General features: G+C 41.1%; 87 protein-coding genes and 2 pseudogenes (2 of these 89 cut by a window edge). 17 read left to right on the top strand and 72 right to left on the bottom strand.

Annotated features, from left to right (window positions below; all coding sequences use genetic code 11):
• The 6 genes and pseudogenes from rpsJ to IEY67_RS21705 form a co-directional block, all read right to left on the bottom strand.
• Nucleotides 1–43, bottom strand: partial view of a 30S ribosomal protein S10 gene (gene rpsJ / locus IEY67_RS21730; protein WP_005634728.1) — the 5' portion only. It extends 263 nt beyond the left edge of the window; 43 of the gene's 306 nt are visible here — the first part of the coding sequence; the start codon lies at nt 41–43; its stop codon lies beyond the left edge, outside the window.
• A 21-nt stretch (nt 44–64) separates the two neighbouring features.
• The gene (gene fusA, locus IEY67_RS21725) at nt 65–2,188 is read right to left on the bottom strand and encodes an elongation factor G (protein WP_183672369.1); all 2,124 of its coding nucleotides are present in this window, start codon (nt 2,186–2,188) and stop codon (nt 65–67) included.
• A gap of 20 nt (nt 2,189–2,208) precedes the next feature.
• Nucleotides 2,209–2,685: a 30S ribosomal protein S7 gene (rpsG, locus tag IEY67_RS21720; protein WP_028730651.1), complete on the bottom strand. Its 477-nt coding sequence runs from the start codon at nt 2,683–2,685 to the stop codon at nt 2,209–2,211.
• Between the two features lie 153 nt (nt 2,686–2,838).
• Nucleotides 2,839–3,214, bottom strand: a pseudogene (gene rpsL / locus IEY67_RS21715) (30S ribosomal protein S12).
• 458 nt (nt 3,215–3,672) lie between these two features.
• The gene (locus IEY67_RS21710) at nt 3,673–8,355 is read right to left on the bottom strand and encodes a DUF6383 domain-containing protein (protein ID WP_183672368.1); all 4,683 of its coding nucleotides are present in this window, start codon (nt 8,353–8,355) and stop codon (nt 3,673–3,675) included.
• A 561-nt stretch (nt 8,356–8,916) separates the two neighbouring features.
• Nucleotides 8,917–10,197, bottom strand: a complete 1,281-nt coding sequence (locus IEY67_RS21705) for a VapE domain-containing protein (protein ID WP_183672367.1) — start codon at nt 10,195–10,197, stop codon at nt 8,917–8,919.
• 301 nt (nt 10,198–10,498) lie between these two features.
• Here IEY67_RS21705 and IEY67_RS21700 point away from each other — a divergent pair, with 301 nt between their 5' ends.
• Nucleotides 10,499–11,110 (top strand): HU family DNA-binding protein, encoded by a 612-nt coding sequence (locus IEY67_RS21700; RefSeq protein ID WP_183672366.1) that lies wholly within the window; start codon nt 10,499–10,501, stop codon nt 11,108–11,110.
• An 86-nt stretch (nt 11,111–11,196) separates the two neighbouring features.
• On the opposite strand, the gene IEY67_RS21695 is transcribed toward IEY67_RS21700, so the two are convergent.
• The 16 genes from IEY67_RS21695 to tig form a co-directional block, all read right to left on the bottom strand.
• Complete coding sequence (locus IEY67_RS21695) at nt 11,197–13,302, bottom strand: hypothetical protein (RefSeq protein ID WP_183672365.1); 2,106 nt, start codon at nt 13,300–13,302, stop codon at nt 11,197–11,199.
• 17 nt (nt 13,303–13,319) lie between these two features.
• Complete coding sequence (locus IEY67_RS21690) at nt 13,320–14,942, bottom strand: RagB/SusD family nutrient uptake outer membrane protein (protein ID WP_183672364.1); 1,623 nt, start codon at nt 14,940–14,942, stop codon at nt 13,320–13,322.
• Between the two features lie 12 nt (nt 14,943–14,954).
• Nucleotides 14,955–18,233 (bottom strand): SusC/RagA family TonB-linked outer membrane protein, encoded by a 3,279-nt coding sequence (locus tag IEY67_RS21685; protein ID WP_183672363.1) that lies wholly within the window; start codon nt 18,231–18,233, stop codon nt 14,955–14,957.
• 184 nt (nt 18,234–18,417) lie between these two features.
• The gene (locus IEY67_RS21680) at nt 18,418–19,425 is read right to left on the bottom strand and encodes a FecR family protein (RefSeq protein ID WP_183672362.1); all 1,008 of its coding nucleotides are present in this window, start codon (nt 19,423–19,425) and stop codon (nt 18,418–18,420) included.
• A gap of 82 nt (nt 19,426–19,507) precedes the next feature.
• Nucleotides 19,508–20,044, bottom strand: coding sequence for an RNA polymerase sigma-70 factor (locus IEY67_RS21675; RefSeq protein ID WP_183672361.1), 537 nt, complete (start codon nt 20,042–20,044; stop codon nt 19,508–19,510).
• A gap of 41 nt (nt 20,045–20,085) precedes the next feature.
• Nucleotides 20,086–21,993 carry a DNA mismatch repair endonuclease MutL gene (gene mutL, locus IEY67_RS21670; protein ID WP_183672360.1) on the bottom strand — a complete coding sequence of 636 codons (1,908 nt, stop codon included), beginning with the start codon at nt 21,991–21,993 and terminating at the stop codon, nt 20,086–20,088.
• Entirely contained in the window at nt 21,990–22,295 is a 306-nt protein-coding gene (locus tag IEY67_RS21665; RefSeq protein WP_183672359.1) for a hypothetical protein, read from the bottom strand. Before IEY67_RS21665 ends, mutL begins: the two co-directional genes overlap by 4 nt.
• A 25-nt stretch (nt 22,296–22,320) precedes the next feature.
• Nucleotides 22,321–24,066 (bottom strand): OstA-like protein, encoded by a 1,746-nt coding sequence (locus tag IEY67_RS21660; protein WP_183672358.1) that lies wholly within the window; start codon nt 24,064–24,066, stop codon nt 22,321–22,323.
• Nucleotides 24,063–25,433, bottom strand: a complete 1,371-nt coding sequence (locus IEY67_RS21655) for a peptidylprolyl isomerase (protein ID WP_183672357.1) — start codon at nt 25,431–25,433, stop codon at nt 24,063–24,065. Before IEY67_RS21655 ends, IEY67_RS21660 begins: the two co-directional genes overlap by 4 nt.
• A gap of 21 nt (nt 25,434–25,454) precedes the next feature.
• On the bottom strand, nt 25,455–26,309 hold the full coding sequence (locus tag IEY67_RS21650; RefSeq protein ID WP_122354275.1) for a peptidyl-prolyl cis-trans isomerase: 855 nt from the start codon (nt 26,307–26,309) through the stop codon (nt 25,455–25,457).
• A 13-nt stretch (nt 26,310–26,322) separates the two neighbouring features.
• On the bottom strand, nt 26,323–27,912 hold the full coding sequence (locus IEY67_RS21645; protein WP_183672356.1) for a peptidylprolyl isomerase: 1,590 nt from the start codon (nt 27,910–27,912) through the stop codon (nt 26,323–26,325).
• 109 nt (nt 27,913–28,021) lie between these two features.
• Complete coding sequence (gene guaB, locus IEY67_RS21640) at nt 28,022–29,497, bottom strand: IMP dehydrogenase (protein WP_122354273.1); 1,476 nt, start codon at nt 29,495–29,497, stop codon at nt 28,022–28,024.
• 158 nt (nt 29,498–29,655) lie between these two features.
• The gene (recQ, locus tag IEY67_RS21635; protein WP_122354272.1) at nt 29,656–31,839 is read right to left on the bottom strand and encodes a DNA helicase RecQ; all 2,184 of its coding nucleotides are present in this window, start codon (nt 31,837–31,839) and stop codon (nt 29,656–29,658) included.
• A 28-nt stretch (nt 31,840–31,867) separates the two neighbouring features.
• Nucleotides 31,868–33,097, bottom strand: coding sequence for an ATP-dependent Clp protease ATP-binding subunit ClpX (clpX, locus tag IEY67_RS21630; RefSeq protein WP_122354271.1), 1,230 nt, complete (start codon nt 33,095–33,097; stop codon nt 31,868–31,870).
• Between the two features lie 67 nt (nt 33,098–33,164).
• Entirely contained in the window at nt 33,165–33,833 is a 669-nt protein-coding gene (gene clpP / locus IEY67_RS21625) for an ATP-dependent Clp endopeptidase proteolytic subunit ClpP (protein WP_122354270.1), read from the bottom strand.
• 190 nt (nt 33,834–34,023) lie between these two features.
• Entirely contained in the window at nt 34,024–35,376 is a 1,353-nt protein-coding gene (tig, locus tag IEY67_RS21620) for a trigger factor (RefSeq protein ID WP_122354269.1), read from the bottom strand.
• 324 nt (nt 35,377–35,700) lie between these two features.
• Between tig and rbp the strand changes: the two genes are divergently transcribed.
• Both rbp and IEY67_RS21610 read left to right on the top strand, forming a co-directional pair.
• Complete coding sequence (gene rbp / locus IEY67_RS21615; RefSeq protein WP_122354268.1) at nt 35,701–35,946, top strand: RNA-binding regulator; 246 nt, start codon at nt 35,701–35,703, stop codon at nt 35,944–35,946.
• 81 nt (nt 35,947–36,027) lie between these two features.
• A complete protein-coding gene (locus tag IEY67_RS21610) occupies nt 36,028–36,942 on the top strand; it encodes a CPBP family intramembrane glutamic endopeptidase (protein WP_183672355.1) in 915 nt (304 codons plus the stop codon).
• Between the two features lie 4 nt (nt 36,943–36,946).
• Here IEY67_RS21610 and lptB read toward each other — a convergent pair whose 3' ends face one another.
• The 34 genes and pseudogenes from lptB to IEY67_RS21445 form a co-directional block, all read right to left on the bottom strand.
• Complete coding sequence (lptB, locus tag IEY67_RS21605) at nt 36,947–37,699, bottom strand: LPS export ABC transporter ATP-binding protein (protein WP_122354266.1); 753 nt, start codon at nt 37,697–37,699, stop codon at nt 36,947–36,949.
• A 66-nt stretch (nt 37,700–37,765) separates the two neighbouring features.
• Nucleotides 37,766–38,887 carry a DUF4934 domain-containing protein gene (locus IEY67_RS21600; protein WP_183672354.1) on the bottom strand — a complete coding sequence of 374 codons (1,122 nt, stop codon included), beginning with the start codon at nt 38,885–38,887 and terminating at the stop codon, nt 37,766–37,768.
• 19 nt (nt 38,888–38,906) lie between these two features.
• Complete coding sequence (locus tag IEY67_RS21595) at nt 38,907–40,436, bottom strand: leucine-rich repeat domain-containing protein (protein ID WP_183672353.1); 1,530 nt, start codon at nt 40,434–40,436, stop codon at nt 38,907–38,909.
• A 10-nt stretch (nt 40,437–40,446) separates the two neighbouring features.
• A complete protein-coding gene (locus IEY67_RS21590; protein ID WP_183672352.1) occupies nt 40,447–41,364 on the bottom strand; it encodes an endonuclease/exonuclease/phosphatase family protein in 918 nt (305 codons plus the stop codon).
• A 68-nt stretch (nt 41,365–41,432) separates the two neighbouring features.
• Nucleotides 41,433–41,867 (bottom strand): hypothetical protein, encoded by a 435-nt coding sequence (locus IEY67_RS21585; RefSeq protein WP_183672351.1) that lies wholly within the window; start codon nt 41,865–41,867, stop codon nt 41,433–41,435.
• Entirely contained in the window at nt 41,864–42,343 is a 480-nt protein-coding gene (locus IEY67_RS21580; protein WP_183672350.1) for a D-Ala-D-Ala carboxypeptidase family metallohydrolase, read from the bottom strand. The genes IEY67_RS21585 and IEY67_RS21580 overlap by 4 nt, the downstream gene beginning before the upstream one ends.
• On the bottom strand, nt 42,333–42,539 hold the full coding sequence (locus tag IEY67_RS21575; RefSeq protein ID WP_122354259.1) for a hypothetical protein: 207 nt from the start codon (nt 42,537–42,539) through the stop codon (nt 42,333–42,335). The genes IEY67_RS21580 and IEY67_RS21575 overlap by 11 nt, the downstream gene beginning before the upstream one ends.
• An 11-nt stretch (nt 42,540–42,550) precedes the next feature.
• Nucleotides 42,551–42,994: an HU family DNA-binding protein gene (locus IEY67_RS21570; protein ID WP_122354258.1), complete on the bottom strand. Its 444-nt coding sequence runs from the start codon at nt 42,992–42,994 to the stop codon at nt 42,551–42,553.
• Nucleotides 42,995–43,226: 232 nt separating this feature from the next.
• The gene (locus IEY67_RS21565; protein WP_229801165.1) at nt 43,227–43,685 is read right to left on the bottom strand and encodes a hypothetical protein; all 459 of its coding nucleotides are present in this window, start codon (nt 43,683–43,685) and stop codon (nt 43,227–43,229) included.
• Between the two features lie 77 nt (nt 43,686–43,762).
• A complete protein-coding gene (locus IEY67_RS21560) occupies nt 43,763–44,707 on the bottom strand; it encodes an efflux RND transporter periplasmic adaptor subunit (protein ID WP_122354256.1) in 945 nt (314 codons plus the stop codon).
• 37 nt (nt 44,708–44,744) lie between these two features.
• Entirely contained in the window at nt 44,745–46,940 is a 2,196-nt protein-coding gene (locus tag IEY67_RS21555) for a peptidase domain-containing ABC transporter (protein WP_183672349.1), read from the bottom strand.
• Nucleotides 46,941–46,980: 40 nt separating this feature from the next.
• The gene (locus IEY67_RS21550; RefSeq protein WP_183672348.1) at nt 46,981–48,372 is read right to left on the bottom strand and encodes a galactosyltransferase-related protein; all 1,392 of its coding nucleotides are present in this window, start codon (nt 48,370–48,372) and stop codon (nt 46,981–46,983) included.
• A 14-nt stretch (nt 48,373–48,386) separates the two neighbouring features.
• The gene (locus IEY67_RS21545) at nt 48,387–49,820 is read right to left on the bottom strand and encodes a glycoside 3-dehydrogenase (protein WP_183672347.1); all 1,434 of its coding nucleotides are present in this window, start codon (nt 49,818–49,820) and stop codon (nt 48,387–48,389) included.
• 12 nt (nt 49,821–49,832) lie between these two features.
• Nucleotides 49,833–51,152: a ThuA domain-containing protein gene (locus IEY67_RS21540; RefSeq protein ID WP_229801164.1), complete on the bottom strand. Its 1,320-nt coding sequence runs from the start codon at nt 51,150–51,152 to the stop codon at nt 49,833–49,835.
• 12 nt (nt 51,153–51,164) lie between these two features.
• Nucleotides 51,165–52,448, bottom strand: a complete 1,284-nt coding sequence (locus IEY67_RS25255; RefSeq protein ID WP_229801168.1) for a UDP-N-acetylmuramoyl-tripeptide--D-alanyl-D-alanine ligase — start codon at nt 52,446–52,448, stop codon at nt 51,165–51,167.
• Nucleotides 52,449–52,886: 438 nt separating this feature from the next.
• Nucleotides 52,887–53,183: pseudogene (locus IEY67_RS25350) on the bottom strand (glycosyltransferase family 32 protein); the annotation flags it as partial.
• On the bottom strand, nt 53,180–54,403 hold the full coding sequence (locus IEY67_RS21530) for a TIGR04157 family glycosyltransferase (protein ID WP_183672345.1): 1,224 nt from the start codon (nt 54,401–54,403) through the stop codon (nt 53,180–53,182). The pseudogene IEY67_RS25350 and the gene IEY67_RS21530, both read right to left, overlap by 4 nt.
• A 12-nt stretch (nt 54,404–54,415) precedes the next feature.
• Nucleotides 54,416–55,270 carry a glycoside hydrolase family protein gene (locus tag IEY67_RS21525; RefSeq protein WP_183672344.1) on the bottom strand — a complete coding sequence of 285 codons (855 nt, stop codon included), beginning with the start codon at nt 55,268–55,270 and terminating at the stop codon, nt 54,416–54,418.
• A gap of 3 nt (nt 55,271–55,273) precedes the next feature.
• Nucleotides 55,274–56,446, bottom strand: coding sequence for a DUF4934 domain-containing protein (locus tag IEY67_RS21520; RefSeq protein ID WP_183672343.1), 1,173 nt, complete (start codon nt 56,444–56,446; stop codon nt 55,274–55,276).
• 1 nt (nt 56,447) lies between these two features.
• Nucleotides 56,448–57,620, bottom strand: a complete 1,173-nt coding sequence (locus tag IEY67_RS21515; protein WP_122375411.1) for a DUF4934 domain-containing protein — start codon at nt 57,618–57,620, stop codon at nt 56,448–56,450.
• A 12-nt stretch (nt 57,621–57,632) separates the two neighbouring features.
• Nucleotides 57,633–58,793, bottom strand: coding sequence for a TIGR04150 pseudo-rSAM protein (locus IEY67_RS21510; RefSeq protein ID WP_183672342.1), 1,161 nt, complete (start codon nt 58,791–58,793; stop codon nt 57,633–57,635).
• The gene (locus IEY67_RS21505; RefSeq protein WP_122375413.1) at nt 58,790–60,232 is read right to left on the bottom strand and encodes a radical SAM peptide maturase; all 1,443 of its coding nucleotides are present in this window, start codon (nt 60,230–60,232) and stop codon (nt 58,790–58,792) included. Before IEY67_RS21505 ends, IEY67_RS21510 begins: the two co-directional genes overlap by 4 nt.
• A 114-nt stretch (nt 60,233–60,346) precedes the next feature.
• A complete protein-coding gene (locus IEY67_RS21500; RefSeq protein ID WP_221267838.1) occupies nt 60,347–60,514 on the bottom strand; it encodes a TIGR04149 family rSAM-modified RiPP in 168 nt (55 codons plus the stop codon).
• 123 nt (nt 60,515–60,637) lie between these two features.
• Complete coding sequence (locus IEY67_RS25470) at nt 60,638–60,814, bottom strand: TIGR04149 family rSAM-modified RiPP (RefSeq protein ID WP_122375414.1); 177 nt, start codon at nt 60,812–60,814, stop codon at nt 60,638–60,640.
• 157 nt (nt 60,815–60,971) lie between these two features.
• Nucleotides 60,972–61,709, bottom strand: coding sequence for a helix-turn-helix transcriptional regulator (locus IEY67_RS21490; protein WP_122375415.1), 738 nt, complete (start codon nt 61,707–61,709; stop codon nt 60,972–60,974).
• Nucleotides 61,710–61,715: 6 nt separating this feature from the next.
• The gene (locus tag IEY67_RS21485) at nt 61,716–62,957 is read right to left on the bottom strand and encodes a TIGR04157 family glycosyltransferase (RefSeq protein ID WP_183672341.1); all 1,242 of its coding nucleotides are present in this window, start codon (nt 62,955–62,957) and stop codon (nt 61,716–61,718) included.
• Nucleotides 62,954–63,571: a lanthionine synthetase LanC family protein gene (locus tag IEY67_RS21480; RefSeq protein ID WP_122375417.1), complete on the bottom strand. Its 618-nt coding sequence runs from the start codon at nt 63,569–63,571 to the stop codon at nt 62,954–62,956. The genes IEY67_RS21485 and IEY67_RS21480 overlap by 4 nt, the downstream gene beginning before the upstream one ends.
• A 28-nt stretch (nt 63,572–63,599) precedes the next feature.
• Nucleotides 63,600–66,299 (bottom strand): glycosyltransferase, encoded by a 2,700-nt coding sequence (locus IEY67_RS21475; RefSeq protein ID WP_229801163.1) that lies wholly within the window; start codon nt 66,297–66,299, stop codon nt 63,600–63,602.
• A gap of 21 nt (nt 66,300–66,320) precedes the next feature.
• Entirely contained in the window at nt 66,321–67,889 is a 1,569-nt protein-coding gene (locus tag IEY67_RS21470; protein ID WP_183672340.1) for an alpha-1,2-fucosyltransferase, read from the bottom strand.
• 87 nt (nt 67,890–67,976) lie between these two features.
• Nucleotides 67,977–68,333: a DUF3244 domain-containing protein gene (locus IEY67_RS21465; RefSeq protein ID WP_183672339.1), complete on the bottom strand. Its 357-nt coding sequence runs from the start codon at nt 68,331–68,333 to the stop codon at nt 67,977–67,979.
• Nucleotides 68,334–68,453: 120 nt separating this feature from the next.
• Nucleotides 68,454–70,172, bottom strand: a complete 1,719-nt coding sequence (locus IEY67_RS21460; protein WP_183672338.1) for a tetratricopeptide repeat protein — start codon at nt 70,170–70,172, stop codon at nt 68,454–68,456.
• 229 nt (nt 70,173–70,401) lie between these two features.
• Nucleotides 70,402–71,100, bottom strand: a complete 699-nt coding sequence (locus tag IEY67_RS21455) for a glycosyltransferase family 32 protein (protein ID WP_183672337.1) — start codon at nt 71,098–71,100, stop codon at nt 70,402–70,404.
• Nucleotides 71,101–71,111: 11 nt separating this feature from the next.
• Nucleotides 71,112–72,272, bottom strand: coding sequence for a DUF4934 domain-containing protein (locus IEY67_RS21450; RefSeq protein WP_229801167.1), 1,161 nt, complete (start codon nt 72,270–72,272; stop codon nt 71,112–71,114).
• A gap of 73 nt (nt 72,273–72,345) precedes the next feature.
• Complete coding sequence (locus IEY67_RS21445; protein WP_122375423.1) at nt 72,346–73,215, bottom strand: glycosyltransferase family 2 protein; 870 nt, start codon at nt 73,213–73,215, stop codon at nt 72,346–72,348.
• Nucleotides 73,216–73,513: 298 nt separating this feature from the next.
• Between IEY67_RS21445 and IEY67_RS21440 the strand changes: the two genes are divergently transcribed.
• The 14 genes from IEY67_RS21440 (at nt 73,514) to IEY67_RS21375 (ending at nt 93,281) form a co-directional block, all read left to right on the top strand.
• Entirely contained in the window at nt 73,514–74,107 is a 594-nt protein-coding gene (locus tag IEY67_RS21440; protein ID WP_183672335.1) for an HU family DNA-binding protein, read from the top strand.
• A 265-nt stretch (nt 74,108–74,372) separates the two neighbouring features.
• On the top strand, nt 74,373–75,683 hold the full coding sequence (locus tag IEY67_RS21435; RefSeq protein WP_183672334.1) for an ATP-binding protein: 1,311 nt from the start codon (nt 74,373–74,375) through the stop codon (nt 75,681–75,683).
• A 42-nt stretch (nt 75,684–75,725) separates the two neighbouring features.
• On the top strand, nt 75,726–77,795 hold the full coding sequence (locus IEY67_RS21430) for a cation:proton antiporter (RefSeq protein ID WP_183672333.1): 2,070 nt from the start codon (nt 75,726–75,728) through the stop codon (nt 77,793–77,795).
• Nucleotides 77,796–78,438: 643 nt separating this feature from the next.
• Nucleotides 78,439–81,615: a SusC/RagA family TonB-linked outer membrane protein gene (locus tag IEY67_RS21425; RefSeq protein WP_229801162.1), complete on the top strand. Its 3,177-nt coding sequence runs from the start codon at nt 78,439–78,441 to the stop codon at nt 81,613–81,615.
• Between the two features lie 10 nt (nt 81,616–81,625).
• Complete coding sequence (locus tag IEY67_RS21420; protein ID WP_183672332.1) at nt 81,626–83,413, top strand: RagB/SusD family nutrient uptake outer membrane protein; 1,788 nt, start codon at nt 81,626–81,628, stop codon at nt 83,411–83,413.
• A gap of 18 nt (nt 83,414–83,431) precedes the next feature.
• Nucleotides 83,432–84,118, top strand: a complete 687-nt coding sequence (locus tag IEY67_RS21415) for a DUF3823 domain-containing protein (protein WP_122354235.1) — start codon at nt 83,432–83,434, stop codon at nt 84,116–84,118.
• Nucleotides 84,119–84,190: 72 nt separating this feature from the next.
• Entirely contained in the window at nt 84,191–86,134 is a 1,944-nt protein-coding gene (locus tag IEY67_RS21410) for a tetratricopeptide repeat protein (protein ID WP_183672331.1), read from the top strand.
• Nucleotides 86,135–86,148: 14 nt separating this feature from the next.
• Nucleotides 86,149–87,966, top strand: coding sequence for a carbamoyltransferase family protein (locus tag IEY67_RS21405; RefSeq protein ID WP_183672330.1), 1,818 nt, complete (start codon nt 86,149–86,151; stop codon nt 87,964–87,966).
• 1 nt (nt 87,967) lies between these two features.
• Entirely contained in the window at nt 87,968–88,117 is a 150-nt protein-coding gene (locus IEY67_RS21400; RefSeq protein WP_183672329.1) for a DUF5989 family protein, read from the top strand.
• Between the two features lie 11 nt (nt 88,118–88,128).
• A complete protein-coding gene (locus IEY67_RS21395; protein WP_122354232.1) occupies nt 88,129–88,359 on the top strand; it encodes a hypothetical protein in 231 nt (76 codons plus the stop codon).
• Between the two features lie 14 nt (nt 88,360–88,373).
• Nucleotides 88,374–90,107 (top strand): DUF6057 family protein, encoded by a 1,734-nt coding sequence (locus tag IEY67_RS21390; protein WP_183672328.1) that lies wholly within the window; start codon nt 88,374–88,376, stop codon nt 90,105–90,107.
• A gap of 10 nt (nt 90,108–90,117) precedes the next feature.
• Nucleotides 90,118–91,650: a TolB family protein gene (locus tag IEY67_RS21385; protein WP_122354230.1), complete on the top strand. Its 1,533-nt coding sequence runs from the start codon at nt 90,118–90,120 to the stop codon at nt 91,648–91,650.
• 110 nt (nt 91,651–91,760) lie between these two features.
• Nucleotides 91,761–92,507, top strand: coding sequence for an MlaE family ABC transporter permease (locus IEY67_RS21380; RefSeq protein WP_122354290.1), 747 nt, complete (start codon nt 91,761–91,763; stop codon nt 92,505–92,507).
• A gap of 3 nt (nt 92,508–92,510) precedes the next feature.
• The gene (locus tag IEY67_RS21375) at nt 92,511–93,281 is read left to right on the top strand and encodes an ABC transporter ATP-binding protein (RefSeq protein WP_122354229.1); all 771 of its coding nucleotides are present in this window, start codon (nt 92,511–92,513) and stop codon (nt 93,279–93,281) included.
• Between the two features lie 105 nt (nt 93,282–93,386).
• Here the strand turns inward: IEY67_RS21375 and IEY67_RS21370 are convergent, their stop codons facing one another.
• The 16 genes from IEY67_RS21370 to IEY67_RS21295 all read right to left on the bottom strand — a co-directional run.
• The gene (locus tag IEY67_RS21370; protein ID WP_183672327.1) at nt 93,387–95,327 is read right to left on the bottom strand and encodes a RagB/SusD family nutrient uptake outer membrane protein; all 1,941 of its coding nucleotides are present in this window, start codon (nt 95,325–95,327) and stop codon (nt 93,387–93,389) included.
• An 18-nt stretch (nt 95,328–95,345) separates the two neighbouring features.
• Nucleotides 95,346–98,735: a TonB-dependent receptor gene (locus tag IEY67_RS21365; RefSeq protein WP_183672326.1), complete on the bottom strand. Its 3,390-nt coding sequence runs from the start codon at nt 98,733–98,735 to the stop codon at nt 95,346–95,348.
• A 145-nt stretch (nt 98,736–98,880) separates the two neighbouring features.
• A complete protein-coding gene (locus tag IEY67_RS21360; protein WP_183672325.1) occupies nt 98,881–100,023 on the bottom strand; it encodes a FecR family protein in 1,143 nt (380 codons plus the stop codon).
• Nucleotides 100,024–100,226: 203 nt separating this feature from the next.
• Entirely contained in the window at nt 100,227–101,444 is a 1,218-nt protein-coding gene (locus IEY67_RS21355) for a DUF4934 domain-containing protein (protein ID WP_183672324.1), read from the bottom strand.
• Nucleotides 101,445–101,528: 84 nt separating this feature from the next.
• Entirely contained in the window at nt 101,529–102,065 is a 537-nt protein-coding gene (locus tag IEY67_RS21350) for an RNA polymerase sigma factor (RefSeq protein ID WP_183672323.1), read from the bottom strand.
• A 107-nt stretch (nt 102,066–102,172) separates the two neighbouring features.
• On the bottom strand, nt 102,173–103,459 hold the full coding sequence (gene metK / locus IEY67_RS21345; protein WP_122354224.1) for a methionine adenosyltransferase: 1,287 nt from the start codon (nt 103,457–103,459) through the stop codon (nt 102,173–102,175).
• 248 nt (nt 103,460–103,707) lie between these two features.
• Complete coding sequence (locus IEY67_RS21340; RefSeq protein ID WP_122354223.1) at nt 103,708–103,896, bottom strand: hypothetical protein; 189 nt, start codon at nt 103,894–103,896, stop codon at nt 103,708–103,710.
• Nucleotides 103,897–103,936: 40 nt separating this feature from the next.
• The gene (folK, locus tag IEY67_RS21335; protein WP_183672322.1) at nt 103,937–104,404 is read right to left on the bottom strand and encodes a 2-amino-4-hydroxy-6-hydroxymethyldihydropteridine diphosphokinase; all 468 of its coding nucleotides are present in this window, start codon (nt 104,402–104,404) and stop codon (nt 103,937–103,939) included.
• An 11-nt stretch (nt 104,405–104,415) separates the two neighbouring features.
• Complete coding sequence (gene queA / locus IEY67_RS21330; RefSeq protein ID WP_122354221.1) at nt 104,416–105,465, bottom strand: tRNA preQ1(34) S-adenosylmethionine ribosyltransferase-isomerase QueA; 1,050 nt, start codon at nt 105,463–105,465, stop codon at nt 104,416–104,418.
• 32 nt (nt 105,466–105,497) lie between these two features.
• Entirely contained in the window at nt 105,498–106,229 is a 732-nt protein-coding gene (gene truB / locus IEY67_RS21325; RefSeq protein ID WP_183672321.1) for a tRNA pseudouridine(55) synthase TruB, read from the bottom strand.
• Between the two features lie 6 nt (nt 106,230–106,235).
• A complete protein-coding gene (locus tag IEY67_RS21320; protein WP_183672320.1) occupies nt 106,236–107,036 on the bottom strand; it encodes an undecaprenyl-diphosphate phosphatase in 801 nt (266 codons plus the stop codon).
• Nucleotides 107,033–107,275 carry a DUF3098 domain-containing protein gene (locus IEY67_RS21315; protein ID WP_122354218.1) on the bottom strand — a complete coding sequence of 81 codons (243 nt, stop codon included), beginning with the start codon at nt 107,273–107,275 and terminating at the stop codon, nt 107,033–107,035. The genes IEY67_RS21320 and IEY67_RS21315 overlap by 4 nt, the downstream gene beginning before the upstream one ends.
• A 12-nt stretch (nt 107,276–107,287) precedes the next feature.
• Nucleotides 107,288–108,166, bottom strand: coding sequence for a cell division protein FtsX (locus IEY67_RS21310; protein WP_122354217.1), 879 nt, complete (start codon nt 108,164–108,166; stop codon nt 107,288–107,290).
• Nucleotides 108,167–108,521: 355 nt separating this feature from the next.
• Nucleotides 108,522–110,036 carry a RagB/SusD family nutrient uptake outer membrane protein gene (locus IEY67_RS21305; protein WP_183672319.1) on the bottom strand — a complete coding sequence of 505 codons (1,515 nt, stop codon included), beginning with the start codon at nt 110,034–110,036 and terminating at the stop codon, nt 108,522–108,524.
• Between the two features lie 23 nt (nt 110,037–110,059).
• A complete protein-coding gene (locus tag IEY67_RS21300) occupies nt 110,060–113,017 on the bottom strand; it encodes a SusC/RagA family TonB-linked outer membrane protein (protein WP_183672318.1) in 2,958 nt (985 codons plus the stop codon).
• 651 nt (nt 113,018–113,668) lie between these two features.
• Nucleotides 113,669–115,343, bottom strand: partial view of an alpha-N-acetylglucosaminidase gene (locus IEY67_RS21295; RefSeq protein ID WP_183672317.1) — the 3' portion only. The gene runs 587 nt beyond the window's last position; only the last 1,675 of its 2,262 coding nucleotides appear in the window; the start codon falls outside the window, past its right edge; it ends in the stop codon at nt 113,669–113,671.

Raw genomic sequence — 115,343 nt, 5'->3', positions numbered from 1 at the left:
AATAATCGTAAGACTTTAATTTAATTCTGATCTTTTGGCTCATATTGTTATATATGTTTCTAAATTATTTGATCAAATCAGCACGACCCTGTACTTCTGTCAGTACCTGCTTAGCAATAGAAGAGGATACCTGAGCATAGTGAGAGAACTGCATTGAAGATGTTGCACGACCTGAAGTGATAGTACGAAGAGCTGTTACATAACCGAATGTTTCAGCCAGAGGTACTTTAGCTTTCACTACACGTGCACCGGTACGGCTTGTTTCCATACCTTCTACCTGGCCGCGACGTTTGTTCAAGTCACCGATAACATCACCCATACTTTCTTCCGGAGTAACAACTTCCATCTGCATGATCGGTTCCATCAAAGCAGGACCTGCTTTTTCAGAAGCACTCTTGAATGCCTGGATACCTGCGATCTCGAAAGACAACTGGTCAGAGTCAACCGGGTGGAATGAACCATCGATCAAAGTCACTTTCAGTTTATCCAACGGATAACCGGCAAGGATACCGTTCTTCATAGCTTTTTCAAAACCTTTCTGTACTGACGGGATAAATTCCTTAGGAATGTTACCACCTTTTACTTCGTCGATGAACTGCAGAGTTCCTTCGAAGCTTTCGTCAGCCGGCTCAACGCGAACGATGATATCAGCAAATTTACCACGACCACCAGACTGTTTCTTATAAACTTCACGAAGTTCAACAGATTTAGTGATAGCTTCTTTGTAAGTAACCTGAGGTTTACCCTGATTACATTCAACCTTAAATTCGCGGCGCAGACGGTCAACGATAATATCCAGGTGAAGCTCACCCATACCGCTAATAACAGTCTGACCTGTATCTTCGTTAGTCTGTACACGGAATGTCGGGTCTTCTTCAGCCAATTTAGCCAATCCCATACCCAGTTTATCCATGTCTTTCTGAGTCTTAGGCTCTACAGCGATACCGATAACCGGATCCGGGAAGTCCATAGATTCCAGTGTGATCGGATGATTTTCGTCACACAGCGTATCACCTGTACGAATATCTTTGAAACCAACACCTGCACCAATATCACCACAACCGATCATTTCCATCGGGTTCTGTTTGTTTGAGTGCATCTGGAACAAACGAGAGATACGTTCTTTTTTACCAGAGCGGGTATTCAATACATAAGAACCGGCATTGATAGCACCTGCATATACACGGAAGAAGCACAGACGACCTACATACGGGTCTGTTGCGATCTTAAATGCCAAAGCTGTCATCGGTTCTTCGAACAACGGCTTGCGGATAATCACTTTTTCAGGATCACTAGGATCTGTACCTTCGATAGCAGGAGTATCTTCCGGAGACGGCAGATATGCACAAACTGCATCCAACAGAGTCTGAACACCCTTATTCTTGAAAGAAGAACCACAAGTCATCGGATTGATCTGCATAGCCAATGTTCCTTTGCGGATCGCTACATTGATTTCTTCTTCAGTTATAGTAGAAGGATCATCAAAATATTTTTCCATCAAAGCGTCATCGCATTCTGCCAGAGCCTCCAACATCTTATCACGCCATTCTTCAGCTTCAGCTTGCAGATCAGCAGGGATTTCTTCTACGCTATATTCAGCACCCATTGATTCGTCATGCCAGAAAATAGCTTTCATTTTAACCAAGTCTACTACACCTTTGAAAGTTTCTTCAGCACCGATAGGAATCTGGATAGGACATGGACGAGCGCCCAGTACATCCTTCATCTGACGGATCACTTCGTAGTAGTTCGCACCTGAACGGTCCATTTTGTTCACGTAACCGATACGAGGTACATTATATTTATCAGCCTGACGCCATACGGTTTCAGACTGGGGTTCAACACCACCCACTGCACAAAAAGTAGCAACAGCACCGTCCAGTACACGAAGAGAACGTTCAACCTCTACTGTAAAGTCAACGTGTCCCGGAGTATCGATCAGATTGATCTTATACTTGTTACCCAAGTAATTCCAGAATGTAGTTGTAGCAGCGGAAGTAATTGTAATACCACGTTCCTGCTCCTGAGCCATCCAGTCCATGGTAGCAGTACCATCATGTGTTTCACCGATCTTATGCGTCAAACCTGTGTAGAAAAGAATACGCTCAGAAGTCGTAGTCTTACCTGCATCGATGTGCGCCATGATACCGATGTTTCTTGTAAACGTTAATTGTTTATCGTTTGCCATTGTATATCCTTTATGCTAAATTAAAATCTGAAGTGAGCGAATGCACGGTTAGCTTCAGCCATACGATGCATATCTTCTTTTCTTTTGAATGCGCCACCCTGGTTGTTGAAAGCATCTACAATCTCTGCAGACAGCTTGTCAGACATCGTCTTACCACCTCTCTTACGTGAGAAGATAATAAGGTTCTTCATAGAAATTGATTCTTTACGATCGGGGCGAATTTCAGTAGGTACCTGGAAAGTAGCACCACCTACACGGCGTGACTTCACTTCGACTTGAGGAGTAATATTGTCGAGTGCAGCTTTCCAAATTTCGAGAGCAGACTTTTCTTCGTTAGGCAATTTAGCCTTAACGTTTTCCAGAGCGGAATAGAAAATTTCGAAGGCAGTATTTTTCTTGCCATCATACATTAAATGGTTAACGAATCTCGTAACCTTTACATCACCGAAAACAGGATCCGGGAGGATCTGTCTTTTCTTTGGTTTTGCTTTTCTCATTTTGTTTCAAAAATTTCGTTTTTGTCTTTGGTTGCCTTTTTAATTTTGTCTTCAACGGTTCCGCTGAACCATTTACTCAACCTTATAGCCTATCCAAATAACTCAAACCAGCTTTAATACTTAATTTAAATTCTCAGTTTGAAAGGGTGATTTTTACTTCTTTCCTTTTGCTGGAGCAGCACCTGCTTTAGGACGTTTTGCACCGTATTTAGAACGACGCTGAGTACGACCGTTAACGCCAGCTGTATCCAAGGTACCACGTACAATGTGATAACGTACACCAGGAAGGTCCTTTACACGACCACCACGTACTAATACGATTTCCCGGAATGTAAGAGTTTACTTCTTTACCATTTGTCAAACGAACTCTCGCTACTTTACGCATTGCAGAGTTAGGCTTTTTCGGTGTTGTAGTGTAAACACGTACACAAACGCCACGTCTCTGAGGACAAGCATCCAATGCAGGTGATTTACCTTTTACCACCAAAGTTTCCCTTCCTTTTCTAACTAATTGCTGAATTGTAGGCATTTCTTTTTCTTTTTAAACTTTGAATGTGTTATAATTATATTTATCTCTTTTTTCTATTTCAGGCTGCAAAGATACGCATTATTTCCGTATAACCAACGAGTTACGGGTGTTTTTCTACATAACTTGCGCTAAAAACGGTGCAAAGTTACATAATAGTTCCCGTTTGTTTCTGTTATAGAACAGGTGAATTCAAACTATTTATTATTATTTAACAACAAAGCCCCGCTGGCTTAAAACCAACGGGGTTTGTCTTGTGTCTGCCTTCTCTCTTCACAAAGATACTAACAGAAGAACTTTATTTTATTACTTTAGTATTAAAACTGCTTATTCACCCATCACGGAATACTTAGCCGGGATTATATGCAAAGCGCAACAGTCCCTACTGCACAGTTTATTTTTGATTATAAATATCTTTTAGTTAAAGGGCAGGAATCCTACCCTTTAATTTTCTATTATTCTTATTTTACAATTGCTTTAACAGCTGGTTCACCTTCAACAGCTACAACTACAACACCCTTCGGAGCATTAAATTCAACTTCGTTAGAAGAAATAACTGTTTTAACAACTGATTTTCCTAATACATCATAAACTGAGACAGACTTACCTGCTGCATTACGGACAATAACCTTTCCGTTATCACCAACTACAGATATAGCAGTTACACTGGAATTGATATCTTCGTTTGCAGTCGGAATATCAAATGTAATATCTGCAATAACATTACCGCCATTCAGTTTAGAATCGCTGGTAGCAATAACACCTTTCGTCGGAATTACACGACTTACACAATCCATACCTGTTGTCAATGCCGGAATTACCCAAACATCATAAGTGATATTATTATGAAGTCCTTTAATCAAGGTACCATCATAAAGACCAGACATACTTGATTTAGCAACGTCCCATGAAGCAACAAATGCTGTTGCATGTTTAGATGTTTCATTATAAGCTACAGTTTCAGCAAATCCGATCTGTCCTGATTCAAGTCCCATATTCCAGATATTAACGTTAGTCCACTGTGCCTGATCATATTTTTCTGCTCTGTAAGGATCTGTCTTTTCTGTCACTTCCTGACCAGCAGCAATCAGATCATCACGTCTACCCATATGAGTGGACGGAGTAGAGAACTGGAATACATCCATTGTGATATTACCTTGTTTCAAAGTAACAGTATACAATGTATTAGACTTAAAGTCATAATTAAACCATTCTGCAATTGCTCCATAAGGTTCAACTATATCATATTGTGAAACAATTGGTCTGGTTTCAATCACTTTACCAGATTCTTCCAAAACCAAATAATAGTTAGGAGAAGAGATATCGAATATATCTTTATTCAATTTACTAGCCGTACCATTGAACAATTCAACAGCCAACGTTCCATTATGAGCATACACTTCTGAAATAAAAATAGAAGAAGACTTCTTATTATATTTAACAAGTCCCACTACAACTTCATGTTCAACCTCACCTTGTTTAAATCCGGGCTTCCATGTCAGATTAGCACGATCACCCTGAATATCACCTGGCTTGAATGCGTTCAATTCCGGACCAACCAACACGGTTTTGAATGAAACATTGATTGTACTGTCTACAGAGCAAAGTACCGGAACGTTTACAGTCAGCGATGTCAATGTATCACAAGGAGCGGTAGCGGACGGTTTAGCCTTGATCGTAACAGGAATAGTTACATCACCACCAAGAACTGTCATCAAATCTTTGATACGATATTTAGCATCTTTTACAGGATAAATATCCTGATTACTATTTGTGAAGAAGATAGTCGAACTATTTGTTTCATCTACCGGCCAAACAAGATCTTCAAACGGAAGTTCACGACCTACAATATTAATTGTTTTTTCTGCAGTTGTACCAAAAACAATCTCACCCATTTGCATTGGTTTTTTAGCTGTATTGATAACTGCACCATTCTCATCCGTAAAGAACAGAACCGGCTTCTTAGCATCACCATGGATAACAGAGAACAAAGAATCTGCCTGATAAGTATAGCCTGCATCGTAGAACAAACCAGATTCGAATTTTTTGACTTTTTCTACGTCATCACCTAAATTTCCAGTATAGTTTTCACTAACTTTAATATTTTTACCCATTACATCACGTGTATTGAACAACGTATCCTTAACAAGGTAAATCAAATCGCCCATACCATAGAATTTAGTATCCTTATGAGCACTACGTTTTCCAATACCGAATTTCAGATCTTCGTAAATGAACTTTCTCAGCACATTAGCTTTGTGTCTGGGTTCGTAAATCAACGTATCGAGGGCTTTATCATTGGCTGACGGAGCAAACTTAACATTGATTTTAGCATAAATTTCACCATATTCGTTAGGAACGATCGTCATCAGATGATTCTTTTTATCTACACTGAAAGTACCATAAGCTTCAGAAGCTTCATCCTGTGTATAAACAAATGAGGTATTCTGATTAGATAATGTAGAAACCTTTACTGTATCGATCACGTTAATACCAGCGATCACAAATGATGCGCTATCACCGCTGATGCAAGTATTGATATAAGAAGTACCGAAATCGTTCGGGAACTGTTCGCCATAAACCTCATCACTACCCGGTCCATCTTCCCATTTCTGGAATTTATACCAATCCTTATAGTTCTGAGCATAAATATTCGTAACAACGCCACGATCGGTCAGACCTTTTACCGGCAAAACATTATGACCTTTTGCGTCAGCTGTTATCACTTTAAAGATTTGAGTTTCGCCACCATTATAGTCAGCACCTGCCCATTCTTCTGTATCAGCAACATACTTCATATTGATTTCGAGACCTTTTTCTTTAACAGCTTTAACCATAGCCACATTGTTCAGGTCAATTTCAAAATATAAAGTATCGGTATAAGCACCGCCACGGAAGTTTTCATTGGCTGCAATCTTGGCACCGGTAACAGGGTTCTTAAAGTAAGCGACATCAATACCATAAGAATCGGAAGCCTTATAACGGAAATCATTAGAGGCTGCATTGTCTTCCTGATCGATAGCAAACTTCACGATTGCTTTATTATCAACTGTCGGAATCAGTTCACTAGCATGAATGAAAATAGTATCTACACGAGAAGTACGTGCACTTTCCGGAGCATTCGCTTCAAACGGTGCATAGAAATAACGTTCGTAATGACCCTTTAAATCACCTTCATTCAATACTTTACCATCAGGTAACTGCATAGCTTCAGCAACCGAACCGTTAGATCCGTAAGTAAACCATACATATTGGTTGTTGCCTGTCACATTCAGATCATTCGGATAGATAGCACCCAAATTCTTTTTAACATCCTTATCAACCAAATCTTTACCGGTGTAATCGTTTGCATCAATGTTGCCTTCGAATTTCAACGCTCTATTCAAGCCAAACACTTCCTGGAAATCAATGGATTGTTCCAAGTCTGTTGAGACGTTTCCTCTTTCGTATTTAACAGCAAGCGTAATTGTCTTATACTTTTCAGTATTCAAATTTCCGGAATTAGTCAAGAATGTTTCGTCAAACTGGTCATTTTTTACAAAATCATTTGCGTCAGACTTTCCATCCTTATTTATATCGATCAATTTACCATCCTTATCATAAGCATAAAAGCCAACAGCTTCACATTTTGGCTGTAACGGTTTTCCGCTGTTATTTGTCAGATTAGCGATCCAATCTACATCATTAGTAAATTTAGGTAAGTTCTTCACTTCCAAACCTGCTTCTTTTGTCTGATCATATTCATCAAATGCCATTGTCGAAGGCTTGATGATAAACGAAGGAACAGATGTACCATCCAACTGAGCTTCAGCTAAAGATGCATCACGAGCCACAATTTCAGCATTGATATATTTAGAAGCATCAAAATCTTTCACTTGCTTCGGAGCAAATTTGATATCGAATGCAGCTGTGATATACTTCTTATTACCATCCTTTCCGTCATACGTTTTATCCAGTGTGAACAAACCGTCAGATTTACCACCAGCAGTCAGCTTACTATTGTCTATTTTAATCCAGTAAGTAGTTACGCCATCTTTTGTTTCAGAAGTTAAAAGATGCCCTGCAGGCAACTTAGTTTCATCCAAGGTAAACGGATAAGCTATCGACAACTTATAAACAGATAATAAATCCAATTCTAAGTTATCAGTAGTAAGGTCTATATTTTCAGCTGGGTTAAAATACTCAATACGAGTATACAATTTATCAGAAACTTCATAACCGGCACCGGCATTAAGTTCTTCTGCAAAAACAGCCGGAGTCACATACTCTTCAATTTTACCTGTTGTAGAGAACAATACTTCAGGACGCTGATAAGTAAAATTCAAACCTTTAACAACTGTTACAGGTTCATTTTTATCCTGTGCTTCATTATTATCAGCTTCCGATGCTTTTTCATTAGTAATTTGGAATACGATCACTTTATTAGCCAAACTGTTTTTACCACCATTTGCATTTTCATTCAAACGGATGGTATATTTAGATCCGGCCAAAATACCAGCATTGTTTGCAGTATATTCTATAGAAGATGTTGCATCAAGCTGCTGTCCAGATGCTGTTACAGCCGCAATATTCAGATCTGCAGCATCACCTGCCCCATTCAAAGCATAAGACTTTGCCGTAATTTTCCATTTAATATTACGGTTGGGAGTCTTACCTTCTTTAACTTTAGCAGCATAAATATCAAATTCAATGCTTGTCGGGTTAGATAATCCTTGTGTGTTAAGAGTCAGAAATACTTCACCATTATTCTGCATACCCGGGATAATACCCAAACCTCCGTCAAAAGAACCGTAAACAGGTGTGATTTTTTCCCATCCTGCTGCTCCTTCTTCCAATTTCGTACCTGCAACAACATTCGCTTCTGCAACACCATTCTTACTATCCGTATCAAAAGCGACAGAAATACCAGGAACAAGACTGTTCAAAGTATTGCTAAATTGATAACGCGCATCTCCAGCGGTTTTAACGTTATCCTTATTCAAAATAAAACCTGGAACTTTTCCCTTAACGGCAAAATCAGCCTCTTTAGGCCATGCAAAATCAGCCTGAGTCTTATCATACCATTTAGGAAGATCTTGTGCATTTACCGAGAACGCAGTTCCCAGCAAAAGACATCCTACAAGCGTAGAAAACTTTTTGTTCATAATTCTAAATTTAATATTAATACTAATGTTCGTAATGTTCTGTATTCTGTCGGACGCTCAAATGTTAATGACTAGATTAAACGTCCCTTTTTTCTCGTCATTTTTTAGAGTCCATTTTGACTTCGTAATAAAAAACCGCTTTTTTGTACTAGGATTGTTATCTAACTGATAAGAAAGAATATAGGAAAGATAATTTTTACTCAAAAAGGATTGTAGATTTGAAAGGAATGATTACTTTTGTTGACGAGAAAAAAGGGACGTTTAATTCAGTCATCACTTTTCATCATTTTTTCTGCACTTATATTCTGGATATCAGATTATTACTTTCGCATTTTTTTAAATCCCCCCAAATGTTAAATTGAAGTATAGATATAGATTAATGTACGTGTACATATATAATAACACAATCCACCTTTCAGGTTTCAGCCAACTTATCACACTGATTGTCAGCTCGTAAAACTGAAAGATGGATTAATACCGTTTTGCTCTCCGTCAAAGAGCATTTCCTCTCTTTTTGAGGAGAAATGTTAATTTATCTTTTTTCACCCCCAAAAACGCCTTTTACCCCTGTGCTACCACCAGATACAAATTACCGTTTTCAGTATGTTTCCGTTCAATTCCCAGGGAAGAAAGAAGCTTTCCGAAATTACCTGCCGATACTGAACGCATCGCTGCCGGATTGTGCTTTTTCAATCGCAGGAAAATCTCCGCGGCAGATAACATCAACGCCTTCTCGCCATATCCGGCAGGACGGAAACAAGATTTGAACACCTCCTCTTCCACCGGATGCTTATAAAACGCCTCATTGGCCGTCATGATCTCCGCCTCCTCTTCGGAAGTGAACCAATAGCGTTCACCTGCTGCCAACTCTGCTTTCAGTTGCGCATAAAGTTGGCGATAATCAATGGCAGAACAATCAATTTTATGTTCTATCTCCACACAAAGGAAACGCCGGCTACCGGTTGGGTCGGTCAGTAGCTCTTTCTGGTTGGATGTAGCAATAAAAGAAGCGACGCGAGGCAAGGAACGGTAACTTTTCTGATGTGCCTTACGAATACACGGATCGACCACCTGCATCAGATTCTTCAACAAAGCCATCTTACGGGAAGTGAATTTATCGAACTCATCCATATTGATCAAACCGAACTCAGTCAGTTTACGTTCGGCTGCAGATTGAGCCGTCAAATCGAAACAATCCGTATAATATCGTTTCAACTCACCGGGCAATAATAATTTACAAAAAGTAGACTTTTGCCGACCTTGCACGCGGCTGACCAACACCGGCGAAACGCTGTTCGAATGCAAGCGGTCTGTTCCCAGCCATTGTGCCGCTATCCCCAGCAACCAACGGCGAAACCCTCTCACCCACAACCCGTCCGATGAGACCCGGCGTGCCAAAGGTATGACCCGGTCTGTCCCGTCCCATTCCGGCAATTCTTCCATAAACAAACGGAACGGATGATATTCAGAAATACTATCCGATAACACATAGCGCGACACATCCCTGTCCCAGCAATCGATTCCGTTTTTTCGCGCTTCGATACAGAAACTGTTTAATTCGCGCTGTCCAACAGGGTGGAAACCAACCGAAGGAACGTTCCGCTTCCTGTATTCCGTCTCTTCCGTCAGCATGTTGAAACGAAAATCATACTGTTCTTCCAAAAACTGCTCCATACAGACCATCATGCCGGTCCCTTTTTGCATAGAACCGTCTTTCTTAAGGGGTGTAGTAAGCTGCTTTGAAGATATTTTCTCCGACACAGTTTCCGCCACATCATTTTTCCCGGCAAGCATCCGTCCAATGAACAGACGATACCATTTTTCAATCATTTTTTTCAGCATATACATATAGATTAATTTAGTTGTTTTCCACGAATATACTACCGTATATCAAGGTTTTACAAATTTACAGGCAACTATTTTCTTACAATCTCATCTACCGGAAAAGTCGGTAACAAGTATTGCAGAAGTCATATAGAACTGTTACTTTTGTAAGGAAACAGTAAGCGTTCGACAATTGTAGGACGAAAGTTTTACAGTTATCGAATAATCGATCTACAATTGTGAAAAGATCGCTTTATAATTGTCAAACGATAAATAAGTAAGCATTCAGACAGGAATTATTCATTAATACAGTAAGAATATGTCAGCAGAATACGACTTCTACAAAAATCCCATACCGAAAGGAAGCAATCGAAAACCGCGCTTGCACGCCCGTATCGTGCCGAGAGGCACAGTCGACTCAGATATGCTTGCAGAAGAAATACACGATGCCAGCAGCCTGACCACCGGTGATGTGGAAGCAACAATAACCATGCTAAGTAAAATGATTATTCGTAACCTGAAAGAAGGGAACAGGATACATATCAAGGGACTGGGGTATCTTGAAATGACTCTGCAATGTCCTGCGATAAAAGATCCAAAGGAGATACGCGCCGAATCCATCCAGTTCAAGTCGGTGGCGTTTCGTCCGGAAATAGGGTTGAAAAAAGAATTGAGCACCACCCGGTTCGTCAGGGCGGTCTATAAAAAGCATTCGAAGAACCGCTCGGCAGCAGAGATAGACGAATTATTGACCCGCTATTACTCTACTCACGAATCGATCGCCCGTCAGGAATTCCAGCAACTCTGCGGATTCACAAAAGGGACAGCCAATCGCCGCCTGGCCGAATTGGTAAAAGAGGGGAAATTGAAGAAAGAAGGGCTACACAAATTCCCGGTTTATGCTCCGGTACCGGGAAATTACAGAAAATAAGGCAAATCAGCCACCCTTCAGCCAAACCGTTTGTTTTACAAGGCTGAAAGGTGGCTGAAACCTGAAAGGACAAACTCCGTATCTACTTACAGTGATTTATTAAAGCCTTCATATTTTACAGTCCACGAACCATCCTGAGGAAAACCCGGTGCCTTCATAGCCGGGCAACCATCCCATCCGCCTGCCATCATAGCGATAGCCGTGAGCAATCCACCGTTTCCGGGGAAATAAGGGAAAGGTGCCCTGCCTCCTCCGACAAGACCATGTTCGTCAAAATCGAAAGCCGGGTAATTCAGCAGGTAATCAATCGCTTTATCCGGATGAGATAAACGAGCCGCACACATGGCGAGCATCGGGAAATCCCATCCCCACGTATCATGCAATTTCCAGGTATTATGAACCTTGGATAATGTCTTGTCCATGACCGGTATATCGACTCCGTCTCCCGGCAGCATGCCATAGGTTCCGATCAATGCCGGATGCTCAAAAGAATATTTGGTCCACATATCCTGAATACCTTCATGGGTCACATATACACCGTCTTCAACCGGCAGCGGAGATAGTTTTTCTTCGACCCGCTTCCAGTTTTCCTCTACCGGAAGTGAAAGACGTTTACGCCATTCGTTAGCTACCCGTAAACCGAATTTCCAATAACTCAGTTCAAAGGCCGGATTCATCGTTTCTTCAGGCTTTGTATTTTCAGAAACGATAAATACAGGAGGACCTAAGACATACTGATCCCGATCTTTCACATAGAAAGCATAATCGGCCATAAAATCAGCCGTACCGAAAATAACCTGTTTCCATTTCTCCAGGGTCTCCCGGGTAGGATGCAATCTATAATCCAACTCTGCAAAATAAATCGGATGGGGTTGTTGCCAGATCAGTGTCGCATGGATCAGGTTAGGCCATTCACGATCGAAATCTGCCGTACATTTCGGCCAACGGGCACCCTGGTAACCCTGTCTTTTAGCCCTCTCTACAGAAGTCGGCAAATAATCACGGTAAACGGAAAGCGATTTATCCAGCAAGTCCCAACGGTTCCATAACGCATAATGGACCCCATGCCACCAAATCATTTCAAAATGGAAACGACCGTACCAACCGTTATTGACCAGTCCGCTTTCCTGAGGAGGAAGCGAACCTGCCTCATTTATCTTCATTACGAACTGGGACAATACGATCCTTCTCTCCAATTCTTTCCAGCGGGGATCTTTACTGGCGGACAGGTCGATTGCCGCTCCCGACTCCCAGAAAGATTTCCAACCTGCAGTACTTTCTCCGAATATCCGGTCGGCCGCCGGTGCTCCTTTTTCCTCTTCACGGGAATAAAGACAGGAAAAGTCCAGACGGTCGGTATTTTCGGGACAAAGTTCAAAATGATGGGGAGTATCCCCGGCTGTCTGTTGCAGGCGGGCCGGAGATGTCCATCTCAGTGTAGTATAATAATGTGTGTCGTCGATCTGCCTGGCAATCAGTACACGGTCCTTCGCTTGTTCTTTAAGAACGGTCTGATGCCTCTCCGCTTGGTCGTTGGTTCCCAAATAGTCCTGAAACTCGGATTTTACGGGATACGGAAATTCGAGGAATACGATCAATTGCCCTTTACGGATCAGAGGACTTTCCACAGAAACACCTACCGCATCCGATGTCGGATGACAAGCTGTTTTGACTGAAACGGGAATGCCATCCAACTTAAACTGACTGTGAATAATGCCTGTCCACAAGTCCACCTCCTGGCGGGTATCCGACAGATCGGCTTCGGTCACCACTGTTCCATCCGGCTTTGTCAGTTTCAACCCGATACGTCCGAGGTTAAAACGGTGCGGATTTCCTGCCAGCCACGCCGAAAGTTCCGGTTGTTCGGGATTTGGAAGTTCATAAGGGACATCCCTTCCATGCGTATCCATCGTAAGTCTTTTAAAATCCTCCACCTTACACCCCTCCGGCAAAGGGAAACTATGCCAACTCCACTGCGACATCGTATTGAAAGGAACGAAAGTCTGTAACCCGGTAATATCCACAGAAAAGGCAAACTCTCCGTTACCTACCTGAGCCGGACTCCGGGGATCGGTCTTCGTTGTCACGATACGATGCCTGTCAACAACAGCCTTGCGGTCGATCTTCACCTGACCGCTTATGCCTGCACTTGCAAACAAAACACAAATAAGAACACTAATCAGTTTTTTCATTGAGAATTAATTTATTATTAATAACCTGGATTTTGCACCAGCGAACCTTCGCTCTTATCTATCTCCGTACGGGGAATAGGTACCAGCTTATGCTGTTCCAGGAACGACCGCTTCAATAATAATGAAATTTCATACGTTTTGGAGCCATCTTCCTTCTTTTGAATATTCATCGCCAGCAGATCCCTGTTCTCTGTCTTATCGGCAATTCCCCATCTTCTTACATCAAAAAAGCGATGTCCTTCAAATGCCAGCTCTACACGGCGTTCGTTCCGGATCTTATCCCGAAGCTTTTCGCCTGAAACAGTAACAGGCGGCATATTCACACTCTGGCGGCCACGCACTTTATTGACATATTCACGAGCCTGCTCTTCATTCCCCAGCTCATACATAATCTCTGCGTAATTCAAGTAAAATTCAGCCAATCGGAAGAATATCCAAGGATTTTCAGGCTTTACGGACGACCCTGCAGGTGGAATAGATTCGACCATGAACTTTTTGAAAGCATAAGCCGTCTTCGAGGCATTCCATGAACCAATACTGCTCTCCGGCGAATCGAGTCCTCCATGCCAGGTTTCCGTTTCCCGTCCGGCCCACATAGAACCATCATGCAGGATCGAAGCATCCAGACGCGGATCACGTCCGGCATACGGATTCGACTCATCATAGCCTGAAGCCGGATTTATCTTCAACGGCAACTCCTCATTCAGATAGGGTAATTCACCATTCGTCATCTCATACGCATTCACCAGATTCTGCGTCGGATTCTCTCCGGTAAAACCATTAGAACCATTACGACCGTTCCACAACATAAAGTCTGTAGAATTAGCCTGTGTAAAATAACGCGCAAAGATTATTTCATCATTGTCTTCCAGGAAGACAGACTGATAATCATTACCCAAACTATATCCGGCATCCAAAACGGCCTTCGTCGCTTCTGCCGCTGCTTCCCATTTTTCTTTTGAATGGGAAGGATTATTCTGCTCGCTGGCCGCATATAATAAAACTCTCGCTTTTAAAGCTTTACAAGCATCACCTGTAGCACGTCCCAATGTCTCGCCACTCGATTTTGCAGGTAATAAAGAGATCGCTTCATCCAACTCCTTCGTGATAAAATCCACACAATCGCCATAAGAATCGCGTGTCACCTTATAATCCTGATTCAACTCGAACAAGCTTGTGATCAAAGGAACGTCGCCATAACGCCAAATCAGATTCGCATAGATCCAGGCACGGATAAACTTCATCTCCCCTTTCATTCTGTGCTTTAAATCCGTTTCAACCGGAGCATCATCAATCCGGTCGAAAAAAACATTGATCGAACGAATATTACTATATGCATTACTCCAGTAATTGACCTTTACGGAAACACCTGTCACATTATCAGAGGTCATTTCTCCTTTCTGGACAACCCACATATTTCCCCAGTTATGGATACAATATGTTTCGTCACTCGCATCACTCAGCATATCCTGTCCGAACTCATGGTAAATAGAATTATAAGAAGCATTCACATAAAGTTCTATCAATGCACTGTCTTCCCAGACATCGGCATCCGAAACTTTATCCAAAGGTTTCATATCCAAAACATCACAGGAATTGAAAGCTAATACAGCCGCTAATATATAGATTATTTTTTTCATATCAAATAGTATTTAGAATGTTACATTTATACCGAAGTTATATGTCCGTTGTTGTGGATAATACCAGAAGTCAGTCGTTTCCGGATCGAATCCTAATTCTTTCATATGATCGTAAATGATAAAGAGGTTATTCGCACTGAAAGAAACCCGCAGATTCTTCACCCATAACTTCTCACAAACAGAAGCAGGCAGCGTATAACCGAACTCCAGGTTTTTCAAACGGAGGAAACCGGCGTTCAACAGCCACTGGGTCGAAGCTTCCGTATTATTATTCCACATGCTCGAACTTCCACGCGGCATAGAAGCCTTGGGATTTTCAGGTGTCCATCTATCATTGGCACGCCATTCCATAAAGTTACCCAGTGAATAACTCATTACCGGGAAATAACTTCCGAAATATTGTTTTGCGTTTTCCTGTCCCTGGAACAGCAATGAGAGGTCAAAGCCTTTATATTCGAAATTCGCATTAAAGGAATAGACAATTTCGGGAGTACTTGTCTGGTCCACACGGATACGGTCTCTCGAGTCGATCTGTCCATCCTTGTTGACATCTTCATAGATGATATCCCCCGGTTGTGCATTCAATAAATGAGGCAACGACTCGATCTGTTCTGCCGATTCAAAAATACCAATTGCATGATAGTATAGTTCAGAGCCTATCGGTCGACCGGTTGCATACTGGTAAGGTTCTGCAGCCGGTTGCTCATCACTGAAAATAACCTTGTTACGGGCAAAGGAAATATTTGCCGACAGTCGGTATTTCAGCGGATTTGCATAGTTTTCATGAGAAACGATCATTTCAAATCCTTTATTATCTACAATACCTATATTCTCATCCGGCAACTTCAACCCTGTATAATCCGGGATAATAGCCGAACGTTTTGTCAGGATATTGGAACGTCTGGTTTTAAAATAATCAAACTCAATCCCCAGTAACCCATTCCATAAGCGGGAGTCAAAACCGATATTGGTCGTCTTGGCTACTTCCCAGGTGATATTAGGATTTGGAACACCGTTTTGAACCAGTCCGGTTACATCGTTCTTTCCTATTACATAATTACTACCATAACTATAAGTTGTCAGATACTGATAAGCTCCCACCTGGTCGTTACCCATTTTTCCGTAAGAACCGCGTATCTTCAGGTTATCCAGAAAAAGCAAATTCTTCATAAACGGTTCTTCCGAGATTCTCCACCCTAAAGAAAAGCCGGGGAAGAAGCCAAACCGTTTATTCTCCGGAAAATTAGGAGAACCATCCCGACGGAAAGTAAACTGTCCTAGATATTTCCCTGCATAATCATAAGATAAACGTCCGAAGATATTCTGCCGCGCCGTCTGTGACGAGCTACCATCATTGCTTTGCTTATTTTTATCACTGCTACCGGCAAAAATTTCCGGTATCGAGGTTGAAACATAATCACCTCTGTAAGCCTGAAGATAGTTTCCTTTCGTTTCACTCTGCTCATAACCAATCATGGCACCGACATGATGAGCGCCAAAGGTCTGGTCGTAATTAACCTTTGCCGTCATATACAGATTAGTCGGGTTTTCATATTTCTCCGACAAATTAGCTTTATCGCTTCCCATACCAGAACGTCCTTTATACAATTCACCTGTATTTTCATCCTTATAATAAACATAATCAGGGGTCTGGAAGTCTTTGGTAAAAACATAGCCGGCATCGTAACTAGCACTACCATCCAGCCACAGACCTTTCACCCAGGGGATATCCAGCTTGAAGGAAACCGTACTCTGAAGGGCTGTAGTTTTTATATCTCGTGTTCCGCCGGCATCGCTGACCATATTCAGGATATTTTCACTCCCACGGTTAGGCATCAACTTATCGGTTCCGGGCCAATAAGGTTGCCAGCTGGGCAGATATAAAAAGATATGGCTATAGGTTTCATTCGTCGAGAAAAACGGATAATGATTGTCATCCACTTTTCCTGCCAGATTCATCCCTATCTGAAGGTATTTTGTTACCTGCACATCGATATTGGAACGCAGATTGTATAATCTGACATCCGTTGTTCCATTCTTATAATGTCCGCTTTGGTGAGACTCACCCAGCGACAAATAATATTTCAAACGTTCGTTACCTCCCGATACCGATAAGTTCACCCGATGCTGCGGCGTCAACTTCTTGGTAATAAAACCATACCAATCCGTATTCGGGTAATTCGGATCCGAACCGTTCCTGTATTTCTCCAATTCATCCGCAGTGTATCTCGGAGCACGTCCTTCGCCTTCTTCTATTTCATTATATACTTTAGCATAAGTATAGGAGTCGGCCATTTTAGGGGTACGTGTGGATTCCGAAAATCCTTGATTGTAAGAAAAATTGACAGAAGGCTTCATGGTGTTTCCGCGTTTGGTTGTTACCAATAAAACACCATTGGCTGCTCTTGCACCATAAATCGCTGCCGAAGCATCTTTCAACACAGATATATTTTCAATATCATTCGGATTGATCTCACCCAGACCTCCGCGTTCCACACCATCGATCAGGACCAGAGGAGAGGAATCTCCCGTCGTACTTTTACCACGGATGAAAATGGACGGATCGTCCCGCCCCGGTTCTCCCGAACGGTTATTGATAATAACACCGGGCAAACGTCCTATCAGAGAGTTAGCGACATTGATCGACGGACTCTTCATTACTTCGTCTCCTTTCAATGAAACAACCGACCCGGTAACAGATATCTTTTTCTGTGTACCATATCCTATAACGACAATTTCATCTATCTGTTTTGAATCTTCATCTAATTGAACAGCCATAGGTTGTCGGTTATTGGCAGATATTTCTTTCGGGTTATAGCCGATATAGGTTACCTGCAAAACGGCATCAGCAGCAACCGATAATTCAAAATATCCGTTCATATCCGTAACTGTGCCATTGGTCGTTCCCTTTTCTACGACATTCGCTCCAATAATACCTTCCCCGCTGTCGTCTTTGACATATCCACTCACTTTCTTTTGAGTCTGTTCCGTTGCTTTCTTCAAAATCAGATGATTTCCTGATACTTCAAAAGATATTTTAAGCGGAGGCAGCACTTTATCTAAAACCGATTTGAGAGTTTCATTAGTGGAAGTCACAGAGACAGGCAAATCCGAATTGATCTCATTATAAAAGACAAATGTATAATCTGTTTGTTTCTCTACAGAAGAGACCAGTTCTTTTAAGGTACTATTCTTTAGTGACAAGGTCACTTTCACGGATTGGGCAAATCCTACATTGGTAAAAATTATTGATAACAACGTAATTATTAACGTTTTTCTTATCTTAAACATCTTCTTAAAATTTAAGGTTATAATAAAAATCGTATCTTTGCCCTTGAATATAAGCTCCCTATTCTATTCATTACGACGAATAGAATCTTCGAACAAGAGTTATATTGAAGGTCGCAGGCATTATGAATGACGGTTCATAATGCCTCTTCTTTACTATACCAACAGGCAAGTAAAGGGGCATCTGCTATTTATATCTTATAGTCACCTCCTCTCCGTTTATTTTATAGTCTATAGGAGTTATCTGATCAATCAGTTTCAACATCTCAGTCAATGACTCCGTTTTCAGAGTAAACCAATAAGAATAAGACGAATTTTCATTCTCCAACCTGATCTTTACCCCATACCAACGTTCAATTTTCCTAAAGACGTCATAAAGGGAATCTCCTTTAAACTGCAATTTATTCAACATCCAGATATTATAAGTCTCTGCATCGAAAGCAGAGACATTCCAGCTGATATCCGATTTAGCAATCTGAACTTTCTGCCCCGGGACCAACCTGGTCAGCAAGTCATGCTCCCGTGTAGTTTCCACAGAGACACTTCCCTTATCCAAGGCCACTGAAATAAAGGGATCGGCAGGATAATCAGTCACAGAAAAACATGTGCCGTGCACCAGGACATTGACTGTACCGGTATTCACTATAAATTCATTCTTCTCATCATGCACGACATCAAAGTAAGCTTCGCCCTCCAGTTTTACCAATCGCCGGTTTTTAGAAAAGTCTGCCGGATAAGTCAATTTGGAATCGGAATTCATCCATACCTGTGTCCCGTCAGGCAGTATCAGCTGGGATTTTTGTCCGGAAGGGACGATAAATACCGCTTCTGCAGTCAGATCATTTCCATTCGTACGATAAAAGGCGGAAAGCCAGACAGAGAAGGAAAGTCCAACCAATAAAGCGATAGAAGCCGCAACAGCAACAGCTTTATATAGTTTCTTCCTGGTATATAAAATTGTCTTTACCGGTTCATTGATCCGGGATAATATGTTACCCCACATCTTCTCACTGTCAGGCACTACAAACCTGGAAAAATCAGCATGTGCTATTTCCCACTCATGCTGATATTCCCGATACAATCTTTCATTTTCCGGTGATTGGGCGCGCCATACTCTCACTTCCTCCGATTCCTCCTCAGAAGCCTGGTTTACGAAGTATTTCGCCAATAGTGTATGAGGTATTTTCTGATCCATTTTTTATGTTTCTATATAATAGACACATCCCACCAAAGAATACCCTTAAAGCAAAATAATATTTTTTCTGATTTCCTGAAAATTACAACAAAGTGAGCAGGAACATGAAGATATCTCCTCCTTCTTTATAATGTGACAACATCCTCTCCCTTATTTTTTTTAACGCGATACCCATCTGGGCTTCAACGGTTTTTACTGAAATATCTTTCTCTTTCGCAATCTCTTTATAAGTTTTTTTCTCATCGCGGCTCATCAGGAAGATCTCCCGGCATTTAGGGGGTAAAGTCTCGATCGTATCCTGTAATAATAAAAAAAATTCTGCCCGGTCGATACAATCCTGCGCCTGCCTTTCTTCCAGTTCCATTTTAGCCCATCGCTCCAATACGATCGTTCGTGTATGTTCATTTCGCAAGTAGTTCAACATTCTGTTCCGGGCACTGCTATACAGATAGGTTTTGAGATAAGTAATATTCAAATTGGCGGACTCTTTCCAAAGATATACAAAAACATCCTGTACGACTTCCTCAATAGCTTGCTCATCGTGAGTATAGTAATTGAGAAAATAGCACAGTTTTTCATGGTACAATTTATATATACTATGGAACTCCTGTTCACTCATCCCCTTAAATATTAGACGAGCAAATATACTATATTATTTAGTTATCTGAACCGTTTCTCCAATTCTTCGTCGGTCAGCAGGGAAATGATCGTCTTTCCATCCGGTGTCAGATTGGAGTCAGGACAGGAGAATAAGGTAGCGATCAGATGATCCATTTCATCTGCCGACAAGCTTTTACCCGGACGTATGGCGGCTGCTTTAGCCAGAGACAATGCGATTGATTCGCAAATCTCTTCATGCACCTCACAACCGGTCTCGATCGCCCGGTTCACAATATCCTTTATCAGCACCACCTGATCCACATTTTCCAATCCGGACGGCAATCCGTTGACTGCATAGCTGTTGTTTCCCAGGTTTGACAATTCAAAACCGATAAAACGCATATCCTCCAGCAAAGCGGGTAATACGGCTGCTTCAGCTGCTGTAAATTCGATTATTTCCGGGAAAAGGACTTGCTGAGATGCCCCCTTCTGCTGCCGCATATTATTCAGATACTGGTCGAACAAAATACGGACATGTGCCCGGTACTGATCGATCAAGGCCAATCCAGACTTTAACGAAGTAATGATGTAACGGCCTTTGTACTGGTAACAAGGAGTAATCGTGTCGGCAAACAAGGCCTCGCCACCTGAAGACGGCTGAACCGGTTCCGGCATAGCATTTGCCTCTGTATCGATCACCTCTCCCATCATCTCCAGATCTTTACGCACGGCATCCCGATCACTCTCAAAACCCTGGTAGAGTTGGGACCAGTCGAACTCCGACTTCCGGGAAGACGAAGAGGACGAAGCCGATGACGATGAAGGAGAATAAGAAGACGGAGTAGCCGTCGACTTGAACGGATTATATCCCGAATCGAGCTGCACGGTAGGAGCTTTAAAGCTATCAGCCTCCTTGATAGGATTATAGACAGGAATATCTATCGCATCTTCCACGTCAAAATCAATGGTAGGAATAGCACTCGATTTGGCAAGTGCCTCACGGGTGGCCGCCATCAGGATCTGCCAGATAGGCTGCTCATTTTCAAATTTAATCTCGGTTTTGGTCGGATGGATATTTACATCGATCGTAGAAGGATCAAGCGTAAAATAGATAAAATAGTTGGGTTGTTCGCCGGGAGGGATCAACTGTTCATAAGCCTGCATAACAGCCTTATGGAAATAGGGATGCTTCATGAAGCGACCGTTCACGAAAAAGTATTGCAACGCCCCCCGTTTCTTAGCAGAATCGGGACGGCCTACGAAACCGGAAATAGTAACCAGCGAGCTTTGTGCATCCACAGAAAGCAATTTCTGGTTCAGGTTTTTGCCATATACATTGATGATACGCTGGCGCAGACCTGACTCCGGCAAATTAAATATTTCCGTATCATTATGGTTCAGTACCAAACCGACCTGCGGATTGACCAGCGCGATCCGTTCGAATTCGTTGATAATATTGCGAAACTCCGTCTCATTCGATTTCAGGAATTTACGGCGGGCTGGTACATTAAAAAATAGATTCTTGATCGAAAAAATACTACCCTCGGTACAGGCATCCGGCTCTATATCCTCCAGGGTAGATCCGGCGATAGATAGTTTCGTGCCCAGTTCAGTTCCTTTCAGACGTGTACGCAGTTCCACATGGGCTACCGCAGCAATAGAAGCCAATGCTTCTCCGCGAAATCCCATGGTATGAAGAGAAAAGAGGTCTTCGGCCGAAGATATCTTGGAAGTCGCATGCCGTTCGAACGCCATACGGGCATCCGTTTCGGACATACCTTTCCCGTCATCGACCACCTGGATCAATGTACGGCCGGCATCTTTTATGTTCACCTGGATATGACCGGCACCTGCGTCGATCGCATTCTCAACCAGCTCCTTTACGACGGAAGCAGGACGCTGAATAACTTCACCGGCCGCTATCTGGTTGGCTATACTATCGGGGAGTAAATGAATTATATCGCTCATGACCAAAATAAAAACCAAAGTAATGCCCCGAGGATAGCAATGGCTAAGACCAGTTTAGCACTCTTATATTTACGGCTTCGTGCATCGTCGCCTCTGTCAAGGCTTTTTTTCAGATGGGAAGTACCTTCAACGAAAGTACCTTTAATCTGCGGCTTATAATCTTCCAGCGGTTCCTCCATTCCCATCTCGCGCTTAATTTTACGCATGCGTTCCTCCATCGCCTCTTTATGGGGATCCCAATAGATCGGCTTATGATTGAACTGCCGGGGCTTACGTGTATTATAAAATGAGAAAAGTGCCATGACTTAATAAATTTAATAATTAATGCTATTGCTCATGTTTAAACTTATTGCTTCGAACCGGGGCGTCTTCAACCTTCTTTCTCATCACCTGATAAATATCATCTTTGTTTTTCGGACGCAGGTAATCAAACCAATAAAAATCCTTCAGCGTTTTCTGTTCCGGCTTTAAGTCGGGTATCGGGGTAAGACTTCCCTGCGGACTGGGCCATATCTTCAACCGCTCAAGCGCATTCTCTTTCACCCAGATTGTCAGGAATCCGCTCTTGGTCTCATTCAAACCGATCATCGCCCCATTATCCAGCGGGTAGAAGATAGATTCCGCATTCCCTTCGACATCGATCTGCCGGACAGCCTGACCTTCAAAATAAGCTTTCAGGTCATTTCCTTTCAATTGATTATAATAAGACGAATCGAGATGCTGCACCGCAAACGCATACTGGATCACATGTGCATAATCGATCGTACTGTCATTCATATAAATAACGATCGTATCGCCGGATATCTGATATTGCTCATTCCATAGAATCGGATCCTTATACATATATAATATAGAATCACGCGAATTAAATTGCATGGAATCACAAACACCTTGCATATCGGTACGATAAAAACGTACACCATAAAAAGCTTTTATCTCACGGGCGGTCGAATCGATCGTCGTCATCTCGAGTGTATCGGCATGCAGATACAATGTATCTCCCTGTGAATACTCCAGGAAACGTGCACTGTCGGTAGCAAAAGCATACTCCGTCCGTTCATTATAAAAACCGTACTGGCCCTCCAGCGTCACTTTCTGGGCTGTATCACGCAGACACATATTCCCGAATGCCTCACCAAAACCGGCATCCTTATCATACGAAATAGAATCACCGATCAGGACCCTGTTACCCGAATAGACTTCAGACTGGTCCAACAACAAAGCGGTATTCGTCTCCGTATTATACCATCCACGGGAAGAGTGGATCGTTCCGCTGTCGGAAACAATAATGGAAGGTCCCAATATAGTTGCGATCTTCGACTCCGTATCGTAATGAAGCGTATCCGAATAAAGCGTGAAATTCGGATTTTCCAGACGTACGCTATCATTAAAAATAGCCAGCTTCGTTCCCGGAGAATATTGTCCGTAGAAAGAAGACAACTGATTCAGGGAGTCAACGATCAGACCTCCGTCGAAATAATAACCGATATCAGGAATACGTTCATAGTTCAAGCTATCGGTAAAAAGCGTCACCTGCCCGTTCTCCATACGAACATTTTCCCGCAGATAAGCGATCTGCGTATTCCCGTCATAAAACAGGTAATTTCCATACACGAACAAGGTATCCCCCTGCTCCATCCGCACATTGCTGAAAGCTTCCAACGAGTTGGTCGTCTCAAAAAAGTAAGCACTGTCGCAATACATGTATGAACTGTCATGCCGGAAAACGACATCTCCCCGCAAAAACTGGGCATCCGCCTTGACTTCCTTATCAAAAGACAAGGTGTTGGCATGGATCAGATACACCAATGTTTTTTGAGGTGTAACCGTATCGGCGGTAAGTGTCTCTCCCTGACGGGAGATAGTATCCTGTTTCATTACAGGCTGTATCTTTTTCTGCGGTTCAACAGTCGCGGTATCCACCTTAACGGGGATCGTATCCTGTTTAACGACCTTAGCTTTAGCAGATACCGAATCCTGCCTGACGGGAATAGAATCCTGCGTTTGTGCAAATACACAAACCGTCAGCAGACAGAATAGTCCTGTAAGAAAAAACTTGTTTACAATTTTCATTCTTTCACCCAACCCGGATACTTGAAATCGCAATTACGCCATCCTTCGGCAATACGTACATAGGTTGACTTTTGCTTTTTCTTGATCCACTCGTCCAATAATTCTTCTCTTTTCCGTTGTTCCACCAAATTCTTCATTGCCTGGAAGTCATCAGAAAGATTTGCCTTATGTTGTTCTGTACGGGATTTCAGTTTCACGATAGCAACCACTTCCTTTTGTTTGTCGGTAATCATGGTAAATGGCTTGGAGATGTCACCCACCTGCATATCATATACAATCTTACCTACTTCCTGGGGAAGTTCCTGCATTTCAAACTTCGGAGTACCGTAATTATTTCCTTCATGGTTCTGATTAACCATCAATCCCTTGTTGTTACGGGTGTCTTTATCATAGGAAACGAATGTAGCGGCTTCCTCGAACGAGAATTTGTCGGCTTTCAGATCCGTATACAGGGAATCCATACGCACTGTGGCCTCTGTCAGTTCCTTTTCAGATACTTTCGGCCTTAACAGAATATGGCGGCAATTGATACGGTTACCACGTTTTTCGATCAACTGGATGATATGGTATCCATATTCAGTCTGAACGACTTGCGACACACGTTTCGGGTCAGACAGGTTGAATGCCACATTTGCAAACTCGGGCACCAGGTCTGTCTTACTCATAAATCCCATTTCACCACCACGGGGTGCAGAAGCAGGGTCTTCCGAATATAAACGGGCCAATGTGGAAAATTCCATCTTACCGCTATTGATCTGTTCAGTAAAATCGCGCAGACGGGCCTTGATGGCATCAGTTACGTCAAACGGAATCTTCGGTTCAAACGTAATGATCTGCACTTCCACCGTTGTCGGGATAGTCGGAAGGCTGTCTTTCGCCAACTGGTTATAGAACTTACGGATCTCGGAAGGAGTCAGTTTGATCTCACCGATCAGGTTACGCTGCATTTCCGATACGATCTGCTGTTCGCGGAACTGTTCCTTTTGCTCGTCTCTGATCTGCGAAACCTTCTTTCCGTAATATTCCTCTAGCTTTTCCCTCGATCCGATCTGGTTGATCGCCCAGTTTATCCACTGGTCGGCCTGTTGTATCACCTGGCTTTCACTGGCCTCGATACTATCGATCTTCGCCTGGTTCAGGTACAATTTCTGTATTGCCATCTGCTCAGGAATCGCACAATAGGGATCGCCATCCAGACGCTGTCCTTCGTTCTGCATAAACAAACGTCTCGCTTCTACGTCCGAACGTAAAATAGCATCATCTCCTACCACCCACACTATCTCATCAATCACATTATCCTTATCCTGTGCCATTGCCACACAAGATAAGCAGGCAAGAAAGAATACAGTTAAAATCTTTTTCATCATATTACCTTTATAAGTTACAAATTACGGTTCCGTATAAAACTTTACATCACCTCCTCTGATTCCATCTTTATATAACTCTTCTTCAAACGTCTTCAAAAAATCCACTTTCCGCTGATTGATCAGCATCTCTGTGATCTGCGAACTTGCATAATCATACGGAGCCACACTCCCTTCCGAAAGATACTCCTTGATATTCAGCAGATAGCAATAACTACTATCGGCCACTTCCACGAACTTGTTCGCCTTCAGATAAGCATTCGGATTGGATACATGAACGGGGATATTATCCATCACCTCGTCAAAATCCACCCATTTGTCGTAAAAGTAGTCATAAATAGCGGCATTCTGCACACTATACTTCTCAATTTTTTCCAAAGAAGCCTCAGAAGTCGATTTGTACCACCCCTTTACATCCGATAAACCGGGAGCATCCACCGGTATTTTCAGGAAAAGTCCTTTGATCAGGGCTTTGTCGAGTGTAAACTTTTTCTGATTCTCTTCATAATAGTTCAGCTTATCGCTTTCGCGGATATCAGCCGACAACTTTTCTTTGATCAGGCGCTCCTGATACCGGTAACGGACCAGCGAATGGCGGTATTCTTCTACCAGCTTGTCGACCTCTTCCTTTTCGTTTCCCAGGTTCCGCTGGGCAACTTCGTAAACCAGTGCATCCTTGACCCACTTTTTTACAAAGCTTTCGGCTAACAACAAACTATCCGCAGAGGACGCCCCCCGCGGAATCAGACTAACCACTTCCGAACGTTTCAACGTCCGGTCCTTCACTCTTACCAGCACATCCGCATCATCGGTAGGCTGGGTCCGTTTACAAGAACACAGCAAAGATACGAATGCTATAAAAATGAAGCAATACTTCATAACCTTCTCTTTCTTATTTCTTTAGTTTTTTCAACAATTTCCAATTAATCGTAACAGGATATTCCTTGTTCAACTCCTTCAACCAGGCTTTTTCCAACTCAGGTTGCTCGGCGGCAGGTTTACTCCAGACTTGCCGGTTACTGATATTGAACAACAGGATGCCATCACGATATTCCTGCATGAGATGTGTAAATTCAGGATGCTTCGTGATAAGATTTTTGCGTTCTGACGTAGTTACAATATCGCGTACGAACAAATCGAATACCTCCTGCATAAAATCACCGGCATACGTTTTTGTCGAGAACGGACAACGCTGGATATAATAGGCAAATTCGCTCTGCGGAAAATCCGTATCCACCAGATGGATCAGCGTCTTATTCATATCCTTAGCCTTTTCATAGAATTCCTTATCGGTCGGAAAATGATCATTGCACAAAGCAACCAGTTCGTCATAAGCTTCCGGATAGAATACATACCCGTATTCTTTTTTCATCCGTTCGTCGAACGCCTTATAATATTCAAAATTACGTTCTCCCTGTGCCATCAGACGTGACCAGGATTTTTTCTTTTCTTCAAAAGAGGGTATTCCGCTTTTGCCGATCAGTTTGATGATATGATAGCCGAAACGTGTTTTAACAGGTTTAGACAACTCGCCCGGAGTATTCAGAGCAAAGGCGGCTTTCTCAAACGGTTCGACCATCTCTCCGACACCGAACCAGGGTAATTCTCCCCCCTTCCGTGCAGAAGCACCATCCGAAGAATTTTCCTCTGCCAGCTCCCCGAAATCAGCACCATTCTGTACTTTCTGATAAACCTCTTCAGCCAGAGCAAGCGTTTCGCTATCGCTACGGGTGACAGAGTCTTTCTGGAACGGGATCAGAATATGGGCAACGTGGCGCATTCCGGGATTGGGTTTGCGGCTATGTAATTTGATGATATGAAATCCCAAAGTAGTACGAACGGGCATGGATAACTCACCCGGCTTCATAGCGTATGCCTGATTTTCAAATGCTTTTATCGTCTGCATAGGCAACAGGCAACGCGCATACTCGTACCCGGTCTGCTTTGTTGAGTCCAGCTTGGTTAGTTCCTGACCGACAGCGGCTATATCTTCTCCGTTTTTTATACGTTCATAAGCCTTCATCGCTCTCTCGTAGACGGCAACCGTATCTTTCGAAACCGTTTTCTCGGGCAGACGAAAGAGAATATGGCTTAATTCCAGCACCTCTCCCAGGCGATCGTATTCTGCACGGACAGCAGCATCTTCCCCTTCCTTATCCGATAAGTAACTCGATGTCAACTGAGCGCGGTATCCTTCCAGCTCGTCGGTAAACTCTTTCGTTTTGTCGAGGCCTTCTGCTTCTGCAGCTGCCACTTTCAATTTGAAGTTCTTATATAACTCCACATAATTTTCCAACGATTTACGATCAGATAAATTAACTTCACCATTCTTCCGCGCCATAAAAACAAATTCGTCCAAGAGAACCTGTTTTCCTGCCACAGTCATTACTACAGAGTCTGCCTTATTAGCGGCTTCTCCGGTTAAACAAGCGAATAATAAAGATAATACAAGTAACTTTTTCATCAAAAATCCGTTTATCATACTACGTACACATTACAAAAATAACACTAATCTAACGGATAGCATCCCCAAAAAGTATGCTACCCTATTAAATTAGTGTTTTTTATATAACGGCATTTATGCGCATTTATTATTCACCACGGCTATAATTAGGCGCTTCCTGCGTAATTGCTACGTCATGCGGATGGCTTTCCTGTACACCGGCATTGGTGATACGGGTAAACTTGGCCTGATGCAGTGCTTCAATATTATGAGCTCCGCAATATCCCATCCCGGCACGTAAACCACCGACCATCTGGTAGATAACCTCGAACAAAGAACCTTTATAAGGCACACGGGCTGCAATACCTTCCGGAACCAGCTTCTTCACATCATCTTCCACATCCTGGAAATAACGGTCTTTCGATCCTTTCTGCATAGCTTCCAGCGATCCCATACCGCGGTATGATTTGAATTTACGTCCGTTGAATATGATTGTCTCACCCGGCGATTCTTCCACTCCGGCCAACAACGATCCCATCATAACGGATGATCCGCCGGCAGCGATCGCCTTCACGATATCACCCGAATAACGAAGTCCGCCATCAGCAATCAAAGGAATACCTGTCCCTTTCAACGCTTTCGCCACATCATAGATAGCCGATAACTGCGGTACGCCGACTCCAGCGATAACACGGGTCGTACAGATAGAACCCGGTCCGATACCCACTTTAACGGCGTCAGCACCGGCATCCGCCAGGTATCTTGCAGCATCTCCTGTCGCGATATTACCTACCACGCAATCAATACCCGGGTATTGGGCTTTGATCTGTTTCAGTACATCGACCACTCCTTTCGAATGTCCGTGCGCCGTATCGATTACCAGGGCATCTGCACCGGCTTCAACCAAAGCGGCAACACGTTCAAAAGTATTGAACGTCACACCGACTCCGGCTGCGACACGCAAACGTCCTTTAGTATCTTTACAGGCAGACGGTTTATCTTTTGCTTTTGTAATATCTTTATAAGTGACCAGGCCGATCAGTTTATTATGACTGTCTACCACCGGCAACTTTTCGATCTTGTGCTCCTGAAGTATCTGGGCAGCAGCCTCCAGATCCGTCGACTGGTCTGTTACCACCAGGTTTTCCTTCGTCATCACCTCATCGATCGAACGGTTCATGTCTCTTTCAAAACGAAGGTCACGGTTGGTCACGATACCTACCAGGTAACCGCCTTCATCCACAACAGGTATGCCACCGATCTTATATTCCGCCATCATGGCCAACGCATCGGCCACACGTTTTCCTTTCGTGATCGTTACGGGATCATAAATCATCCCGTTCTCCGCACGTTTAACGCTTTGAACCTGCTTTGCCTGTTCAGCGATCGTCATGTTCTTGTGAATTACACCGATACCACCTTCACGGGCAATAGCAATAGCCATTTTTGCCTCGGTAACCGTATCCATGGCTGCCGATACCATCGGGATATTCAATGTAATGTTTCGTGAAAACTTTGTCGTGAGGTCGACATTTCGGGGAAGAACTTCTGAGTAAGCAGGGATCAACAATACATCATCGAATGTTAATCCGTCCATAACTAACCTGTCTGCAATAAATGACATAAAACGTATGCTTTAAAAATTATTGCGCGCAAATATACGATTTTTCCGGGAACTATGCAACGATTAAAAAAATCCTTTCGAAAGAAAATTAAAAAGGCCCCTTCCCTTTTGTTTGCGGGAAGGAACCTTTTTAATTCCGATCGGAAATGATCCGTGTATTAATTGGCCATCTCGGAAAGGAACTTAATGCGTACCAGACGAATTTCTTCTTCCGTATAATCGCCGCCTAATTCTTCGATCGCATCTTCCAGGTCATCCGTTTCGGAATCCTTGAAATATTCATAGATATCTTCTATGTGATCTTCATCCATCACATCATTTACAAAGTAATCGATATTGATACGTGTTCCCGAATAAACGATCGCTTCGATCTCATCCAGCAATTCGTTAAATTCAAGGCCATTCGTCAATGCGATCTCATCCAGGGCAACCTTCCGGTCGATCCGTTGGATAATGGAAACTTTCAGCTTCGACTTATTGGCTACAGTACGGACACGCAAATCTTCCGGACGTTCGATCTCATTTTCTTCGACATGCTTCTTGATCAGTGTTATGAATTCCTGTCCGTAGCGTTTTGCCTTACCGGCACCAACACCGGGGATATTCTGCAACTCATCCAAAGTGACCGGATAAGTCGTTGCCATCGCTTCCAATGACGGATCCTGGAAAATCACAAAAGGAGGAACTTCCAACCGTTTGGATAATTTCTTACGCAAATCCTTCATCATAGAATAAAGGACTGGGTCTACGGCACAGGTAGCCCCCCCGCGTACAGGAACTTCTGATTCTTCTTCCTCTTCAAACTCGTTATCCTTCGTTATTTTGAAAGATACCGGTTTCTTCATGAAGTCTTTTCCCTTCGGCGATATTTTCAGCAAACCATAATTCTCGATATCTTTTGTCAGATAACCGGCGATCAGTGCCTGACGGATCACCGCATTCCAGGTCTTGTCGTCTTCGTCCGTTCCGGAACCGAAGATTTCCATTTCATTGTGTTTGTAAGATTGAATTTCGGAGGTCTCATTCCCGACCAACATACTGACAATATAGTCTGCCTTAAATTTTTCTTTTAAAGTACTTATCACTTCAAGTACCGCACTCAATAACTCTTTCGCTTCCACTTGCTTTTTGGGGTTCAAACAATTATCACAATTTCCACAATTATCTTCCAGGTATTCTTCACCAAAATAATGCAACAGGACTTTACGACGGCATACGGATGTTTCAGCATAGGCGGCTGTTTCAAGCAACAGCTGCTTGCCGATCTCCTGTTCCGCTACAGGTTTACCCTGCATAAACTTCTCCAGCTTCTGTAAATCCTTATAAGCATAAAAGGCGATACACTGCCCTTCGCCGCCATCACGGCCGGCACGGCCTGTTTCCTGGTAATAACCTTCGAGACTCTTCGGTATATCGTAATGAATGACATAACGCACGTCAGGCTTATCGATCCCCATACCGAATGCGATAGTAGCCACAATAACGTCTGCTTTTTCCAACAGGAACGCATCCTGATTGGCCGACCGTTGTTGCGAATCCATTCCGGCATGATAAGCAAGCGCTTTGATCCCGTTTGCCTTCAGAATATCGGCAAACTCCTCTACCTTCTTGCGGCTCAGACAATAAACAATACCCGATTTACCTTCGTTGGCTTTAATATATTTAATGATCTCGCGGTCTATATTTTCATCCTTCGGACGAACTTCGTAATATAAATTAGAACGGTTAAAGGAGGATTTGAAAACTGAAGCATCTATCATACCCAGGTTTTTCTGGATATCATGTTGTACCTTCGGAGTCGCGGTAGCAGTCAGCGCAATCAACGGACGTTTTCCTATCTCATTGATGATCGGACGTATCCGCCGGTATTCCGGGCGGAAATCATGCCCCCATTCAGAGATACAATGGGCCTCATCCACTGCGTAAAATGAGATTTTCACATTGCGCAGGAATTCGACATTTTCTTCCTTTGTCAGTGATTCGGGAGCAACATAAAGCAGCTTCGTTCGGCCAGCCATAATATCTTCCTTCACCTGGTCGATCGCCGACTTATTCAGTGATGAATTAATAAAATGGGCCACTCCGTCTTCTTCGCTGAAATTACGCATGGCATCCACCTGATTCTTCATCAGAGCGATCAGGGGGGAAATTACGATCGCCGTACCTTCCATCATAATAGAAGGCAACTGGTAACAGAGAGACTTACCTCCACCGGTGGGCATCAACACAAAGGTATCATTCCCGGCCAGCACATTTTCAATGATTGCTTTCTGATTTCCTTTAAAGGTATCAAAACCAAAATGAGTCTTTAAATGCTCAGTTATACTATCCTTCTTCGCCATACTTATTATATTTTACAAACCGCAGGCATTACGCTATCTGCAAACGGTTTACATCTGATTTTTCAAACTTCTCCTTCGCATACTCCAAAGTAACATGGAGTTTCTTTTTCTTTTCAGACGGCATGCTGAACATAGCATCCATCATGATGGCCTCGACTATCGAACGAAGGCCACGGGCTCCCAGCTTAAATTCCAGAGCTTTGTCTACAATATATTCGTAAACGTCTTCATCAAACGACAGTTTAATGGAATCCATCTCGAACAGCTTGACATACTGCTTGATGATCGAATTCTTCGGCTCTGTAAGAATGCTGCGTAGCGTGCTCCGGTCAAGCGGGTTCAAATAAGTCAGAATAGGCAGACGACCGATAATCTCCGGGATCAACCCGAACGATTTCAGGTCTGTCGGCGTAATATATTTCAGGAAGTTGTTCCTGTCTACCTGGGCAGTTTCCTTGCTGGCAGAATATCCTACGACACGGGTGTTCAGACGCTGGGCAATTTTCTTCTCGATACCGTCGAACGCTCCGCCACAGACAAACAGGATATTTTTCGTATCTACCGCAATCATTTTCTGTTCAGGATGTTTTCTTCCGCCCTGGGGAGGTACGTTTACGATCGAACCTTCCAACAGTTTCAATAATCCCTGCTGTACACCTTCTCCGCTTACATCACGGGTTATAGACGGATTATCACTTTTACGCGCGATCTTATCTATCTCATCAATAAATACAATCCCCCGCTGTGCAGCATCCACGTCATAATCGGCAGCCTGCAACAGGCGAGTCAGAATACTTTCAATATCTTCTCCCACATAACCGGCTTCGGTCAGCACCGTCGCATCCACAATGGCAAACGGCACATGCAGCAATTTTGCGATCGTACGCGCCAGCAAGGTTTTTCCCGTACCAGTTGCGCCAACCATAATAATATTAGACTTCTCGATCTCCACATCATCCGAAGTGACTTTCTGAAGCAACCTCTTATAATGGTTATATACAGAAACAGAAAGATAACGCTTGGCGTCATCCTGTCCTATCACATATTGGTCCAGAAAGTTTTTTATATCCTCCGGCTTCGGCAGTTCCGCCTGGTCAAGCCCTAAAGAGCTTTTCCTGGCAGGCTGTTGTTCTTTTACAATTTCATACGCTTGCTGTGCACACTCGTCACAGATAGCACCGGATATCCCATTTATCAGCATGTTAACGTCCCGGCTGCTCCTTCCACAAAACGTACAAACGTCGCCTGTTTTGGCCATAGATTTTTTTGTTTATTAAATTGTCAAAAAAGACAAGGCACAAAAAAGGGCCTTGTCTCTATGTTTGTTATTTATTATTACGAACCAGGATCTCATCAACCATACCGTAAGCTTTCGCTTCTTCGGCAGTCATCCAATAGTCGCGATCGCTATCGCGTTCCACTTCTTCATAAGGTTTTCCTGAGTGAGTTGAGATAATAGTGTACAGTTCTTTCTTAACCTTCAGGATCTCACGAGCTGTGATCTCGATATCCGAAGCCTGTCCTTGTACACCGCCCAGAGGTTGGTGGATCATCACGCGTGAATGAGGCAATGCCATACGTTTACCTTTCGTTCCGGCTACCAGCAATACGGCTGCAAAAGAAGCAGCCATACCTGTACAGATAGTAGAAACATCACAACCGATAAACTGCATAGTATCATAAATACCATAACCGGCATATACGGAACCACCGGGAGAGTTAATATAAATGGATATATCCTTACCGGGGTCGCTTGAATCCAGATATAGTAATTGTGCCTGAATCACATTGGCCGAATAATCGTCGACCTGCGTTCCCAGGAAGATAATACGGTCCATCATCAAGCGGGAAAACACGTCCATCTGCGCAACATTCAGCTGACGTTCTTCAATAATCGTCGGAGAAATATAACTGCTGGTGATATTCATATAACTATCCAGCGCATTACTGTTCATCCTCAAATGTTTTGTTGCATACTTTCTAAAATCGTCCATAGTCTACTGTTTATTGTATAACCGAAAGTCATAAAAAAAGGGATTTCCCTCTGACTTATCGGAATAACAAAGTTATAAATAAATTTCTGAAAGAAACAACTTATTTGCTATCCGCTAAGATATTTTTTAGAGAGAAACCCCTTTTTCTTACTGAAACCATAATAAATACTATAGTTTCCGAAGAATAATATTATTCAAAGAGTTTGTTGAACTCTTCTGCTGAAACTTCTTTTACATCCAGTTCGACCTGTTCTTTCAACCAGGCAGCCAGTTTTTCTTCTACTGCACGGTCGATAATGTTCTGCAAAGTCTGCTTGTTCTTCAGCATGTCTTTTGCATAGTTAGCCAATACCTCTTCAGGAACAGAAAGCATACCGTACTGTGCAAACTGAGCTTTAGCCACACGTTTTGCAAAGCTTTCGATATCTGCATCTTCAACCTTCAGGTTATTGCCCTTCACCAGATTTTCCTTGATCAGCTGATATTTCAGGTCTTCGATGATCTGAGGATATTCTTCGTCCAGTTTTTCCGGTGTATTCTTTTCGTTTGCAGCCAGCAACCAACGTTTCAGCAATCCGTCAGCAAACTGCAGTTCACCGGCTTTCTGTACCAATATTTCGCGTGCATCCAGCAGGAATTTGAAGTCGCTCTGAGGAACAAACTGTTCTGCCAATGCTTCTTTGATCTTGTTCTTGAATTCTTCTTCGCTGGTAACAACACCTTCGCCGAATACTTTGTCGAACAACTCCTGGTTCAGTTCCGCTTTTTTGTGACGTGTAATTTCACTGATCTCGAAACTGAAGTCACCAGTGATACCGGCTACAGCTTCTTTATCGACTTTCAGGAAAGAAGCGATCTCAGCTTCAGCTCCTTCATAAGCCTTGTTCGGGTTGAAAACGATCACAGAGTTAGTCTTCGCACCGATAAATTTCGCTTTTTCAGCCTCATCCTTCATATAAGAAGGCATCAGTACTGCATCTTCGACAACGATACCGCCTTCTTTCGGAGATCCGTTTTCGAGTTCGGCAACAGTACCCTTTACCATGTCTTTTTCCTCAACTTCTTCAACCTGGTCGTAAGCGCCGAAGTTAGCAGTATAAGCATCTACCTGCTGGTTCATCATCTCTTCATCGATGGCAACCTGATAGTAAGGAAGCTTATCGTTCTTGCTCAGTTCGATTTTGATCTCCGGAGCCAAAGCTACGTCAAAACAAAATTCGAAATCTTCCTGCGTATCGAAATTAATAGGCTGTTGTTCTGTTTCGTTAGGCATCGGTTCGCCTAAAATGTTCAATTTGTTATCGCGGATATAATTGAATAGATTTTCAGAAACCAACTTGTTAACTTCTTCAGCCAGCACGTGCTTTCCATACATTTTTTTTACCATACCCATCGGTACCATTCCTTTACGGAAACCCGGTACATTTGCTTTCTGACGGAAGTTGCGCAGGCTCTTTTCAACCTGTTCAGCATAGTCAGCCTTCACTATTTCTAATTTCACAATACCGCTAACGGCATCAATGTTCTTAAGCGAAACGTTCATTCTGAATGATTTATTTAATTAATAGTCGTATCGAATTTTAGGCTGCAAAATTAGAGTTATTCTTTTAATCTCGCAAATTGTTTACTTAATTTGTTCTAAGTAAGCCCAATTTAGACACATATTATTTTTTTCAACCCAAAATCTTGTTTATCTAAAATAAATGTATTCCTTTGTAATGTGAAAGGGGAATTACCTTGAACGTAAATAACATTGTTTTTATTTCTTCATTTACTTGTTACTTGTCGATTTATCTATCATTGTTACGAAATTCCGGTTTACTACTTTCATCAGTAACAATTTTATTTTTTAATTATTTCTATTTTTATGAACATTTACATTGGTAACCTGAACTATCGTGTTCGGGAAGAAGATCTGAAACAAGTAATGGAAGAATACGGAGTGGTAGATTCTGTAAAGATCATCATAGACCGTGAAACAGGTAAATCGAAAGGTTTTGCATTCGTAGAAATGCCTGATGATGCAGCAGCGAAAAAAGCTATTGCAGAATTGAACGAAGCTGAATTCGAAGGTCGTCAGATGGTAGTAAAAGAAGCCAGACCGAAAATGTAATTCACTCTACCTCGAAAAAATAAAAAACTTCTACCTATATTTGGGCAGAAGTTTTTTTATGTCCGTATATTTATATTCAAAATGAGATTAAAAGGTATATACGCCGGTAAACCGGCACTGTTCCAGTTATTGCTCCTGCTACTCTGTCTTTTGTTCGGAGCCATCCTTTCATCCCTGATCGGCACGGGAATATTTTTCACGTTTCATGGCATCTCCGGTAATCTATCTCAATACCCCGGCATGATGCGGATGATGCAGTTTGTTTCAGCAGTGGGGACCTTCCTGTTCCCGGCATTAGCTGTAGCCTGGTTATGCAGCCCCGATCCGGCAGATTACCTTTGTATAAAACGAAATACGGATAACCGTGTCCTGGCGCTCGTACTGGTGAGTATGGTCCTGATGTCGCCGACAACCACCCTGACTGCATTGCTGAACAAGCAAATGGTATTGCCCTCATTCATGGCGCCTATTGAAAACTGGATGCAAACGCAGGAAGCACTTGCCGAACAGTTGACCAATACACTTTTAGCAGGCGACGGACTCCTGATAGTGTTATCCAATCTGCTTGTTATGGCCGTGATGGCTGGTATCACCGAAGAGTTTTTATTCAGGGGAGCATTACAACGTATTATCGGACAGTGGACCACCAACCATCACATTGTTATCTGGTCGGCCGCCATAATATTCAGCGCATTCCACCTACAGTTCTACGGATTCCTTCCCCGTATGTTGCTGGGAGCTTATTTCGGCTACTTGTTATACTGGAGCAGAAACATCTGGGTCCCTGTATTTGCCCATTTCGTCAACAACGCATTTGCCGTGATCGGTATGTCGGATAGCCGGTTGAAAGAAAATGAATTTATCTCCGGAGACATATCCAATGCCAATCTGTTACCTTATTCGGCACTGGCCGTCATTACATTATTATTATTCATTGTATGCGTACAGCATATCAGAAGACTTTCAATACAAAAACAATCCAACAATTATCAATAACTGATTACAGGTCTTTCTTCCGTAATACGAAGTCTTTACCCAGATACTTTTCGCGGACGATCTCGTTCTCTGCCAACTGTTCTGCCGTTCCCTGGAAAAGCACTTTTCCCTCGAACAACAAATAGGCACGGTCACAGATACTCAACGTCTCGTACACATTATGGTCGGTAATCAGGATACCGATATTTTTATGTTTCAGTCTGGCAACAATGGTCTGGATATCCTGTACGGCAATCGGGTCGACACCGGCAAACGGTTCATCCAACATGATGAATTTAGGGTCGATGGCCAGACAGCGGGCAATCTCAGCACGACGCCTTTCACCACCCGACAACTGGTCTCCCAGGTTCTTCCGCACTTTGTTCAGACCGAACTCAGCGATCAGGCTTTCCAGCTTCTCTTTCTGATATTCCGGAGTCGTCTCCGTCATTTCCAATACGGAGCGGATATTATCTTCCACTGTCATCTTACGGAAAATCGAAGCCTCCTGTGCCAGATAACCGATACCGTTACGGGCACGTTTATAAACCGGGAACTTGGTGATCTCCATATCATTCAGGAAGATCTTCCCTTCATTAGGTGTGACCAGTCCTACAGTCATATAGAATGTTGTCGTCTTCCCCGCCCCGTTCGGACCGAGCAATCCAACAATCTCCCCTTGTTTCACATTGATAGAAACATGGTTCACTACCGTACGTGTTCTATATTTTTTCACCAGGTCCTCCGTCCGGAGCACCATCTGTTGTTCGTCTGCCATATCCTAATTATTTACGGGTACAAAGAAACGCAATTAATTAGTTTTCCACAAGACTATTATCATTTCTTACAATTCCATTACCACCAACACCGGATTATCATCCTCATCTACACCAACTATTCCACCTTCAGCAGCAGTAGATGCATCAATAAATGAAGCGACAATATTACCGTTGACATACAACATCCTTGTATTAAGCAACACTTTTTTCCCAGACGGTAGACAAAGAGGAAATCCCCACTCTCCATTTTCACATAACAAACGTGACACTATTCTATTATCCTTTGCACTCCATACCTCATCATAAATCTGATTTTCAAACAAATATGTTATCAAATAATAATCAAGAACAGAAGATAACCACATCGAACGAATATAAGGGGAAGATGTTATATCCATTGGTTTCTTTGCCTCCTCTTCAGGAAGAGTATATTTTCCTTTTTTTAAAACACAAACAGGTTCAGCCCCTTTAGCTGTTACTGCGAAAATAGTATCTTCATTAGCAAAATTGGCAATAAACATATCCCGATTTCTACTATAATTAAGTTGCCAAATCATACAGAAACGTTCCATTTCCGTAAGGGTAGTATCCATTGGAAACAAATTCTCCCGAATATTCAAATCTTTATCAGTCACACAAAGTCTATAATCACCGACATCCCGTCCTTTTGCAACAGCAAAATCATCTGAAACCAAATGAACCGTATTCAGCCCCTTCTCTTTCAGCATAGTTTCTTTTACAAAATTACCCCTCAGATCATAAACTATATATTTCTCACTCTTCTGATCAAATACACTGATAGTAGAATCTTTCAGGTTCATAGAAACATAAGTAAGCCACGCATACTCCCCAGGCCCTTGTCCCTTCTTGGAAAACGAATGAATGATCTTTCCCTTCTTATTTGAATAAAAAATAGAACCCGTTTTCTGATCTACCATACAATAAAAATCCTTATCAATATGTATAAGTTGAGCTGATCCAAATAAAGCATCCGGAGATGTAGAAAGAGGAACATAGGTAATCTTTTTAGCAATACTATTCCACATAAAGGTATCAGGAACCTGCCTACCAATAGTTGCTTCCATATCAAAAACAGGAAGAGAGTCTTTATTGACATCCGACTCTTTTTTACATCCCATTATAACAAGAAAAATAATCTGTAAAAATATCAAACAACCCGTTTTCATAACCACTTCTTTTATCTAATTATCCCAAAAACATTTTCTTCAAGCCACATATAGTCAAAAATATAACATAGAACAGAGGATTAAGAACACTCCAATTCCCCATTCCGCCTACAGAAAACCAATTATACAATGCAGTTAACGAGCCGGAAGATATAGATATGACCTGACGTTTGATAATATCCTCATACTTAGCCCAAGGTCCTCCCGAATAGCCGGAACCACTTTCCGGAACATTAATAGCCTCCAAAGAGAAACACCCGCCAAACACATTCTCTTCAAAACCGGCCGGAGCTTCCGACGACAAAAAAGTAACGTCTGTCAGCTTGGTGCAGTTATAAAAAACCTCTTTTCCGATCGTTCGTACAGAGGACGGTATAATAACAGAAGCCAGAGATGTTTCATAAAAGGCGGCACGCCCTATATTTGTAACAGAGGCAGGTATGGTAACCGATTTAAGAGCAGAATGAGAAAACGAACCTGCTCCGATTGTCTTCACTGAAAAAGGAATTTCCAATGATTCCAAAGCTGTTCCATAGAATCCGGCAGCTCCAATCTGTTCCAACTCCGATTTTCCGGCAAATGTAACAGAGGATAATCTTCTGCAATCCGTAAAAGCCGCTCCTTCTATATTTGTCACCGAAGAAGGGACCACTATCGATTTCAGAAACGTCTTCGCAAAAGCGCCTGCACCAATCGTAGTAACAGAAGACGGGATCGAAAAAGAAGTCAGAGAAGTCTCGGAAAAAGCCCGTCCCCCGATCGTTTCCAGTTTCGAACCATCAATAGTGACCGACGACAATCTTTTACAGAGTCTGAAAGCCCCCTCTCCGATAGCCACGACAGAAGACGGGATGGTAACAGATGTTATAGCCGTTCTGGAAAAAGCACCATCACCGATCTTTTCAAGCTTCATGTTCTCGGAAAATGCTATGGACGACAATTTTCTGCATCCCCAAAAGGCAGCCTTCCCGATTGTTGCTACAGAAGAAGGAATAGCAACCGACCTGAGAGCTGTCTCATAAAAAGCCCACTCTCCGATCGTCTTCAAACACGCCTCTTCTGCAAATTGCACTGACGACAGATTCGAACAATTTCTAAAAGCAGCCTTCCCGATCCATTCCACAGTAGTCGGAACAGTGATCGAAGCCAGATATGTCTGATAGAAAGCATATCTTCCGATCAATTTCAAATTGGAATTCTCTGCAAATGTTACGGATGACAAATCCCTGCAAGCTAAAAAGGCTCCTGCTCCGATCGAAGTCACGGACGATGGAATATGCACGGATTTTACATGCGACATATATTTAAATATCTGATTCGGAACAATGGGAACTCCTTCCTCTATCGTAATCTGAGTGACAGAGTTCCTATCAGCAACACTAGCCTTTTTCCAATCATCAAAACCACCATACATCAAAATAGTCAATGTACCATCCTTCAGTTCATAACCAAGATCTTCCGCCGATAACTTTTCGCCGGAAACCAATAATAGTCCCAATACCAACAAAGTTGGAAAGAAGAAAGAAAAAGTTGTCTTAGGTGTTTTCATAATAATTCATTTATAAGATTGACAAAACGACCATCACTGGAAAATGATCTGAGGGGGTGCGAGCCTTATATTTACTCAAAGATACCTCTTTGGGAAAATTACCATTCTGTTCCTTCTGAGAACTTTCAGCCACTTCCGAACGGTAGGTATCGGTTAATACCCCATACTTTTTCACATCGAACTCTTTTGTCAGGAAAATATGATCGATACGGCTTTCGGTCTTTCGATCCGTATGAAAACCATTAAATGTTCCATTTGGCGCATAGCGGAAATCCGCAATTTCATACGAGTCACGCATGACACCGGAACCGTCCAACAATTTATAAGACTCACTGTTTTGATCGACATTAAAATCACCGGTCAGGATAGCAGGTAACTTTTTAGGAAACTCTTTTATTTTCTTCAAAATCAATTTCGCACTCTCGGCACGGGCTTGTACCCCCACATGGTCCATATGGAGATTGAAAAACAAAAAGGTAAAACCAGTCTGTTTATCCCGGAACTCTCCCCAGGTACAAATCCGGGGAAGAACTGCATCCCACCCTTTATTCGGACAGTCCGTTATCTCAGATAACCAGAAATTCCCATGTTCCAGCACTTCAAACTTATCCGTACGGTAAAAAATAGCAGAATGTTCCCCTGCCTGTTTGCCATCCTCACGTCCTATACCGATATAATCATAGCCAGGCATGGCTTGTTTCAAATCCTGTAACTGAGGATACAAACCTTCCTGGGTTCCGAATATTTCAAAACCGTGAAACTGTACCAGTTGAGCAATATAAGGATAACGTTGTCCCCAACCGTCTCCCTTTGTTGAATCCCCATTGTTGGCATACCTCAGATTATAGGATCCAACTATCATTGTTTGCGCCTGTAAAGTCAGTAAGGCGCAAAAAATAAAAACAAAAGAATAAATGATCTTTTTCATGGCTTGTATAATTAACGAATGCAAGGTAAAATTTTATTTTCAAAAACTCAAAAGATAAAGCTATTTAATCATCTCACTTTTTTCCATAACCAATAGACAAAAGAAAGCAAAAACAGAACCAACACCCATCCGGCAATATGTCCCGGTTCATGTTTTGTTATCACTTTCTCCGTCGATATAATGCTATTAATGTCCTGCTTTTCTGTTGCACTCTTCTTTGTAGAAAGGACTTCTGCAGAATCCGTCATGCTCCATTCTTCCGTAACATACGCAACACGTTCCACATGCTGCTTGCCTGAGCTATCCGGTGAAGAAAAATAAATTTCCTTCAATCGGGAGTTACCCCGCAAATGCTTCTGCCGATCATAATGTAAACAGGATGTATCCAACTGTATATACACCATCGAATCCTTATACGCATAAAACTGCTCCCTGCTTCGATTGCGTGTCACACAGCCGGATAATCCTATCACCGCCAAAAACAAGTAAAGAACAGCTCTCATTTGATAATCACCTGGCGACGGTTCTTACCCGTCAATTTCAATGACAAATGGATAAACTCACGACGACGGTAATAAATTGCCTGGTCGAAATTCAAACGGCTTTTCTGTAAAGCCTCCAACAAGCGGCAACTTCCGAATGTATAAATATCGGCTGCTTCTCCCGTCATATGCTGCGAGTTAACAACACCTCTTACCAGACGATTCAATTCTTCACTCCGATAGCCACTGGAAATATGCATTCCCATAGGACAATCCGCATATTCCCGAAGCGGCTCCAATAACTTTCTAACCAGATTTCTAATCGCTTTCTGCGCTTCCGGTGGTGGAGTATTGTTCAGGCCCTGTTCTACAGCAACTGCACTGTAGATAAACTCCCCCATGTAAAAATGATCACTGATCCAATCCGGATGTTTGCATCTCCATGCTTGTTGCTTTACTGTCAAAGGCTTTTCAAATGTAAATTCTTTATTTTTCATTTTCGTTCTTTTTTATTTTATATGAATAATCTACCCCAAATAATGCTCCGGCAAACGTACTGATCTCTCCGAAAGCTACTAACACACTGTTATGTATCTCTCCAGCCGGAGCCACCCAAAAACCGGAAAAGACCAGGATAAGACCGGCTGCACAAAGCAGCACGGCCATTACCAGTTGAACATTCATTCTTTTCATCCTCGACCGGTTTACTCAATTTCCGGACGGTCCCCACCACCTCCGGGATTCTCCGCTTTTTCAACTTCCGGAGTAATCAATGAATAACCCATCGTTTTCTTAGTCTCACGTAAATCAAACCCGGGAGTGAAAACAATCTTCGGAGCACGAATCATACTTGCAGAGAACTTCTTTTTATCCTCTACGCCCTCGCTCCCGACCGTAATACGGAAATTACCGAATTCACCCAACTGAACAATACGACCATCCTGCAATTCCAGATCCAGAATATAATTCAGATTATCCAGTACCGCTTTCACATCTGCGCTCGAGACCGTACTTCTCGCAGCAACCAACTTGCATAAGCGTCTGATATCCGTAAATCCTGTACTTTTAGATACCGCATAATACAACTTCTTGGAATCTTTGACTCCCGGTTCTGACGGGCGCAGAACCAACTTGTAACCTTGTGCCATAATTAAAAATGTTTTTAGTGAATAATTAAGTACGACACAAAGGTATGTTGGCAGAAAAAGGCTAAAAAGCAATAAGAATAGGGCTAAAAAAAGACGTAACAAACTAATGAACAAAAGACTAGCATCATAACGAATCTTAAAAAGGTATTGAAAACACAGCTCTTACTGCTTTTCAAAAGCAGCGATATTTCACAATCATTAAGATCGACAAGGGGAGAATTGGGATAATATGTTAATCAATCTTTATCCCTTCAAACAACTCAAACAAATCATCCCTATCCGCTTTCGCATACCTGATCTTATCCGATAAACCCTTTATTTCCCAATCCACATTAAACGCAAATAAAACAGAAAAAGCCAACCTGGAATAAGAGGTTTTATGCTTTTTAGACGGCCGTTCCAGAAGATTCAGGATTCTTACAAACAGGTCTTCGTTTTTCAGGTCATACAGGAATTCACCCAGGACAGTCTCCTTACGTACAAACTCTACAAACTGTTGCCGTTCACTTTTTATCAGCGCAACCAGAAACTTTTGATAAACGACATCCAGACTTCTCCATTCAGAGAAAGCCAATCCGAAAGCTTCTTTCATAAAACCGGCTCTTTCTCTCGTCGGCAGGTTCATCACTATTTTACGGAAATGCTGGAGGGTAGGTTTGGCACCCAGCTGTACCATCAGTGAATTTTTCATAAAGTGCCGGGAAGGGGATTATTCATCCTTCCCGGCACGAAAGCCACTAAACGAGATATATTGGCTACGAAAAGATTTTAGAACCCCTCTTTCAGTATCTTTTTCAGTGGTTGAAAGAAGCGTTCTATCAAACGTAAATCATCAGTTACAATTTCGGCGGTGGCTTTCATTTCATGAGATACGGGCAAGCACTTCCCATAATTGGTGGTCAGTCCGTTCGGGAAGGCAATCTCCACCATATAATTGTCTTCCGCAGGCACCAACGAGATCGTCGAAACGATGCCGTTCACAATTCCAAATTCCTGATCCGGGAAATTCGTAAAACGCACGATCACCCGCTGCCGGGTCTTTACCTTTCCCGACCGTTGTAACGGCAGCAATGCCCGTCCGACCCAGGTTTCTCCCTCTTTGGGTACAATACGCGCAAACACATCGCCCGACGATAAATACTGATTCGGAGCCTCCTGAACAAGCAGTTGCACTCGTCCGTCCGAGGGTGCTATCAGACAATACGACATCTCCCAGGCATGGATCGCCGCCAGCAACTGCCCGACCGAAGCACGGTAATCACGGGCAGAAACATCTTTCGATGCCAGATCCATATATGCCGGTTGAATATCACCCAGCAACCATACATCCTGCAATAAATAATAACTCAGTCGTTCCGGCTCACCCATATAACGAGCTAATAATTTCTTTAATCGAAGTACATCTTCCGTCTTCGCAGGATTCTCCACCACAGCCAGCAGAGCATCCATTTTCACTTCCTGTCCGTTAAAGGCATAAAGTCCGCTGATCTTTCCCGACGAACGGGCCACGACCTTCACCACCGGTTCCCGGCTTGTCAATGTCATCTCCGTCTCAATCACATCCGGATAAATAAAAAAATAACTACCCACCAAAAGAGCCAGTACCACAACAAACAACAACGTAATACCCCATCGTACAATCCAGGCAGGGATTTGTCCCATCACCTCTTGTACCTCTTCACTGCGTAATTCTATTTTTTTTCCTGTTTCCATATGACTGTCCCCTATAAGGGTGGTTCGCGAACCACCCCTACGAACCCAATTCCAACTGGTTCTTCACCAATTTATAATAAACGCCTCGCTGTGCCGTCAGTTCCTCATGCGTACCTTCTTCCACGACCTGTCCCTTATCCAGCACCACTATTTTATCTGCATCCCGTACCGTACTCAGCCGGTGAGCTACAACAACCACTGTCCTTCCTTTATAGAACTGATGCAGATGTTCCATGATCTCCCGTTCGTTATTCGCATCCAGCGCATTTGTCGCTTCATCCAGAAAAATAAACTCCGGATTCTTATACACCGCCCGTGCGATCAGGATCCGTTGTCGCTGCCCCTGGCTCACTCCGTTTCCTTCCATACCGATCTTCGTATTGTAACCCAACGGCAACGAATCGATAAAATCCCGGATATTAGCGACAGTCACTGCATGCAACAACCGTTCCTTATCGATCACCTCCGCGCCTATCGCAATATTCTTTGCGATCGAATCTGAAAAGAGAAAGCCATCCTGCATCACGCACCCCGTACGTGCCCGCCATACATGCGGATTGATATTTTTCAACAACAGATCACCCACTTTTATATGTCCTTTGTTAGGATCATAAAAACCGAGCAATAACTTGATAAGCGTCGTCTTCCCGCTTCCGCTTGCACCGACAATCGCCGTCACTTTATGTTGTGGAATTGTCAAACTTACCTTCTCTAATACATAATCCCGATCCGCCCCGTCATAACTGAAACTCACATCTTCAATATGCAAAGCCCGGTTCTCAGGCAAAGTGTTCACTTTCATAGCCAACATTTGTTCTTCGTCTTCCCGCTGGTGGATCTCGCCCAAACGTTCCAGACTGATCTTCGCATCCTGGAACGAGCGGGCAAAACCAATAAACTGTTCAATAGGAGCCGTCAGCTGCCCCACAATATAAGTCAATGACATCATCATACCTAACGTCATTTTTCCGGAAACAACAGCCCGGGCGGCGAGAAAGGAGATAAGGATATTGGTAGTTTGGTTAAAAAACACCGACCCGAGCTGTTGATATTGCCCTAAAGCTAACCCTTTAATACTAATCTTAAATAATTTCACCTGGATACGTTCCCATTCCCAGCGTTTTTCTGTTTCACAATTATTCAGTTTGATTTCCTGCATACCGGTGATCAACTGGAATAGATTACTCTGTTCATTGGAAGCTTGTGCAAAACGTTTGATATCCAAGTCACGCCGATATTTCATAAATGCTAAGATCCAGGCGACATACAAGCCATTCCCCAACAAAAAAAGTCCAAGTATAGATAGATCGTAATATGCCAGGACAAAACCAAAAACTATAAAATTGACAAAAGAGAATAAAGTGCTAATTGAAGAACCTGTCATAAAAGATTCTATCCTGTTATGATCCCCAATACGTTGCATAATGTCCCCTACCTTTTTCGTATCGAAAAAATGAAGGGGTAAACGCATCAGCTTCGCCAGAAAATCAGAAATCAAAGCGATATTGATTCGGGTATTAACATGTAATAAAATCCAACTACGGATAAAATCAACTGACAACCTGGCAATAAAAATAACTAACTGAGCAATCAGAATCAGAGTAATAAAATTCAGGTTACTATCCCGAATACCGGTATCAACCAGACTTTGAGTTAGAAACGGCATGATTAACTGCAAGATACTTGCCGTCAGCATTCCGAGTATCAACTGAAAAAGTTCCCGCTTATAAGGAGTCAGATAACGAAAGAAAAAAGAAAATTTCCTATCTTTTCGTTCCTCCATTTCTCCGCGATCATAAAAGTCCGGTCCGGGTTCTAATAACAAAGCAGCTCCGGTATTTTTCCCTTGTACCAAAGTGCTACACCAGCAACGTTCCAACTCCTTTTCATCATAGGCAACTTTCTTGTTAGCCGGATCCGCAATATAATATTTTCCATTCTTTATTTTATAGCAAACAACGAAATGCTCCTGGTTCCAATGCAAAATACATGGCATGGGAACTTCTGTCCGCAATTGTTCCAATGTAATCCTCACCCCCATTGTTCGAAATCCGATTAGTTCCGCAGCATCGCTAATACCCAGCATCGATACTCCTTCACGTGAGATGAAAGCATGTTCACGTAAATATTGAACCGAATAGGTACAACCATAGTACTTCGCTATCATGCGGAGACAGGTTGGGCCACAGTCAAAAGCATCTAGTTGGTGATAATGAGGAAATATTCTTTTCATGGGATTAACATTCGATTTTATAACTAATTATCACAAAATTCTACTTACAAATCCATGACCAATCAGCGATCTCTTTCAATAAATCACCTCTACTCATTTTGCATACTCGAAGCAGTTCTTGTTTTGCTGACAAATTTTGAGATTGATCCACATATCCAGAGTTTAACTTTCTAGGATGGTATAAATGATAGATACTCCCTGTTACCCGGGATACAGGCAGAGCCAAAATCGTAAGCCGTTTTAACCGTTCAATATCTTCCGGTCCCCAACCGATAAAATACTCATTTTCCATTCCGGCCTGCATGTATTTTTCACGATCGACAACGAATATACCTCCGACAGTCAATTGCCCGAACATGGTCGGAAATTTTTCCTTTTCAGAAAGTAAAACTCCCCAGTCCAACGTCTCCCTGAAATTATCACTAATATCAGACGACAGACTATAACAAACTCCATCATAAGGATAGGATAAAATAGCATGCCTATTTCTTATATCATTTACTGCTTTATACAACTGTTCCTCAGGGACTAAAACATCCACATCCCACACTACTACAATCGGAGTTTTTGCCTGTTTTATCATCTCATTTCGATAATGAGTATGATGAAACACGGGATTATTATCCCGACAGAACAAATAATCAATTCGTTCACTCTCTTCTATATAAAGACGCTGCAAGTTATCTGCTTCCCAGATTATAAAATGTATATTTTCAAGATCCGAATACAAACGAATTATAGTTAGCAAGTTTGCTATCCGGATACTACTATCTACACGTATCGGTATAACAATAGTTACGTCCCCCATATCCGTACAGATCGAATTCTCACATTTCCTTGCCGGTAAAATATATTTTTGTTCCATCCTATCCCATAATTTCAAAGCCAGTTCATTGCATATATTATGCTGTAAAAAATGCCGTATGAACAATTTGATATCCTGCTTTTCAATCGTACTGATCGGGGATTGTTCTCTGATTTCAAAAGAAGCATAGCCTTCAACTCCCAATCGAATCAACAAAATATCCAAAATAGATAACAATACAGATTTGCTTATCACAGTACTCAAATTACCATCACCAGCATGGAGATCTTCTAATCTCCCTAAAAAATAAGAAGCTATTCCCATTAACCCTGTTGCATGGGTTAAATCAGTATGCATACGAAAACAAACTACAGAAAAAAGATACTGATCCCATTCTTCAAGAACCTCATCAGCCCGCCCTTCTATTAACCCGGTACAAATCATATACTGGATGCCACATCCAATACCAGCTAAACCGGTTGAAAAATCCGGATATATACTTAAATCACAATTATACACTGTATCTTCTATTATTGATACGGCTGTATCCATATTCATATTTCTGTCTTCCGACAATAAACGAATGGCAGACAAGATTTCCGGATGTATATTCTGAGGAGCTTCCATAATTACAGTTCTTTTTACAGGATATTTTCCAAAGGAAGATTCCACCCCGTACGATAATTATGTTTAATCAATCCGGCAGCAAACTCTTTAGCATTGATCGGATCCGACATTTTAGCATTAAACGAAGGATGACCAGCCTTGATTATAAAACCGTTTGAAATCATCTGCCGGATTTGTTCATTGTCACCGATATTCACAAATTCCATATTCGCTCCATCCCACTCCAATATTTTATTCAAAGATTGCAGACGAACTGCTAATACCCCCATCATGATCATTTCATTGAACGGACCCGCTTCCGAGAAATCAGATTTGGTTTTTACACGATTTTCCGGACTTTCCTTGCATGCACGTACCCAATCCTGTTCATGACCACCCTCCATCGCTCTATCTACACGGCGAATCGTTTTGGGAATATTCGGTACACGTCCGGAGAGCAGCCAGGGCCTGAGTCCGTAAGAGCCGCAAAGCAACGTATCCTTCGTTCCATGAAAAATTGTCAAACCACCACTCACTCCCATCAGCGGACGTCCCTGGGGAAATCCTGTCGGACGCTCTGGCATAAAACCACCATCATACCAATGAATTTCCACTTCCGGGAAATCCACTTTAGGCATGCTTTCCCGAACCGGATAAACAAATTTCACATACTCAGACTGTGGAGCACAATCGATAAACCCTGGTGAAGAGGCTGCTTCCACTGACACAGGATAACCTAATTTAAGCGCTTTGAATGCAGGATGCAGAACATGGCACCCCATATCCCCCAAAGTACCGGTTCCGAAATCCCACCAGCCACGCCAGTTCCAAGGGTGATAAATAGAATTGAAAGGTCTCATTTTAGCTGGGCCGATAAACAAATCCCAATCCAATGTAGAAGGTATTTTATGTATTCTGGAAGGAGTTTCCAATCCTTGCGGCCACATAGGACGATCGGTAGCGGTTTCAACTTTCGTTACTTCCCCAATTTCACCGTTCCAGATCCATTCGCATATCAGATCAATACCTTCGTCAGAAGCTCCCTGGTTTCCCATTTGTGTCGCGACATTATATTCTGCAGCCAACTTTGTAAGCAATCTTGATTCATAGACCGAATGAGTTAATGGTTTCTGGACATACACATGTTTACCTAATGTTATAGCAGTAGCAGCAATAATAGCATGAGTATGGTCAGGTGTTGCAACCATAACGGCATCAATATCTTTATCCATCTCATCATACATCCTACGAAAGTCTTTATATTTTTTTGCCCGTGAGAAACAATTTAAGACAGGTTTTGAATACTTCCAGTCTACATCACAAAGAGCTACGATGTTCTCCGTTTCAAAAACATGCTGAATATTTGTAATCCCCATACCACCAATACCAACGACAGCAATATTCAATTTGTCCGAAGGAGCTGTATGTCCATGGCTTTTGCCTAAAATAGAATTGGAAGCTATTTGCATATCAGACTGTTTTTATTTATAATTTTTACGCAATGAAATAGTTGTCTCCGTCGGGAAATCGTCAGGTACTGGCTGTGTAACATTGCCGGTTGCCGCCCATTCGGCACCGCGCAGCAATGTGACTTGAAATCCTGTACATTGCATTGCAATATTATCATCTAGTGTATTTCCAGCATGTCCTAAAGTCGTATGAAAAATACGTGCTTTCCCATAATCGACTGTAAATATAGCCATCTCATCACGCCCGGAACCTTTCGTTGCCGGATCGGAATATCCCCAAAATAAAACATCCTTAACGATACCCGGACCACGCATACGATCGTACAATTCATCCTGTTCATGACGCCATGCCACAGGCAAACCTCTCGTTACCGGATGTTCCGGATTGCTGCAATTAAGTACGAACTCATGCTGAAAGCCATGCGAACCGGCACATCCGGGAGATTCCTTATCATACACCAACCGACCATCCTGCATGTAAATATAAGGACCGGCCGTTTCATTACGATCTTCCCATCCCCCAAAGCCGATTATCCGGTTATACTCTTTCCAATCTCTGAAAGCATTATTTGCCGCATGATAGATTATTACACCGCCTCCTTTTTCAACAAAATCCAGAAAAGATCTTTCTGTTTCTTCCGGCCATCTATCCCCATTGTAGTCGAGTACGACCAATTGGTAAGATGAAAAATCAGGTTTAAAATTAGACATGATTTTCCCAGTTTCAGGCGATACAGCGACATTAACTGCAAAGAGACCGGAATTCTCAAGAATCAGCCGGATTGCAACATGACTGATTTGCCAGGCATGATTACTCTGCCCTGTCACTATCAGTACTTTAATTTTACCTTCTTCACAACACAAAGATGATTCATATATTTTCAATAGTTCAGTCGCATCGTATAAACCATTCGGTATGATGGATATCTTACTTCCCCCAAAACAGTTAGAATGCTCTTCTTGTGAAGCGACAATCCTGCAATCGAACGAATTCTGTAATTCTTGTGTTAATTTACAGCTTTCGATAAAGTTCAAATGAAATATCAAATCCTTTTTATTCTCGATATACAATTGAAGTAAATACACAATATTACGATAATATAACTCCCATTGTTCCTTACTTATCGTTCGTTGCACCGAAATAGCTGACGGGAAATACCAATATTTGATTCCACCTATTAAATCTGTCTGTATTTGAGGCTTTTCCGACATTAAATTTACGACACAAATATTCATATTACAGCCTTTACACGCTACAACCAGTTCACGGACATAAAGGTCAATGTCAAATATAGCTCTACACCAGGTATGATTGATTATATACAAATTCATTCTATATTACAATTATAACAAATGGATAATCATTTCCAGATGAATTTTGTTAGAACCCTTAATCAAGACATTATATCCTTTCAACAGATTAACCGACAGATATTGGCTCAAGCCCTCCACATCAGGAAAACAGGAATAAACAGAACCGGTAGCAGCAAATTGATTTCCACAAAGAAAAACTTTGTCAAAACCATATCCATTGAGCATCTCTATTATTTCGGTATGCAGTTTCAAACTTTCTGCACCCAACCCTAACATATCACCCAAAATAACAGCCTTGGGACTTGCCGATAATGTAGAAAAATTTGCCAACGCTGCATGCATACTACATGGATTCGCATTAAAAGTATCGATAATTAACTCGTTATGTAAAGTTTTTTTCCACTGCGAACGGTAATTGGCCGGAATATAACCACCAATCGCCTGGTTGATTTTCACGAAAGGAACATCAAAATAAAGTCCGACAGTTATTGCAGCCAATGCATTAAACAGATTATAGCTACCAGCCATACGGGTCGATACCGTATGGCGTATTCCTGCATTTTCCCAATTAAAACAGAGGCAAGGATCCGCTGTTACCACTTGTCCGGAAACAAACGTATCTTTACTTTCACCATAAGAAATTTGCTCTAATCCCTCGGCTATAGATTGGAGACTTCTGTTCTCTCTATGAATAAAGATCTTACCGCCCGATTGACGTAAATAATCATAAAGCTCCCCTTTAGTTCGCAGCACTCCTTCAAGCGAACCAAATCCCTCGAGATGCGCCAGTCCTACATTGGTAATAATACCATATTTCGGCCGGACTATTCTGGCCAACTCCCGTATCATCCCCGAATGGCAAGCTCCCATTTCGATAACAGCCATTTCATGCTCTGGCTTCAAACTCAGTAAAGTAAGAGATGCCCCTAAAGTTGCATTTTCACTTTCATGTGTAGAAACCAGCTTATATCGGGTAGAAAGCACTGCGGCTACCAGTTCTTTCGTAGTCGTCTTACCGCATGTTCCTGTAATGCCGATAACAGGCGTCTTCAACATTTGGTGATGAAAGTCGGCTAATTGCTCCAATGCTTTCAGAACATTATCGACTAATATGTAACGATCATCAGTTATAACGGTGGGATCATCGACAATAGCATAACGGCATCCAGCCTCCAACGCTTTTTCTGCAAATTTGTTTCCATTATATGAAAACCCTTGTATAGCAAAAAAAAGAGAATCCGGCGAACCTTTCCTGTCATCCGTACAAATGATCGGATATTGTAGAAAAATCTGATAAAGATCGGATATAGACATCAAAGTCAATCTATTCTTCAATAACCGATGAGTATTATTTTTAACAAACCATGAACCTGTAAAATAATGAATAGCAATTGCTTTTTGTATTTTTTTCTCCAATAGTTCTTCATCGGCTTTCCCGTGAATATAATCTTGTATCTCGTTTTTTGAAAATGGAGAAACAAGTGCCGCCGGGAAAATATCAATAGAACTTTTATCCGCATATTTTTCATAAAGATTGGTCAGCATTAACGAACCTGTTGTATTCTGCACCTCCCCATACTTGTCTCCTATGTAGGAAACAGACACAGATTGCAAATGCACAATAATAGCGTTGAAAAAAGGATGATGCGGAGGCGCAACCATTAATGCATTATTAAAACAGATACTTTTGCCGTATAAACAACAATGTTGTCCCGGCTCCATCGCAAAATAGCAATTACTTTCATCCTGTATATACTTATCAAAAGGTTCCAGACATTCATAATCGAAATCGACATACAAACCTCCAATTTTATAAAGAATCAGATAACGGATAACATGCCAGCGTTGAATACCGTACGGATATCCGAAGTAGATACTGATCATTTCGGGAAAGTAATCGTATATGAAATTGTCCATCCGGTTTTCGTCCCAAAACTCATATTTCCAATCCGGATTGAATTTTTTCCACGTTTCACCTAATGATTTATACGTATCTCCCAAATATTCGGTACGTCCTTCCCAAATCTGATGAATTATTTTGGGTATCATAATGATGAATATAAATGAATCATATTCCGACGAAATATTTCAGCAGAATAATTCGCCAGATATCTTTTTCTTCCATTTTCCCCCATTTCTTTTGCTTCCGTAGGATGCAAGAGCAAATACAGTATTTTTTGTGCTAAAAGCACAGTGTCTATTTCGGTATTATCAGGCAGTTCCGTAAGGGATATCTTCAGTCCGCAAGTATGATCTACCACTTCGTTCAGTCCCGAGGTAGCAGTAACAACTAAAGGTAATGCATGAATCATCATCTCAGTGGCTACATATCCGAAAGGTTCGAACAGTGAAGGAACTACACCTATATCTGCAATGCGATATAGCTCATACAACTCATCTTTTTCCAATAATCCGGTAAACGTTATTTTTGTACAGACCGTCTTTGCTTCCCGAAGGCAAGTGTCATAGTTACCACTACCTGCTATTATCAGGTGCGCTTCTGGACATATCTGCACTACCTCACAAAATGCCTTAATTAAATAACGAATGCCCTTCACTTCGTCAAGACGACCGGCAAAAAGAATTATTTTTTCTCCGGTACATATATTCCATTTCTTTCGTAAAAAGTCAAAATCGACAGAGGTATCAGGCACATCGCTTAAACCGTTTGGTATGACAGTTATATTTTTAGTATCCAATTCATAATCCTGACACAGTATTTCATGCATGTATTCAGATAAACAAATACAATGATCTACTTTTGAATAATATGATTTTTCCTCTTCGAACATTTTTTTTACTTCATCACCGAAGCTGTCGGAATCTACTTCGTTTAAAATGCTACGCAATCGTGTCAGATTATCAAAAACAGTAAATCCCCAGTGAGAAAAATGGACTACCGAAACAACTTTGCATTCGAATGTATTTTTCAATTCATCAGCAAAACTTCCACATTGAGGAAAATTCAAATGAAACAATAAATTGTTTTTGTCCTGTATATATAATTGAAGTAGGTAAACAATATTATGGAAATACATCTGTCTTTGTTCAGAAGGCTCCGAAACCCGTATATCCGGTATTGGTTCGGGAAAATACCAATACCGGATACCGTCTACTTCTTCCATTGTTATCTGCGGTTTGTCGGAAAGCAGGTTCACCAAATAAATACGTATATGGCTATTTTTTAGCGTAGCTATTAACTCTCGGATATAAGTTCCGATACCAAATACTGCCCCGCGGCGTGTTTCATTGAAAATATATAGATTCATTTTGCTGTTAGGTTAAAGGAGGAATGTCCATGAATGGTCCGTTTTACGGAGCGCCTCCAATCGTAAAAGTCCTTCACCGGCATAACCGGTAAGAAGTCCCATACTGACTGGCGGTTTCTCAGTATCCAAATCTTCAATTTGGTTTAAGATCGTATCAATTTCATTCTGATTTGTATCGTTAAGATACCGACTACTCTGGACTTTCCGAATGAAATTGCTGATTGTGGAATCTTCCAAACGGGAAAAAGAGTTTTTAGCCTCCCATTTCCGGCATTGTTCCAACAATCCGTTACAACTCTCATATCCTGATATTCTTTGCAAATCATACAAAAAACAATACACATCTGTTTGTTCTTCAGAAGGAATATCCGCCAGATTTTCTTCAAGCAATCGAACAATGTATCCTAAACACTCTTGTGCCTGGACTGCCGGTTCTTGATAACGCAATCTCGAAATCCAATAACGTCCATATCCGGTTAGTCCGTCATACATACTAAAGTCTTGCCAGGGATCGTACATCACAGCACGAACCATTCTTTGATCAAAATCTTCACAAATATCATCTTCTACAAGTAAAAAATCATTACGGATCAGATAATCAATCCCTACCCCAATGCCTGCTATACCTTTTTCATAATCAGCTGGACTGTTTAGATGTATTTGATTCTGCATCTCTCCAATCAAATCTACAGCATAATCGGCAAACAACATATTTTCGGTATACTGCGCATAATGAAAAAAGAAAATAGCCACCCCCATTTTGCCATGTACCAACCCCGGGGATTCTGTTAATGTACCGTTTAACAAAAGCATGTTGGCAACTTGGGATAACTGTTCTTCCATTGTCATAGACTGATATTGTTGCATATCTTATTTTTTATGTTTGATCAACATGATTACAGGATTATCTTCCTCTCCTAATTTGGATGCAATTTCTTTTAATCGCCCTTTTAAACGTCCTCCCTCGTAATCCTCTACAAGTTTATAAGCTTCTAAGTATTGACAGGATGGGATTTCTCTATTTAAAGGTACCGATTTCAAGAAGGCTTCTTCTTCATCTGTGTAATCACTATTATATACCTTATAACTGAATAGAGCCTTTTCCTGCCTGTCATATACTATATTGGAAAATGGAAACAGTCTCTTTTTTTCAATTATTTCCATAAAATAGTATCTATCAGTAAGTAAGCTCAACAAAAGAAATCGTTCAGGAGCCATAGAACAAATAGGAGGAGTTCTTACAATTAATGGCTTCATCGTGTTATTTGATGAATAACTATATATTGTGTCAGCTGAAATTTCATCCAACACATAATCATCAAAATAAGGAACTATAGGAAAGACAGATGAAGGCATAAATACACTATACATTCCAGTCTTTTCATCTTTAGGAGTCCTCATTACAATTGACTTTTTCTCTTCATAAGGAATTTGAATTTCTTTAGATATACTACCATCTAGTTTTGATATTAGCATAAACGATTGTCCTGTATGGAAAGCAAGAGAGTTATTATTATTAAAAGAATCATGGCAAATTAAATGTTCTTGATCAAAATCATACATATCAAAAAACAAGAAATCCTCACTGGTCGATAACTTTCGTTTAAAATTCCCTTCCAAATCGTAGACTAATATTTTTTTAGCATACATATCATTGACAAACAGTTCATTGTTGTTCTCATCCAATACAACTCGTGATAAAATGTTATATTCTTCCCCTCCTTGTCCTTTTCGATTTATCTTCCTCAAGGCTTTTCCACTACGGTCAAAAATATAAATGTTTCCATCATTGTCATGATTTGTCATAATAACATGATTACGACCCACTGCTAGAACATAGTTTCCACAAACAAATTCATTATTTGTTTCCAATGGAATATATTCTACATCCATAAAATCCTGAAGTACCAGTTTTTTCTGAGGATAACTAGCTGTGACATCAACAGTGATGAAGTTATCTTTATGGATACCAGACCGTTTACATCCCCCACATATTGCTATTATCAAAAGGATAATTATCTGTGCTGAAATTATTCTTTTCATGTTATCTATACTTTTTATGTTTGATCAACATGATTACAGGATTATCTTCCTCTCCCAATTTGGAAGCAATCTCTTTTAATTCTCCTTTTAACCGACCAGCTTTATAATCCTTAACAAGTTCCCAAGCCTCTAAATATTGACAGGATGGAATTTCTCCATTTAAAGGAGTTGATTTCAAGTAGGCTTCTTTATCATTTATGTAATCACTATTATACACTTTATACCTGAATAGAGCCTTTTCCTGATTGTCATATACTAAATCAATAATTGAAAAATCCATCTTTTTTTCAATTGCTTCCATAAAATAGTATTGTTCAGTAAGTAGACTCAGTAGAAGAAATTTTTCAGGATTCATAGATTGAATAGATGGAGTCCTTACAATAAAAGGCTTCATCGTATGGTTTGCGGAATACTTGTACAATGTATCTGCAGAAAGCTCTGTCAGTATATAATTATCAAAATAAGGCATTATAGGATAAACAGATGGAGGCATGTAAACAAAAAAGTTCCCATCTTTATCCCTCGGAGTCCTTACCACAATTGTTTTCTTCTCTTTAAATGGAATTTGAAGCTCTTTGGTAATACCACCATCCAGTTTCGAGATGAACATAAATGACTGACCAGTATAAGATTCAGTAAAATTATTTTCATTTAAGACATCATGACAAATGAAATTGTTTTGGTCAAAATTGTATATTTCACCAAACAAAAAATCTCCTTTTAGCGAGAGCTTTCGTTTAAAATTCCCTTCCAGATCGTACACTAATATTTTTTTCGCATACATATCGTTAACAAACATTTCAGCATTATCTTCATCTAAGATTATCTGTACAAAGCTTGTATATTCTTCACCACCCTGTCCTTTATGGTTTATCTTTTTCAATGCTTTTCCTTTCCGATCGAAGATAAAAATATTTCCATCACGTCCCCCTATCCTGTTTGTCGCAACTATAACATCTTTACCTACAGCTTGGATATTTCCCTGACAAAGAAATTCATCATTTGTTTCCAACGGTATATATTCAACATCCATGAAATCCTGAAGAATCAGTTTTTTATAAGGATAACTAGCCGTAACATCAACTATGATGAAATCATCTGCCAGTTGTTTATTCTCTCCACATCCTGCCGCTATGACCATGAAGAAAATTAAAATTGAATTTAGATTTTTCATAAACAATTGATGTTATGGTTGTACATGACAAAGATTCGGACGACCAATCTCTATTTCATAATTGGAAGGAGATGGACAGTGCCATTGATATAGACAAGTGTCACATGGTTGCTGATTACGTACACGAAGCCATGATTTACCTTCTTCCAATTCTTTAGAGATAACATCGTAGATACTGTGTGTCTTTATATTACCTAATACCGGATGGTTGATGTTGGCATAAATATCACCATCAGGCATAATATTGATTTTTCCAAAATCGTAAATATTCATGGATTGATTTGTAAAGAAATCATTAATAGACATGGACGTTGATAAAATATCTTCTTTAGAAAGAAAAACTTTTTCTTTAAAAAAATCTATATTATCACCTGTATACACTGGTTTTAACTGATATTTTTCAATACTAAATTCTTCTACAAGTACCTTTGCTTGTTGATAGTCATCAGATGACGAGACCTCAAAAATATATTCAAATGGTAAAGTTTGATCAAGCAACATTTGCCTTGAATGATTCCACTGTGACATATCTACAGGAAATCGAACCAATATTGAATACAAAAAATCATTCTCAAAATCTGGTTGTAAAGATATTATATTAGTATATGGAAATATCATATTCTTCAATGAAGAAAGTTGATTCAAAAAAGATAATAATATCTTGTAATTTTCAATATTTTCTAAATATCCTATAATATTAATTGTTGTACTTACCGGTAAGGATTTCAAATATGAAATAAGACTATTTATATCGCTACTATCATCGACATAAATAGTGATTTCAGATAAATATATAAGAATCTTTTTCCCTGATGCAAAACTATGTTTTTTAAATATTTTTTGGGTATCTGAATAATTAAAATAAGGTAATATTTGAACAGGTTTACCCTTAGATAAATCAACATCAATAATATCCCCCATATATTTTTTTAAGAGTTCATTGATAAATCTTTTAATATCTTGTTGTTGATACCTTTCTGAAGTTAATAAAACAACACCACAATTTTCTTTCTGAAGTATTCCATTCAATAATTCAATAACTTCGATTTTATCTGTTTCAATGAATGCGCCATCTAATGTATTATACAATAAAGCACAATTATTAACAATACTAATATGTACATACGGTTCTATTTTGAACCAATAATCTGTCAAACTTTTTTTAGAAATCATACAATTACTACATTTTCTGTTATTGATAAATTATCTTCCGGATACTTTTCAAGAAAAGAGAAAACCCGATGTAGCTTACGATCAAATGTACCTAGATCATGGAAACCTTCACATTTAAACTCTTCTGCATCCAATTTATTCAAATTGCTATTATTCATAACAAACATACAGATATCACAAGACTTATTTGCATAGCACTGCTGACATTTTTCTTTCACATGCTCGTAATAAAAATTGTATTGACGGGTAATTTTCGGAACATCTATCATTACCGTTTCTCCAACTTCTCCCACCGTTAATTTGTGATAGCTAACTTTTTCACATAACGCTAATTTACTGTTTGTAGTCAACATTAATTTTTTCCAAAAAGGCAAACAAGTACTAGTTGGTAGATATTTTTTTTCTCCTGGGAATAAGTCGATTATATTTGAAACATAATAATTTATCGAATAATTTTTTAAAAAATCGGTCAATTCCTTATACTGTAACATTTCCTCATGAGGTAAATGATTAGATTGATCTTTTATATACTCAGCCTCACTTTTTCTTTTATCATGAAACATTTTGTTAAAAAGTTCTTCTTTATTCGGACTCACATCACAGGGATTCAATTCTGCAATTCTTGGGATTTTATGATATCTTGAATAAATGAATTCATAGATATCTTTAACTGAATTTCGATTATGTAATACAGCATTGAAATTTACATGATTTATAAAATATTCAGGGTAATCCCTTTGAAGCATATCTATGTTTTCAATAACCTTTTCGAAAGAGTTTTTTTTATTTCCTCTATAAGAACGATAACTATGATTCACTTCATTCCCATCCAAACTTATAAGTAACTCAAATTCATTATCAACCAAAAAGGGTATATATTTATTTAGTAATGTTGCATTTGTAGTCATAGTGTACCTAATTTCTATTTCTTTTTCTGATTTCAGTAAATTGGCAACTTCAACTATCTGTTTTATAAAATCTCCATTAAAAAGAGGTTCACCACCAAAGAAACTTATATAGAGTTGATTTTTTTTACTTTTGTGTTTTATATCTAAAATATATTTCAGTAAAGTAATGGCATGCTCTGTATTAATTTTTTTTTGATTTCTTACATCAAATCCCTCATAAACATCACCCAATGCACAATACGTACAATTCAAATTGCAAAAGTCTGTTGTTTCAAAAACAATCTGAGGAACCTCAGCCATATTGTTTTTTATCATCGACTCGTTAACTGTACCAAAATTGACCGGTTTAGATTTTGAGAAAAAACCTTGTTTCCTTAAATATTCATATTTTTTCAAATAATAGGGATGAACATCCGGAGATCCTTCATAAGCTTTCCTGAATTCTGGATGTACTAATATCGACAATCTGAATTGATGATCATAGATATATAAATTATCATTTTCTGAGGCATGAATGAGTGTTCGAATCATGATAGATTAGTTAATGTTTATATCCCCAACTACCTCGCTTATAGTTGGGGATATTATTATAAGACTCGTAAGTTATGTAACACAAATCAAGTTTAGGTCCTACCTTATGAGGCATTAATACGCACGTCCTGCACCATTCGTACCTTCCTTAGTGTTCGCATAATCCCAACCTCCACCACAGGCACATTTACAACTACATCCACCTTTTAAAGTGTTTAGTTCACGTTTCTCTAGTTCAGACTTTCTGAATTCGTTCAATTTAAGTTTTCCTAATGTTTTCATTTTCTTTTGTGATATTAAGTTTGACAAAATGATTTAATACTTTTGTCTTCAATCAGTTATAATATCACTAATTGAAGATGTTTATTATAATACTCAGTCACGTCTAGAATCAAATTTAATAATTTAATATGAATTATTTTTTGTGCTGCTCGAACTTGACGAAGTGTTCTCATAATCAGAAGAGCCCGAACAAGAACAATAATTCTTACAACTACATCCTCCACGCAAAGTATTCAGTTCACGTTTCTCCAGTTCAGACTTTCTAAACTCATTCAACTTAATTTTACCTAAAGTTTTCATTTTCTGTAATGGTATTAAGATTAATATGAAACTTTTATATGTAACAAAGTTAACATCTGATTTTAAACCGCAATTAGCCCAATTGAGTCTATTTTAATTTCCCCTACCATTATTATTCAATGCCCTAGGTTATGCTTTGCTTTTTTTTGAAAAAGTATCAATGTTTTTTTGCCCCAGTACCCTGTTTTGGATATATCATGCGAAAATTGCGAGCAAGCTCAATTGCTCCTTGCATGGAGTGTATTTTCAATTTAGAAAACAGAGCCTTTATCTGATTTCGTATAGTGTTATGTCCTTTACATAAGTCATCAGCTATTTCTGCTGAACTTTTTCCTTGTTGAGCAAGCATTAGTATCGCCCTTTCGCGTTCAGTAAGCGACTCTTTTACTTTTTGCTTCCAACGTCTGGTTACGAAATTGTATTCACTGTATGTCAATCCATCTTTATAATGCAGGCACAAATTTCCAACCTCCCCAATAGTTGAACTTTCCACACAACAAATCAAATAACGCAATTCATTATCCGCCCAAATGGGTTTCATCCGATGATAGACCATTTGCGGTAAAGGCCGTGAACTAAAAGAATAGGTACGCTGCAAACGGAATGTACATGAAAAACAATCAATTTCATCCCTTTTTTCCTCAAAAGCCTTGAGGTATTGCAAAATAAGTTCACGCATCTCTATCCACAATGGCAAATCGTCAGAATAGATTACTTCAGAATAAAAATCATATCCTAACCTCAAAACATCCTCCGTAGAGAAACCACATAGAAATAAATCGTCAGGCTTGGCATAGCATATTGATCTTTGCAACACATCCAGCACATAAAAGCTTTCAGATGCAATAGAAGAAAGTTGTTCAAAATATTGATTAATGACAGAAGTCTGTTTCATACTATATTATTGTTCCGGAAATATTAAATTCAAATATTTTTTTTGCATCTCTTGCACTGAATATTTTTCTTCATATGAAGAACGTGATAAACTTTTCATCTTCTCCCGTTTCCGCAAAGGAGCCTTCAATACTTTTATAATCAGATCGGTCAATTCATTTTTCGATTTTTCACTGTCTTTTTCCATATCAAATGTATAACCAAAATCTCCATTTCGCATCATGCCCTTTAATCCGGGTGTTGTCGAAACAACCATAGGTAAACCAAACATCATCATTTCGATAGCGACATAACTACATTGTTCATGCATGGAAGGCATAACACCAATATCTGCTATTTGATAAAAGTCATATAATTGTTCCTTATTTAAACGTCCCGTAAAAGTTATTTTATTCCAATCTGTTCCACACCGACTTAGGCGGGAAGAAAAATCTCCATCCCCAACAACCAGCAATCGGTAATTGCAGTTTCTTTGCAGTAAATCCTTAAAAGACAGAATGAGCGTATCAATCCCTTTTATTACATCTAAGCGTCCGACAAACAAAACAATCTTCTCTTTGGAAGAAAAATGATATTGCTTCCTCAGAAGATTGCGTTCCTCCACCGCCAATATCTTTCTCTCATCTTGCAGACCATTATAAATCAGCATAAGTTTATTACGGGATACACCATATTCTTCAGCCAATAATGAAAGAGTAAACTCGGATAGACAAATAACCTTATCAACAATTTGATACAGTTCTTTATCCCTAAGAAACGAATTATAGACTTCTTGTTCTGAAGAGGGTAAAGTCGAAATATCATTTGAATGAATAATATGCTTAAAACGTGCTACATCCCCGTTTAAACTGAAACACCAGTTTTGATAATGTATTACAAAATAGAAACAACTGCCCGGGAATCCTTCTCTTAAATGATTGATCAAAGAAATATGATGGGAATAATTAAACATAAAAATAAACTTGTCACTGTCAGAACAGCTGCAATTTGAACGTATAAGATAGTAAATATTCCGTTGGTAAAAATTTGTCTTTCCTTCCATAGGAATACAGTATTGCGGAATATTATATAAATCATATCCCTGCATCTCTTTTATTTCAAAATGCTCTACATCCGCACCTATATGAACGACATGTACTGTCAATTCTGATATATCTGTCAGACAAACTGTTATTTGCCGGATATACGTACCAACCCCGTACGTAGATGCCCGACTGCTTTCATCAAAAAGATACACATGTTTTTTCATCCTGCCATCAATTTAAGTCCATAACCTGCATATCCCTTACACAATCCTAATGAAGTTATCCCTATTTCATCCACAGAAGAATAAGTACACTGATTTATGATAGAATATAAATCAAACTCCACATTTATCCCTTTGTCAGAAATCACTTTTTGTAAATCAGATACAAAATCTGTATCGAAATAAGAAAGACCCTCCTGAAAAGACAATCGATAAGAAAGATATACAGAAAAACCGGCTATTCCTCTTTCCAAAGAGTTATTTCTAACTTTCAGTAAGTTAACTTCCATCATTTTCATATCGATATCTTCCAATATATCATTCGGATCCCCGGAAATAAACTGATTTTTTATCAAATACAGTACACCCCATCCGATGCCGGATAATCCATTTTCAAAGTCCGGACCAATATTATCATGGATTTCATTAAATATTTCATCTAACAATTCACCTGCAAATTCTTCATAAACAGGATTCTTTGTATACCGTGCATAGTTGTAAAGGAACAATACTATACCTGTCTTGCCGTGATATAAACTCAAGTCTGTCAAAAAACTTGAATTCATTATCAGATGATTAGCTATCTGTTGCAATAATATACTTTTACTTTTTTCCATATGAAGTCATATATACATTAGTATCAAGTCAATACGTTAATTTTATTTTGTAATCGGCTTTATACAATTCTTTTATTTCCTCTATATGATTCCGGTCTGTCAATCGAAAACCGACAGATGTTTCATTTGCAGACTTCTTCAAAACAGGTACACCATGTTCTTCCAGAAATTGATTCAGTTTATGGATCGGAACAATATAATCCACATCTTCCGGATGATAATAGTCTGACTGTCTGCGAATATGTTCATCCTGAGATAAAGGATTCTTTTTCCCTAACTCAAACCGGACAAACTCCATAAAACGATCAAATGAATTATCTTCAAACAGAGCTAAATACCGAAAATAGAAACGATTTGCTTTCTCCAGGCAAAAGTGTTTGTAGCAAGAGACCAATCGTTCAACAGGATCTCTCCAAACAGCAAATTTGATCATTTTACCAGATTCTTTCTCTTTTTCCTGCATCTTTGAAACCGGACACAAATAGGGACTCGCATCATCATAGCCAACCAGGCTATGAGCGCCACCCTGATTAGGATAAAAACCATAAAGAGATGATGCAAGTACATTCCTCAAATGTGACGATGCATTTTTCGCAATTATCACAAAAGCCATATGATAGCTTTCCATCAAACAAAAATAATTAGCCAGAAAAGGAGTCCTGGCATGCATATCCGATGGTAGATAAACTCTATTTTCATATTTCAGAGCTACATCTTTCCATGTTTGTATATAATGTTTCAATTGATCTTTATACATGCCACAGACTTTGAGAAATTCTTCACGGCTCTCTTCTTCTAGTCTTGAACTATAAAAACGTGAATTTTCATAGCGATAATGAAACAAATGATATAAAGCTCCAGTTACACGCGAAACCGGCAATCCTAATATCTCCATCCGCTTTACACGTTCCAGATCCTCCATTCCCCAACCATAAAAATGTTCATTTTCCCCTCCTGCCTCCAGGTAATAATCTTTATGTACAAGAAAAGCACCACCAACAGAATGAATAAAACAATCAGAATGCTCTTTTCCTTTCAGAAATTCGATCAAACGGTTGTCGCGAAAAACAAAACTGTCCTCCATTGAACATAAATTGAAACGTCCGTCATAAGGGAAACTCATCACCGCTTTCCTATTCCGAATATCGGCTATAGAAGAATCTATTTGATCATCCGGTACTATTACGTCAGTATCCCATATACCGACAATCGAAGTATCAGCTTCGCGCAATAATTCATTCAGGTATTTTGTCCGGTAAAAAATGGAGTTATCATCTTTCACAAAGCGATATGTCACATTCGGGTAATTTCCAGGCACTTTATATTTGGAATCCTTATCGGCTTCCAGTACTATTATTTTACTCTGTTTACGTTTTGATAACTGATCTAAAACCACGTCAAGGTTTTCCTTCCGTTCGGACGAATCGATGCGGACCGGAATTACGAACGTAACAATATCATCTAACGATTCATCTATTTCATTACAGTTTATACAGGTAATTTCTTTCTCCCCCAATAAGCATTTTGTCCTCTCAGGAAAGATACCCAAAGCATCTATTCTCCGAAGATCTTTCAATAAACTGTCATCTATTATTTCAATCTCTTCCAGACGATCCAGAAACTGGATTAAGTTTTGTTTATTAACCAGAGTGACCGTACTCTCTTCCTGAACATCTACCCGAAGTGTCAAATAATGTATCCAACCATACAAAGAATCTTTTTGTTCTTCATTCCAATTTATACTAAGAGTTGACAAACGCGTATCCAATTCCGTCAATATCTCATTTTCTTCACCTTTAGCAAATTTGTTACGCAAAATATATATAAGACCACATCCCAAGCTACAATAACTACATTCCTGCCCTAAAGATGGAACGATTTCCACATCATTTTCCAATAATTGCTCTAATAACTCATCGGCTTGTTTTTCGTAAATTACATCTCCGGTATGACTCGCATAAGTATACAATGCTATAATTCGCCCAATCTCCGGAATACCGACAGTCCACTCGTCCGGCATTTGCTGATTAGTGTTCTTATATCGGTTTATAAACTCAATCTGATATTTACGGCGTACATCATACGCATATGCTTTCTGTTCATCTCTATGCAACTGGGAAATCTGAGACGCATGCCAACGGCACATCATCAATATACCCGGCAAATTTTCTACCTTCCCCGATAATGCCAGCCGTGACATAAGATCATAATCTGAAGAATAGACATATTTTTCATCATATCCGTCACACTTTCTCATCACATTAGTCCTTATCATCAATGAAGAGTGCAAAAAAGTATTATTCTGAAGCAAATCGATCATCAATTGTTCATGTGAAGAAGGTAAAGGCCTTTTCATTTCCGGCTTCGAGAAAACAAAATTTGTTCCTATTCCCAAAATATCCGGATGAGTTTCCAGATACTTATATTGGAGTTCAAACCTTTGGAGATAAGCTACATCATCTGCATCCATGACACAAATATATTTCCCAACAGCGATTTCCAATCCTTTATTACGGGAAGGATAGTTTCCCATATTATACTCATTACAAATCAGAACAATACGTTCATCTGCATAAGATTGAATAATAGCCAATGAATTATCAGTAGAGGCATCATCTATAATAATAAACTCAAAACGACCAAAGGTCTGATGCAGTATACTATCAATTGCTTCATGAAGATATTTCTCTTCGTTAAAGACAGGCATTATGACGGATATATCGATCATGGTATTTATAAGTTTACATTATTATAAAAGTTTTATCCAACTAACTTTTGACTCAGGCGACAACCTCATAAGTTCCTTCCCTGCCATTCCCATCAAGCCTGGTGTTTCTCCTAATTTTATTGCAGAGTATCGTTCCTGATTGATCTTAGCAGCCTTTTGCATCAAAGCATCTCCCGCATATTCTGAAAAGAATAAGTAATAACCTAATAATTTATTTACTTGCAGGGGATATAGCTTCAGAAATGATAATTCATATAATTCAGATATAATATCTTCATTATTAAGCAAAGAGGCCAGCCGCTTATTTTTCAACAAATTCAGCAAATAAAACAAATTCAATTTATTCTTTTTTGTCCGTTCATTTTTCGGATCAATATATTTTCCCGATAAGCGAAACCGATAATAACGTACCAACCCTAAAAGATTACTTTCCCAATCAACCCCATTATGTTCCTGCGCCAGAATATCATCAAACAATAAATCAAAATCACAGAGTATCTCATTGATGTCTCCACTAATGAAGTCATTTTGATACAAATATTCTATAGCGTTACCTATACCGGATAATCCATTCGCATAGTCTATAGATGTCTGTAAATTCACCTGAGAAAAAATCTCCGAGATCAGGTTTATTGCTATATTTTCATAAAATCCATCCTGACGAATAAATGCATAATGGAACAAGAAAACAACAACCCCCATTTTCCCATAAAAAAGTCCGTCTTGCTCTATCGATATTTTATTTTTCTCCAAACTCCAGACAAAATCATTCTTTACATAGCCTTTCGGATATATGGAAATCCATTCGTCCGGATGGATTTCCGGAGTGAGCATTGTATTAAAACAGCGATAAGGTGCTATAACTATTTTATCTCTACTCCCATTTAACCAAGCCCCCCACCAGCTAAATGTACTATTGGCTATAATATTATGACGGCACAAAGACATTAAATACATATCTTGCCAACTATCGTCTCCGTGATTCCAGTCGACAACAACGCAATTCTCCAAATGCAAATTCGATTTCACCCAATCAGGATCATCACTAAAACAATAAAGAGGTAAATTATTACCTGCATGGTTGCGGATCATAATTAAAGCCTCCCTATAATAATCGACCGTACAAATATTGATAAACATATCTGCATGAGATGAGTCCAGATAATCACCACGCCGGACATGAAGAGCAATAGCTTTCTGCAATTTCAATTTTTCCGCTAACTGCCTGGTTGGCCCGTTTAACAGATTGCTGTTAAAGGAAAATGCTTTTCGAACTTTAGGTTTAACATTATCAAAAGAAGTTTCAGTCTGCCAATATCCTATACAAATCGTAACTAAAAAACCATCTAATGAAATAGAAGGTCTACATGCAAAATCTTTCTCCCACACATACTGTATCAAAGATGGAGGCAAAGATTTTATATGAGTCATTAACTCTTCCGATGCAAAATCAGAGGCAGGGATATTAAAAATATTCTCCAATTCGTAAAAATAACCCGTTTTACCCGGAGCATCTTTGTCCCTATACAAGAACCCTTCATGCTCCGGATACTTTGATCGCATACTCAACAATAACGCATAGTCAAACATCAGGTTTCCCAAACGTCCCTGCATCATAATGATAAAAGTCGGCTTCAGATTGGATGCATTTTGTGGCATATTCTCTAATGTGTTCCACTACATAGCAAAATCTCCCACCAAATAACCGTATTCATGATTTAAACGAACCTGATACGTTCCGGTTATCTCACCCAACGTAAAGCGAACTGTTTCTCCGGAAGAGATGGTTACACTTTCTTTAAGAATCACATTCCCGTCGGCACTAACCACCTCTATCGTTAAATCTGATATAGCATCTGGACAATAGACTGATAAAACAGAGCCGTTCACAGACACTTCCGGTGTTTTAGGAAAAATTGTTCGAATAATATTATCCCCCCATCTTCCCTCCACATGAATGCGCTTTCCTAACGCAATTTGGGGAAATATGCCCATCATTAGAATAGTTAAAATTAAAATACAATAGTTTTTCATGGCAATAACTTTTAAATATGTTTGCCCAAAAGTAGAAGTTACAAAAGATACTACCAAGATTACACTGTAACAAAAATGTAACAACGTATAAACATCTAATAAACAAAGATATACAAGAAGTTACAAAGACAGAATATACTCATCAAAATCCTGCGCTGTCCCCTGTTTTTGTGTCAATTTCACATATAATCTTTTTCTTTTAAGAGATATTGCCTGACTGGTCCTAAGCAATAAAGCTGCCATACGGGTAACCGAAATACCCAATTTTGTCAAGCAGCATATTTGTAAGTCCATTTCCGAAATTCCGGGATACATCATTTTTATCTTATATGTAAAATTTAAATACAACACATGATCAATCCATTTAACTACCTCCGGCCAGCGTTCGTTGTCCAAAATCTCCCATTTTGTATGCAATCCTTGGTACAAATCAGATGCAAAAAATATTTTACCACGATCTATGCCAGCAATAGGGGAGGAAGCGCGTTCGAGCATTTTTTCATTGATAACTCCCTGCACCATATCTAACTGTATTTTCAAGTCGTCTGCCATTTCTGTTTTTTGTCCTAATTCTGCTATTGCCGCATTTCGTTCCGCCAGATATTGCAGGCTTTCTCTATATTTCTGTTCCTGACGACGCAATGATTGATTCAGTTGTTCTTCTTTTTTCTTCTTTTCTTTAAACAAATAAAAAACGATACAAACTGTCACCAACAAAAATAAAGCGCCTCCCCCAAAAAGTCCATACAAATAATTCGTTTTACGGTTTGCTTCCTGTCTATAGTATTCCTTCTTTTTTTCGATAAGTTGATAATCATATATACTCTGTAGCCGGGCTACAGTCTCCATATATGTCTGCCTATCTATTGAATCGCGAAATGTATCATATTGTTCCTGAAAAATAGCATAAGCGTTTAAATTTCCCCTAGACTTTTCCAACTGTGACAAGGAGTAATATGTATCTCTCAATGTATACGTATTGGTACTTTTTTGACAAAAAGATAAATAATAGTAAGCTGAATCCATTTTCCCAGATTTCAGATATAAATCTCCTAAAGTCAGACTCACTAGACAAGAATCATCAGCCGTCTTAATTTGTGAATAAGCTTTCCAAGCATAAGACAAGCCATTATTATAATCACCTACTCGTCCATAGACATCTGCCAATTCATTAAATATATAGAATTTATGCGATGCAAAACTACATGATAAGGCTTTTGAATAATAAGTTATTGCACTATCTAACTGATTCTCTTGCACATTAATACGAGCAATATTTCTATAAGTCATAGATAAACTAATACTATCTTCAGCCTGCATAAAATAGTCTGCAGCCTCTTTTTGGACATCCAAAGCTGGTCGATAAAGCCCCTGAAAAGTATATAAAGTACCCAAATTAGCACATAAACGCCCCAACAAAGAATATTCTTTCAAATCTTTTCCCACTTCATAAGCTTTCAAATAATACGTTTGGGTCTGAAGTACATCGTCTAAATCCTGGAAAACCCTGCCACAATAATAATAGGCCTGCATCTTCCGATTCTTCAAGTTTGTCTTTTCATAATATTTGACTGCGATTTGTATCAATGAATCGGATGTATGTTCTATTCGATTTTTATCTTGTGCCTGTGTATATAACAAACACCAAAGAGCATTTTGCTCCTTTGACATATCTTCCCGATGTGTTATACTATCTAAAAGTAATAAGGCACTATCGGGTCTTTCATTCATATATCCCTCTGCCTCTTTCAATAAAGGGGAGATATTTGTATTTCTGCTACAAGCTACCAAACAGAACAGCAGCAGAAGATTTAGTATTAGCTTAAGTCTATTTGCCATACACAACTGTTTTACAGAATGCAATATAGAACTTTATTTTCAAAAGATCAAAAGAAATTAATACATTCATGAAGACATTGGTTATGTCCAAATGCATGTAAGACCTGATCTATATGGCTAATCAATAGACTGATAATAGTTTTTCAGGATAATAACATCCTAAAAAATCCCCCCAATTAAGCTACAAAACCAACTATACTCATCAAGATCTTGTACTCTTCGTCCATAATTAACTATACCAAGAACCATAAAAATAGTGGATTGCCACAGCATCTTGTAACTTTCGTTTCAATTCTTCATCCGACATATACCCTTTAATACAAAGGGCTACCTCATTTTTCGTCAATGGCGAAATGACAGAAGCTGGTAATAACCTGACCTTTTCCTTGAAATCGTAATTGTCATATACCCGGGTCAACATATAGGGACCGGTCGTCTCCAGTACATAATTAAACTTATCGTTCATGTCATACTGAGCCGGATCATCCGACAATAAATGTTCCAATATTACTTTAAAGAGAGGATGCTTGGTCTCTACAGCCATAAAAGCGTTGGTCACAATATGGGATTTATTGAATATACGGGCATGTTCTTCCGGGTCGGATGCCAAACAACAAGACTCATTCTCCAACAAACCATCCAACGGTTCTATACATTCATAATCCAAATCCGCATAAACTCCCCCATATTCATACAATATCAAATAACGAATCATATCCCAACGCTGGACAGCATATCGGTAAGATTCATACACGTCCACATATTCGGAATGTGTACGCATAAAGGAATCTATCTTATCTCCATCCCAAAAGACATACGTCCAATCAGGATGTTGTTCTTTCCATGTTTGGGACACATCTAATAGAAAATTAGGAGGAGGCCCATCTTTACCCTCCCAGACTTGGTGTATAATTTTAGGTATTAGCATATTTTGTTATATTAGTTTTTAATTTCAGCAAACATAATGATAGGGTTATCCTCTTCGTCTGATTGTTCAACCAAAGACTTTAGTTCTCCTGACAATTTGCCCTGTTTCAAACGCTTTTTCAATTCAGGCATTTCCAAAATATCAAATACCAAATTATCCCGATTCGTACCCCAAGCCAGAACATAATCATCCAGATCCCGGTTACGGATCTTTACCCTTGAACATTCCCCAGATTCTTTATCCACCCAATAGGTAAAATTTGACATTGGAATATCATTAATCAATACACTGGCAAACCGGGAGGATTCAAATTGCAGATACGGGACCGTTTTCACTTTATCCTCATCCGTCTTCAAAGGACTTTGGATGTATATAGGATCCACCATATTATTTTTTGTATCATAAGCATATATGGTATCACTTGTCGATACACATAAATAAATACGGTCTCCTAATTTATTGATCCTAGAAAAGGCTCCGATATTCACCATCAAGTTTTGGGTATTCGCCAGTATTCTCTTTTCCAACAAGACACGGCCAACTTTTCCATCTCGCAAAGAAATCGTAAAAGCCCGAATGTCATTCGTGATATCATTCGTCGAACAAACAGCCAGAGAATCGTTCAAAACATAAAAGCGATCAAATCTTTCTTCACACCTTACACTTCTCAGATACTTCCCTCCATAAGTATAGACCGAGATTCTTTGCTGCGCCACATCTAACAAAAACAACTCTTGCGTCTCTTCATTTACGGAAAAAATACCACCTAAGGTAAACTCGAAGGGAGCTGCTCCACGTTTTCCTATATTATTCAGGAAAGTACCGTCCAAACCGAATCTGTAAATATTTTCTCCAAAAGAGAGAAACAAATCTTTGTCGGTTAAGAAAATACCGGAAAAACCCCATTTACGCGGAATAAGGCTCTTTGTTTCCGTCCCTAATTTCAAATAGGAGACTTTGGCTATATCGTTAATCTCAATTTCACGTTCGTTTTTATTCGACTTATCGATTAAAAAAGGATAAGAGATTTCCGCTTGAACCTCTACACTATCACATGCAGTCTCCTCCACTGACGCTTTTCTATTTCCACAAGAGAATAGCAGAAAAGAAAAAACGATTAAACATAGGCAATTTACAATCCGATTTAATAAAAATCCATTACTCTGTTCCATAAAATCCAATTTTATATAATTATCTTAATTCCAACAGACTGATATCAGACTCACTCATCACACTATCTATCAACTACTTAAATACAATATCACCTCTTTCCAGTAAACCCGATATTAATTCGTGCATAAAAGGGAACAAGGTATTCGATGAAAAAAAACCTTCTTCTCCTAATTCATCCAAAGCAGGCAGAAAACGATTCATCAAAACCGGATAATATTTACTATCCTCTTTTACTAATGAGATGAAATATTCTACCATTTCTAATCTTATACGCCCAGCTGCCTCTTCTGATTCTGCTAAATACTTAATACTTGTCTGTTCCGGATAAGTTCTATATAAAGTGAATACTTCTGGAATATTGGCTATTTCTCCTATTTGAGCAATATCCGACCATAATTTATAATCAGCAGCAAAAGAATAACCATACGAATACCTCAAGTTATGTTCAATCAGCACATCTCGCCGGATAAATCCGGTTGGATTCATCATGGGACAATGAATGATCATTGTTTTTATAATATCCAAATGAGTTAACGGTGCTTTCATTAATCGGGAATACATTCCAAAAGAATACATATATCCACCACATACGACAATATTGGGATTATCTTCCATATATTCATATTGCACTTTCAACCTATGGGGCAACATAAGATCATCATGGTCTAATAAAGCAATATATTTTCCTTTGGCTATATCAATTCCATGGTTAAGAGTTTTAATAAAATCATGTGTACATGATACATATTTTACACGAATGTCTGTATAGCTTTTTATGATCTCAGAACTTTTATCAGCAGAACCATCATCCAATAACAAAATTTCAAAATCCACCAAAGTTTGCCCCAGAACACTATCGACAGTCTCCCTTATAAATTTCTCTGAATTATAAACAGGTATTAATACAGATACTAGTGTCTTGCTTTTATCGCTTACAAGCATTAAGAATTATTTTTCCGCAATTTATATAAATTCTCCATATAATGAACCTCTATAGCGCAGTAATTCCTTTCTATAGGAGAGAATATCATTAATATATACTATCTCCGGTACAATTCCTTCCATTCCGTATTATATTTGTATTCGTACGTTTTTGCGTTTGATATATATCAAACGAATAAAACACATATATGCTTCTTTCGTTTGATGATTGATTTCCTTTCGTTCAATGATTATTGAATGAATGGGTGTATGGGATGAAAATTTGTTTTGGCTGGTATTCATTTAAAACAAGATAGTAATGAGTTTAAAATTCGGATGGTACAAAACACCGGTCCCGGGAGACAGGGAAGACAAGGAGATTCCGCATGCACGGATCATTTCACAGGGTACGCTCGACACAAAGTACATGTGCAAGATGATCTCGATGTCGAGTACGATCTCGTCGGCAGACGTAAAAGGGGTATTGGAAGCGCTTAACTACTGGATGGGGTTTCACCTGGCGGAAGGGAATAGTATCGAACTGGACGGACTGGGATATTTCACCCCCACGCTGAAAAGCCGGACAGTAACGGATGAAAACGGCAAAACCAAAGTCATCGCAGAAGCTGACACCGTTAGTTTCCGTTGCGCAACCTCCCTGAAAGAACAGGTAAGGGAAGCCGGACTGGAACTGGTGAAAAAAGCGAAAACAGAAAAACTCACACAGGAACAACGGCTGGAGAATATTATGAAAGAGGTGAATAAAAACAAATGTATCAACTGTAGTACCTGCGTGCAGATAAATCATTACAGCCGGTTCATGGCTCTGAAAGACCTGAAACAACTGATAGACAGCAACAAGCTGGTTCAGATCGGCGGAGGGAAACAAACGATGTATATTCGGTCATTGTAAATCCAAAATTTCGCGGCGGCGAAAATAACCGCCGCGAAATTTCAGATTCAAGCCAAATCACTTTTGCCATATACATATTCTTTTCAGCAAATATAATTATTTAATTCGAATTATTCGATTCAAATAATACAGATTTAACCGTTTCACAAGGACATACCGCCATTTTGTCGCCGTAAAATTTGTTATTCTATATCCTTTCTTTTACCTTTGTAACAGCCGTTAATGTAATAGCCATTAAATTAACAGGGATTAAATTAAGACACGCATGAAATTTTACGATCGAAAAAAAGAGTTAAAGCTACTACAGGACATCAATGAGCAATCACGTAACAGTGCTTGTTTTACAGTGATGGTTGGACGCCGCCGTATCGGCAAAACGGCTTTACTGCTCGAAAGCGTAAGGGGAGAGAAGTTTCTGTACCTCTTTGTTTCCCGCAAAAGTGAAGTACTTTTATGCGAACAGTTCCAACAGGACATCAAAGAAAGCCTGGAGCTGGATATATTCGGTCGGGTGGACAACTTCCGTACCTTATTCGAGCAATTGATGATTTACGCTACAAAAACTCATTTCACACTGATTATCGATGAATTCCAGGAGTTTGACAATATAAACAGCTCCATTTTCAGCGATATCCAGAATATATGGGATAGATATAAGGAAGAAGCTAAGGTAAACTTCATAGCTTGCGGATCTATTTATTCCATGATGAAAAAGATTTTTGAAAACAATAAAGAACCGTTGTTCGGACGCCTGACATCTAAAATTATACTAAAACCATTCAATGTTTCTACGATAAAAGAGATACTAAAAGATTACAATCCGGGATATACGCCCGAAGATCTGCTGGCTTTTTATCTCATAACAGGAGGGGTAGCTAAGTATGTTGCCTTACTGATGGAAGCAGGTGCTACCACATTCAACAAAATGATTCACTATACGGTGCGGCCTGATTCTCCGTTCCTGTCAGAAGGACGCGATCTGCTTATTTCTGAATTCGGACGTGAATATGCAACCTATTTTTCCATCTTGCAATTAATAGCTTCAGGTAAGACAGCGCAAAACGAGGTAGATTCGATTATAGGAAAAAACACAGGGGCTTATTTAGCTAATCTTGAAAAAGAATATTCCCTGATAAACAGAAATAAACCGATGTTTTCAAAACCGGAAAGCAGAAACAGCCGCTGGTGCCTGAATGATAATTATCTAATGTTTTGGTTCCGTTTTATATTCCCAAACCTGTCTATGATTGAACTGGGAAAAAATGATATGCTTGAAAAATTCATCTTAAAAAACTATGAACAGTACAGCGGATATATCCTGGAACGCTATTTCAGAGACAGGATTGCTGAAAGCGAAGATATTACGGACATCGGCAATTATTGGGACAACAAAGGAGAGAATGAAATCGATCTTATCGCCCTCAACCGTTTTGAAGGGAAGGCATTGATAGCTGAAGTTAAGCGAAATCCAAATAAGATCAATATAGCTCGCCTATATGAGAAAGTTGCCTCCATAAAAAAACAATTATCGCATTACACATTGGAAATAAAAGGCTTGTCAATGCAGGACATGTAAATTGTCAAACAAAAACATTGAATAAACTAAACCTCCGTCGATATGATTCTACTCTCGAACATAGATTTCACCCTTCCACTGGCTGATCCGGTATTGAAGTTTTTACTGATACTGTTGATCATCCTGGCGGCTCCGCTCCTGTTGAACAAACTCAAAGTTCCGCACCTGCTGGGACTGATCATTGCCGGAGCTATCATCGGACCGAACGGTTTTAACCTTGTCCTGCGTGACAGCAGCATCATTCTTTCCGGTACGGCCGGTTTACTTTACATCATGTTCCTGGCAGGACTGGAGATAGATATGGGGGACTTCAAGAAGAATAGCGGAAAAAGTCTTGTCTTCGGAATGTATACTTTCCTTATACCCATGATATTGGGGACGGCGGTGGGACTATGGGTTCTCAATTTCAGCATGGAAACCTCCGTATTGCTTGCCAGTATGTTCGCCTCGCATACATTGATCGCTTATCCGATTATCAGCAAGCTGGGGATCAGCAAAAATAACGCGGTCAGTATTACTGTCGGGGGAACCATGATCACGGATACACTGGCGTTATTGGTATTGACCATTATTGTCGGAATGGCAACAGGGAATGCCGACGACGCTTTCTGGATACGTTTAGGGGTTTCCATCGTTATATTCGCTCTGATAGTCCTGCTGGTATTTCCTTTTATCGGACGGTGGTTCTTCAAACGGGTACATGATAATATCTCACAATATATTTTCGTGCTGTCGATGGTCTTTTTCGGAGCATTCCTTGCCCAATTGGCCGGGATGGAAGCGATCATCGGCTCTTTCCTTGCCGGGCTGGCACTGAACAGGCTGATACCGCAAAGTTCACCGCTGATGAACCGTGTCGAGTTTGTCGGGAATGCCATTTTCATTCCGTTCTTTCTGCTGAGCGTCGGCATGCTGATCGATTACAGGGCTTTCTTTACCAGTTTCGAGACGATTAAGGTCGGCATAGTGATGATCGTTGTCGCTACGGCAGCCAAATACGCCGCTGCCTGGCTGACGCAAAAGACATTCCGGCTGTCGGTCGATCAGCGAAGCGTCATTTTCGGATTAAGCAATGCACAGGCGGCAGCAACTCTCGCGGCTGTCATGGTCGGATACAATGTGATCCTGGGAACGGATGCCAACGGGGAACCGATACGCCTCCTGAACGAAAGTGTTCTGAACGGGACGATCCTGATGATCCTGGTGACTTGTGCAATAGCCTCTTTCTCTGCACAAAAAGGGGCACATAATATTGCCATGAAGGAATCCGAAGAAGAAACAGAAGAGAATGAAACGAAGGATGAACATATCCTGATCCCTGTCAGCAATGAAGAGACGGTAGAAGAACTGGTCAACCTCAGCCTTGCCATTAAATCGAAAACAAATACCAGCGGCCTGTACGCCCTGAAAGTCATTGACAACCAGAACTCGGACGATAAGACACAGAAATCATCCAAACGGGTATTGCAAACGGCTGTCGATACGGCAGCAGCCACCGATACACGCCTGAAAGGACTGCTTCGCTACGACCTGAGCATTTCCAATGCGATCACCAGTGTCGTGAAGGAACGGGAGATAACCGACCTGGTTCTCGGACTTCACAAGGAAAAAGATATTCCGGCTGCATTCCTGGGGAATATCGTTGAAAACGTATTACAGCATAGCAGCGTTACCACCTTTATCTACAAGCCCGTACAACCGTTAGCAACCATCAAACGCCATCTGATCATCCTGCCTGATCAGGCCGAAAAAGAGATCGGCTTCCTGGCGATCATGAACCGGGTATGGAACGTATTGCAAAATGCCGGAGCCAAAGTTGTATTCTATGGCTCGGAGGATACGCTGAAAGCAATAAAAAAAGTATTTGCCAAAAGAGCCGGAGAAATATCATACGTGAACTTCAGCGACTGGGATGATTTTCTGATCGTATTCCGGGATGTAAAAGCCGACGACAGCATGTGGGTAATCTTCAGCCGGAAAGAAGGCTTATCTTACGACCCCGTCATGCCACGGATCCCCGGATATCTGAACAAGTATTTTCAGGGTAACAGCTTTGTTCTTATTTATCCTATACAAGCCGGAATCGACGAAGGAACCAGGTACCTGACCTAATAAGAAAGATATTGTAAGAAAAACTATAAACGGAAGAACCAGAGCCCTTGTTCTTGCAGAACTCATGCACATTAAACAGTGCAAATGTAACGTTTTTTATTCACAAGTGTATCTTTTTTATAAAAAAATCACATACATGTTATACAACAGCAAAAAAACGCGCCTTTTTAACATAAATACCCCTAATCCGAGCCTCCCCTTTTAACATTAAGAAAATATTTGTAATAATTAATCCCTCAAATACCATAGTTCTGCAAGAACGAAGATACGTCAGTACTCTTCTTGTAAAACCCAACGTAAACAATCCGGCAATTAGATTGCAACGGATAACCATAAGGCGGGTAAGATTTTACCTTTTCGGATCTAAAATATTATCGTTCAAAAAGAGTGTTATGTTTAAATTAACAAATTAAAAACACAAACAGAAACTCAATTTTTTATTCCTGTAACAATCCTAATTTATCACGATCGGATATGGACAGCAGCTAAAAAAATAAAGGAGTGCGCAGAGAAGATATTCTCTTCCTCCGATAAGCTATTTAATTGACTTTCCTTCAATGAAAGTCAGAGTGTATAACCTTATAATAATTATTAATGTATGGATAAACAATCGATAGTCCCGGATTCCCAATCACACAAGACTATGCAAATTGTGAAAATGACCGCATTGTTGTTACCTTTCAGTCTGACTCACATGATGGCTTCAGATGCACAAACGACCTCCGGTATTTCTGCTACCGACATCACTTTAGAACAACTTGCAAAACAAGCTCCAGCCAATCCGGTAATCCAACAATCGACCCGCCAGATAAAGGGTATTATCAATGATCAGACAGGCGAACCTATTATCGGAGCCAATGTGGTTGTAAAAGGGACAACCAATGGAACCATCACTGACATAAATGGTGAATTCTCTTTAAATGTGCCCGAAAAAGCAATTCTTGTCATTTCCTATATCGGTTACAATAGTAAAGAAGTGGATGTGACGGGTAAATCACAGATAACAGCTACTTTATCGGAAGATACGCAGAAACTGGAAGAAGTAGTCGTTGTCGGCTACGGTACACAAAAGAAGGTAACGGTAACAGGTGCTGTAACAGCCATCGGAGCAGACGAAATCGTACAGGCTCCCGTTGCAAATATCAGTAATGCACTGGTCGGACGTCTGCCAGGTGTACGCGTTCAGAACACCGGTGGTATGCCGGGGTCCGAATCATCCGTGGATATCCGCGGCTTTGGTAAACCGTTGATCCTCGTCGATGGGATAGAACAACCCGGATTCCAGGTCGACCCAAATGAAATTGAAAGTATCTCCGTCCTGAAAGACGCTGCTGCAGCTATCTATGGTGTAAAGGCCGGTAACGGTGTCGTATTGATCACGACCAAAAAAGGATCGGCCGGCAAAGCTAAGATTACTTACAACGGCTCCGTTGGATTCCAAAACTTTACGAATTATCCTAATGTTGTCAATGCAGCCCAGTATGCTGAACTCGTGGACGAAGATGCCATAAATCATGGGAACTCTCCTATTTATGGTCCTGAAAAACTGGCCCTATTCCAGGAAGGGACACAGGACGGTTATAAAAGCTATAATTGGAAAGATATCCTCACACGGAAAAATGCACCTCAGACACAACATAATATAAACATTAACGGAGGAAACGAAGATGTAAAATACTTCGCTTCTGTAGGTTATCTGGATCAGGAAGGTATTTATTCCACCGGTGACCTGAGTTTCAGCCGTTATAATTTCCGTTCCAATGTGTCGGCTAAAATAGCCAAACACCTGACGGCAGACGTACAACTGGGAGGACATGTCGAAAACAAAATGCAACCGTACGATGAAGACACATATATCATTCACGGTATAACCCGTATGCTTCCGACATTCTCACCTTATGCGAACGATGAAGAAGGTATTCATTACGGTCTGACCAATTTTCAAAACCCGTTAGCTCGTGCCGATGCAGATGTATCCGGATACCGGAAAGAGAAAAAGAAACTTTTCAACGGTTCGTTCGCGTTGAAATATGACATGCCTTTTATTCCCGGTCTGTCTGCCAAAGTGATGTTCTCTTACCTGACAAAGGTCGAAGAAACTAAGAATTTTCAAAAAGAATTCTATCTATATTCACATGATCAGGCAAGTGATAAATATAATAAGGTCTTTACCGGGAACTCTCCCTCTGCCTTGTATCGCAAAGACTATACAAGTGAACAGAACCTATTGCAATTTTCTTTGAATTACAACCGTTCTTTCATGGACAAACATAATATCTCAGCCCTCTTCCTGTATGAACAGCGCGAAGACCTGGATGATTATGTATCGGCTTACCGGCAGTTCGCTATCGACGCACTCGACCAGATCAATGCCGGTATGGATAAAAACAAGACCAATAACGGTGTGGAAAGTGAACTGGCTAATGTTTCATTTGTCGGACGTATCAACTATGACTATATGAGCAAATATCTGTTTGAGTTCGCCTTCAGAGAGGACGGTTCCGCTAAATTTTACAAAAATAACCGTTGGGGATTCTTTCCCAGCGTATCAGCCGGTTGGCGTTTATCGGAAGAAGCATTCATCAAAAACAATACTTCGATCATAGACAACCTGAAACTTCGTGCTTCTTACGGGGTTATGGGAGACGACCAGGCATTAGACAGGGACGGTAATGCCACTGTAAAGGCGTTCCAATACCTGACCGGTTATAATTATCCGGGCGGAACCAATTATATTTTCGGGAGCGACGTGATCAACAGTGTAATAACAAAAGGATTGGCTAACCTCGATTATACCTGGCTAACCTCCAAGATCGTCAATGTCGGCATCGATGCTTCTTTATGGAACCGGATGCTGGAAGTTAACTTCGACGTATTCTATCGTAAAAGAGACGGTCTGATAGCCTACCGTTCAGGATCTCTTCCGAATACATTCGGAGCCTCTTTCCCACAGGAAAACCTGAACAGTGACGACTACCGCGGTTTTGAGCTCGTGTTGGGACATACCAATAAAATCGGCGACTGGACTTATTCAGTCAAAGGTAATATGTCATTCACCCGTATCAAAGACCGTCATATCGAACAGGCCGATCCGATCAGTTCATATACCAACTGGAGAAACAACCGGAGTGACAGATGGCAAAATATGGAATTCGGTTATAAGTATGTCGGACAGTTCCAGAACCAGGAAGAGATCAACAACTGGGCCGTACAGGATGGCGCCGGCAATACGACGCTTATGCCGGGTGACCTGAAATTTGAAGACTTCAACGGTGACGGTGTTATCAACGAGTACGACTTGCAACCGGTCGGCCGCAGCAATACGCCGGAAATCTATTTCGGACTGGATCTCTCCGCTTCCTGGAAAGGATTCGACCTCTCTATCCTGATGCAAGGGGCTACCAATTACAGCACACGTATGGACGGGATCATGGGATATGCCCTGTTCAACGGTTCAAGTGCCTTGGAATGTTTCATGGACAGATGGCACCGTGCCGACCTCTATGATCCGAATTCAGAATGGATTCCCGGAAAATATCCTTCAACCTATAACTCCGGTAAGGAATCGAACAAGAGAACTTCAACATTCAACACGATCAGTTCTTATTACCTGCGTGTAAAGAATCTGGAATTCGGCTACACGTTCCCAAGCAAATGGATGAGTCAGGCAGGTATCAGTAACCTGAGATTATACGTATCGGGCAATAACCTGCTGACTTTCGACAACCTTCCGTTCGGTGACCCGGAAGCTCCGAGCAGCGACCGTATCCTTTATCCGCAATTGAGAATATGGAATGTTGGTGTTAATGTTACTTTTTAAAGAATAGAATATGAAAAGTTTAAAATTATTGATAATATTAGCCGTTAGCGGATTATTTTCCTTCACGTCCTGCATTAATGATTTTCTGGACAGGAAACCGCTGGATGTCATATCCGACGATAATGTCTGGTCGAGTGAAAGCGCCATCCAGGCGTATATGGCCGGGATGTATGAAAAAGTATTTGTCGAACCTCATGGCTGGCTGATCAACTGGGGTACTCTGGGCCATTATACGGACGAATCCATGCGTAGTTATTCATGGGGACATCCGTATACACCGACCTTCTCCAACAGCTTTATGAGCAACGACCAGAGTGATAACAACCTTTGGGGAAGCGCTTACAAAGATATCCGCATAGTCAACGAGTTCTTCCAGAAAATTCCGGATGCGAACATTGCGGAAGATCTGAAAACCCGTTATATCGCAGAAGGACATTTCATCCGTGCTTTCTACTATTTCTCCCTGGTGAAACGTTTCGGCGGTGTTCCGCTGATCAAAGAAGTGCAGGAGTATACCGGAGGAAACATCGACGAATTAAAGGTAGCCAGAAACACGGAGGAAGAGACCTGGAACTTCATCGCAGAAGAATGTGACCTGGCAATTGCCGGGCTGCCTGAAAGCTATGCCGCAACAGATCAGTTCCGTGCCACCAAGTATGCTGCAGCCGCATTGAAATCACGCGCAATGTTATATGCCGGTTCGATCAGCAAATACGGAAACCTTCAGCTGAACGGACTGGTGGGTATCCCAGCCGACAAGGCAAATTCATTCTTCGAAAAGTCAATGGCGGCATCCGAAATGATCATTCAGTCGGGACAATACTCGCTGTATGAAAAAAATGACGACAAAGCGGCTAACTATCAGAATCTGTTCCTGGATAAGACCTTACACGAGGAAGCGATCTATGTAAAAGCATATGCTGTTCCGGATAAGGGACATAATTTCGATTATGCGATGGCGGCTCCTTCGTTCAAAATCGACTGGGGAACCAATACCAGTCCGACACTGGAATTAGTGGAAGCCTACGAATATACGGACGGCACACCGGGCACTCTGAAAACAGAAGATGCCAGCGGAAATCCTATTTTCTATGACAATGCCGACGATATCTTTAAAGATAAAGATCCCCGTTTCTTTGCTTCTGTATTATATCCGAACTGTCCCTGGCAAAACAACGTGTTGGAGATCAGACGCGGTATAATCGGTAGTGACGGTGTAAAGGTCGAAGCAACGGCTTTCGCCGACAAATTCCCGGAAGATCCCAGCCTGACAACCAGTGGAAAGGATGGCCTGGTGATGCAGGGAGACTGTAGCCGTACCGGTTTTTACATCAAGAAATTCATGGATCCGAACAACCGGGTGGAACAAGATCGCTCGGAAACGAACTTCATGGTATTCCGCTATGCGGAAACGCTGTTGAATTATGCTGAAGCGGCAGTCGAACTAGGTAAGGGCAGTCAGGCATTGCCCCGGTTGAACGAAGTGAGGAAACGCGCCGGCATCAAAGAGAAGTCAGGTATCACGATCGAAGACGTGCGTCACGAACGCCAGGTCGAACTGGCTTTCGAGAATCTGAGATTCTGGGATCTGGTGCGCTGGAGAACTGCGACCAAAGTAATGAACAACACCATGTTCTCCGCCCTGATCCCCTGGATGGATTATAAGACCCGCAAATATACATTCGAGAAAGGTCCGAACACCATGCAGTTGCCTAAAACATTCCTGGATAAAAACTATTATCAACCGATACCAGAAGTCGAGAAGAACGATTTGTTAGTTCAGAATCCTGGTTTTTAATTATCAAAACAGATACATATGCGAAAAATAATATTTTTAGCAGTAGTCCTTTGCGGATTAATCGGTTTCCAGGGGTGCAGCCTGGACAACTACGACGAACCGACAGCCTCACTCACAGGAGCGTTGGTGGATGCAGAAACGAATGAGAATGTACCTTGCCAGTATCAGAACGGATCCCGTATCCGTATCTATGAGTTTTATAACGGGAATTGGGCAAACCAGCCGAACGATTTCTATACGAAACAAGACGGGACGTTTACCAATAATGCTATTTTCCCGGGGAAATACCAAATCGTAGCCGAGGGGCCGTTTGAGACTCCGGAAAAAGTAGAAATAGAAATCAGCGGTACCCAGACGCTGGAGATGAAAGTAACCCCTTTCCTCCGTGTTTCAGCCAATGCAACAGCTTCTGGAACAACTGTTAAAATGACGGCAACAGTAAAACACACTTCCAGCAAAAGAGTGATAAAGGCGGTAGAATTTTACTGTGGAAAAACTCAGTATGTAGATAAAAACACTTATACGGGCAAAGTAGAAGCCCAACTAAGTGAAATGACGGACGATCAAATCGCTTCTTCTACATTACAAGCTGAATTTACAGGCCTGCAAAGCGGGAAAACTTATTACTTCCGGGCAGGTGCTTTAGGAGAAAACTCCGGTAATTATTACAATTACAGCACTGTTATAGAAGTGAAAATCCCGTAATACTATCCTTACAGAACACAGATGGCACTTTTATCTATGCCATCTGTGTTCATAATACATATCGGCTCAAACATGACAAACAGATATAAAAATACATTTGGATTACTTTTCAGCTTGTTATTGCCTCTTGTGATACTGGTTCTTGCCGAATCAGGATTACGATGGGGCGGATACGGGATCGATCTGGATCATTTGTTCCTTACGACACCCGACGGGCAATATCTGTACATGAATAAAGAGATCAGTAAGCGTTATTTTACAGCCTCACAGGCAACCACAGGGAATATCGAATTCTTCAAAAAAAAGAAAGATGCCAATACCATACGTATGTTCGTTCTGGGAGAATCTGCCGCCCTCGGTTTTCCTTATCCAAACAATATTTCTTTCCAGCGAATGCTGAAATATGAATTGCAGAAAAATAATCCTTCAAAAAACATCGAGATCATCAATCTTTCCCTGACGGCAATCAACTCCTACACATTCTATGACTTCGGAAAAGAACTGGCAAAATACGAACCGGATGCGATCCTCATCTACGGAGGACACAATGAATATTACGGTGCATTGGGTGTAGGATCGACAAATACGTTCGGTAACAATCCGACAACCGTACGAATGATCATCCGCTTGCGCCAGACACGGCTGGTCCAGTTATTGGAGCGGATCACCCGTTCATTCAGAAGTCGCAGCATCGATAAAGAGTCTGACAATCTGATGAAGTATGTAGTTAAAAACCAACTGATAAAATATCAAAGTCCGCTTTTTTACAAGGGCATCGAGCAGTTCAGACGTAATATGGAGGACCTTATGTCTGTTTTCCATGAAGAGAATATTCCGGTATTCTGCTCTACCGTAGGGACGAATCTGAAAGACCAATATCCTTTCAGGAGTATCTTGTCGGAAAAGACCGATTCCACATTTTACCGGGAACAGTTACAGGCTGCCCGGCTCTCTATCGGTCAAGGAGAGAGCACAACGGCTGATTCCATCCTGACCCTCCTTTACAACCAGGATCCTGCCTATGCTGACTGTTCCTATCTTCTGGGGAAGGTAAAACTGGCATTGGGGGAAAAAGAAAAGGCTTACAGCTATTTCAACGATGCGAAACAAAAAGACGGATTACGTTTCCGGGCACCGGATGAAATAAACGAAACGATCGACCGGCTAGCCGGTACATTCAACAATATACATAAAGTAGATGCAGAAGCCACTTTCAAAGCAGAATCTCCGGATCATATCCCCGGTTATAAACTGTTGCTGGAACATGTGCATCCGACCATAGAAGGACACAGGCTGATCGCAAAATGTTTTTTACGGGAATTGAACGGAGCCGGATTTTTCCGGGAGAAAAAGATGAACGAATATGTCGTTACCGGAGAAAGCCTGTCGACTTTTCCGGTCCTGGAATTCGACTCACTGGCCGGAGCATATTCCTGCGCCCGCCTGAAACAAGGGTTCCCGTTCTTCGAAACAGGAAACGATACGATACAGGCTGAAACACCGGTTGAAAAGATGGCGATGCAATATGTCCGTGAGAAAAACTGGTATAAGTCGATGGAAGCCCTCTATAAATATGCCGTATCGGTAAAAGATTACCCGCTGGCTCTCGACCTGATGAGGGTACGCATACTGGACAATGAATATGATCCGGCCTTTTATTCGTCAGCGGGGGATATTTGTACCGTGATGCATCGGTATGAAGAGGCACTGGAATATTACCGGAAAAGTTTTACTCTGCATAACACATTTCCATGTGCAAAAGAAATCATATCAGTCGCCTTACGCCTCGACAAGCCGGAGACTGCTGTCCAATATATGGAATATGCAATAGCCAACAATCAAAGCTCCATGAATTTCCGGACGCTAAAAAATCATTGCATCGAGATCATCCGGTATAAAAAATTACTGGAAACAACTCCGTCGGATGAGATATACCGGAAAATCAGGGAAATCTATTTACAAATAGGAAATACGGAGGCTGCTGCTCTGTATCCGGATCGAAAACTGACCAGATAGAGGAACAAAAGCAAATGTATATATTAGGAATATCAGCATATTATCACGATTCGGCCGCTGCTTTGTTAAAAGATGGTGAAGTTGTCGCCGCTGCACAGGAAGAGCGTTTTTCCCGGATAAAGAACGATCCCTCTTTTCCCCGCAGGGCAATTCTTTTTTGTCTGCAAGAAGCCGGAATTGCTTTATCAGCAATCGATATCGTCGTATTTTATGACAAGCCGTTCATGAAATTCGAACGTATCCTGGAAACCTTCTACCGACATGCTCCGCTGGGATTCAAGCCTTTCCTGAAAGGTATTCCCATATGGATCAAAGAGAAAATGTTTTTCAAACAGATGTTGAGAAAAGAACTGCGTACACTCGGTCGATATGACGAAACACATACCCGGTTACTTTTCACGGAACATCATCTGGCACATGCGGCTTCCGCATTCTTTGCCTCTCCATATGAAAAAGCAGCGATCCTGACGGTCGACGGAGTCGGCGAATGGGCCACCTTATCTTTGTCGCTGGGAAAAGGAAATAAGATCGAAGTACTGAAAGAGATGCATTTCCCGGATTCAATCGGATTGTTTTACTCTGCTTTTACCTATTACCTGGGATTTCGTGTAAACTCAGGAGAATACAAATTAATGGGATTAGCCCCATACGGAGACCGGTCCTCAGAAACGACATTACGGTTTGCCGAACTGATAAAAGAACGCCTGGTACGTATCCACCCGGATGGTTCGATCACTTTGAACCAAGCTTATTTCAATTATCAGACAGGCTTGACAATGGTCAAAAGCCGGAAATGGGAAAAGTTATTCGGTTTTCCCCGACGGAAACCGGAAACCGATCTTCTGCCGGCGCATTGCAGCCTGGCTTGTGCAGCACAGATCGTCACCGAAGAGATCTTGTTGAAACTGGTTCATGAAGCCCGGAAAGAGACCTCGGCCACCGCCTTATGCCTGGCAGGAGGAGTTGCCCTGAATTGCGTTGCAAACGGTAGAATCATAAAAGAAAAAGTATTCGACCAGCTCTTTATCCAACCGGCTGCCGGAGACTCCGGGGGCGCCTTGGGGGCTGCATTGGCTGCGTATTATATTCATGCCGGTAAAGAACGCACCTGCCGCCAACCGGACCGAATGAAAGGGGCGCTACTCGGATCCGCTTATACCGATGCTGAGATCCGGGAACTGGCTGAGGAGGAAAATGTACCGTTCCGATCCTTCGACAACCGGAGAGAACTTTGCCGCCATACCGCCCGCCTGTTAGCGCGGGGAAACTGTATCGGCTGGTTTCAGGGACGAATGGAATTTGGTCCGCGGGCATTGGGAAACCGGAGTATTTTAGCCGATCCCCGCTATCCGGAGATGCAGCAAAGAGTCAATCTGAAAATAAAATTCAGGGAAAGCTTCCGTCCGTTTGCCCCGGCGATATTAAAAGAAGAGGCGGCTTCTTATTTTGATTGTCCGGTGTGCTCCGACTATATGTTGCTGACAGCAGAGATAAGAGACTGCTACAAAAAAGAACTTCCGCCCGGATATGCAGACCTGGAAATCACGGAAAAAAGGAGAATTGCCAAATCCGATTATCCATCGATCACACATGTCGATTACTCCTCCAGGTTACAAACGGTAGACCGGGAGACGAATCCGCTATTCTGGTCTTTGCTGACAGCTTTCAAAGAGCAAACCGGATGTCCGATGCTGATCAACACAAGTTTTAATGTCCGGGGCGAACCGATCGTTTGCTCTCCGGCAGATGCCTTCCGTTGTTTCATGACAACGGATATGGATTATCTGGTAATGGAAAATATAATCTTCGATAAAAAACAATGCAAAACATAATATGGAATTTCTAAAAGATCTATGGGGATTTTTCCGTGAACGAAAAAAATGGTGGCTGATGCCTCTGATCGTTCTGTTGTTACTGATCGGACTGTTATTGCTGGCAACCGGTAATACGGTACTGGCTCCTTTTATTTATGCCTTATTCTAAAAGACTGCAAAATGACTCTGTTTCAAAAAATAAAAGATCCGGTTATTCGCGTATGGAGCAAGTTCGGTTTATTGCTGAACCGGCTCTTTACGCCCTTGATTCTGGGATGTATTTATTTTATCGTTCTTACACCGGTCGCTTTGTTGTATCGTTTAACAAACAGAAAGAAACCGGCGGACGGCACTTCTTTTATCGGACGCAATAAGACATTCACTGCTAAAGACTTTGAAAATCCATGGTAAATAAACGATTATACATGAAACTTCTATCAAAATACAGGGCCGGTATCCTGTTCCTGTTCATAGCTGTTTTCTTCTGTTTCTTCTATAACTACCATCTGTTATATGTCGAACAACTACAGTTGTTCCGCTTCACGGAACTGTATTTTCAATCGCTGATCGGCAAACCCGGGGGAGCAGCTGATTATCTGGGGGCATTTTTCACCCAATTTTATGCCTGGAACTATGCCGGAGGTCTGTTACTCACATTCGCTTTATTACTTTTATTCTCCCTACAAAAGCGTATTGTCCGTAGCTGGGAACTGAAAGCCACGGATACCTTCTTATTGATTCCACTGGTTATATGCGCTCTGTTTTTTATGGATATAAATGCCCGGTTCGGAGGTTTGGCAGCAGTTCTGATCGCTATGGGCCTTGCCTGGGGTGTCTCCTGCTTCGCTAAGAGGTGGCTGCGTTATGCCGCAGCTTTACTGCTGGTCCCCGTCATATACGGAAGTACGGGAGGTGGCCTGGTAGTTTATACGTCGCTGCTAGTCGTTCACGAACTACTGCGAGGCGGCAGAAACAGCTGTTTTCTGACGGTACTTTTATTATTATCATTAGTATTTCCTTTGTACGTAAGACAATACCTGATCCCGCTATCCTGGAACGATACCTGGTTCGGCACCGCTTTTTACCAGGGGAATAACAGTCCTGTTCTTATTTGGTATATTCTCTTTTCTCCGGCATTGAGCAGCCTCCTCGCAATATGGGGCAGCCGGATGACCGCCAAGTCTAAATATGCAGACCAGATTTCCGCCTTACTTGCCTGTTGTATTATCGGAGGTAGCGGAGTCCTTATCTGTAGCAAAAGGGACCAAAGCGAAGAGATGCTTTATACACTCGATCACTTGTTCAAAAAAAGAGAGTGGAAAGAAATAGTCCGGATCGCCAGCGAACATCCCTACCGGAATCCCGTCTTTGTTTCATACGTCAATCTGGCTTTACTGAACCAGGGAGAATTGCCCGACCAAATGATGAGTTTCTCACAACGGGCGAATATAAACGAGTTCTGGACTTCCAGCTATCTCCCTATGTTCCTGACCGGTGAGACATATTATTATCTGGACATGTATGACGGAGCTCGTGCCTACCTCTACATGGCTAACACCCAATCACCTTCGGGACAATCTCCTTATATGTTCCAGCGACTGGCAGAACTGGAGATTATACGCGGGAACTCCAAATCCGGAATGAAGTATATACATGCCTTAAAACAGACCTTACGTTACCGGAATTGGGCCAAAGAGATGGAGCAAGCCGTTTTGTCCGGAAAGTACCCGGAGCATTTACGGATACCGATGGCACAATATAAAGAAAACGATTCGTTCCTGGCAAAAGAAATGCTCTACAACGTGGCATGCAAACACAGGGAGGACCCGGAGAATCCTAAAGTCCGTGATTTCCTGTTGGCCAAATATATCCTGGCGAATGATTACAAAGGATTTATCCATTGCATAGCGAACCTTCCCCATGGGATCGGCAGCCCGTTTCCCCGTTCTTACCAGGAGTTTTTACTTATGTATGCTTATATGTTACGCGACAATACACTGATCGGCAAATGGAATATATCCCAGGACGTCGTCACTGATTTTTACCGTTACCTGCAAATCAACCAGTCCGGACAACCCCCGGAGGTGATCAAAAAGCAGTTAAGCGGAAATTTCCGGCAGTCGTATTGGTTTTACGTACAGTACACGAACGAATTTTAATCCTCAAAAAATGAAACCCCAAATACATATCCGCCCGGTTATATCGATCCTACTCTTTTGGAGTGCATTGGCACTAAGTTGTTCCGAAAGACTTTCGGAGGCACGGTCCTCCGAGGATTGTCCGCCTATTTTCCCGGATTATAAAGAGATTACGGTTCCTGTCAATATTGCACCGTTGAATTTCCGCCTGGAACCCGGAGGAAAATGCAAGGTGCTGTTTTCGGCCAGGGATTACCAGTTCACCCTATCGGTCTCCGATTACGTGAACATCCCGTTAACAAAATGGCGCCACCTGCTAGAGCAGGCTCAGGGGGATAAGGTGACGGTAACTATTTATACTCCGGATCAGGACGGCTGGATAGCCCATCGCCCGTTCCATTGGCATATCTCCCCCGATCCGATAGACAGTCATCTCGTTTACCGGTTGATAGAACCGACTTACGCCAACTGGAATGAAATGGGAATCTATCAGCGGGAACTTTCTTCTTTTTCAGAAAAAGAGATCATTGCCAATGATAAAACGGGACATAACTGCATGAACTGCCATTCCTTCAATCAGGGAGATCCGGATCAAATGGTCCTTCATATGCGCAAGATCAATCCGGGTACTATCCTGATAAAAGACGGATCGGTCGTCAAACTGGAAACCAAAACCGAGTATACGATTTCCAATTTTGTATACCCATACTGGCATCCTTCCGGAAAAGATATCGCATTCTCTACCAATAACACTCAAATGTCTTTTTTTGAAGCGAACAGTAAACTGATAGAAGTGTACGACCTGTATTCAGATATCGTACTCTACGATACAGACAAAAATGAAGTCTATACCAGCCCGTTATTATCCGACAAGGAGCAGTTAGAGAATTTCCCGGTTTTCTCTCCCGATGGGAAAAAACTTTATTTCTGTAGTTGTCCGCGTGTGGACAGTCTGCCCCAGGATTTCGACCGTGTGAAATACCGGCTATGCAGCATCGATTTCGATGTCGACCGGCAAGAGTTCGCTTCGAAAGTCGACACGCTGGTAGACCTGGTTTCCGAAGGGAAAGGAGTTTCACTACCGAGTATATCGCCCGACGGACGCTATATTCTTTGCAGCGTTGCCTCCAGCGGCTGTTTCCTGAGCTGGGATAAAGAATCGGATCTGTACCTGTATGACACCCGCACAAAAAGTTTTAAGCCTGCAAAAGCGCTGAATACGGATTATTCGGAAAGCTATACCAACTGGTCGTCCAACAGCCGGTGGATCGTTTTCAGCAGCCGCCGGCTGGACGGTGTATATAACCGTCCTTTTATCGCCCATATCGGAGAGAACGGGGAGATAGGAAAACCATTTCTTCTTCCCCAGAAGAATCCGGATTTCTATCAAGACTTATTCAAAGCCTATAACCTTCCGCAACTCGTGAAAGGCGCAGTGAAAGTGAATCCCCATGAAATAGCAGAAACGGCAAAATCTGCCGTATCCGGACAAGTCAAATTTCGTAAAGACGGCCATGTTCCTTCCGTTTCCGGCAAGTCCGGAAATAAAAGCGAGGTGAACTAACGGATTGTCTTATACATTCCGGGTAAGCTATAAAATCCTAAACCATGAACAGTTGTTGACATATTTCAGTTATATTTGCAGACTGGAACAGATAAGTAATCAATAAAATGATGAATAAAGCATTACAAAGAATGGGAGAATATGTCATCTTGATGGGAAAATCCTTGTCGATCCCTGACAGATGGAGCATGTTCTTCAAACAATTGATAAAAGAAATATATAAGCTGGGGGTAGATTCTCTTTGGATCGTAATTATCATCTCCGTTTTTATCGGTACGGTTATCGCCATCCAGATATCGTTGAATATCAGCTCTCCGCTGATTCCTAAATTTACGATCGGATATACGACCCGTGAAATTATCCTGCTGGAGTTTTCATCCTCTATCATGTGTCTGATTCTTGCCGGTAAGGTCGGGAGTAACATTGCATCCGAGATCGGTACGATGCGGGTAACAGAACAGATCGATGCGATGGAGATCATGGGCGTCAACTCCGCCAACTTCCTGATCATGCCGAAAATCGCAGGGCTGATGATCTTTATTCCCGTACTGGTTATTTTCAGTATGTTCACCGGGATACTGGGAGGTATAGCGGCCAGCCATTCAACAGGAACGGGCATGACACCGGCTTCCTTCGAATATGGATTGCAATTTTATTTCAATGAATTTTATATCTGGTATTCTATTATAAAATCGGTAGTTTACGCCTTCATCATCTCATCGATAGCCGCTTATTTCGGTTACTATGTGAAAGGAGGAGCACTCGAAGTCGGTAAAGCGAGTACGAATGCTGTCGTAATGAGCAGCATCATGATCCTGCTGGCAGACGTAATAATGACCCACTTAATGCTTACGTAAAAAATGATAGAAGTAAAAAACATAACGAAATCATTTGAAGGCCGTAAAGTGTTGAACGATATCAGCGCAGTCTTTGAAACAGGGAAGACCAACCTGATCATCGGACGAAGCGGTTCGGGTAAAACGGTTCTGATCAAAAATATTATCGGCCTGATGAAACCTGATTCGGGTGAGATTCTGTATGACGGACGGGACCTTACTTCAATGAACAAACAGGAGTTGAACATGCTCCGCCGGGAAATGGGAATGCTGTTCCAGGGATCTGCCTTGTTTGACAGTATGACCGTTCTTGAAAATGTGATGTTCCCGCTCAATATGTTCTCGAAAGAGTCTTATAAAGATAGAGAAAAAAGGGCCATGTTCTGCCTGGAACGTGTCAATCTTGAGGAAGCTGAACATTTATACCCGTCCGAGATCAGCGGTGGTATGATGAAACGTGCTGCCATTGCCCGCGCGATCGCTTTGAATCCGAAGTATTTATTCTGTGATGAACCGAACTCGGGCCTGGACCCTAAAACATCGTTGCTGATAGACGATCTGATCCATGATATCACTACCGAATACCAGATGACGACCGTTATCAATACCCACGACATGAACTCCGTTATGAATATCGGAGAAAACATCATCTTTATCAAGGAAGGTGTAAAAGAATGGCAGGGAACGAAAGACCAGGTCATCACCTCGAATAATAAAGCATTGAACGACTTTATTTTTGCGTCCGATCTGTTCCGGAAAGTGAAAGAAGTAGAGATGAAGCAGGAAGAAGGATAACTTTTTAATTAAAAATTGAGAATGGGATATTAAATAAAAGAGGATGTTAGTATTAACATCCTCTTTTGCAATAAACTATATAATAATTAAAAACACACTTCTATTTTACTCATTCGTATTCCAGAAAGGGGCCTGAACCAAAGTCGGGTCTTTATCCACTTCACTCTGATGGATAGGCATCCAATACTGTTTCTTCTGGAATGCACGCAACAAACATTTTGAACGGACAAAGAATGCATTGCTGTTGGAAGCATCGTCCGAATACTCCGTACCGCCGAAATTCATTCCATAATCATACCCGTTCAGCAGTTCTTCACCTAATTTCCAACGACGGACATCATGATAACGGATACCTTCGCAACATAATTCAACACGACGTTCTTTACGAATCAGTTCACGTACTGTCGCCTGATTGTCTGTATAAGGGATGCGTTGGAAGCCATTGTTATCTGTACCTGTTCCGTATTCAGGAATACCGGCACGTTCACGGATCTTATTCAGATAAAGTATGATATCTTTATTTCCCGGTTCACATTCGTTCAAAGCCTCCGCATAATTCAGGTAAGCCTCTCCCATACGGTACAGGATACCCGGACGATAAGGACGTTTGCCATCTCTAGGAATAGATTCCAGTGATATTTTCTTCCTGTTCAGGTAGCCGTTTTGAGGCGCATCGTGGGTCGGTCCTCCGTCCGCCTGGTTAGACATCATCTCCGTCATACGTCCTTCCTGATGGAACCAGGCACCGTTATACAATACAGCCAGATAAAAACGCGGTTCACGGTTGCTATACATATTGAAGGTATTCGGAGTCGTTATCTGTCCGGATTTCACTCCCTGGTATTTACGACAAGGATCCCAATTCGTTTCCCTTATCTCCGGTTCAGCAGAAAAGCCTTTTTCCGTGTAACCCGATGCTTCATTGATAACAGGAGAGCCGTCTGCATTATATCCCAGGATCGGAGATTGCCCGTTCTTCATAAAGAAAGCATCCACTAACCCTTGTGTAACACCGTATCCTCCGTTTCCACCGCATCCTCGGGGAGTTGAATGGCCTTCCCAATCCCCATAATTACAATCAGGACGGGCAAACAATATTTCATTATTACCCTCGGATGTTTTCTTCAATTGCAAATTATAACATGACATAAACGGATCGATCTTACCATTAATATATTCATAATATAATCCGTGTCCTGCTTCATGCGCTTTATCGATCAACAGTTTACAGGCATCCGCCGCTTTCTTCCATTTATTCGGGTCGTAAGCCGAATTGAAGCGCTCCTTACCGTCATTGTTCAAAAATCCTTTGTACATCTCATTTCCGTTCACTAACGGACTTGCTGCAAATAAGAGCATACGTGCCCGTACCGCCAGACAGGCGATCGAGGTTGCCCTGCCGAAAAAGGCTTCTTCCCATTTTGCCGGCAGTTTACCCGACAATTCCAGCAATTGCTTATCGAGCATATCTACCATATCATCGAAAGCCATCTGTCCGACCGTCATTTCTTCCAACGGTGCATTCACATCGACCACATCACCGAAATAAGGCACAGAACCATAAGCTTCTGTCATTGTCCAGTAATAATATGCAATCAGGAAACGGCATTCGTTTCTCATCGTTTCTATATCTTCTTCCGTTACTTTTTGCAAGGGATTGGCATGAGCATTGTTGATCAGGATATAAGCAGAACGGATGCGTTGGGGCAATTCATTCCAGAATCTGGCATCCCAATCGGAACTCGTATAAAAATTACCCACGCGGAAATTAAGTAATGTGCCACCCCACCATTGTACCCAACGCTGCGAAGCAGTCATATCATCACCTGCAATTTCCCAACCGATCTTGTTGGCATATCCCCAGTAAGGATCCGGGACACGGGAGTAGATATTAGCCAGCCAGTCTTCCGTACGGGTCTTATCGTTAAAAACCATCTCCAGTGTCAGCTGGTCATCAGGAGCATTGTCGATAAAATCAGAACAACCGTTCAAGACCAGACATATAGCAGAAACACCTATATACTTGAATAAATTTAGAGTTTTCATATTAGTCATTTTATGATATTAGAAATTAACATCCAATCCGAAAGAAACCGACTTCATGATCGGATATTTCATACCGTTATTTGTATCGAGTTCCGGATCCCACATCTTGAAACCTGAAAAAGTCAGCAAATTAGAACCCTTCAGATAAAGGCGGAGCGATCTTACACCGATCTTGCTCATCCATGCTTTGGGAAAACGATATCCTACTTCGATATCCTTCACGCGCAACATGCTCATATTACGTAACCACCAGGTCGACTCTTTCAGGTTATTTTCATTTTGCCCGTAGGTCAAACGCGGATAAAAGACATCCTGACTTGGGTTTTCCGATGTCCAGCGATCCTGATAATTATCATAAATATTATACATAGAGCCCATCGAACTTCCGGGCAGGAATCCTGAACCTCCGATAAAACGCCAGGTTCTGCCGTTTCCCTGGAAGAAAATATTCAAATCGAAATTCTTGTAAGTGACATTTCCACCGAAACCGTAAACTATCTGCGGATCTTTCGTTCCTCCCAAAGGAACCTGGTCCATATCTGTGATCGAGCCGTCTCCATCCACATCACGGTACCTGATATCACCCGGCCGAACCTTGGAACTGAACGTATGAGTAGGTATTCCATCTTTCAATACACCCTGCTCTACATTTTCAAAATCATCCTCGGTAAATAAACCTTCCGCAACGAGTCCGAACAACTGATTGACAGGCAAGCCAGTCTCCTGCCGGTTTGTTCCTAATCTACCCGGAGCTTCGTCTTTCTCAATGACCTCATTCTTAGCATAGGTCATCGTACCACGCAAACTCAGATACCAGTCTTTATTCAATTGCTTATTAAATGTAAGGGACAAGTCAACCCCTTTATTGTCAACTTTTCCGAAATTAGCCCAGGGTGTATTCATAAAACCGGCTGCCGACGGGATCGTATTTCGTTTCATAAAGATATCACGACGATGTTCCTGGAACCAGTCGAATTGAAAATCAAGAGCATTCCACAACCCCAATTCAAAACCTATATCCGTCTTTTCCACAGTTTCCCAAGTCAGATTAGGGATACCGAAATCTCCTTCATAACGACCTGTACGGTGATAATCGTTATTCACACCCCACTTATACTGATTATCATCATGACTATTGATAGTAGTGATATAGGCAAAACGCCGTCCTTCCAACTGATCATTACCTACCAAACCCCATGAACCTCTGAATTTTATTTTGGAAAATGTATCTTTAAATTTTTCCATGAATGGTTCTTCAGACAATAAATAACCGACAGCGAAAGACGGGAAGAAGCCAAAACGATATCCTTTGGCAAAGTTTTCCGAACCGTTATATCCAAAGTTAAACTCGCCTATGTAACGGTTGCCATAAGTATAAGAGGTCCTTCCGGCAATACCTAACCGGCGAAAAGGAACGACACTTCCGTCCTGATAATCACGTTGATTATACATGAACATACCTTCCACAGCATGTTCCCCGAATCTATTAGAATAACTTAAATTACCTTCCAGATAAGTAGCTTTGTTACCCCATTCTTTTTTTTCTTCGCTTCCTAAAAACATTTGTCCGTAATCAGCGATCGTAATATCCAATGTTCCGTCTTCATTACGTTGAGTTGCCGGATAATAATAATCCGGACTCTTTGAACGAACCACGCCGGAACGGATATAGCGATCAAAAGAGAATATACCTTTGATTTTTAATCCGGGAAGCAGGAACTTCAAATCTTGTTCCAGGGAGAACATCGATTCGATCTTTGCATTCGAGTAAGTTGTAAAACCATGCTGGGTAGCTCTCGCCCAGGGATTAGTACGGTTTTTCACCTTCGGTATTTCACCGGAAGAATAGATAGCCGGGTGAACGAACGGCGGCGTCTCAAAGGCTTTATCCAAGACGAAATCCGAAGCCCTTGTATCACCATCATCTATCATTCCGTTCGTTTCCTGCAAATAACCACCGATACTGATACGGGCGATTGTAGTCTTCGTAATATTAACATCTACATTCGAACGCATATTGTATTTATTCAATTTAGTGGAAGAATCCCAGGTCTGGCTTTCATCACGCTCAAAGATACCCCGTTCGCCATAATAAGAAGCGACTAACGCGTAACGTAAAACGTCGCTACCACCGGTTACCGTCAGATTTGCCCGCCGGTTAGTCGCATGGTCTTTAGTGATCTCATCCAACCAGTCTACATTCGGATATAATTCAGGATCCGCATTAGTACGATATTTCTCGATCAGGTCCGGAGAGTAGATCGTCGATCCTCCGCCATCCAGAGACAGCTCATTCATTAATGACAAATAATCCGCCGAACCGATAAATTTAGGCAGCTTCACCGGCTGGGTAAAACCTTGTTCATAATGTACATCTACAGTCGGTTTTCCTAACTTACCCCGCTTCGTATTGACGATGATAACGCCATTCGCACCACGTACCCCATAAACGGCACTGGCTGCCGCATCTTTCAGCACGGAGAAGGACTCGATCTCCGAAGGATCCATATCGTCCAATGTCCGTTCTACGCCATCCACCAAAACCAGCGGGCTGCGTCCTGCATTCTGGAAAGATGAAATACCCCGGATCCAGAAACTCGAACCATCTGCTCCCGGCTCACCGGAACGCTGCACGGCGATCACACCGGCTAATTGACCTGCCAGGTTATTACTCAGGGCACGCGACGGACTTTGCTGTAACAGGCCTGGTTCTATCGTTGTAATGGATCCCACGATCGACTCTCTTTTCTGTGAACCGAAACCGACTACCACCACTTCGTTCAGACCGGTAGATATCTCTTTCAGGTTGACATTGATATTGATTTGTCCGCCCACCGTTACATCCTGCGATTCAAAACCAATATAACTGAATGTCAGGACGGAGTTCTTTCCGGGAACCGACAAAAAGTAATTACCGTTAATATCGGTAGTCGTACCTGAATTGGTCGATTTTACAATCACATTCACACCGGGTAAAGGATTTCCTTGTTCATCCCAAACCGTACCATTGATATTGACACCTTTCTTTTGCTGTTGTTGCGCTTCCGCCGCTTCCGATAAGATGATCTGCCGATCCTTTATTTCGTACCTGATACCAGTCTCCAAGGCTAACAGTTCCATGATCGACGAGATATTCTTATCTTTGACATCTATGGATACTTTCTTATCGAGAACTTTCAATAACTTTTGCGTGTACATGAAAATGAATTCACTGTTACTCTCGACGTAATGAATTACATCTTTTACAGTTTTATTTTCCATTTTCACTGTAAAACTCTTCTGTTGTATATACACGTCACTCTCTACCGCATATAGCGAAGTAGTAGAAAAAAATAAAAAAATGCTAATTATAAAAAAACACAAAGGTTTTCTCCTCGCTATCCTGCAAGGATTAATTTTCTTATTCATAACTTTACTTAGATTTTTGATTAATCATTAATATGATTAGATTAATTCTCCGCCGGATGATACGGGCATATCATCCGGCTTTTTTCATATGAAAAAAGCTAACTTCTCTTCTTCATGGCATAATTTTTTAATTTAAAAAAGATTACTACTCTCTCTTTAAATAGATCACTCCATTTTCTTCGCGCGCAGAAAGAGGAATCATCGATTTAATATAATCAATTATCTCATCCAGGTCATCCCGGAGATCTAATTTCCCATATATCTGTTCATTGTCTAAAGATGAATCACATACTATTTTTGTTCCGTACAACAAACTTAACCGTTCGGCAAGCAGTTTCAGATAATCACCGTTCAAAATCATCACACCATCGATCCAGGCTTTGTAATCACCCGCATTCACTGTTCTTTTGTCGGTAATACTATTTTTCTCAAGCGAGACAAGCTCATTGGGCACCATCTTCATCTGTTTGTTCTGCTGGTCCTTGATCTCTACCGATCCGTTAACCAATACAACACGACTGGTTGCCAGTTGTTTATAGGCAAAAACATCAAAAGAAGTACCTAACACTTTTACTTCAAAGCCCTCGGTATTCACATAGAAAGGACGCTTCTCATCATGAGTTACTTCCAGATAAACCTCACCGTCTACGTATATCTCGCGTTTCTTTTCTCCGAAAACACGAGGATAGACCACTTTAGTCCCGGCATTTACCCACACCTTGGTACCGTCTGACAGTAACAGTTGGGAACGTCTTCCTTTCGGTACGATCAACTGGTTATATGACTCATGGTAAGGTGTCGTTACGTCCTTCTGTCCGGACTCAGCCACCGGAAGTTCTTCCGAATCAACAGAGACTTCGCCCTTCGGCGTATAAACAATTTTCGCGTCAGAAGCTAATTGTAACTTCTCCTGATCAGACATCACCAGTACCACATCGTCCGTTTCCTCGACCGGAAGCATATCCATCAGGGCAATGACCTGCCTGAAGTCTTCCTTTTGAGAAAGATCATCGGATATATAAGGTATGCTCAACAATACAGCGATAGTTGCCGCAACAGAGGCAACTGCAATATAAAACCTGTTTGTTCTTTTTTTCTTTGCAGACGGAAGAACCTGCTGTTTCCCTTCTTCCTGTATTTTCCGGAGAGCTTTAGCACGGATCGAAGCGACCACATCCTCCTCTTCTTCCGGCAGGCAATCCTCCCAGAAAAATTCTATTTTTTTCTTTTCTTCCCTGTCCCGAGGCCGAAAAGTGTCATCATCAAATATATCGTGATCTGTTTTCATTCTGTTTTTCAAATGTGCTTACATATAAAAGACGCAGACGAAAAAAAAATGTCCTACTCAAAAAGTGATTTTTTTCAAATAATTTATTCACATAGGATTTAAAATATGACAATCACACTTTTGAAGCATGCAAATTTGATCCAAATATCCCCTATGGATATTCTGTAAGACTATTTAATGCTGAAGAAGCAGATATCACAGTCTCATAATTCATTCAGCTTAAATAGAACCAATACATTATTATCATCTTCATGCAAGCTATCTATCATAGATGCAACATTATCAGAAAATTTATTATCGGATTTATCTCTATTTGATTTAATCATTTTTAAAAATTCAACAGGTACACTTGATACAAAATAATCCTGATAAGAATTCATTCGAGTAATAGTTGGATTGAAAACACAATCTCCGTCATAATCAAACCCATGAAAACTAATAATATTATTAGTTTTCTTATCAAAAAAAGAAAATATATATTCTGTCTTATTTGTAACTAGAAAATATAAAAAATCATTTGTTTCAATCATATTAGGTTGCAAATATGTACTACCACGAGTAATTTCATTAAATACATTTTCTGATTTGACATTCTGAATATCTAATAAATTATAAGGAGAATAATTTGATAAATCAATCTTGTAACGTAATGTTATGGTTGAATCATTTACAGTATAAAGAGAATTCATATACTGAGGATAAAAGACTAATTCACTATTTGTCCTGTATAATTGAGAATAAGCTATAGCCAGAGAGCTATTATCATCATAGTTAAAAGCCCCCTTAACCACATTTCCTAATGAATCAGTAAAAAGAATACGATAATCGTCCAACTCTTTCAAATGCGTATTCATATTAGACTTATTAGAAACCGACATTAAATCTCCTTTCGGTGACACCATCATTTCACCGGCGAAAGAAAAGGGAGTTGGTACGCTTCGACAAAAATCGCCATTCAAGGTATAATACATAAATCGCCTTTTCATATTATCATAAACAATCAGTCGTTCATTCTTTCGATCAATAGTCATACCTGTTAGCAAAGCATATTCTTCAGGACCTCCTCCTTTCTGACCAATCGCTTTTATAAACTTTCCATCAATGTCGAATATATATACCTTATTCTGCATAATATTATCCACTATATAAATGCGATCTTTATAAATGTCAACCGCAGATATATGTGAAATAAGCGAATTATCAGATGTTTCCAAAGGAATATATTTTACATCTTTTATTAATTCTGAAATCTTTATTTGATCTTCCACCTTATCTAACAAAACAGTTATGCCTGTATCGTTTTTTATATTGGCTAAATAATCGACATCAGTTAAATCAACGTCATGAAAACGTGCATATTGATAATTATTTATACAAGATGTAAATATAAAAAAGAATAATAATACAATTGGTTTTAACATATCACAAAAATTAAATGTGCTTACATATAAAAGACGCAGACGAAAAAAAAATGTCCTACTTAAAAAGGGATTTTCTCAAATAATTTATTCGTAAAGAATTCCAGATATGATATTCAGAGCCTTTGAAATATGCACATTGATTGTTTTCACGGAAATATTCAGCATTTCTGAGATCTTTTTATAGGGTAGTTTTTCTATTTTGGCTAATACGAATACTTCTTTGCATTTTGGTGGTAATGCAGCAATTGCCTGGTTGATCTTAGCGATCTCCTCCCGGCTTATCATTTTATTATCCGGTGACTGGAACAAAGGAACATGAAAATCGTCTATCTCGTCAAATGAAACGGTAGTATCCGGCTGCTCTTTTCGCAGATAAGAAATAGCTTTATTACGGACCAAAACAAGTAACCATGACTTGATATGGATTATTTCGTCAAGGCGGGCACGGTTATTCCAGACCTCCAGGAATACATCGCTTACAACTTCTTCCGCCAGTTCACGGACATTTACATACCCCAAGGCAAAATAATACAAATCTTTCGAGTACAATTCGACAAAAGAACAGAATGCCATCTGATCCCCCTCTTTTATTTTTTGTACGCAAAAGACTTCTTCACTCATATTATAACAAATCCTTATTCGGCAAAAATAACGATAATAATATAAAAAAACTCCTGCTCCGAGATATTTCAGAACAGGAGTCTACTCTAGAACTTATAAGTTAGTTATTACAATCCAAAACTTTCTTTCACTTTATCCACATAATCCAGTTTCTCCCAGGTAAATAACTCCACCTCACAAATAGTAGGTTCCGGGTTATAACGAGAAGTAAATGTCTTGGTAACAATTTCCGGTTTACGTCCCATATGTCCGTAAGAAGCTGTTTCCAGATAGATCGGATTACGTAATTTCAGACGTTCTTCGATCGCTTTCGGACGCATGTCGAAAAGATCCCAGATCTTTTCTGCAATCTCGCCATCTGTCATTTTTACATTGGCACGACCAAACGTATTTACGAAAATATTCATCGGTTTTGCTACACCGATCGCATAAGAAACCTGTACCAGCATTTCGTCAGCAACACCTGCGGCAACCAGGTTTTTCGCAATATGGCGGGCTGCATAAGCAGCAGAACGGTCAACTTTCGAAGGATCTTTTCCGGAGAATGCACCACCGCCGTGAGCACCTTTTCCACCGTATGTATCCACAATGATCTTACGTCCGGTCAGACCTGTATCACCATGAGGACCACCGATCACGAACTTACCGGTCGGATTTACATGATAAATGATATCATCGTTGAACAAGGCTTGTACATAAGCCGGATACTGCGCTTTCACACGCGGAATCAGGATCTTCTTCACATCGGCTGCAATCTTCTTCTGCATGGCGATATCGGCTTCTTCCTGGCTGATACCTTTCGGACCGATAAATTCATCATGTTGGGTAGAAACAACGATCGTGTCGATGCGTAACGGCTTGCCGTTGTCATCATATTCAATAGTGACCTGGCTCTTTGCATCCGGACGGAGGTAAGGCATCAGGTCGTTCTCATTCTTGCGGATCTCAGCCAGTTCCCACAACAAACTGTGTGAAAGGTCGAGGGCCAGAGGCATGTAATTTTCAGTTTCATTCGTTGCATATCCGAACATCATACCCTGGTCGCCAGCCCCCTGGTTGTAAGGGTCTTCGCGCTCAACGCCACGGTTGATATCGCCACTCTGTTCATGGATAGCAGAGAATACGCCGCATGATTTGGCCTCAAACTGATATTCGCTTTTCGTGTAACCGATTTTTTCGATCACACCGCGTGCAACTTCCTGCACATCTACATAAGCACTTGATTTAACTTCTCCAGCCAAGACAACCTGTCCGGTTGTAACAAGGGTTTCGCAAGCAACTTTCGAGCTCTTGTCATAAGCAAGGAACTCATCCAGCAAAGCATCCGATATCTGATCGGCTACTTTATCGGGGTGCCCTTCGGACACCGATTCGGAGGTGAATAAATAACTCATTACTTTTTAATTGAAAATTGAATACTGAAAATTGAAATTAGATGTCAGACACCCCTAAAATCAATCAACAACAGACAATTGATTAATAATAATGAATTGATAACGGAAGGATATATATGCCGAACGGCAAAGAAAAGTAACTTGTTTTTAGCATTTTTTCCTGTGGTTGCAAGCAATACAAATCTATCCACATCAATTCGGAGACAAAGATAAGAATTAATTGACAATTCAAAATTGAAAATTCAAAATTATTTTTTCTTCTTTGTGTTACGAAGTGCTTTTTTATACTTGTATTCAGCTTTCATCTTTGCTGAACCCGATTTATGGGTACCTTTCAGGAAATCAGCGTATTTGATTTTTTTTTCTCCGGCGTTCTCTTCCTTGGCCTTCTTGAAAACCATTCCTCCACCGGTCAGGATCTTTTCTATATCGTTCATTGCTTTATCTTTTATTGTTTTATTTGAAAACAGTATGAAGTTACAAAATGTTGCGTTCCCGCATAAGGGAAACAACTGTCTTTTTAAACACCGGATGAACCACGTTCGGAGCTATTTCAAGCAAGGGTTCCATCACGAACCGGCGATCCTGCATCAATGGATGCGGCAATGTCAGTTCCGGCGTCTGCAGGATCAGATCGTCATACAGCAGAATATCGATATCGATGATACGGTCATGATAAGTACCGTTACTTTTCTGCGTACGTCCCATCTCCACCTCGATCTGTTGGGTTGCTTCCAGTAGCCCCAGCGGAGATAAAGAGGTTTCGAGCTGCAAAGCAGCATTCAGGAACGTATTCTCCGACTGAAATCCCCAGGGTTCGGTTTCATAAAAACCGGAAAGGGCGAGAACATCTCCCACCCTTTCAGCTAACAGCGCAGTGGCCGTTATCATATTCCGTCTTTTATTTCCTATATTCGTACCTAAAGCCAGGTATGCAATAGCCATAAACGTACGTCTTAGATGATCAACATTGCGTCGCCATAGGCACCGAAACGGTATCCTTCTTTCAATGCCACATCATAAGCATCCATGATCAGGTCATATCCGCCGAATGAAGCAGTCATCATCAAAAGAGTAGACAACGGCATGTGGAAGTTGGTGATCATACTGGTAGCCACGCTGAAATCATAAGGAGGGAAAATGAACTTATTTGTCCATCCTTCAAACTCTTTCAGATGTCCATCCGTACTTACAGCAGTTTCTACCGCACGCATCACAGAAGTTCCGACAGCACAGATCTGACGACCGTCGTCCTTACCTGTATTCACGATATCCACGACATCCCCATTCACGATCATCTGTTCGGAATCCATCTTGTGTTTTGTCAGGTCTTCCACATCTATTTCGCGGAAATTACCCAATCCGGAATGAACTGTAAGGAATGCAAAACGACAATCTTTGATCTCCAGACGTTTCATTAATTCGCGGCTGAAATGCAGGCCGGCGGCCGGAGCCACTACCGCACCTTCTTCTTTCGCGAAGATATTCTGGTAACGATCTTCGTCATCCGCTTCTACCGGACGATCGATATATTTAGGAAGCGGAGTCTCTCCCAAAGCATACAATGCTTTTTTGAACTCATCATGGTTTCCGTCATACAGAAAACGCAAGGTACGACCGCGTGACGTAGTATTATCGATCACTTCGGCTACCATCGAATCGTCTTCCCCGAAATAAAGTTTATTACCGATACGGATTTTACGGGCAGGATCGACCAAGACATCCCAAAGACGAAGGTCTTCGTTCAGTTCACGCAGCAAAAATACTTCGATACGTGCACCAGTCTTTTCTTTATTACCATATAAACGGGCAGGAAAAACTTTCGTGTTGTTGAAGATGAATACATCTTTTTCTCCAAAATATTCCAACAGGTCTTTAAAGACTTTATGCTCGATCTCCCCTGTGTTACGGTGTACAACCATCAACCGGGATTCATCCCTGTTCTTTGCGGGATGAAGAGCGATCTGTTCCTGCGGCAAGTTAAATTTGAATTTAGATAGCTTCATAATGTTACTTTATTTATTTTCTTTTATTCTTATCATTTTTCTATCGGAGCCGCTCCGGCTTCATCAGCCACACGATCTCCGACCGCTTCCTCCAGAAAAGCATCTATCTCTTCCGGATTCATGCATTTATCCAATGTTATATCTCCGATCCGGGTACGCTCCAATCCGATCAGATGGGCGCCCGAATTCAAGGCAACACCGATATCACGTGCCAGGGCACGGATATAAGTACCTTTACTACATACCACACGGATTTTAATGACCGGCAGGCTGCATTCCAGCAGTTCCATCTCATCGATCACCAGTGTTTTTGACTTCAACTCCACTTCTTCCCCTTTACGTGCCAACTCGTATGCACGCTTTCCGTCCACTTTGCAGGCTGAAAAAACCGGCGGGATCTGCTGGATCGTTCCTACGAACGAATTCAGCACATCCCCGACCATCTCCTGAGTTATATGTTCCGTCGGATATACGGCATCTATCTCCTTTTCCAGATCAAAGGAAGGCGTCGTTTCCCCAAGCTTCAGGGTTGCCACGTATTCTTTTGTCTGATACTGGAATTCATCGATCCGCTTGGTTGCCTTCCCGGTACAAACGATCATGACCCCGGTAGCCAGCGGATCCAGCGTTCCGGCATGTCCGACTTTTATTTTTTTTACTTTCAGCTTCCGCGATAATTTGTAACGGAACTTGTTCACCAGATCGAACGAAGTCCACGTCAGCGGCTTGTTAAAATATAAAACCTCTCCTGCTATAAAATCCATTCTATATTACTTCATCAATGTACATGCAATAGTGATCAGTCCGACTATCGCACAATAAATAGCAAAGTAGATCAGCTTTCCTTTTTTCACGATATTGATCATCCACTTACAAGCCAGACAACCGGAAAGGAAAGCAGCTACAAAACCGACAACCAGCGAAAGCGTCGGAATATCTCCGGCAATATTTTCGCCTTTTACCAGCTTCAATACATCCAACAGGGCTTCACCCAGAATCGGGGGAATGACCATCAGGAAAGAGAATTGAGCCAGTTTAGCTTTATTATTACCCAGCAACAAACCTGTAGCGATCGTTGTTCCGGAACGTGAAAGTCCGGGCAAAACGGCACAAGCCTGGGCCAAACCGATAATAAAAGCATCTTTCATCGAAAGGTTCTCTTTCTGTCGGGGCTTTGCATAATAAGAGAAAGACAGCAATGCCGCCGTTACCAGCAACATGCAACCGACTATCAGCAAACCCGAGCCAAAGATAGCTTCAACTGTATCTTTGAAAAATACTCCGACAATACCGATCGGTATCATAGAAATCAGGATATTGATCACATAACGGGTTTCACTATTCATCTGAAACTTGAACAATCCGCGGAATATCCATTCGATCTCTTTCCAGAGTATAACTAATGTACTAAATACCGTAGCCACGTGGACTACGATTGTAAATGCCAGATTCTCTTCTCCTTCAATTCCAAACAGCGCCGATCCGATTGCCAGATGTCCGCTGCTGCTTACAGGAAGATACTCCGTCAGTCCCTGTACGATCCCCAGCACCAAGGCTTCAAACCAACTCATTCCGTAACTTCTTTACTTTTGCTGTTTTTCAGGATACCTACAATCATAAGGCCGAAACCGATCATCGTCACAACCGGAGCCACCACAATACGACGTGTACTGAATATTTCCGGGTTAAAACTGGTTGCATCGGCAGAACCTCCTCCACTCATCAACATAAAACCAATAATGATCACTGCCACGGCAACCGCGATCAGAATAAAATTTTCTTTTCCGAAAGCAAAATCTCTCTTAGCCATCTTTTCTGTTTATTATATATAATACAACTTATCAACACCCATACGGAGGTACTTGTTTACAGCAAATACAGTAGCTGTTACCGACAACAAGATCCCTAAGAGGAACACTGCGGCAAAAACCACCAATAAAGCCTTCATATCCAATAACTGGATAAAACCGTCCAATTCGTGTTGTAAATAATATAACGAACCGGTCAGCATTAATATTGCCAGAATGGATGCAAAAATACCGCTTACCACATTATAGCGCACAAAAGGACGCCTGATAAAACCGGAAGTCGCTCCAACCAGTTTCATTGTATGGATCAAAAAACGTTTGGAATAGATCAACAAACGGATCGTATTACTGATCAGAACAAACGATATGGCCATCAACATAACAGCCAGCGTAAGCAGGATAATGCTCAGGCGTTTCATATTATCGTTAACCATCTGCATCATATCCTTACGATAAAGCAGATCTGAAACGGAAGTATATGTTTTAATTTTCCTTTCAATATGTTGCAGGCTGTCCGGATTGGCATATTCGGAATGCAGCTTTACTTCGATAGATGCCTGCAGAGGGTTGAAGCCCAGGAAAGTCTCGGGATTTTCCCCCAATTCCTCTTCCAGTTCTTTCGCAGCCTGTTCTTTCGAGATATATTCTGTGGATTTGATAAAAGGTAGTGCGTCCAGGCTTTTTTGCATCTTCTTGATCTCCGCCTCTTTCTGGTTATCTTTCAAAACAATGGAAAAGGATATATTTTCCTTCACATAGACCGATAACTGATTCCCCAGCAGTCCCATCAACAAAATCAACCCGAGTAAAAATAATACCAGGGCTATACTTATAATAGATGTAAGACGTGAATTAAAGAAAGAAACCGAGTTAACCTTATTATTTTCAGCCATCAGACGTAACCTTATTATTATTCAACAAATTGGGGAGATACGTACAGAGCACATACCTCCCAATTTTTCTGCAAAAGAACGAATAAATTGTGAGACAGGCAGCAGATTATAATTATTTAACCAATTATAGAGCTTTATCAAGAGAACTTCAAATTTCGACATGAAGCTAAACACAGACACTTTCAAATGAGTCTATTGCATAATCTCACATAATAAAAAAATATCTATAAGACTTGTGTAAAACGAGAAATGGCGAGATTCACATCCAGCCATTCCCTTTATTTTTTAAGTGTGTTATGTAAGGTTTCGGACTATATTAAAATTTCATTTCATAAAAAATAATATTCCGGATTTACTAATACCCTGTATTCTGCTGCCCTTTAATCTGCGGGTTCGCATCGATCTCATCTTTAGGGATCGGCCATACCCACATATAATCATCAGCAGCCTTTACCATATCCGTGCCCAAAGCAGGCAGATAAGAAATATCCTGAGCTTCGCTTGAAGAACGGTTCAGCCCTTTCTTCCAACGTTTCAGGTCAAAGAGGTAAGGATGTTCACCGAATAATTCACGGACATACTCATCCTGAATTTCTTTTATCAGAGCATCGCCTTTGTAAGACTTATCACTCCATCCTTTCACACGGGTTGTCTTCAATTTATTCAACATCGCGGAAGCATTCGTTTCATCTCCCGACATCGCATAAGCCTCAGCCGCAATCAGATACATTTCTGAAATACGGAAAGCCTTGGTCTTATTTATGTTATTGCTCTTTCCTTCATACAATTCAGGGTTACCCGGCCATTTCTTACAATACGTAATCATAAAGTCCGGAACAGTCTGGGCATCGATCGAGTCATACGTAAAATAGGCATTATAACGAATATCATTCTCCTTATCATACAAATTCAATACAGTGTTAGTCGGCAAATAAGAAGGGCGGGGTAATTTATCTATAATACCGCAGAAAGCGCTACCCAAGGCATTCGGTCCCGTTTCTTTGGCTTTCACCATAGCAAACTGCCAGATGGCTTCCGTTCCGTTGTCATGCAGCCACATATCAGCATAAGCATCACCGTCTGTCATCAATGGATAAGTACCACTGTTTATCAGCGCGGTAGCGGCAGATATAGCAGTCGGGTAATCCTCTTTTTCCAATGCTATTCTGGCTTTTAAAGCTTTTACCACATCAGCCGTGATATAAGCAGAGTTTATCTCTCCTGTTGTCGTTACATATTCTTCTGCTTTTGCCAAATCGCTATCAATCTGTTTATAAGTTTCTTCCAGCGTACTACGTCCCGGATAAGTTCCGGCGATAGATGGAGTCGAATTATATTCTTCCACAAGAGGAACGCCATATTCCTTAGCAGCGGTAGTCGGATCGTAATTTTTACAGAAATGAAGAGCCAACTCAAAATAAGCATACGCTCTTGTAAAATAAGCATGGCCCATATAAAGCCGGATTTCATTCCGATCAGCATCCGATAACGAATTATCTGCTAATAAAGCTTCTGCCCCTTTCAACAGGACGTTGGCGTTTGCTATAAAATTATAATTATTACTCCAACAGCCAGAAAAAGCACCATCTGTAATAGTATAATCCCAGCGGTAAAAAGCACCATACGTATTTCCGTAATCAGCCGTGGCTGTTATCAATCCTGACTGGACCAACGCATCCATGGTATAGGCATTTTGCACATAACCACGCCATTCCGCATGGAACAAATTACTATATTTCCCACAATCCTGTACAGACAGAACAGATTGATTGGTAGGTATGCTTGTTTCCGAAGCCAAATCCATATCGCAAGCCGTAAAAGCAGCAAAGCAACAGGTCGCAACTGACAATATAATAGATTTTTTCTTCATGATTTTCTTCTTTTTACAAATTATTAGAACGTAAATTCAGCACCAAATGAGAACTGGCGGGTATTCGGATATTTACCTAACTGCAAGTTTGAATCCACCTCCGGGTCCGCTCCCTGATATTTTGTAACAGTCAACAAGTTACGGCCAACAGCAAAGACTCTGACACCACGGATAAAGCCTGTTTTTCTTAATAAATTGTCCGGCAGGTTATAACCGATCGTCAAATTCTTCAGACGCATAAACGATGCATTTTCAATCAAGTGAGTATCAAATTGAATTGCAGAATTTGCTGCCGGAATATCCGTTACCTGCCCAGGTGTTGTCCACATATTTTCCATCACGACAGCCTGGTTTAACTGTCCGACGAAATTCGGATTTTCAACGAAGTAGCGGTTATTATCGATCATATATTTACCCAACATAAAAGAAAAGTCCGCATTCAAAGTGAAACCCTTCCAGGAAAACTGGGTATTGAAACCACCTATCCAGGGTGCAAATTGATTTTTTCCGGTAAACACGGCATTATCTTCAGAATAAGTTTTTGTTTCATTCCCGTCTTTATCCAGCCATATTTGCTGTCCGTCCTGCGGATCAACGCCTTTCCATCTCACATAATAGAAATCGCCATATGTTTTACCTACTTCATATTTAACACCTGTATTAGCCACTACATACTCATCACGTCCGCCAAACAATTCTGTAATCTGGTTCTTGTTATAGTTGATATTAGCCGAAACACTCCAAAAGAGATCTTTATTGGAGATTATATCATAAGAAGCGGTAAGTTCGATACCACGATTAAACATACTGCCAATATTTCCCCACCCTGAATCATGACCGGTTGTATAAGAGAACGGGATCGTCATCAACATATCCGTCGTCACCTTGTTATAGAAGTCAAAGTCGATACTCAAGCGATTAAAGAAACGTGAATTGAAGCCGATATTCAATGTTTTTTGTTTTTCCCAGGTCAGATCGTCATTTTGTACGGAAGAAACTCCGAAACTCTGGTTCCCGTTGTAAAGTCCTGTACCGATCAATCCTAAGGATGGGTAATAGGGGTCACCTTCAAATGCAGAGTTACCGGTTGTACCATAACTGGCTTTCACACGCAATTCGTCCAACCAGTCTACATCAGCCAGGAATTGTGCTTTCTTCATATTCCACATAGCCCCAACAGAAAAGAAGGAAGCCCAGCGTTTGTTTACCCCAAACAAAGAAGAACCATCCGTACGGTAAGAGGCATCCAGATAATATTTTTCATTGAAATTATATTCCGCGCGTGCGAAGAAAGAGTTCATCGTTTTCTTCTTCAGACTCGCGCTCGGCGCTTTGTATGTTGTACCATGACTTACCATCGACAAACGAGAATCGGTTATGCCATCTACGCTGGTTCCGAAAGAACTGCCATCGTATATAATCGACTCTTGCCCCACCAGGGCTGTAAGGTTATGCGACTTATTGATATCAAACTTATATTCAGCCGTATTAGTCAACGTAAAAGAAGAATACCGCTGGAAAGTTTCGGCAGCACTGCCGGAATAATTATTATATCTGGCCGGTAAACTTTTATAGCGATACCTGTAATCAAATGCATCCATAGCCTGGGCAGCACGAATTGTCAGTCCCTTAACCGGAGTCAGTTCTTCAAACATATTCCCATAAAGACGAATTTTATTTTTTTCAGTCGGTTGATTTTCTAATAAATAATATGGATTCCACAGTCCCAGCACATCCAGTAAATCTTTCCGCTTACCATAGGATATACTGCCATCCGCGTTTTCTATTATTTCATAAGGAGTTTCATAAGGGACAGCCCAACGGCTTAAAGTACCAACATTATACCAACTATTTCCTGTACTGGCAAATCCGTTTGTCTCAAAATCTTCATAAGACAAACCCAAATTCAGCCCTACCCGCAGCCAGCTAAATACTTTTGAATCAATATTACTACGTAATGTTTCACGACGCATACCGGAAGCCGGTTCCACACCTTCCGCATCATAATGACTGGCAGAAATAAAGTAGTTCGTATTATTGGCAACACCTGTAATACTTGCATCCAATTGCCATGTCGGGGCATTATCCTTCAAAAAATAATCAGCCCAATCGGTAGAAATTCCCATATTCATGTATTTTTCAACCGTAGAAAGATTGGCATCCGGCTTAACCGTTTTCCAGAAATTGTAATATTGCGTCGTGTTCATCATTTCCGTTGTAGGCAACGCCGGCTGTGAAAAGCCATACTGTCCTTTAACGCTAACCGTAGGTTTTGAACCTTTACCACGCTTAGTTGTAATTATCACGACACCATTCGCTGCACGGGAACCGTAAATGGATGTTGACGACGCATCCTTCAAAACTGTGACATTTTCAATATCACTCGGGTTCAAAGCGGTAAAAACACCGCTGGAAATCGGGGAGCCATCCAAAACAAATAAGGGCTCGGTAGAAGAATTGATAGAACCGACACCACGCAAACGCATAGAAACATTTTCGCTCGGTTCTCCCGAAGAGGTGTATACCTGTAGACCGGCAACTTGCCCTTGTAAAGCGTCTGCAAAGTTCGCACTCGGACGATTAGAAATCTTTTCCGATTTAACGGCGGCAACAGACCCAACCATTGAACCTAATTTCTTTGCCGAACCATAGGTTCCTGTAATCAGCACCTCATCCAGCATCTCTGAAGAGTTTCTCATCCGGATTGTCAGATTCGGAGCGATTTTAACGGTCATCGTTTCCATTCCGACAAACGAGATTTCCAGAACTTTTGCCGAAGCCGGGACATTACTCAAACTGAAAAAACCATCTGCATCAGTTACAGTACCGATAGCTGTCCCTTTCACCATCACAGTCGCTCCAATAATAGCTTCTCCATCCTCATCGGAAAGAACTTTACCAGTTACCTTAGACGACTGAGCCATCACCAAACCTACACCTATTATACAACAGGTAAGTAATAACATCATTCTTCTTCTCATAATTTTACATTTAGATTGAGTATTAAGTCTATAATACTAAGTACTCGTAGGACTTATGTAAATTATCAGAGAGGTCTACAATGAAGGAGGAACTTAATAAAGTGCCAAACAGCGCCTTACGCTTTTTTAATTGAGGTGATAAAAATTAGCGCCAAATAAACTGCTTAACATATTTTATACAACAAACTGTAATTATAAAGAATAATAAATATGCGTTAAGCGGGAATAAAACAGCATATGAAGCAAGCTACAAATCAATAAAATCATTTAAAATACAATTTGTGCAATAAGGTAGTCTATAAAAAAGAATATATGTTATACGACAGTTTTGCTATATTTTCTCCCGCTATTTAATTTATATAAATAAATATATGTGTAAATTTGCATTTACTAAGAACGTAGTCCTACGAGAACTATGTTAATTTATCCTTTCTATCCTTGAATATCATTTGATGCAAAACAATCCGCTATTTGAGAATCCATACACTATTTCACCTTGCCAATCGACATAATAACATATAAAAAAAGATGTAAACAAAAATTCTTACTTTCGTGTAGTTTTTCCATATCAATAATCCAGGTGCCAGTCGAAACGACACTGACACCTGAATAAATAACAGTAGTGACAATTAACAGATTACAACAATCAGATCATTCACCCAGATTTTCAAAAATGTTACCTTCCTGAATATTATCCGCTTTCATTTCATCCTGATAATATTCCCGGGCTAGAGTTGCATACTTTTTATACATTTTCTGAACCGTTTCTATTTCATCCCCCTGAATGACCGGAGTACGGGCTTTGCCGGTTTTTGAAACAAATTCCAGTTCCCAATCTCCCAGTTGACTATAGAATTCATTGGCACGAAAGGCTTCACGGCCATGGGTCATAGGAAGACCTTTTTCCGAATAATCCTTTCCCATATCCAGATGCTCCTGCAGCATAGCGTAAAACATTTCCCAACGTTTCAGGTAATAACAATCGATCAGACCTGACCATTCGCGCCACGAATAATCAAAGATCAGCGGATCACCGTCAGCTCCCCAAATAGTCACCAGTGCTGTGGCATCTTTTTCAAGCAAGTCTTTTTCTTCACCGGTAGTTCCCCAGCTACGAGCGTCAGTCAACCATTTATCAAAATTGAACTCCGGACGCGTACGCAACAAGATATCTGCATCACGAAGCATTTCCAGAAAACGGCTGCTATGCAGAGCGAAAGCAGCTTTATCCTTCTTTTCAAAAGCTTCGGCCGCTTTTTTATGAATAGCCTGACCCAGATTCGACATTAGTTGGCGTTGAATATCGACCACATCAAAACGGTAAGGAGCAGAGGCCTTTAAATTATCGGCATCTTTCAACAATAAACCTTGTGCCCGGATAACCAATAAGGGTGAATACGGAATACCTAATCCCGCATTCGGACCGGATTTTTTCACATTCAGTGCCGGACGAGCAGCAATAATGGAACTACGCTCCGTACCATTTGTCCCGGGGCGGTACGGACCTTCTAACAAATACAACCAGGCCCTATGCGCATTCTCAGAAGTAGCTCCGTAACGCCGCTTTGCGTAGTTGCCTAACCACTCCTCGACATCCACTTCACCGGCATGAAGCGGAATTTCAAAGGCCAAATCATAATAAACCGGATTCTGTTCGATCGACTCCATAAACAAACCGGAACCGCAAACATTGGACGACTTCCGGTTGGCAAGCACATATTGATTGGAAGCCAGCAGACGTAAGTCACCGTGCAGGTTGATACGACCACCGAAGTTGTGTAGATTCCCGGCAACAACCGGATATCCCCAACAAGTATTTTCCTGTCTGCTTCTTCCGCCATTCAGGTCGAGTATCAAAAGATGTTCTTTAGGAACGGCTTTCACGATCGGTTCGCGAAGGCTCCAGGCTTGCATAACCCACATAGCCGAAGGATCGAAATTTTTGAATAATTCGTAGATAGAATTACCTACAGCACTCAGATATTCGGGTGTATCGACCGGCGGTCGGCTTTCATGAAACGGATCGGCAGCATACACGCCATGCGCACCGAACAATCTCTTTTCCTCCTCCAGAAAGTCACGTCCAAAAGCACTGAAAAGCGGATCGGTCGGATCCAACTGTGCAGCACCGGTAAAACCGCACCAAGAAGGTTGCAATTGAATTTTTGCATCCGGATATTTATTTTTCAGTTCACGCGGGACATAACCGGAGAATCCCTGCTGTATGGGTTGCATTCCCAATTCCAATTGCCGATCGATGACTTTTTTCCCTAATTCTACATGGCTGTCAATCCAGGACTTCGGTAACGGACCACCATAACTTTGC

The sequence above is a fragment of the Parabacteroides faecis genome, from assembly GCF_014647375.1.
GTDB classification, from domain to species: domain Bacteria; phylum Bacteroidota; class Bacteroidia; order Bacteroidales; family Tannerellaceae; genus Parabacteroides; species Parabacteroides faecis.
This window is presented reverse-complemented; position numbering and strand designations above follow the sequence as displayed.

Coding starts and splice junctions, on each gene's coding strand:
- IEY67_RS21485 (WP_183672341.1), bottom strand. CDS start 62,957: ATGAAAAAACATGTGTATCTTTTTGATGAAAGCAGTCGGGCATCTACG.
- IEY67_RS21655 (WP_183672357.1), bottom strand. CDS start 25,433: ATGATGAAAAAGATTTTAACTGTATTCTTTCTTGCCTGCTTATCTTGT.
- IEY67_RS21465 (WP_183672339.1), bottom strand. CDS start 68,333: ATGAAAAACTATTGTATTTTAATTTTAACTATTCTAATGATGGGCATA.
- IEY67_RS21425 (WP_229801162.1), top strand. CDS start 78,439: ATGCAAATTGTGAAAATGACCGCATTGTTGTTACCTTTCAGTCTGACT.
- IEY67_RS21380 (WP_122354290.1), top strand. CDS start 91,761: ATGAATAAAGCATTACAAAGAATGGGAGAATATGTCATCTTGATGGGA.
- IEY67_RS21505 (WP_122375413.1), bottom strand. CDS start 60,232: ATGATTCGAACACTCATTCATGCCTCAGAAAATGATAATTTATATATC.
- IEY67_RS21445 (WP_122375423.1), bottom strand. CDS start 73,215: ATGCTTGTAAGCGATAAAAGCAAGACACTAGTATCTGTATTAATACCT.
- clpX (WP_122354271.1), bottom strand. CDS start 33,097: ATGGCCAAAACAGGCGACGTTTGTACGTTTTGTGGAAGGAGCAGCCGG.
- IEY67_RS21555 (WP_183672349.1), bottom strand. CDS start 46,940: ATGAAAAGAATATTTCCTCATTATCACCAACTAGATGCTTTTGACTGT.
- IEY67_RS21570 (WP_122354258.1), bottom strand. CDS start 42,994: ATGGCACAAGGTTACAAGTTGGTTCTGCGCCCGTCAGAACCGGGAGTC.
- IEY67_RS21700 (WP_183672366.1), top strand. CDS start 10,499: ATGTCAGCAGAATACGACTTCTACAAAAATCCCATACCGAAAGGAAGC.
- IEY67_RS21500 (WP_221267838.1), bottom strand. CDS start 60,514: ATGAAAACATTAGGAAAACTTAAATTGAACGAATTCAGAAAGTCTGAA.
- IEY67_RS21435 (WP_183672334.1), top strand. CDS start 74,373: ATGAAATTTTACGATCGAAAAAAAGAGTTAAAGCTACTACAGGACATC.
- IEY67_RS21665 (WP_183672359.1), bottom strand. CDS start 22,295: ATGGCACTTTTCTCATTTTATAATACACGTAAGCCCCGGCAGTTCAAT.
- mutL (WP_183672360.1), bottom strand. CDS start 21,993: ATGAGCGATATAATTCATTTACTCCCCGATAGTATAGCCAACCAGATA.
- IEY67_RS25255 (WP_229801168.1), bottom strand. CDS start 52,448: ATGTCTATATCCGATCTTTATCAGATTTTTCTACAATATCCGATCATT.
- IEY67_RS21680 (WP_183672362.1), bottom strand. CDS start 19,425: ATGGATCAGAAAATACCTCATACACTATTGGCGAAATACTTCGTAAAC.
- IEY67_RS21610 (WP_183672355.1), top strand. CDS start 36,028: ATGAGATTAAAAGGTATATACGCCGGTAAACCGGCACTGTTCCAGTTA.
- IEY67_RS21650 (WP_122354275.1), bottom strand. CDS start 26,309: ATGAAGTATTGCTTCATTTTTATAGCATTCGTATCTTTGCTGTGTTCT.
- IEY67_RS21320 (WP_183672320.1), bottom strand. CDS start 107,036: ATGAGTTGGTTTGAAGCCTTGGTGCTGGGGATCGTACAGGGACTGACG.
- IEY67_RS21695 (WP_183672365.1), bottom strand. CDS start 13,302: ATGAAAAAACTGATTAGTGTTCTTATTTGTGTTTTGTTTGCAAGTGCA.
- IEY67_RS21420 (WP_183672332.1), top strand. CDS start 81,626: ATGAAAAGTTTAAAATTATTGATAATATTAGCCGTTAGCGGATTATTT.
- IEY67_RS21400 (WP_183672329.1), top strand. CDS start 87,968: ATGGAATTTCTAAAAGATCTATGGGGATTTTTCCGTGAACGAAAAAAA.
- IEY67_RS21705 (WP_183672367.1), bottom strand. CDS start 10,197: ATGCTGAAAAAAATGATTGAAAAATGGTATCGTCTGTTCATTGGACGG.
- IEY67_RS21540 (WP_229801164.1), bottom strand. CDS start 51,152: ATGAATTTGTATATAATCAATCATACCTGGTGTAGAGCTATATTTGAC.
- recQ (WP_122354272.1), bottom strand. CDS start 31,839: ATGGCGAAGAAGGATAGTATAACTGAGCATTTAAAGACTCATTTTGGT.
- IEY67_RS21690 (WP_183672364.1), bottom strand. CDS start 14,942: ATGAAAAAAATAATCTATATATTAGCGGCTGTATTAGCTTTCAATTCC.
- IEY67_RS21305 (WP_183672319.1), bottom strand. CDS start 110,036: ATGAAGAAAAAATCTATTATATTGTCAGTTGCGACCTGTTGCTTTGCT.
- IEY67_RS21585 (WP_183672351.1), bottom strand. CDS start 41,867: ATGAGAGCTGTTCTTTACTTGTTTTTGGCGGTGATAGGATTATCCGGC.
- metK (WP_122354224.1), bottom strand. CDS start 103,459: ATGAGTTATTTATTCACCTCCGAATCGGTGTCCGAAGGGCACCCCGAT.
- IEY67_RS21520 (WP_183672343.1), bottom strand. CDS start 56,446: ATGAAAAGAATAATTTCAGCACAGATAATTATCCTTTTGATAATAGCA.
- IEY67_RS21575 (WP_122354259.1), bottom strand. CDS start 42,539: ATGAAAAGAATGAATGTTCAACTGGTAATGGCCGTGCTGCTTTGTGCA.
- IEY67_RS21475 (WP_229801163.1), bottom strand. CDS start 66,299: ATGATCGATATATCCGTCATAATGCCTGTCTTTAACGAAGAGAAATAT.
- IEY67_RS21550 (WP_183672348.1), bottom strand. CDS start 48,372: ATGGAAGCTCCTCAGAATATACATCCGGAAATCTTGTCTGCCATTCGT.
- IEY67_RS21385 (WP_122354230.1), top strand. CDS start 90,118: ATGAAACCCCAAATACATATCCGCCCGGTTATATCGATCCTACTCTTT.
- IEY67_RS21490 (WP_122375415.1), bottom strand. CDS start 61,709: ATGAAACAGACTTCTGTCATTAATCAATATTTTGAACAACTTTCTTCT.
- IEY67_RS21365 (WP_183672326.1), bottom strand. CDS start 98,735: ATGAATAAGAAAATTAATCCTTGCAGGATAGCGAGGAGAAAACCTTTG.
- rbp (WP_122354268.1), top strand. CDS start 35,701: ATGAACATTTACATTGGTAACCTGAACTATCGTGTTCGGGAAGAAGAT.
- fusA (WP_183672369.1), bottom strand. CDS start 2,188: ATGGCAAACGATAAACAATTAACGTTTACAAGAAACATCGGTATCATG.
- IEY67_RS21660 (WP_183672358.1), bottom strand. CDS start 24,066: ATGAAAATTGTAAACAAGTTTTTTCTTACAGGACTATTCTGTCTGCTG.
- IEY67_RS21375 (WP_122354229.1), top strand. CDS start 92,511: ATGATAGAAGTAAAAAACATAACGAAATCATTTGAAGGCCGTAAAGTG.
- IEY67_RS21455 (WP_183672337.1), bottom strand. CDS start 71,100: ATGCTAATACCTAAAATTATACACCAAGTCTGGGAGGGTAAAGATGGG.
- IEY67_RS21415 (WP_122354235.1), top strand. CDS start 83,432: ATGCGAAAAATAATATTTTTAGCAGTAGTCCTTTGCGGATTAATCGGT.
- IEY67_RS21675 (WP_183672361.1), bottom strand. CDS start 20,044: ATGAGTGAACAGGAGTTCCATAGTATATATAAATTGTACCATGAAAAA.
- IEY67_RS21460 (WP_183672338.1), bottom strand. CDS start 70,172: ATGGCAAATAGACTTAAGCTAATACTAAATCTTCTGCTGCTGTTCTGT.
- IEY67_RS21350 (WP_183672323.1), bottom strand. CDS start 102,065: ATGAGTGAAGAAGTCTTTTGCGTACAAAAAATAAAAGAGGGGGATCAG.
- IEY67_RS21600 (WP_183672354.1), bottom strand. CDS start 38,887: ATGAAAACGGGTTGTTTGATATTTTTACAGATTATTTTTCTTGTTATA.
- IEY67_RS21370 (WP_183672327.1), bottom strand. CDS start 95,327: ATGAAAACTCTAAATTTATTCAAGTATATAGGTGTTTCTGCTATATGT.
- IEY67_RS21360 (WP_183672325.1), bottom strand. CDS start 100,023: ATGAAAACAGATCACGATATATTTGATGATGACACTTTTCGGCCTCGG.
- IEY67_RS21590 (WP_183672352.1), bottom strand. CDS start 41,364: ATGAAAAAGATCATTTATTCTTTTGTTTTTATTTTTTGCGCCTTACTG.
- IEY67_RS21430 (WP_183672333.1), top strand. CDS start 75,726: ATGATTCTACTCTCGAACATAGATTTCACCCTTCCACTGGCTGATCCG.
- folK (WP_183672322.1), bottom strand. CDS start 104,404: ATGGCTATTGCATACCTGGCTTTAGGTACGAATATAGGAAATAAAAGA.
- IEY67_RS21525 (WP_183672344.1), bottom strand. CDS start 55,270: ATGCAACAATATCAGTCTATGACAATGGAAGAACAGTTATCCCAAGTT.
- IEY67_RS21565 (WP_229801165.1), bottom strand. CDS start 43,685: ATGAAAAATTCACTGATGGTACAGCTGGGTGCCAAACCTACCCTCCAG.
- IEY67_RS21410 (WP_183672331.1), top strand. CDS start 84,191: ATGACAAACAGATATAAAAATACATTTGGATTACTTTTCAGCTTGTTA.
- IEY67_RS21480 (WP_122375417.1), bottom strand. CDS start 63,571: ATGGAAAAAAGTAAAAGTATATTATTGCAACAGATAGCTAATCATCTG.
- IEY67_RS21440 (WP_183672335.1), top strand. CDS start 73,514: ATGAGTTTAAAATTCGGATGGTACAAAACACCGGTCCCGGGAGACAGG.
- IEY67_RS21645 (WP_183672356.1), bottom strand. CDS start 27,912: ATGATAAACGGATTTTTGATGAAAAAGTTACTTGTATTATCTTTATTA.
- truB (WP_183672321.1), bottom strand. CDS start 106,229: ATGGATTTTATAGCAGGAGAGGTTTTATATTTTAACAAGCCGCTGACG.
- queA (WP_122354221.1), bottom strand. CDS start 105,465: ATGAAGCTATCTAAATTCAAATTTAACTTGCCGCAGGAACAGATCGCT.
- guaB (WP_122354273.1), bottom strand. CDS start 29,497: ATGTCATTTATTGCAGACAGGTTAGTTATGGACGGATTAACATTCGAT.
- lptB (WP_122354266.1), bottom strand. CDS start 37,699: ATGGCAGACGAACAACAGATGGTGCTCCGGACGGAGGACCTGGTGAAA.
- IEY67_RS21470 (WP_183672340.1), bottom strand. CDS start 67,889: ATGTTTGACTATGCGTTATTGTTGAGTATGCGATCAAAGTATCCGGAG.
- clpP (WP_122354270.1), bottom strand. CDS start 33,833: ATGGACGATTTTAGAAAGTATGCAACAAAACATTTGAGGATGAACAGT.
- IEY67_RS21595 (WP_183672353.1), bottom strand. CDS start 40,436: ATGAAAACACCTAAGACAACTTTTTCTTTCTTCTTTCCAACTTTGTTG.
- IEY67_RS21710 (WP_183672368.1), bottom strand. CDS start 8,355: ATGAACAAAAAGTTTTCTACGCTTGTAGGATGTCTTTTGCTGGGAACT.
- IEY67_RS21315 (WP_122354218.1), bottom strand. CDS start 107,275: ATGGCTAAGAGAGATTTTGCTTTCGGAAAAGAAAATTTTATTCTGATC.
- IEY67_RS21355 (WP_183672324.1), bottom strand. CDS start 101,444: ATGTTAAAACCAATTGTATTATTATTCTTTTTTATATTTACATCTTGT.
- IEY67_RS21560 (WP_122354256.1), bottom strand. CDS start 44,707: ATGGAAACAGGAAAAAAAATAGAATTACGCAGTGAAGAGGTACAAGAG.
- IEY67_RS21450 (WP_229801167.1), bottom strand. CDS start 72,272: ATGGAACAGAGTAATGGATTTTTATTAAATCGGATTGTAAATTGCCTA.
- IEY67_RS21390 (WP_183672328.1), top strand. CDS start 88,374: ATGAAACTTCTATCAAAATACAGGGCCGGTATCCTGTTCCTGTTCATA.
- IEY67_RS21340 (WP_122354223.1), bottom strand. CDS start 103,896: ATGAACGATATAGAAAAGATCCTGACCGGTGGAGGAATGGTTTTCAAG.
- IEY67_RS21685 (WP_183672363.1), bottom strand. CDS start 18,233: ATGTTTAAGATAAGAAAAACGTTAATAATTACGTTGTTATCAATAATT.
- IEY67_RS21310 (WP_122354217.1), bottom strand. CDS start 108,166: ATGGCTGAAAATAATAAGGTTAACTCGGTTTCTTTCTTTAATTCACGT.
- IEY67_RS25470 (WP_122375414.1), bottom strand. CDS start 60,814: ATGAAAACTTTAGGTAAAATTAAGTTGAATGAGTTTAGAAAGTCTGAA.
- IEY67_RS21515 (WP_122375411.1), bottom strand. CDS start 57,620: ATGAAAAATCTAAATTCAATTTTAATTTTCTTCATGGTCATAGCGGCA.
- rpsG (WP_028730651.1), bottom strand. CDS start 2,685: ATGAGAAAAGCAAAACCAAAGAAAAGACAGATCCTCCCGGATCCTGTT.
- IEY67_RS21530 (WP_183672345.1), bottom strand. CDS start 54,403: ATGAATCTATATATTTTCAATGAAACACGCCGCGGGGCAGTATTTGGT.
- IEY67_RS21395 (WP_122354232.1), top strand. CDS start 88,129: ATGACTCTGTTTCAAAAAATAAAAGATCCGGTTATTCGCGTATGGAGC.
- IEY67_RS21405 (WP_183672330.1), top strand. CDS start 86,149: ATGTATATATTAGGAATATCAGCATATTATCACGATTCGGCCGCTGCT.
- IEY67_RS21300 (WP_183672318.1), bottom strand. CDS start 113,017: ATGAGAAGAAGAATGATGTTATTACTTACCTGTTGTATAATAGGTGTA.
- IEY67_RS21545 (WP_183672347.1), bottom strand. CDS start 49,820: ATGCAAATAGCTTCCAATTCTATTTTAGGCAAAAGCCATGGACATACA.
- IEY67_RS21510 (WP_183672342.1), bottom strand. CDS start 58,793: ATGATTTCTAAAAAAAGTTTGACAGATTATTGGTTCAAAATAGAACCG.
- IEY67_RS21580 (WP_183672350.1), bottom strand. CDS start 42,343: ATGAAAAATAAAGAATTTACATTTGAAAAGCCTTTGACAGTAAAGCAA.
- tig (WP_122354269.1), bottom strand. CDS start 35,376: ATGAACGTTTCGCTTAAGAACATTGATGCCGTTAGCGGTATTGTGAAA.